Genomic DNA, 107322 nt, shown 5'->3' with positions numbered 1-107322 from the left:
GGGTCGCCGCCGGTGGGGGGGCTGCCCCACCACCCGCCGCGTTCCCCGGCGCGCGCGCCCGCCCGCTGCGGGGGGCCGCGGGGGGGGGGGGGCCACCCCCCCCCCCCGGGCCACCACTGCTGTGCGGCTGTACGGAGACCGCGGCGCCCACGCCGTCTCCGTGGACCTGAGGTGGTGTCCCCGATGAGCAGGCCGGGCTGTCCCAGGCGTGCGGACCGCCCGGGTTGCCACCCCCAACTCGACGATGTGGCGCCGCAGCAGGTGACGCCGCTCTCGTTGTCGACGAGCCGGGAGTGGTCGTACGCCGAGACCTCGTCGGGACGCATGCAGAAGGCGGCCGGAGGAAGCCCGGCCGCCTGGAACCACACCCGGCGGCCGAACTCCAAAGGAGCTCGGCCGCCAGGATCCGGGGCTTGTCACATGAGTTGTCGGCGGCGGCCGAGCCAGGTCTGTGCGATGACGACCACGGCGAGGAAGGCACCGCTGACGACCTGCTGGTAGGAGGAGTCGAGCGAACCGATCTGGTTGATGACGTTCTGGATCACCTTCAGCAGCAGAACACCGACGAGCGAGCCGCTCACGTAGCCGAGCCCGCCGGTCAGCAGGGTGCCACCGATGACGACGGCGGAGATGGCGTCCAGTTCCATACCGCTGCCGAGGATGGTGATCCCGGACGCGAGCCACGCGGCGTTGAGGGCGCCGGCCAGTCCGGCGAGCAGGCCGGACAGGGCGTAGACGAGGATCTTGGTACGGGCCACGGGGGCGCCCATCAGCGCGGCAGCGTCCTCGCTGCCGCCGACGGCGTAGACGTGCTGTCCGAAGCGGGTCCGGCGCAGCACCACCGCTCCACCGGCGAACAGGGCGAGCGCGATCCACACCGGGTTGCCGAGGCCGAGGGTGGTGCCCTGGCCGAGTTCGGCGAGGAAGGAGCCCTTGCCGATCAGGTAGGTGTCGGCGCCCTCGTCGGTGATCGCCAGCATCAGTCCGCGCGCGCCCAGCATGGCGGCGAGGGTGACGATGAAGGGCGCGAGGCGGGAGCGGGCGACCAGCAGGCCGTTGACGACGCCGATCAGCCCGCACACGGCGAGCGGCAGCAACAGGGCCACCAGGGTGCCGTGTCGCGATCCCCAGGCCGCCAGGACGCCGCCGAGGGCGAACAGTGAGCCGACGGACAGGTCGATCCCGCCGGTGATGATCACGAAGGTCATGCCGAGGGCGACGATCGCCAGGAAGGCGGAACTGGTCGCCATGTTGCCGATGTTGTCGCCGGTGGCGAAGGAGTCGAAGGACAGCGACGCCACCAGGGAGACGATCAGCAGGACAGCCAGGGCTCCGTGCTGCTGGACCAGGGCGCTCAGCCGTTCGGAGCGGGCGGAGCCCACCGGGTGGGCGTCCTGCGGTGGTTCGATGCTCGTGGTGGTCACCGGTGCGTCCGTTTTCGTGGTGGTCAACGCTTCCCCCGTCCTCGTGCCGCGTAGACGGCGGCGACGATCACGATGGCCTGGGCGATCTGGGTCCAGGAGGGCGGCAGATCGTGCTTGATGAGGGTGGCCGTGAGGAGCTGGATGAGGACGGCTCCCGCCACGGTGCCGGCGATGTTGACCCGGCCGCCGGTCAGCGGGGTGCCGCCGACCACGACCGCGGTGATCGCGGACAGTTCCATCAGGTTGCCCAGCGAGGTGGGGTCGCTGGCCTGGAGGCGGGCGGTGGCGAGAACGCCCGCGACCGCGGCAAGGAGCGCGCTGATGACGTAGACGATGATCAGTACGCGGCGGACGGGCAGGCCGGCCAGCTGCGCGGCGGGGCGGCTGTCGCCGATCGCCAGGAGCTGCCGTCCGAAGGTGGTGCGGCGCATCACGAAGGCCAGCAGCAGGGCCAGGGCGGCCGCGATGAGGATCAGGTAGGGAAAGCCGAGCAGGTCGCCGGAGCCCAGGGAGGCGAGCGCGGGGTTCTGCAGGTCCTTCAGCTGTGGGAGGAGTACCAGGGCGAGTCCTCGGCCGCCGACCATGAGGGCAAGGGTGGCGACGATCGGCTGCACTCCGACGACCGCGACCAGGGCTCCGTTGGCCAGCCCCACGGCGGCGGCGAACAGGGCGACAGCCAGCAGTGCGGGCAGCAGGCCGTAACCGAGGTAGAGGGCGGTCACGGAGGCCCCCAGCGCCATCACCGCGCCGACCGACAGGTCCACGCCCTCGGTTCCGATGACCAGGGCCATGCCGAGGGCGACGATGATGACGGGGGCGACCTGGACGGCCTGGGTGCGGAAGTTCTCGACGGTCAGGAAGTACGGGGTGATGACGGTGTTGACGACGAGCAGCGCCGCGACGCCCGCGTAGACGCCGTATCGCTGGAGCCAGTTGAGGACGCGGGCCTTGTCCAGCGGGAGGGTGCGGAGGGTGGCTTCAGCCATCGACGGCCGCCTCCTTGACCGCGTCCCGCGCGGGCCCGTTGCCGGCGATGGTGCGCATGAGGTTCTCTTCCGTGACGTCGTCGCCGGCCAGCTCGCCGACGACGGAGCCGTCCTTCAGTACGACCACGCGGTCGGACCCTTCGATGAGTTCCTCCAGGTCGGAGGAGATGAGCAGGACGCCCAGGCCGTCGGCGGCCAGTTCGTCGATGAGTTTCTGCACCTCGGCCTTGGCGCCGACGTCGATGCCCCGGGTGGGCTCGTCGAGCAGCAGCACCTTGGGGTTCATCGCGAGCCACCGGGCGAGCAGCACCTTCTGCTGGTTTCCGCCGGAGAGTTCGCCCACCTTCTGCTGGGGCGAGGAGGCCTTGATGCGCAGCCGTTCGATGAAGGTGTCCACGACGCTGTCCACGCGGGATTCGGAGACCAGTCCGAAGCGGGAGAGACGGGGCAGCACGGCCAGCGCGATGTTCTCGCGCACCGACAGGCCGGGGATGATGCCCTCGCTCTTGCGGTCCTCGGGCAGCAGGCTGATGCCCGCGCGCAGGGCCGCCGGGGTCGAGCCCGTGCGCAGCGGCACCCCGGCCACCGTGACCCTGCCCGAGCGCAGGGGCAGGGCTCCGGCGATGGCCTTCGCGGTCTCGGTCCGTCCGGAGCCGAGCAGACCGCCCAGGCCGACGACCTCGCCGGGGCGGACGGTCAGGGAGACTCCGTGCAGTTTGTGGGACACGGTCAGGTCGGTGGCGGTGAGGACGGGTTCGGCGTCGGCCGCGCCGTGGTCGCTGGTGAACTTGGTGAGGCCCTCTTCGCGGACCTCGCCCAGGTCCCGGCCGAGCATGGTCGACACCAGGGAGAGCCGGTCGAGGTCGGCGAGGCGGCCGTGGTGGACGCGTCGGCCGTCGCGCAGCACGGTGACCGTGCCGCACACGGCGTACAGCTCGTCCAGGCGGTGGCTGACGTAGACGACGGCGATGCCCGCGTCCCGCAGTCGCCGGATCACCGAGAACAGGGTCTCGACCTCGCGGGGTTCGAGTGAGGAGGTCGGCTCGTCCATGATGACGATTCGCGCGTCGGTGGCGACGGCACGGGCCAGGGCGACCATCTGCTGGGCGCCGACCCCGAGGGTGCGCAGCGGCCGGCGGACGTCCACGCGCACGCCGAAGGTGTTCAGGGTCTCCTCGGCCTCCCGGTTCATGCGGGCCATGTCCAGCAGGCCGAACCGGTTGCGTGGCTCGCGGCCCAGGAAGAGGTTGCGGGCCACGCTGAGCAGCGGGATGAGGTTGACCTCTTGGTAGATGGTCGAGATGCCGGCCTTCTGGGCCTCCAGCGGGGTCGCGAAGGAGACCGCACGTCCCTGGAACACGACCTCGCCGGCATCGGGCCGGTACACGCCGGTGAGGAGTTTGATGAGGGTCGACTTTCCGGCGCCGTTCTCGCCGATCAGGGCATGGACCTCACCCGCGTGCAGGGTCAGGTCCACGTCGTCCAGGGCCCGGACGCCGGGGAAGGTCTTGCTCAGTCCGCGGACGGCGAGCACTTCGGCGGGGGGTGCCACCTGTTCCTCCAGGATGCGGTGCGAGGAGTGAGGGAAGACGGAGGGGGCCCGTGGGAACGGGCCCCCTGAGGAGGGTCAGTAGGCCTTGCCGATGTCGGTCTTGGCGTTGTCCGGGCCGTAGGCGCCGTCCTCGATAACGATGTCCTGAGCCACTTCCTCGCCCTTGGTGAAGCTGTCCAGCGTCTGGAAGGCCAGTGGTCCGAAGCGCGGGTTGGACTCGATGACGCCGCTGATCCAGCCGTCCACGATTCCCTTGACGGCGTTGCGGGTGCCGTCCACCGTGATGATCTTGACGTCACCCGGCTTCTTTCCGGCGCCCTTCAGCGCGGCGACCGCGCCCAGGCCCATTTCGTCGTTCTCGGCGTAGATTCCCTTGATGCCGGGCTTCGACTGGATGAGCTGCTCGGTGACCTGCTGGCCCTTCTCGCGGGCGAAGTCACCGGTCTGCTCGAAGACCACCTTCAGACCGGGCGCCTCCTTGGCGATCTGGTCCTTGAAGCCCTTGGTGCGCTCGGTGGTGACGTTGTTGCCGGCCGAGCCGAGCAGGATCGCGACCTCGCCCTTGCCGCCGGTCTCCTCGATCATCTGGTCGGCGGCTCGTTTGCCCTGCTCGACGAAATCGGAGGCGATGAAGGACACGTAGTCCTTGCAGGGCGTGGCGTTGATCTTGCGGTCGATGGTGACGATGGGAACCTTCTTGGCCGCGGCGGCCTTGAACACCGGCTCCCAGCCGTCGGAGTTGAGCGGGGCTATGACCAGCAGGTCGGCACCCTTGGCCAGGAGGTCCTGGACATCGCTGATCTGCTTGGAGAACTGCGACTGGGCATTGGCCGTCAGCAGCTTGACGCCCCGCGCCTTGGCCTCGTCCTTGATGGACTGCGTCTCGGCGATACGGAACGGGTTGGCTGCCTTCTCCGACTGGGAGAAGCCGACAGTGGCGTTCTTGAGGTCCAGCTTCTCCCCGCCGAACGCGTCGATGGTGCAGGTCTTACTCCCCGGCTTGGGCTCGGCGACCTTCTGCCCGGAGTCGGCGGAGGCCGAGGACGAGGTGTCGTCAGCCGCGTCGTCCTCCGACTTCGCGCAGGAGGTGGCGGTCAACGCCACGGCCGCGGCCAGGGAGACGACCACGGGACGGGCGAGGAGACGTCGGTGGGTAGTGCGCTGCATGGTGACCCCGATCCGGATGGCGCTGAAAGGGCACGAGGGAGACGCTGGGTAGGCAGAGGTCGAGAATGGTGGCTGAGTGGCGCTTCTCCCTTGGCGGGAAAGGACGTTCGGCCCGCCGTACAGAGTTTTTACATCGTTGAAAGGACCCTGTAAACCCCCTGTGTGTCCAGCGTGTGCGGCATTCCGCGAGCTGCCTTGTTCCCCCGCCACCACCGACGGGACGGCGACGGGCGCGAGCCGAGCAAAGGAACACGCGCCCGCAAACGCGATCAGGAAGCCGGCAGCCGTCCCGACACCTCACGCCCGGCGCGCGGGCCGGGCCCGCGGCGCACCGGGCCACAACTCACGCTGTACAGACACCTTTTGGCGGCGCGTCAGGCAGTTCGGGCCATGAGTGCGTGGTGCACCGGCGGACCAGGTCGGGTCGGGCGTGGCCGGAACACCTCGAATGTCAGGGCACCCCGAGCAGGCCTGGGCGGCCTTCCGGATTGCACTCGCGGGGTCCGCGGGATCACACGGGACCGCGTCCGGCCGCTGCCCGCCCCAGGGTGCTCTCGCGTTCCACCAGGCGGTAATCCGCCCAGACGCGGTGCGGTTCGGACGTCTCGTTGCCGCCGAGCCGTGCCAGCACCGACTCGACGGCCAGCCGGCCGATGGCTCCCTTGTCCGGCGACACGGAGGTGAGCGTCACCGCGCCGAAATGTCCCTCGACCACGTCGTCGAAACCGACGACCGCGATGTCCTCGGGTACACGGAGTCCCCGTTCGAAGAGCACACGCATCGCGCCGATGGCCATGGGATCGTTGTAGGCGAAGACGGCGTCGGGACGCCGTCCGGAGTCCAGGATGCGGCGCATGGCGTCGGCGCCGTCCGCATGACCCCACCCGTCGGTGGCCGCGACGAGCCCGGCGTCGGCCGGGAAGCCGGCGGCCGTCAGTTCCTCGCGCCAGCCGCGGACACGGAGTTGAGCAGGCTCGCTGCGACCGCGCCGAGCGCCGATGAACGCCACCTCCCGGCGCCCGAGTCCGATCAGATGCCGGACGGCGGCACGGGCGGCGGCGACGTTGTCGATGGCGATGTGGTCGTACGCCAGGTCGTAGTCGCGCTCGCCGAGCAGCACCAGCGGTACGTTCTCCGCCCGGTCACGCAGGTCCTCGGCCTCCAGCTCGATGGGACTGAGAATGAGACCGTCGATGACCCTGGCGCGGAAGCCCTGGCTGACCAGGACCTCCTGCTCGCGATGCCCCCCGGTGTGGTCCAACAGCACGATGTACTCGTGCGCGGCGGCGGCGTCGATGACGGCGGCCGCGAGTTCGGCGAAGTAGGGGTTGCCGAGTTCGGGCAGTGCGAGCGCGATGATTCCCGTACGGCCTTTGCGCAGATGCCGGGCTGCCAGGTTGGGGCGGTAGCCGAGCACGTCGATGGAACGCTGGACACGCTCGCGCATGGCGGGCGTGACGTGCTGGTATTTGTTCACCACGTTGGAGACGGTCTTGATGGAGACCCCTGCGTGCGCGGCAACGTCTTTGAGGCTGACCCGCACGGCATTCCCCTTTTCAGCGTCCCGACCGGTCCGGTCGGGTGCGTGTACGGGGTCGTACGTCATTGTGGTGGCCTGTGCCGCGACTCCCCCGTACACGTGATCTTTCCAACGTTATACAGCCGTCCACGCTGCACTGACAAGGTCGGCGAGCGGGAGTACCTCCAAAGGGTTCCGCCCGCGTCGCGCGCCTTCCCCGTCGATTCGGATGCCCAGTTGTTCGCCCCTTCCCCTCACGCCACCCGCGTGACAGCCGGTTCCCTTCGATCCGCCGATCCCAGCCGTGCTCCGGCATCACACGCCTGTCAGGGGTTCTGGCCGTCCCGGTCCGGCAGCGTGCCCGTGCGGGCCACATCGGCGTACCACCTGGCGCTGGCCTTGGGGATGCGCTTTCCGGTCGGGTAGTCGACGTAGACGGCACCGAAGCGCTTGCTGTAGCCGTAGCCCCATTCGAAGTTGTCCAGCAGGGACCACAGGAAGTAACCCCGTACGTCGACGCCCGCCGCGATCGCCCGCCGCACGGCCGACAGATGCCCATGGAGGTAGGCGATGCGTTCAGGGTCGGTCACCTCGCCCTCCGGGTTGACGTAGTCGTCGAACGCGGCCCCGTTCTCGGTGATCATCAAAGGCATCGCGGGGAAGTCCGCCTTGAGCCGGGTCAGCAGGTCGTACAGCCCGCTGGGGTCGACCGCCCACCCCATCGCGGTGGTGCTGCCGGCGGGACGGTGGAAGGCGACCTGGTCGGCGCCCGGCCAGGGACTGTGATCGCTCATCCCGTGGCCGTCGGAACCGTGGCCGGCCTCGCCGGTGGCGGCGGAGACGAGAGTGGGCGTGTAGTAGTTGACGCCCAGGAAGTCCAGCGGCTGGTGGATCGTGGCGGTGTCACCGTTGCGTACGAACGACCAGTCGGTCAGGCCGGCCGTGTCCTGGAGGAGGTCCCGCGGGTACTCGCCCTCCAGCAGAGGTCCGGTGAAGACGCGGTTGGCCAGCGCGTCGATCCGGCGGGCCGCGTCCAGGTCCTCGGCGGCCTCGGTCAGTGCGCGTACGTGGTGGATGTTGAGCGTGATGGACGTCCTTGCGCGCGAGGGCAGTTCGGCGCGCAGCGCCAGAACGGCCTTGCCGTGGGCGAGGTTGAGGTGGTGTGCCGCGCGCAGGGCCGCGACCGGGTCGGTGCGCCCGGGAGCGTGGACACCCGATCCGTATCCGAGGAAGGCGCTGCACCAGGGCTCGTTGAGGGTGGTCCAGGTCGTCACCCGGTCCCCCAGCGCACGGGCCGCCAGGGTCGCGTAGTCGGCGAACCGGTCGGTGGTGACGCGCTCCGGCCAGCCGCCCGCGTCCTCCAGTTCCTGCGGCAGGTCCCAGTGGTAGAGCGTGACGACCGGTTCGATGCCCTTCTCGAGCAGTGCGTCGGTCAGGGCGCGGTAGAAGTCGAGTCCCTTCTCCACGGCCGGGCCGCGACCGGTCGGCTGCACCCGCGACCACGACAGGGAGAACCGGTAGGCGCTCACCCCGAGGTCGGCCATGATCGCGACGTCCTCGCGCCAGCGGTGGTAGTGGTCGGTGGCCACGTCACCGGTGTCGCCGTTGCGCACCCTGCCGGGCGTGTGCGAGTAGGTGTCCCAGATGGAAGGGGTGCGTCCGTCGACGGAGGTGGCACCCTCGATCTGGTACGCGGCGGTCGCCGTGCCCCAGGTGAATCCCTGAGGGAATCGAACGGCGTCGGTGTTTTCCGGGGCGGGCGCGACACGTCGGGTAACGGTGGTCACGTGAGTCCTTCCAGATGTACTACGGGGCGGGAGAGGCGAAGTGGAGTGGCGGGCGTCGGAGGGCCGCGGCAACGAGAGGGCGGTGAGGCGCTCACCCCTTGACCGCGCCCTGCATGATTCCGCCGACGATCTGACGGCCGAAGACGATGAACATGGCGAGCAGGGGCAGCGTGCCCAGCAGGGCACCCGCCATGATCAGCGACTGGTCGCGCACGTATCCCGCGCTCAGCTGGGTGAGTGCGACGGGCACCGTCGGATTGGACATGTCGAGCACGATGAACGGCCAGAAGAAGTCGTTCCAGGCGTGCACGAACGTGATCATGAACAGCACGGCCATGGGCGGCCGGGCGATCGGCAGCACGATGCTCCAGAAGATGCGCAGGGAGTGCGCACCGTCCACGCGTCCGGCCTCGACGAGTTCGTCGGGTAGCGCCTCGCTCAGGTACTGCCTCATGAAGAACACCCCGACGGCGCTGACGAGCGTGGGGAAGATGACGGCGGGCAGCTGCTGACCCCAGCCCAGTTCCGTCATCATCATGAACAGCGGGACGACGCCGAGTTGAGGCGGCACCAGCATCGTGCCGATCACGAGCATGAGCAGGATGTTGCGGCCCTTGAAGCGGAGTTTCGCGAAGGCGAAGCCGGCGAGGGTGGCGAACAGCACGGTGGACAGGGCGATCACTCCGGCCACGATCAGGCTGTTGAGCATGGCCTTGCCCAGCGCGGCGTCCTGCCAGGCCTTGCCGAGGTTCTCCAGGAGGTGGGGTCCCGGCAGGAACGGCGGCGGCGTCTGGGTGACGCGCGTGTTGTCGGTCGACGCCGCCACCATCGTCCAGTAGAGCGGGAAGAGCGAGAACACCGCCGCGATCCCCAGCAGGATGTAGGCGACGGGACCCGCGTGGTGCTGACGTCCGGCACCCGGGTGCCGGAACAGCTGTCGGCTCCGCCGGCCGGACGGGGTGTCCTTCCGTACCTTTCGCGCGGTCCCGACGCGTGCGTCCGGCGTCTGGACCGGGATGCTGTCTGTGGTCATGGAGATCTCCCGGTCAGGCCTTCCGCGCGATGAGGCGCGTGACGAGTCGTTGGACGACGAACAGCACGATGAGCAGCAGGAACATCGCCCAGGCGACTGTGGCGGCCCGGCCCATCTGGTAGTTCTTCCAGCCCTCCTCGTACAGCAGCAGTCCCAGCGTCTGGTACTGGTTGTCCGCTCCCCCGGTGATGCCGTTCGGGCCCTGGCCGAAGATCAGCGGCTCACCGAAGAGCTGGGTGGCCCCGATCGTGGACAGGACGATGGTGAACACGATGGTGGAGCGGATGCCGGGGACGGTGACCGTCAGGAACTGCTGCCACCGCGAGGCGCCGTCGATGGCCGCGGCTTCGTAGCGGTCGCGCGGGATCGCCTGCATCGCCGCGAGGTAGAGCAGGGCGTTGTAACCGGTCCAGCGCCAGATGACGATCGAGGAAATGGCCGACTGCGCGGCCCACTTGTTGTTCTCCCAGTCGATGTTGTCGATACCGACCAGGCTCAGCATCCAGTTGATCATGCCGAAGTCGCGCTCGAAGAGCATCGTGAACACCAGGGCCGCGGCGCCCACCGAGGTGGCGTACGGCGTCAGGGCGGCGACCCGGAAGAACGTCGAGCCGCGCAACTGGTAGTTGAGCAGATGCGCCAGTCCGAGCGCCATCAACAACTGCGGCACGGTCGACAGGACACCGATCGTGAACGTGTTGAGCAGTGCGTTCCAGAAGCGGTCGTCGTCCCACAGAGCCGTGTAGTTGTCGAAACCGACCCACTCCATGAGGTTCAGGGTCGACAGTTCGACGCGGTGCAGGGAGATCCACGAGGTGTAGACGAGCGGATAGAAGCTGAAGGCGGCGAAGACGACGAAGAACGGGGCGACGAAGGCATACGGGGCGCCGCGCACGTCGAGACGGTGCAGCAGCGTACTGCGACGCTGACGCTGTACGCCGGTGCCGGACCCGTCCGACGGAGCGGTGCCGGGCGCACCAGCTGGGGGTGTCGAGGTGGAGATGGCCACCGGAAGGCGTCCTTCCTGGAGGGTGAGGGGTGGGCAGGGGCCCGGCAGCCCACGCGGAGCCGTGCGTGGGCTGCCGGGCTGCCGCGGAGATGGGCGACAGAGCCCTGGATTAACCGGCGGCCTTCTCGATGCGTTCTTCCGTGGTCTTCCATGCGTCGTTCGGGCTCTTGTTCTGCGCCTCGATCAAGGTCAGGCCCTGCGAGAAGATGTCCTTGATGGTGCCGTCCTTGCGGCCGAGCACCTGCTCGTCGGGGATCTCCTTGGCCGCGGCTCCGAAGATCGCACCGATGGGAGCGCCGCTGAAGTAGTCCGACTTCGCGTCGACCACTTCGGGCATCTCCAACGCGGTCTGCGACGAGGGGAAGTTGCCGATCTCCTTGAACAAGTAGGCCTGCTGCTCAGGGGCGGTGAGCCAGGCGACGAGCTCCTGCGCCTCCTTCTTGACGGGGCTCTTCTCCATCACGCCGAGGAACGATCCGCCCCAGTTGGCCCCCTTGGGCGCCTTGGCGACATCCCACTTGCCCTTGTTCTTCGGGCCCGCCTTCTCACTGATGTGCGCGAGCATCCACGCGGGGCAGACCGTGGTGGCGAAGGTGCTGTTGGACAGGCCGGGGTCCCAACCGGGCTGGAACTGGCGGAGCTTGGCGGTCAGATCGGACGTGGCCGCCTCGGAGGCCAGCTTCCACGCGTCCTTCACGACGGGGTTGGTCGCGTAGATCAGCTCGCCCTTCTTGTCGTAGAACTGCTGGGAGTCGCCGTAGATCATGGCGTTGAACAGCCCGCTGGAGCTGTCCATGAAAGCGACCTTGTCGTCCTTCGACTTCTCCTTGAACTGCTTGCCCGCGTCGACGTACTTCGACCAGTCGCCCTCCCACAGCTTCGCGACCTCGTCGCGTTCGGTGGGAAGGCCGGCCTGTTCGAACAGGTCCTTGCGGTAGCAGACCGCCATCGGGCCGATGTCGGTCCCCAGGCCGATGACCTTCTTGTCAGCGGTGGTCACCTGGCTCTGCTTCCACGGAAGGAAGTGGTCCGTCCCGGTCACCCCGGCCAGATCGACGAACTTGTCCTTCTGCGTGTCGGACAGTTCCTTGGCCCGACCAATCTCTATGCCCTGGATGTCCTTCAGCCCGCTGCCCGCGGCCAAGTGGGTCTGCAGGGCCGTGTAGTACGTCTGCTCGTCACCCGCGACGTCCGCCTTGATGACGACGTCCGGGTGCTCCTTCATGTACTTGTCGAGCAGACCGGTCTCCTTGAACCCCATGACGCCGAACAGCCCCATGGTGATGGTGACCTTGCCGTCCTTCTTCCCCCCACCGGTCCCCCCGCTGCCACTGCCTCCGCAGCCCACGACCAGGCCGAGAGCCGACACAGCCGATACGGCGGCCACGGCTCGTGTACACAACTTCCTTCGGGCCTTGCCCATTAAGTCCTCCTAGCGGCGGCGCTGACGCACCGGAGTACGAGCCCCGCGGTCCGCTCCGCAGGCCCGATATGTCCCAGTGGGTACGTTCCCAAATGACAATGGGAACGTGCCCACCCGGAGGCCCGAAGCGTGGCCGCCACGAAAGGCTCCTGTCAAGAAGTTGAATCGACTTCGTTGCCGGAAGATGTCGTACCCCTGCGACCGGACCCTTCGGACGCTCATGGCGGGTCTGGCACAATGCGCTGGTGGAAGCCGTCCGGGCGCCGCGCGAGCGAGGAGGCGACATGGGGGGCAGGCAACGCCCGACCATCAAAACCGTGGCCGCGCGCGCCGGTGTCGGACGCACCACGGTTTCACGAGTCATCAACGGCTCGGAGCTCGTCAGCGACAAGGCCAAGGCCGCCGTGCTCGCCGCCATCGCCGAGCTGAACTACGTTCCGAACTCGGTGGCCCGGGGGCTCGTGACGAGCCGGACGAACTCCGTGGCCCTGGTGATTCCCGAGTCGGAGAGCAGACTGGGCTCCGAGCCCTACTTCTCGGCGGTCATCCGCGGGGTCAGCACCGCCCTCGCCAGGACACGGACACAGCTCCAACTGGTCCTCGTACGCGACCAGGCCGAGCGGGACCAGCTCACCGCTTCGGTGGCGGAGCGGCGTGTCGACGGAGTTTTGCTGGTCTCGGTGCACGAACACGACCCGCTGCCCGGGCTGCTGGAGGACATGGGGCTGCCCACGGTGCTCGCCGGGCGCCGCTCCCCCGCCGAGTCACTCAGCCACGTGCACTCCGACAACGCCGGTGGCGCGGCGACGGCCGTCGACCACCTGCTCGCGCGAGGGCGGCGGACCATCGCCACGATCAGCGGACCCCTCGACATGGACGTGGCGCGCAGCCGACTTCAGGGGTGGCGCGAGGCATTGGAGAAGGCTGGTCATCACGCCACGGAGCAACTCGTGGTGTCAGCGGACTTCACCGAGGAAGGTGGTGAAGCCGCGATGCGTTCACTCCTTGAACAACTCCCCACGCTCGACGCCGTGTTCGTCGCCTCGGACGTCATGGCGGTAGGCGCGCTGGCGGAGTTGCGCAGGCAGGGGCGCAGCGTCCCCGGCGACGTGGCAGTGGTCGGGTTCGACGACTCCATCATCGCCCGGCACAGCAACCCGCCCCTCACCAGCGTGCGTCAGCCCGTCGAGGAGATCGGCAACACGATCGCCCGCATCCTCCTGGAGGAGATCAGCCACCCCGAGGAGCCACGTCAGCACGTCGTTCTGCCGACCGAACTCGTCGTGCGCGAATCGTCGTAGATCTGCCGTGGCCCGCACAAGCCTGCGGCACCTGATCCTCTGGCGGTGATCCCGGACCTGGACCTGACGGTCCTGAAGGTGACGCTTGATCAAGTGGGGCCCACCGGCGACCACATGTGGCGGGGATCACGTCGGAGGGAAAACCCGCGGCCCGGCTCCGGCGTCTAGCGGGTGTGAGATCAGTCAGGGCACCGCTGCACGAGCTGGACGAGGAGCGTCTCGTCCGCCTGGTGGCAAAGGGCGACCGTGCCGCGTTCGAGGAGTTGTACCGGCGTACGTCGCCGTGGCTGGCGGTGCGGTTGCGCCGCCGCTGCGTCGACGAGCAGATCGTCGCGGAGGTCATGCAGGAGACCTATCTGGCGGTGTGGCGCGCGGCGGGCGCGTTCGCCGGGACGGTGGTCGGAGGGACGGCCACTGGCTGGCTGTGGACGATCGCGGCGCGCCGCCTGGTCGACGCGTTCCGGCGCAGGGCTCACCACGCGGAGCCGCCGCCGGCCGCCGCTGTGCCCGGCGCGGCGCCCGCCGCGGAGGAGGAGGCGCTCGCGGCGACCGTCGGCGGTGATGTCGGGGACGCGTTGCGGCGCCTCGCGCCGGAACTCAGACAGGTACTGCAGGCCATGGTGCTCGACGGGTTGTCCGTCCGGGAGACCGCGGTCCTGCTCGGGCTGCCCGAGGGCACGGTCAAGACCCGTGCCCGCCGGGCCCGGATCGCGATGCGGGAGGCGCTGGCATGAGTGTGGATCACGCGTCGAAGCGGATCATCGACGGGTACGCGCGCGGCGACACGGACATCGCCGCCGACGAGGTGTGGGCCCTGGAGGCCCATCTGGAGGCATGCCGGTTCTGCCGTGACCAGCTGTCGGCCGTGGTCGATGCCGAGGTGCCCGCCGTGGCGGTGTTGGTCGACACCGTGTGGTCCGGCCTCGAGCTCCAGCTGGCCGTCACCGCCACGATGCCGCGTGGACGGCGCTGGTCGGCGCGGCTGTCGCGGTGGATGACGCCCACGATGCTGCCGTGGCTGGCCATGGTCGCGGGCGTGACGCTGCTCGCGCTGCTCCTCGACCTGGTGGACACCGGCTCCGGAGATGTTTCCCTGGTGCTGCTGCTCGCCCCGGTCCTGCCCGTGCTCGGCGTCGCGGCGTCCTGGTCTCGCGGTCTGGACCCGGCGTACGAACTGACCGCCTCGGTGCCCAGGGCCGGGCTCCATCTGGTGCTGCGGCGTACCGCGTCCGTACTCGGCGTGGTCGTCCCCGCGCTCCTGGTGGGCGGATGGGCGACGGGGGTGATGGTGGCCCAGTGGCTGCTGCCCTGCCTGGCTTTCACCTCGATGACCCTGGCACTCGGCGGTCTCCTCGGTGTGACGCGCGCCGCCGTGGGGTTGGCTGCCGTGTGGGCCGCCGTGGTCGTGGCGCCGACCCTGGCCACCAGCCGAACCGCCGTCGCCCTGCGGACAGATGCTCTGCCCCTGTGGGGGCTGGTCCTCGCACTCGGGATCGGCGTCGTGATCGCCCGCCGAGGCGCGTACGCCGTGCTGGGAGCCCATCGATGACCCCTGGAAAGGAACACCACATGACGTCCGCGGTGAGCGCGGCCGATATCGCACCGACGGCCTACGCCTGGGAGATCCAGGCCACCGGGCTGAAGGTCAGGGTCGGCAGGAAACGGATGGCCGTCGACGGGCTCGACCTGTCGCTGGGCACCGGCGTACACGGCCTGCTCGGCCCCAACGGGGCGGGCAAGACCACCCTCATCCGGACGCTGGCCACTGTGCTGCGCCCCACCGAGGGCGCCTTGGAACTGCTCGGCGAGTCCGCGGGCGGCATGGGCGGGCACCGTGCGCTGCGCCGCCGGATCGGCTACCTGCCACAGGAGTTCGGCTACTACAAGCGTTTCACGGCGCGCGAGTTCGTCGAGTACATGGCGTGGTTGAAGGAGGTGCCCAAGGCGGACATCCCCGCAGCGGTGCAGCGCGCCGTGGAGCGGGTGGGTCTGGCGGACCGCGCCGACGAAAGGATGAAAGCCCTGTCGGGTGGCATGGTGCGGAGGGTGGGCATCGCCCAGGCCATCGTCAACGACCCCGCGATCCTGCTGCTGGACGAGCCGACGGCAGGACTGGACCCGGCACAGCGGCTGCGCTTCCGCCAACTGCTGCAGGAGCTGGGTACGGACACCTGCGTCGTCGTCTCGACCCATCTGGTGGAGGACGTCGCCGCCGCCTGCACCGACGTGGTGCTCTTCGCCGAGGGCCGCCTGGTCTTCCAGGGCACTCCGGACGAGCTTGCCGCGGCGGGCGGCCCGGAGCACGTGGGCGACAGCCCGCTGGAGCGCGGCTACTCGGCGCTGTTGCTCGGCCCCGAGCAGACAAGAGGTGCCTGGTGAGTCTCCGCGTCCTGCGTATCGAGCTGAGGCGTTCCGTCGCCCCGTGGGCCGGCGCCGTGGTCCTGGCGAACGCGCTGGCGTTCCTGTACCTGGTGAACGCCGCGTGGTGGAGGGGCAGTACGGCGTGGACGGCCCAGTGGACGACTCTGGCCCTGTGGACCCGCGGCCTGCTGTTCTATCTGTGGCCGCTCGCCGTGGGGCTCGGGGCGTTGCAGGGTCTGCGTGACCACCGCTCGAAGATGCCCGAGCTGCTGACGAGCACGCCGCGGCCCGCCCGTCACCGTGCGGCCACGCTGGCGGGCGCGACGGCGATCACGCTGGCCTCGGCCTTCTCACTCCTCGTCCTCGTGGGCGCGGTCCAGGTGGTCGCCAACACCGAGTACACGCACCTCGGTTGGCTGCCGATCTCACTGGTGGGGGCGCTCTTCCTGGTCGCGGGTGCCGTGCTGGGCATGGGGGCCGGGCGGGCCCTGCCGTCCGTACTCACCCCGCCCGCGCTGGCCATGGGCGCCTTCGTGTTCACGGTTCTCATGCACATGTCGGTGGGCCGGACGGAGACGAACACGGCGATGGGGATCACGAGCACGGAGCCGAACCAGGTCTCCCTGCTGTCACCGGCCGTGGAGGAGGTGCGCGATGTGCTCATCACCCTCTCCCCCGCCGTGCACGTCGGGCAGACGATCTGGCTGCTCGGCATGGCCGCGACCGGCTTCGCTCTACTGGTCGCCGCGACCCCGCGCACCCGGCTGATCGCACTGACACCTGTCGTGGCGGGCGCGACGCTCGCCCTGCTCGTCCTCCCCTCCGACCCGCGCCGGATGTACGTCGTCGACAAGGCAGCCGCGGAACTGGTGTGCGACGGCCCGGTGTGCGTGGCCAGAACGCACCAGGAGCGACTCGCCGACCTGGCCGGGCCGGGTAAGGAGGCGCTGCGCCTGCTGCACGACGCGCTCGGCGCCCAAGCTCCGGTCTCGGTCCGGGAGAACACCGCCGGGTGGCCGGACGGCAGCATGCCGCAGTGGTCCCGCAGGACCGTGCTCTTCGACTTCGACGACGAGATCATCGACGCCGCGCAGGGCGAGGCGCTGACCCGTGCCCTGATCGCCCAGGGCATGGTGCCGGGGTGCCTCCCCGTCGGCTGGAGCGGCACAGGGAGTGATCTGTTCGCACGGACCGTCGCGGTCGGGTGGGTCCTCGGGGACCTCAGGCCGCTTCCCGGCCCGGAACCGGCAAGTGTGCGCCGCGAGGTCGACGCCGAGACCCGCCCGGTGTGGAAGAAGCTCAAGGCACTTCCGCGGGCCGAGCAACTCGCGCGGATCAACGCGACGCGCGCCGCCGCGATCTCCTGCAGGGGCGACGCGTTCGACGTGCTGTCGGGCGGTGCGTCCCGATGAGATGCCTGACGCTGTACGCGCGCTCCCGTCAGGTACCCGTCTCGCTCGCCGCGGTGGTGGTCAGCGCGGTGGCCGTGTGGGCACTCACCCGCGGCGGGAGCGAGGGGCCCGGTGATCCGCGGCTGCCCGTGCTCATCCTCGCCGCCGGAGCGATGGCAGTCTCGATCGGGCTCGGCGGGCAGGACCTCGCACTGGACCGGACGGCCGCGATCCGCTGGGCGCCCCGCCGGGCCGCACACGTGCTGCTCGCCGGCGTGGTCGTCGGTACGGTGCTGCTGGCGGTGCAGACCATGGGCGAGGACATGGCCACCACCGAATTCGTCGTACGGGACAGCGCGGGCCTGATGGGACTGGTCGCCCTGGGTGCGGCCCTCTGGGGCGGGCAGTACGCCTGGACGCCCCCGTTCGCCTGGCTCTCGATCTCGTTCTTCGCCCCGCCCCCGACGAGCGCGCCGATGCGGGTGGCAACCTGGATGCTGCTGCCACCCGGATCGGCGGCCGGCACCTGGACGGCCCTGATCCTCATGGTCACCGGCACAGCGGCCTACGCCGTCGCGGGACCTAGACGGTAACCGGCGAACTCACCGAGCGTCAGAGCACCCGTCCCCGCTGCGCCTTCTGGCAGACAGCGCCTACCGGCTGTTGCCGGCCTGGCCGCCCGGCCTCACTTCAGGTGCCGACCGAAGAACCGGCACCCGTCCTCCAACTCGAACCATGGAGTGCCGGTGTGCCCGCCCAGATTGGCGTGCAACGTCTTCTCCTTGGTGCCGAAGGCGTCGAAGAGGTCCAGGGCCCGCTGGCGGGGGTTCCCTTCGTCGTCCCACTGCAGCAGCATCAGCAGCGGAATGGTGATCTGCCGGGCCTCCTCGCGCTGGGCGCGGGGCACGTATCCCCCGGCGAAGAAGCCGGCGGCCGCGATGCGCGGCTCGACTGCCGCCAGCCGAACTCCGAGGGCCATCCACCCGGAGTACCCGACCGGACCACCGATCTCGGGCATCGAAAGGAGGGCGTCCAGGGTGGTCCGCCATTCCGGGACCGCCTTTTCGACCAGCGGGCCGATGAAGGACTCGAAGATCTCGTCGACCGGTTCTCCGGCCTGCATCGCCCGGCGGAGCTCGGCGCGGGCCTGCTCGTCCGCGGCGGAACGAGGCCGGTCACCGCACCCGGCGGCGTCGATGGCGGCCACCGCGTAGCCGTACGCGGCGGTAATTCGGGCCCGGGCCACCAGCCGGGATTCCCCCTTGGGCAGGCCGTTGTTGTGGGCCATCAGAATCAGCGGGGCCGGTGCGGCGGATTCGGGCGTCCACAGGGTGCCGGGGATCTCGCCGAGGGTGAATTCGCGCTCGAGGACACCGTCGTCGAGACGTTGTTCGGAAGTGAATTGCATGGTCGTGCCTTTCGGGAGTGCTCGTTATGGCGCTCCCGGACGACCTATCGCCCGACCGTGACCCCGGAGGGAAGCACCCATGTCGATACGTTCACGGGTACCACCTCCTCGTTCTCTCGCACGGCCTCCGAGAAAATAGCAGTGGTCGCCGTGGTCCGCCAACAGGTTTTAGCGGAGCCTCCGTTGCCGGATGTCACGGAGCCATTCGCCCAGAGGCCCCACGGCAGTGTGGTTAGGGGCCGGCATCCACAACCTCTTGACGGTGTTGGTTCAGACCTTTACCGTCTCGACTCACAGGTTCACAAGTGAACTTGTCGTTCACATAGTTGAACCCGCCTTGTCCTCCCCCACACCACGAAGGACGGCATCATGATCCGTACCAGAGTTCTCGCGACGGCCACCGTCGCGACCACTGTCGCCGTGGTCACCGTGTTGGGCGCGTCAAGCGCCGGCGCCGCGGATCCGAAGGTCGCTCCCGGCGGCAACTTCGACCTCTCGGTCTGGCAGTTGCAGGAGCCCGTAGGGTCGCCCGGCAGTCCCACCACCATTTCCTCGTCCCGGCTGCAGGGCTCGAACGGCTTCCAGGACGCGTACTTCTACACGGACACCCGCGACGGGGCAATGACGTTCTGGGCACCCGAGAAGGGCGTCACCACCCCGAACTCCAACTACGCCCGCTCCGAGTTGCGCGAAATGAACCGCAACGGCGGGGCGGCGGACTGGTCGTTGAGCGGCAGCCACCGGTTGAGCGCGACTCTGCGCGTGGTGTCGGTGACGTCCAACGTGTGCGTGGGGCAGATCCACCTCGGCTCCGGCGGCTCCTCCACCAAGCCGCTGGTGGAGCTGTACTACCGGTCGAACGGCGACATCGTCGTCGGTACCGAGAACTCTCCCGCCGGCGGCCAGACGCTGCACACCGTGGGCCACGTGTCCGTCGGCAAGACGTGGACCTACGCCATCGCCGTGTCCGGCGGCAACACCATCAACCTGACGGTCAACGGCAGCACCACGCGCTACACGATCCCGTCGTCGTTCTTCCCGTACAAGCAGTACTTCAAGGCCGGTTCCTACAACCAGTCGTCCTCCGAGAGCACCACGAAGGGCGCGCGGGTCGCGTTCTACGGGCTGACCGTCTCGCACGGCTGACGGAGACGGGGACCGCTAGATCGCGCAGCCGTTCGAGCCGGCTAGGTCATCGATCCAGGTGCTGCTGTTCTCGACGTAGTGGGTGGACATGATCCCGTACTTGGTCCAGCCTCGCGGCTGGTCCATCACCCAGTACGGGATCAGGTCCAATGCCTGGCCACTTGGAAGCGACCGATGGAACAACAACGGGATGGACATCCTCGACAACGATGTGTCCTACCCGGGCGCCGACCACAGGTGAAGCCGCCCGCATCGGAGAACTTCTGCCGCAGTCGGCGCGTAGTTCCGTAGAGCCCAGGCCACAGCACTTCGCCCCGGCTTCTCATTGATGGCAGAACTGCACCGGGCAGGCCCGCTATTGGACGCAGCTGCCCATACAAAGGGTGGTGAACTCTCCGGTGCCGGTGGGGAGTTGCGAGACGTCCCAGGGCAGCGGCTTGGTGGGTGCGGTGCGGCCGGGCTCGGCGGCGGAGGCACCGGGCACGAAACCGACGGCGAGTGCCACGACGGTCAGCAAGCCGGCGGACAGGCGAGCGACAGTGCGCATAGGTGTTTTCCTCCTGGTGTGAACCCGGGCGGCCAAGTCGGGACCGCCTCTCCGTCAGCCTCCGTTGCCGTCGGACTCACCTCAACCAATTCGACTGTGGTCGAAAGGTGGCAGTGCCCAAGCAGAACAGCCTCGGCGGGGACGGACCCCTACCGGGACTACGACGTGCAGGCGGTCATGGAGGGCGGTCGACAGCGCGGCGAGAGGCTCCATGAGTTTTCAGCCGAACGATCGTCCTCATGGGCTACAGGCATCCCGCCAGCATCAACACCGCGGCCGCCCCCAGTGCAGCCCACCCCACCCCGCGCACCATGCGTCATCCCTCCACAGAGAACAGGGCGACCCCAGATCGTCGCTGCGACGCGCGCACAGCCGTCGTCGGTCGGCTCGGCAGCCGGGAAAGCCGGTCGTAGCCGCGCCGTTCATCGCGGCGTCGGCCGCGACCGGGGATCACCGCGGTTGTTCCGCCGCGCACAGGTCTTCCGCCAGCTCGCTGAGCGTCGCCCGGCTGAGGATCTTGCTGATCGGCAGCAGCAATCCGTGCGACTTCTGCACCTCCTGTCGGAGCTGAGCCGCCATCAGCGAGTCGAGTCCCTGGCTGGTCAGGTCCAGGTCCAGGTCGAGGTGTTCGGGGTCGACGCGGAGAATGGCGGCGATCTTGGCCAGGAACAGCTCCACGCGGTCCTCGGCGGGTGCTGACGCGTCGGCCTCCGGCTCCGTACCGCCGGCCCGCAGTCCAGTACCCGCCTCGACCCGTACCGTCCCGTTCCCGGTCGCGGCCCCTGCTCCCCGCGCCGCTACGGACGTGGGTGACGCCTGCGGGCGCGGCGCCACGGGTTCCGGTCGCTGGACGGGAAAGGCCACAGACTCCGGCCGTGCGGCGCGCTCCGGCCGAATCCGCACGGCCCCCCCGGGCGGGTCCGCGGTGACACGGTGCGTGGGCGCGTCGTCGACGACCTCCCGCAGGAACGGGGAATCGGCCGCGACCGGGTACGCGGCCCGCCACCGCGGCCAGTCAACCGGCATGACCAGGGTGTCCCCGGCGTCCGTGGCCAGGAGGTGATCCAGCACGGCGAATCCCGCCTCGGAGGTGAAGCCGGTCATGCCCCGCGGGATCAGGTTCCGTCCGAGTTCGGTACCCGCCCTCGCGGCCATGCCCCGGTCGGTCCAGAAGCCCCAGTTCACCGAGAGCGCTCTGTGGCCGCGGCTGCGCCGGCCGCGGGCGATCGCGTCGAGGCCCGCGTTGGCGGAGGCAGCCGCCGCGACCTGGGGCGAGGCCAGGAGAGCGTTTCCGGAGGAGAACAGGACGAAGTGGTCGAGATCGTTCTCGAAGACACGGTCGAGGACGCGGGCGCCCTCCAGTTTCGGTCGCAGGACGGCTTCCAGGTCCCGCAGGGTGGTGTCGCTGATGGGCTTGTACATGAAGACGCCGGCGGTGTGGAAGACGCCCCGGACCGGCGGACGGCCGGCCGCGCGGCGGTTCTCGACCAGCCGGCGCAGCGACCGCTCGTCCGCCGCGTCCACCGGGGCGTACTGCACCTCGATGTCCTCGGCACGCAGATTTTCGAGCAGGGCCGCGATGTCGCCTCCGGACGGTGCAGCAGGGCCGGGCACGGAGCGGCCGGTGAGCAGCAGGTGCCGGGCGCCGCGCGCGACGAGCCAGCGGGCCAGTCCGGAACCGAGGCCGCCGGCGCCGCCGGTCACCAGGTAGGTGGCGTCCGAGCGCATCCGGGTCGGCTCGGGCGTCGGCGGGTCCGCCGGGGCGTCGGTCCGCAGGTCGATGAGCACCTTGCCCAGGTGCCGTGCGTTGATCATGTCGTCGAAAGCGGTGTCGACGGCGTCCAGGGGGTGGACCTCGGCGGGCAGCGGCGCGAGTTCACCGGCCGCGACCAGGCGCAGTACGCGAGCGAGCAGCGCCCCGGCCCGCTCTGGGTGCTCGCGGCAGAAGGCGGCGATGTCGAGTACCTGGAAGGAACCATTGCGCAGCAGGCCGCCAAGACCGGTCGGGCGGCCGTCCACCAGGTCCTGCTTGGCGAGTTCCACATAGCGCCCGTACGGGGCGAGCATGCCGAGGTTCTGGTCGACGGCCGTCCCGGTGAGCGAGTTGAGGATGACGTCCATCCCCGTTCCCCGGGTCGCGTCCAGCAGCGGACCGGCGAAGTCGGCCCGGGAGTCGGCGACTTGGGCGACTCCCATCGTCCGCAGGAGAGCCCGGCGCTTCTCGCTGCCGGCGGTGGCGTAGATCTCGGCGCCCCGCCGCCTGGCCACCTGGATAGCGGCGAGTCCCACGCCGCCGGTGGCCGAGTGGATGAGGACCTTCTCGCCTTCGTGGAGCTTGGCCAGCTCCATGAGGCCGTACCAGGCTGTCAGGTAGGAAATCGGCACGGTGGCGGCCTCGGCGAGACCGAGACCGTCGGGGACGCGGTGGGTCAGCCGGCGATCGGCGAGGACCCGCGTGGCCAGCCCGGGATGGGCGACGGCGACCACGCGGTCGCCCACGTCCAGTCCCCGCACGTCGGAGCCGGTCGCTGTCACCACGCCGGCGGTCTCCCAGCCCAGCCGGCCGTCGTCGTCCCGGTCCGGGTAGGCCCCGGCGGCCTGGAGCACGTCGCGGAATCCGACCCCTCCGTACGCCGCGGCGATCTGCACCTCGTCGGCGGCCGGAGGCCGCGCCTCGACCGTCGCGCGCACCGGGCCCGCGCGACGGTCGTCGGACGGCACGATCTCGGTGACGTCGTCGGCGCGGGGCGCCGGTGATGTGCGGCGCAACCGCAGGACGTACCGGGCGCCCGCCCGCAGGGCGATCTGGTCCTCGGCCGAATCGGCGGTCGCGATCTCCCGGGCCAGCGCTTCCGTCTGCGCCGCGCCACCGGCCGCGTCGAGATCGATGAGGGTGTGCCGGACGGCGGACAGCTCGCTCGCCGCCGTACGCCCGAAGCCCCACACGGCGTACTGTTCCGGGTCCGGCGCCCCGTCCGCGTCCGCGACCGTCTCGGCGCCGCGGGTGACGAGCACGAGCCGCGGGAGAGGGCCGTCCCCCCGCGTGGTGGACAGCGCCTGGTCCAGCAGCAGCGCGCTGGCAAGACCCAGCGGCACCGCCCCCACCGGCCGCGGCGCCCGCATGCTCCACAGGTGCACCACGGCGGCGACGCCCTCGGGACGGTCGCGGCCGACCTCGTACAGCAGCCGGGCGTAGTCGTCGAGGCGGGACGGGTCGATGCGGTAGGTCCCGTCGCCTGTGCGTTCGTACCTCTCCCCGGGCAGTACGGCGATCCGCGCGCCGTGCGCCGGTGCGAGCCGCGGCCCGAAGTCCTCGTCCTCGAACACCAGCCAGGCGCCGGCGGACGGCTTCGGCACCGCGGCGGGTGCGGCGGCCGGCGTCCACCGCGGTTGGTAGAGCCAGTCGGTCAGCGGGCCGGGCTGTTCCTGGCGCAGCAGCCAGCGGATCCGCAGGCCGCGGAACTCGGCCAGTAACGTGCCCTGCTCGTCGCGGACGGCGATGTCGCCGCTGAACGACTCGGCCGTCAGGTCACGCCGCACCACATGGCTGTAAAGGGTCCCGGTCAGCGGCCCGTACCGGCGGAACGAGTCGATGGAGCCGAGGACAAAGGCATGCTGGTCGCCGGGGACCGTCGAGTCGGGCAGCGTGGCCGCGAGCACCTGTCCGCAGGCGTCGAGGACCGCCGGGTGAGCGTGGTGCCGCTCGTACTCGGTGAGGCCTCGCGGGATCACGATCTCGGCCAGCGCCTCGGCGTCGCCGCGCCACACCTGCCCGATGCCCTGGAAGACGCCGCGCCAGTCGTTGCCGCGGGCCGCGAACCGGCGGTAGAACTCGGCGCCGGCGAAATGGTCGGGTACACGCGCGGCGATCTGGTGGGGCGTGCCCTCAGGGACGTCCTCGACGCCCACGCCGGCGGGTGCCTCCTCGACCTGGCCGTGCGCGTGCCGGGTCCAGTCGGTGCCGTCGGAGGTGGCGACGTCGAAGGTCCACCGCCGTCCGGACGGGCGCAGCGTCACCCGCAGCAGCGGCGGGGCCCCGACGGTGAAGAAGAGCGCCTTGTCGTAGCGGACTTCCTTGACGACGACGTCGGTGCCGACGCTCTCGGAGGCGGCCACCACCGCCAGCTCCAGATACGCGGTGCCGGGCAGGATGATCAGGCCCTGCACCTTGTGGTCCAGGAGGTAGGCGTTGCGCTCCAGGTCGATGGGGCCTTCCCACCGGTGCGCGCCGTCGCCGAGGACGGTGTGTGCGCCGAGCAGCGGGTGTCCGCCCTGGACGTCCGATCCGGCCGTCGCTCCCGTGGCGTCCGCCGTACGCGTCGGAGCCGGCCCCGTCTGCGGGCCGACGTTCGTCGCACCCGTGCCGGTGGGCGCGCCGGCCCGCGGTGTGGTCTGCGGGTCGGCCGTCCCGGGGGTCGGCTCGAGCCAGAACTCGGCGCGTTGCCAGGGATAGGCGGGCAGTCCCACGTAGGTGGCGGGCCCGTCGAACAGCGCGCGCAGTCGCACCGGGTATCCGGCCTGGTGGAGCTGCCCGGCTGAGGTCAGCAGCGCGGTCAGGTCATGGGTGTCGCGCAGCAGCGACGGCACCACCTGGTCGTCGGTGCGGTCCTCGGGCAGGCATTCCTTCACGGCCGAACTGAGGACGGGGTGCGGGCTGATCTCGACGACGGCCGCCGCCTCGGGGCCGGCGGTCTCGGCGTCGACGGCCGCGTGGAAGCGGACCTCGTCGCGGAGGTTGCGCACCCAGTAGTCCGCGTCCAGCTCCTCGCCGGTCAGCAGGTCTCCGGTCACCGTCGAACGCAGCGGCACATGGCCCTTGCGGGGTCGGATCGATTCCAGGGCGGCGCGAAGCGCGTCCAGCAGCGGGTCGACCTGGCTGCTGTGCGAGGCGACGTCCACCTTGACGATCCTGGCGAGGATGTCGCGCTCGGTCAGCTCGGCCAGCACCTTCTCCACCGCCGGTGTGCGGCCCGAAATGATGGTGCGGCGTGGGCCGTTGCTCACCGCGACGTCCACGTCCGGTACGTCGGCGAGTTCCCGCCGCAGCTCGTCGGCGGGCAGATCGACCGCGGCCATGGACCCGGCGCCTGCTATCTCCTTGAGCAGGGCGCTGCGTCGGCAGATCACCGCCGCGCCGTCGGCCAGGGTGAGCGCGCCCGCGGTGCAGGCGGCCGCGACCTCGCCCATGCTGTGACCGATCACGACGTCGGGTGTCACGCCCCACGACTGCCAGAGCGCGGCCAGTCCGACCTCGACCGCCCAGAGCAGCGGTTGCACCACGTCGATGGGCCAGCCCACCTCGTCTCCGTCGGCCAGGTGCTCGAGCACCGACCAGCCGCGCTCGGCACGGACATGCCTGTCGCACTCTTCGACCGTCTCCCGGAAAACCGTGGACGTCCGCAGGAGCCGACGCCCCATCCCGTACCACTGGGAGCCCTGGCCGGGGAACACGAAGACGGTCTTCCAGCGTGCGTCGGACCTGGCGGCGACGATCGGCCTGCCTTTGCGCAACTGCCGGACGACCTGGTCGTGTTCCACGGCGAGCACGGTCATGCGGTGTCGGTGATGGGTGCTTCGGGTCAGCGCGCTGAAACTGACGTCGCGCAGGGCGTGTTGGCGCCCTTCTCCGTCGGGCCCGAGGAAGTCGGCGTAGGCGGAGGCGAGTTCACGGAGCGCGGCGGGCGTCTGCGCGGACAGCGTGAGCAGGTGCGGTTGCGGCTCGGTGGCCGCCGGCGGCACGGCCTCGGGACGGTGCTCGCCGAGGACGACGTGGGCGTTGGTGCCGGAGATGCCGAACGAACTGACGGCGGCGTAACGGGGGGCGCTGTCCCCGCCCCAGTCGCGGGCGGCCTGCGGAATCTCCAGCGCCATACGGTCCCAGTCCACCGCGTCGGTCAGCCGGCCGCTGTGCAGACTGGGCGGGACGATGCCGTGCGCGACGCACAGTGCCGCCCTGATGAGCGCCGCGATACCGGCGGCCGCCTCGGTGTGGCCGATGTTCGTCTTCACGGAGCCGACCAGCAGGGGGTCCATCGCCGACCGGCCGGCACCGGTGCCGTACACCGCGTCCAGGGAGCGGAGTTCGATCGGGTCGCCGGTGGGCGTGCCGGTGCCGTGTGCCTCCACGAAGCCGACGGCGCTCGGAGTGACGCCGGCGCGCGAGCAGGCCTGCCGCATCGTGTCGATCTGAGCCGTCTGCGACGGAGTCATCAGGTATCCGCTGCTGCGGCCCTCGTTCTCGACCGCCGAGCCGTGGATGACCGCGTGGACACGGTCGCCGTCCGCCTCGGCCTGCGCCAGCGGTTTGAGGACGACGACGCCGACGCCGTCGCTCCGGACGAAGCCGTCGGCGTTGTCCGCGCCGAACTTGCACAGGCCGTCCGCGGACAACATGTCCGCCTGGGAGAACGTGATGCTCTCCTCCGGCGTGAGAACCAGGTTGACGCCCGCGGCCAGGGCGAGGGTCGCCTCCCCGCCGCGCAGCGCGGCGCATGCCTGGTGCACGGCCACCAGCGATGACGAACAGGCGGTGTCGACGGAGGTGCTCGGGCCGCGCAGGTCGAAGAAGAACGACAGACGGCCGGACAGGACGCTGCGCGACGTGCCGGTGTTGGCGTAGATGTCCAGCGCCCCGGCGGCGCGCAGCATGTCCCAGTACTCGGCGGTCCGTTGCCCTACGACGACCGCGGTCGGGCTCCCGGCGAGCTGCTCCAGTGTCAGGCCGGCGTCCCGCACGGCCGCGGCGGCGGTCTGGAGGAGCAGTCGCTGCTGCGGGTCCATGTGACTCGCCTCGCGGCCGGAGACGCCGAAATAGCGGGCGTCGAAGCCCCGGATGTCGGGCAGGAAGCCGCCGCGACGGCTGACGATCCGTCCGGGTGTCCGCGGACGGGGGTCGTAGAACGCGTCGATGGGGAACCGGTCAGCCGGGACGTCCACGATGGCGTCGACCGCGTCGAGTTGCATCCTCCAGAACGCGGATACGTTGTCCGCGCCGGGGAATTCGCACGCCATGCCCACGATCGCGATCGGCTGCCCGGCGGCCGGGTCCTGCTGCTGCGCCGTCACGCGGCTCCTCCTGCCAACATCGTCAACTCCTATATCCAGGAAGGCGGTTCGGTGATGGTGAGGATGACGGCCACGGCCGACCATCCGGGAGCGCCACCGAAGAGCAGGACGTGGTCACCCGCGTCGAGCCGCTCGGTGCGCAGCAGATGGTCGAGGGCGATGAACTGGTCGCTGGACGAGGCGTGTCCGATCTCGCGGCCGAACTCCCACTGAGACCGGGAGACGTCCAGTCCCAGTGGGTCCATGACGCAGTTCCGCGTGGTTGCCTCGTCGCCGTTGGGTACGAGGACCCAGCGCAGGTCGCCGACATCGATACCGGCCTCGTCCACGGCGGCGAGCGCCGTCTCGGAGCAGGCTTTCGCTATGCCGTCGGCGATGCTCACCCCGCCGATCTCCCGCACACGCTCGTTGAACTGCTGGGCGCGCTCCACGGTGTCGATCCGCCGCCCCGTGGACCCGGTGGGGGGAAACAGCGGTTCGTCGCCGCGCGCCATCGCCTCGAACTCCGGATAGACCCGGGAGACGACCGCGTCGACGCGGGCGAAGCCGGCGCTCGGGCTGATCACGACGGAACTGGCCGCGTCGGCGGCGATCACTCCCATCGGCCCGCTGTCCCATCGGTTGAACAACGGTGAGTTGAAGTTGTCCGCGGTGGTCAGCAGGATGTCCGGCCGGCTGTCCGGCTGGTACGACAGCAGGCCGGATGCCAGCTCGAGACCGGTGAGCATGCTGTTGCACCCGTTGCGGATCTCGGTGCTGCCGGCCCCCGTGATGCCCAGCTCGCGCATGATGTACGCCGACGGCGACCACATCTCGGGCCCCTGGTAGAACGTCGAGCCGTGCAGCACCGTCCCGATCGTGGCGGCGCCGCCCGGGGAGTGGCTGAGCGCCGTCCGCGCGGCGTGCACGGCCATTTCGGGCGGCGACTCCGACCCGGCGACCAGAACGCTGCGCAGACCGCTCTCGGCGAACACCGTGGCGTCGTAAAGGCCCGAGGCGACCGCCTCGGACGCGGCGTAGGGGGTCGGCAGCCAGCAGCCGAGGCCGGTGAGGAACACGTTCGCCGGCTTCATGCCAGCGCCCGGGTGGGCATTACGGGTGTCATGCCCTGTTCGTCGAGCGAGTGTCGGAGTCGGTTCATACCACTTCACCACTTTCTCCAGCGAGTCGGTCGGGAGCGGGGCCCGGCGCACCCCGGTGTCGCGGCGAGCGCTCTCGGGGCGTGGGCGTACCGGACGCTGTGCACGTCCGCCGCCTCCGCGCGTGGTGGTCGTCGGACAGCCACCTCAACCGGCAGCGGTCCTCGGATGAGTCCCCCGCACACGGGCCGCACGGACACGCGCCGGCACAGGTTCGCCGTCGTGTGCGACGCGCCCCGCCTAAGCGGGGCCTCGGGCGCCCGGCGCCGTACGCGGCCGGGTCGCCCAGCCCGTACGGAGAAGCACGGCCTCCCGGCTGCCGACGACCGCGGCGCCGACCACCGGCCGAGCCCCATCCGGCCACCCTCCTGTCCCCCCTCACCCGACGGCCCGCCGGGAGGTGCGCTCGGCGCCCGTGTCCACCAGGCGGGTGAGCCGTTCGACGGTCAGTTCGGACAGGCCCCGTACGCCGAGGGTCACCGGTTCCTGTGTCGGCGCGACCGAGACCGTCACGCATCCCGCGGCCCGTCCGGAGCGGAGGCCGGCGGACGAGTCCTCGACGACCACGCAGCGCGCCGGTGCGATGCCCAGCCGGGCCGCGGCGGTGCGGTACGACTCGGGATCCGGTTTCGGGCGCCGCACCTCGTCACCCGCCAGGGTCACGGCGAACTCCGCCCGGCCGAGCGAGGGGAGGACGGCGTCCACCATCACCCGGTACGAGGACGAGACCAACGCGCACGGAACGCCCGCCCGCCGCAGCGCCCGGAGCAGACGGACCGCTCCGGGCAGGGGAGCGATCCCGAGACGCAGCCGGTCGAGCATGCGGTCGCTGACACGCGCGTACAGCTCCTCCGCGCTCATCGGCGACCGCGCGAGACCGCTCAGCCGGGTCAGGTTCTCGGCGACGCTGCGCCCCCGCAGCTCCTCCGGCCGGATCGCCGCGGCCGGCACGCCGGACGCGCCGAGCACCGCCAACAGGGCGTCGTGCAGGAGCGGTTCGGTATCGGCGAGCGTTCCGTCCATGTCGAACAGAACCGCCCATGGCGGGCTCAGAACAGCGCCCGGGAGCTGAGGGACACCTTCATCTTTCCCAGCAACGGGTGCCAGAGGTGGTCGGGGTCCGCCTCGACGGCGGCGATGAAGTCGCGCATCGCCGTCAGGGCGACCGGCTCCTGCTCGTCGTAGACGTCCCCCTGCAGCAGTTTCAGGACGTCGATCCGGTAGCGGGGGTCCTGGACGAAGGCAGTGAACAGGATGTTGAGGCGGTAGTAGATGGAGATGAACTCGTACCAACTGGACACGCCACGCCGCAGTTTCGTCACGTAGTTCTCGAACCGGCCGGCGCTGAAATCGCCGGCCTTCGCGGCGGCGATGATGTCGGCGGAGGCCAGTCGGGCGCTGTTCATGGCGACGCTGACACCGCTGGAGAAGATGGGGTCGACGAACCGGGCGGCGTCACCGACCATGACCATTCCGTCGTCGGACACCTTGCGCATGCCGTAGCTGTAGTCGCCCTCGGCCTTGAACGGGCGGACCCGCACGGCGCCCTTCAACGCGTCGTGCAGCAGGGGCCTGCTGCCCACCGAGTCCCAGAAGAAGCCTTCGAGATCGTCCTTGCCCTCCCTGAACCTGGCCTTCTGGGTGACGACCCCGACCGACGTGATCGTGTCGGTGATCGGGATCTGCCACACCCAGGTGTCGCTGAGCGGCAGGAAGTGGATGAAGATGTACTCGGCCTGGTTCTGGTTGTTCGCCAGTGCCTCCCGGTCGAGCCCTTCGAACCAGCTGTGCACGGCGTACTGGTTGAACACCGGGTCGGGCACCTTGACCTTGAGCTGCCGCCCGAGGAGGGTGCCGCGTCCGCTGGCGTCGACGACCATCCGCACCGCCACCTCCGCGGTCGGCCCGCCGAGTCCGACGCGTATCAGGGGACGGGTGGGGTCGGCGAAGTCCACGCCCCGCACCCGTACTCCGGAGAACACCTTCGCACCGAGACTCTCCGCGTGCTTGAGCAGGATGTGGTCGAACCGGCCGCGGTCGACGTGGAAGGTGTGGTCGCGGTCGACGCCGAGCTGATCGCGTTCGTTGAACAGCACGTCTGCCGCTCCGAGGCCGTGGTCGCTGACCTGGAAACCGAGCGGGTCCACTCCGTCCGCGTTGGCCGACGTCCACGCGGCGCCGTACTTGCGCGGAAAGCCCGCCGCCTCGATCTTGTCCATTGCGCCGATCTCCAGCAGCACCGGCGTGGTCGCCGGGACCAGCGACTCCCCCACGTGTTCCCGCGGGAAGAACTCACTCTCGAAGACGGCGACCGACAGGCCGGCCTTGGCCAGGTAGGAGGCGGCGGTGGAACCGGCCGGGCCGCCGCCGATGATGCCGATGTCGTAGTCGTGAGTCATCTGTTCTCCTGTCAGAGGGAGGCGGCCTGCGAGCGAAGAAGCGTGATCAGGTCGGTGATCGTCTCCAGCGTGCGGAAGTGCTCACCGGTCATGTGCATGGGCGGAACGCGGATGCCGTACGTGGTGCGGATGTGTGCCAGCAGGCGTGCGGTGCGGACCGAGTCCAGCACCCCCATCTCCAGCAACTGGCTCTGCGCGGTTATCAGTTCGGCCGGCGTGCCCGTCACGAGCTCCTCTCGCACGTAGCGGAGCAGCTCGTCGAGCAGTGTGGCGCGATCAAGGTCCGTCATCATTCCTCCAGGTGTCAGAGCCGTGCCGATGCACGCGCCACGATGTACCTCGTCGGCAGTTCCAGCGGTTGTCCGTCGGGGGTGTGCTCCGTGGTGTGCAGAGGGATGTCGCCGTCGGCAACGATGTCAAAGCCGCTGCCGCCGAACAGCAGCCGCAAGCGCCCGTCGTGGGTGGGGGCGACGCGGGCGCCGAACTCGAAGTGGGCCGCCAGTCCGGCTGTCTTCGGCAGCCGCGCGCCACCGGCGAGCAGCTCGGCGACGTACCACCCGGTGCGCTCGGTCAGCTCCTGCGCGAACAGGACCCCGGACTCGCCGAGCAGGAGCCTGATCGTCGTCAGCATCCTTTCGCGGTCGTCCGGAGCGAGCTGATGCAGCACCCCGCGCATGTAGACGTTGACATCACCGAACTCCGCGCGCAGAGCCGCCGCGGTATTGCGGTCGAGCACGTCGGCGCTGCGGTAGGCGACATTGGGCGCCGAATGCGACGCGGCGGCCAGTTGCACCGCGGCCTCGGCGATGTCGAGTCCGACGACCCGCCGGAAGTGCCGCGCCAGCCACTGCGTCTGCCGACCGCTTCCGCACCCGATGTCGACCAGCGGAAGCGACGGGTCGACGTGGTCACGGAACAGCGGCAGGTGCCGCGCCGCGGTCAGCTCGGGCGACGAGTCCCAGAGTGCGGCTCCGGGTTCGGCGGGGAGCGTCGACCAGAAGGCGTCCCAGGCCGTGCCGGTCATGCGCCGACTCCCCGTGCCGGCAGCCCGCCGAGCGCGGTGCGGTCGACTTTCCCGTTCGAGGTGCGGGGATAGCCTCCGACGACGTGCAAGGCGTCGATGGTCATGTACGGCGGCAGGTGCACCGCGCAGTGCCGTCGCAGCTCCGCGAGTTCGGGCGTACGGCCGTTCTCCGGAACCACGAAGGCGTGCAGCCGCGCGTCCAGACCGTCGCCCACGACAAGCACCACCGCGTCGCGCACCGCCTCGTGCTCGACGAGTACGCCGTCCACCTCGGCCGGCTCGATCCGGTAGCCGCGGACCTTCGCCATGTCGTCGATCCGGCCCCGGTACTCCAGCAGACCGTCGGCGTCGTACCGGCCGAGATCACCGGTACGGTACGGACCGGCCTGTGGCTCCCCGCCCCAGTAACCGAGCATGACGGTCGGGCCGTCGACCAGGATCTCGCCGTCTTCCAGCGACACCGCGTCTCCGGCGACGGGCGATCCGATCGGGACGGCCGCGGTGCGCGCGAGGTCGGCGGCCGTCACCTCGTACGAGGTGCACACGTTGGTCTCCGTCGGGCCGTACCAGTTGAGCATCCGGACGCCGGGCCACCCTCGGCGCAGGTCCTTCAGCTGTTTCAGCGGATAGGGCTCGCCGGCGAAGACGCACGCGCGCAGTGCTCCCGGCCCGCGCTCCAGCAGTTCGCCGTACTCGGCCATGAGCACCAGCGCGGACGGGACCGAGTACCAGACGGTGATCCGGCGTTCCAGCAGGAAGTCGACCAGGGGTTCCGCGGCCTGGGCGAGCATCTCGCCGACGAGGTGCACCGACGCGCCGGCCCTGAAGGCTCCGTAGAGGTCGAAGACCGACAGGTCGAAGCTGAACGCGGCGTGGTTCGACAGCCGGTCGGCCGCGGTGAGGTCCAGCTCCCGGCAGGCCCAGTCGACGAACGCGAGCGCGTTCCGGTGGCTCAGGCAGACGCCCTTCGGCGTCCCCGTCGACCCCGAGGTGTAGAGGATGTACGCCGGGTCGGTGGGCCGAACCGGATGGTGTGCGACGTCCGCGCTGTACGTCGCTTCCCGGAGGAGGTCCGCGCAGGGTACGCAGTCGGCGCCGGTGACGCGTTCGCCGTGGTCCGTGACGATCAGCGCCGGGCGGGCGTCCGCGGCGATCCGGGCGACCCGCTCCCTGGGGTTGCCCCGTGGGACGGGAACGTGGATCGCGCCGCACCGTAACACCGCCTGGGCGATGGCCACCGCTTCGGCCGTCTTGTCGGTCCATACCAGGACCCGGTCTCCCGGCCGGACACCGCGTCCGCGCAGCGCGGTCAGGTAGGCGTCGGCGCGCGCGTCCAGCGCGCCGTAGCTGAAGCCGGTGACGAGGTCGCTGACCGCGAGCGCGTCCGGCGTCTCGGCGGCCGCGTCGACCACCAGACTGTAGAGGCTCATAATCCCAGCCCCCTTGCGATCAGTTGGCGTTGGATGTCGGAGGTGCCGGAGAAGGTGGTGGCGGGAAGGGCGTCACGCACCTGCTCCTCGATCCCGTACTCAGTCAGGAAGGCGCGGCCCCCGAAGATCCGGCCGGCGTCGAGCGCGGTGGCGACCGCGGCCTCGGACACGGCCAGTTTCGCCATGGCGACCCACAGGGAGGGGTCCTGACCGGTGTCGATCTCGGCGCAGGCACGGTAGAGGAGGAGCCGTCCGCTCTCCAGCCGTACCTTCATGTCCGCCAGCCGGTCCGCGACCGGCTGCAGGTCGGCAAGCCGTTTCCCGAACTGCCGCCGTTGCCGTACGTGGCTGACACATCGTTGGATGAGACGCTCCTGCTGGCCCAGGTAGATCGCGAACAGGCAGGAGCGCTCCCACTGCATCGACGTCTGGAACACCAACTGCCCCTGCCCAGGGCTTCCCAGTACCCGGTCGTCCGGCACGAAGCACCGGGTGAACCGGACCTCGCCGGCCTGGCAGGCCGCCAGTCCGGACTTCTCCATCGGCGCTCCCGCGACCAGGCCGGAGGAGTCCCGGTCCACGGCGAACGCGGTGGAACCGAAGTAGCCGCCGTCCGGATCCGTGGTCGCATAGGTGACGTAGAGATCGGCGACCGGGCCGTTGCTGACGAAGCTCTTGGTCCCGTCGAGGAGATATCCGCCGTCGACCTTGGTGGCCAGAGTCGCCAGTCGGGAGACGTCCGATCCCGACTCCGGTTCCGTCATGGCGTTCCCCGCGATCAGCTCTCCCGCGCACAGGGCGGGAAGCAGCGCCTTACGGGTTTCCGGGAGTGCGAACTCCAGCACCGGCCGGACGCACGCGAAGAGATGGGCCGCCGCGGCGAAGAGCATTCCGGTGTCCGCGCCGCCCTCGCTCGCGGCCTCGTACTGGAGGGCCGTGTCGAGAGCGCCGAAGCCCGCGCCGCCGTGCTCCTCCGGTACGGCCGCGCCGAGCAGTCCGAGGCCGGCCGTCTCCTTCCAGGAGTCCCGGCTGAATCCGGCAGCGGGAGAGGCTGAGGAAAGTTCCCGCGCGGCCGCGCTCATCCGCGCGTACCGCTCCTGTTGTTCAGCGCTCCGGCTGAAGTCCATGAGACGCCTTTCAGCAAGCGGTGGCCGGATGGGCGGCTGACCAGGGCGGGGTCTCGACGATCTCGATCACGGCGCACGCGATGTTCAGCCCCGGCCCCACGCCGAGCATCAGGAAGTGGTCTCCGCGCCGCAGTTCGCCGGAGAGCAGCAGTTGTTCGAGCGCCACCACCTGGTCACTGGCGCCGATGTGGCCGACGGTGCGCCCCTGTTCCCAGGTCGAGAGGGACATCGGCAGACCGAGGGGGATCATCGCGCGTCCTTCGACGCGTTCGCGCGACCCGTTGGCGTAGGCGACGCGGGTGACGTCGTCCATCGTGATTCCGGCCTCGTCGAGGGTGCGGCTGATGAGTTCGTCCTGCGCGGCCACGAGTTTCAGGGGGCCGGCCGGGTCCCGGTCCGGGCCGTCGAGCCAGCGGTCCTTGGAGTCGCCGAAGTCGAGTTTGCCCGGCTTGCCGGCTCCCGGTGGGAACAGGGGCTCGGGCCCACGGTGCATGGCCTCGTATCCGGGAAGCGTGACCGCGTTGACGGACTTGAGCCGGGCGAAACCCGTTCGCCGGCTGAGGACGACGGCGGAGCCGGCGTCACCCATCACGAAGTGCGGACTGAAACGCCAGCGTTCCAGCAGTTCCGAGGTGAAGTTGTCCGCGGAGGTGACCAGAGCCGCCTCGTGCTCGGCCGAGGCCATGAGATGACTCGCCGCGAGTTCCAGGGCGGAGAACATGCCCATGCAGCCCTGTCTGACCTCGGCCGCGGTGGCCTGTCCCGCGTCCATGTGCCGCTGCACGTAGTACTGCGGACACCAGCCGTGGGGGCCCTGGTACCAGACGCTGACGTAGAGCAGCAGGCTGAGGGACGCGGGATCCTGCCCGGCCCGTTCGAGCGCCTGCCGGCATGCCCGCACCGCCATCTCGGGCGCGGGAATCTCACCCGCGACGGTGACACTGGTGATTCCGTATTCCTTTGCGGCGATCCGGTCGATCAGTCCCCGCTCGACCGCCCATCCGATAGGCACCCGGTCCGGCAGAAAAGATCCCAGACCGCTGATCAGCACATCGGCCGCCTTCATGGCCCGCCCCAGATTCTCTCGGTCACGTCTCGTTTTGAATTGCTCAAGAGAGGGGTATCAGCGCTCGGTTCTATGCCGATATGCCCGTCCCCGACGACATTTTTTGCATCGCAATAATGGCGCAGTGAAGCGCCGCGCTTGTCGCAGCCGTGAAAGTAGTGGCGGAGGAGAATAGAAGAAGTGAACACACGAAGGAAACGGGGTTATACCGCAACGTTCCGGTTCGTCAGATCCCTGATCTGACGGACCTCTGATGTGAGCACTGCGCTGATTGAAGGAGGAATGCCGTCTCTGCTGTGCACCGACACACTCATGCGCTAACCCTCGGAATCCGTCATGTCCCGACGGATGGGGAAACTTTCTTAACGTAAGGGTGCACTCCGCTACGGCACCCGTCAAGACGGTGGCATAAACGCATAGGTTAATAAGTAACTAATTGGACTATGGGGGCGGAAGCGATGTCGAGATCCGGCCATCGGGAGCCGCGGCGCTCGCCGCCGGCCCGCCGGGCGCCGCAGGATCGTGAGCTAGGGGACCTGGAGTGCCCGTACCGGTCCAGCCAGCCGACAAGGGTGAGTTGAGGCTCACAGGAGGTGTCGTCGCGGCCTGAACACGGTGGAGTCGAGGGTCGTCCTCACGCCATCGGCGGGAGCTGCGCCGGGGCGGTGCGAGTGCGAGGCCTCACCCCACTTCCACGTTCTCGCCGTATCACCAGGTCTCATGGATGTATCCGGAAATCCACGGGCGCGACGCGTCGCGGCCATTCCCTTCCGAGGCCTTGTCGACAAGACAACTCTGCCCTGGGAACATGGCGATCGACCTGCCATCCATGACCGTTCGGACGGGTTGTTGTCCAGGCGCGAAACGCCGGCCCTCAACCCGAGCTGACGGCTGCGCGCACGGCCCGTATCCCAGTCGCAGCACGTGGCGGAGCAACTCGGCAGAGGGCACGCTGCGCCCGATATCAGAAATAGGAACCGTTTCCGCATGATTGCATGATCGCGGGACCAGCTCGACGACTCGAAGGTCACGACCGACGGATGTTTTCCCGCCCCCGCCGTGACCGCGTTTCCCCATGACCGCGTTTCCCATGCCGAAATGGACCGGCCTCTGCCTCAACGAGCCGGCTCTGCTCCAGCGCGCCCATCCGCTAATCCGTGGGACGACCTCTACCCGCTGCGGTCCTCGTTCGCCGGGACGGAGATGAGTTCCAGAAAGGACACGTCATGACGTTGGCAGCAGGGCCCGTCCCCGGAATCAGCAGCCACCAGATGCTGATCTTCCTGTTGCAGGTCAGCGTCCTACTGGCGGTCGCGTTGGCACTTGGCAGGGTGGCGGCACGGTTCCAGTTGCCTCCCGTGGTGGGTGAACTGACTGCCGGAGTGGTGCTCGGGCCGTCGATCTTCGGGAACGCGCTGCCCGCCGCCTCCGACTGGCTGCTGCCGCGGGAGATGGACCAGGCGCATCTGCTGGCCGCCGTGGCACAACTCGGCGTGCTGTTGCTGGTCGGTATCACCGGAGCCCATGTCGACCTGGCACTGCTCCAAAGCAAGAGGACGGCCATCGGCTTCGTCAGTCTGGGCAGCGTCCTGCTGCCGCTCGGCCTCGGGTTCGGCCTCGGATTCCTCCTGCCGGACTCCATGGTGGGGGCGAACGCCGACCGGCCCGCCTTCGCACTGTTCATCGGTGTCGCGGTCGCCGTGAGCGCACTGCCCGTCATAGCCAAGACCCTCCTCGACATGGGTCTGCTGCACCGCAACGTCGGCCAGCTCATCGTCGGTTCGGCCGCGATCAGCGACATCATCGGCTGGTTGCTGCTGTCGATCGTGTCCGCCATGGTGACCCGGGGGCTGCGCGCAGGTGTGGTCCTGGAGTCGGTCGCCTACCTGCTCCTTGTGCTGGCGTTCGCCCTACTGCTCGCGCGGCCGCTGGCACGGCTGGCGCTGAGACTGGCCGAGCGGTCGGCCGCTCCGGAGGTCAGCGTCTCGGCGATCACCATCATGATCATGCTGTCCGCCGCCGGTACGCACGCGCTCGGCATGGAACCCATCCTGGGTGCCTTCCTGTGCGGCATCGTCGTGGGCTCCCTGGGTACGCCGAGCCGGAAGTCCCTGGACTCCATGCGGATCTTCGTGATGTCGACACTCGCCCCCCTGTTCCTCGCCAGCGCGGGACTTCAGGTGGACCTCTCCACCCTGGGCGACCGGACAGTACTTCTCGCGGGATCGGGGACGCTGGCAGTGGCCGTCGTGGCCAAGTTCGCCGGTGGCTATCTGGGGGCCCGGCTCGGGCGCCTGCCCCGCCAGGAAGCACGGGCCATCGGCGTCGGGCTGAACGCTCGCGGCGTCGTGGAGATCGTCGTCGCCTCGGTCGGGCTCAGCCTCGGCGTACTGACCAGCGCCTCCTACACCGTCGTTGTTCTGGTCGCGGTGGTGACCTCCGTCATCACCCCGCCGCTGCTGCGCCGCACCACACGCGGGCTCGCGGCCACCGCGGCGGAGACCGCGCGGGAACGCGAGTTCACCGGGGCGTCCGACCGATGATCTCGGCTACTCAAATCCATGGGCGCGACCGGCCCTCGACCCCGGTGGTGACCCATGGCCGGGCGACGTGGGCCGTGGATTCCCGCTGAGCTGGGCCGACAAAAGACAAAGGCAAGGAGAACTCTCTCCTTGCCACTCTCAAGCTATAGCGCACTGGGGGGCTTGCGGCAAGACCCCTGTCGCGGCGCAGAATCGTCGGCCGAGACCACAACCTGCGGAAATGGGAGCACGACGACGATGAGGACGTGCCCGGCAAGAGGTTCGACAAAGCTGGAGGAGCCGGTGATCCGATCGGCCGGTGCGGTGCGACGGAGCACGGCTGCCTCGGAGGTGTCGCGATGACGGAGCAGTACGTGTCGGGTCTTCGAGACGTTGACGAGACGCGGGCCGCTGTCGTCGGCGGCAAGGGCGCGCACCTGGGCGGGCTGTCGCGGATCGAGGGCATTCGCGTGCCGGAGGGCTTCTGTGTGACGACGGACGCCTTCCGGCGGATCATGGCGGAAGTGCCGTCGATCGACGATCGGCTCGATGAGTTGTCGCGCTCGAACCCGGACGACCGGGAGGCGATCCGCACGCTCAGTGCGCGGATTCGCCGAACCATCGAGGGGATTGCCGTCCCGGGCGATCTCGCGGCGGCCGTCACCGGCGCGCTCGCCCAGCTCGGCGAACAAGCCGCCTATGCCGTCCGGTCCAGTGCGACGGCGGAGGACCTGCCGACGGCCTCCTTCGCCGGCCAGCAGGACACGTACCTGAACGTCGTGGGGCCGACGGCGATCCTCCAGCACGTCAGCCGGTGCTGGGCCTCGCTGTTCACCGAGCGGGCCGTGACCTACCGTCAGCGGAACGGAATCGACCACCGTACGGTCCACATGGCCGTGGTCGTGCAGCGGATGGTCTTCCCGCACGCGGCCGGCGTCCTGTTCACGGCCGACCCCGTCACGGGCAATCGGAAGGTCGCCACCGTGGACGCCGGATTCGGCCTCGGCGAGGCGCTGGTCTCCGGTCTGGTGAACCCGGACGTCTTCAAGGTGCGCGACGGCGAAGTCGTCGCCAAGGCTGTCGCCGCCAAACAGCGGGCCGTTCACGCCCTCCCGGCCGGCGGTACGCGGGAAGTGGCGATCGACTCGGAGCGGCAGGAGCAGCCGGCGCTGACGGACACTCAGGTCGTGCGGCTCGTGCAACTCGGGCGGCGGATCGAGGCGCACTTCGGCCGCCCGCAGGACATCGAATGGTGCCTGGTCGACGATGACTTCCAGATCGTTCAGAGCCGCCCGATCACGACGCTGTTCCCCGTCCCCGAGACCGGCGACGAGGAGAATCACGTCTACCTCTCCGTCGGTCATCAGCAGATGATGACCGACCCCATGAAGCCCCTGGGGATCTCCGTGTGGCAGTTGACGGCCATGGCGCCGATGCACGAGGCCGGTGGGCGGTTGTTCGTCGACGTCACCCGGCGCCTGGCCTCGCCCGCGAGCCGCGCGGGCCTGCTGGAGGTCGTGGGGAGAGGTGATCCGCTGATCAGGGACGCGCTGGAGACCGTCCTCGAACGCGACGATTTCGTCCCGTCGCTCCCGGACGCGGGTCCCGGCAGGCCGCCGGCCGGGGGCGCGTCCGCCCCGACCGAGCCCGATCCGGCCATCGTCTCCGAGCTGATCGAGCGCAGCCAGGCGTCCGTCGCCGCTCTTCAGCGCGACATCCGGACGAAGACCGGACCGGCGCTGTTCGACTACCTGCTGGAGGCCTTCGAGGAGCACAAGCGGATCCTCGGTGATCCGCTGAACCTTCAGGCGATCATGGCGGGAATGGAGGCCACGTGGTGGCTCAACGACAAGCTGCGGGAGTGGCTGGGCGAGAAGAACGCGGCTGACACGCTGACGCTGTCCGCCCCCGACAACGTCACGTCGGAGATGGGACTGGCACTGCTCGACGTCGCGGACGTCGTCCGCCCGCATCCGGAGGTGGTGGCGTTCCTGCGGGGCGTCGAGGGCGAGGGCTTCCTTGACGAGCTGGCGAAGCTCGCGGGCGGCGCCGAAGTGCGCGACGCCATCGAGGCGTACCTCGACCGGTACGGCATGCGCTGCGTCGGCGAGATCGACATCACGAGGCCACGGTGGCGCGAGCGCCCCACCACGCTCGTGCCCGCGATCCTCGACAACGTCAGGAACTTCGAACCGGGCGCAGCCGAGCGGCGTTTCGAGCAGGGGCGGCAGAAGGCGCTGAAGAAGGAGCAGGACGTGCTGGCACGCTTGCGGGCCCTGCCGGACGGGGACCGGAAGGCCGACGAGGCCAAGCTGAAGATCGACCAAGTCAGGGCCTTCATCGGGTACCGGGAGTACCCGAAGTACGGCATCGTCAGCCGCTCCTTCGTCTACAAGCAGGCCCTGCTGGAGGAGGCCGAGCGCCTCGTACAGGCAGGCGTGCTTCCTGAGCAGGAGGACGTCTTCTACCTCACGTTCCAGGAACTCCACGACGTCGTGCGCTCGAACCAGGTGGATGGCCCGCTCATCCAGCAGCGCAAGGAAGCGTTCAGGTCGTACCAAGCGCTCACACCGCCCCGGGTCCTGACATCGGATGGTGAGGCCGTCACCGGCGCGTACCGGCGCGACGACGTGCCGCCCGGCGCCCTGATAGGCCTCCCGGTTTCGGCCGGGACCGTCGAGGGCCGGGCACGCGTCGTCCTCGACATGACGGAGGCCGATCTCGAAGCGGGCGACATCCTGGTCACGACCTTCACGGACCCGAGCTGGTCACCGCTGTTCGTCTCGATCGCGGGTCTGGTGACGGAGGTTGGAGGCCTGATGACCCACGGCGCCGTGATCGCCCGGGAGTACGGCCTGCCGGCTGTCGTCGGTGTGGATCAGGCGACCCGGCTGATCCGGGACGGGCAGCGGATCCGCGTGCACGGAAGCGACGGGTACGTCGAGCTCCTGTCCTGAACGACCAAGCCCCTGCCGGCCGCGTCCCGCTCTCCGGACAAGCCTGCCGAGTTGTCGGCGGAGATCCGGAGAATCACGCCGCGGGCTCCCACGTGAACCCGTCCGGGTCGGTGAAGGTCCCGGCGTCGCCGCCGATCGTGAGCCGGTGGGACCCGCTGCCCTCCGGCGGGACTCCGGCGACCTTGGCCAGGCCTCGACGTCCGTACAGCGAGAGCTTGACGGGACTCGCCGAGCCGTCGAACTCGACGTACTTGCTGCCGAAGCTCTTCGCGACCGCGAGGCCGCGCTCGACGTAGAACCGCTTGGTCGCGGCCATGTCCGAGACACCCAGCAGGAGAACGATCTCGTCGATCTGCCGGCTGTCCGGGCCGGTGTCCTTCTTCGACGAGCTCGCGAGCTGCCAGATCGTCCCGTCCGGGGCCTGTACGACGCCGCCGTAGCCCCAGAACGACCTCTTGGCGGGCTTCAGCTCGGTGGCGCCGGCGGCCAGGGCGGCGGCGAAGAGGCCGTTGACGATCGACGGCTGGGAGACCACGAGTGAGACCGTGAACCCGCGGAAGCCGGACGTCGGCTCCTCCGAGGCCCGCAGACGTACTTGCTTGTCCAGGCCGAAGGCGTCCGTGTAGAAGCGTTCGGCGGCCGTGGGGTCGGCCGCCTCGATGGTGAGGCAATCGATGGAGGTCATGGCATTCAAGCTAGCCGCGGCTCGGTGACCGGCGCTTCTCGAATCCTGACCGGTGTTGTCGAGGTGCCGTGACGCGGTCGGCCCCTCCGGGTGAACCGTCGTGGTTCACCCGGAGGGGCCGTTCGTCGCCCGCAGTACGTGCGTCCTCCGAGGGTCAGCGGGATCCTGTGGTGATCACGCACGACCCGGCTGGTCCGGAGGTCACCTCGTCCCCTGCGCCCGGGGGTTCCATCCGGGCTCCGCCCACGCCGGCGACCAGAGTCCGGCGCCGCCTGTTCCGAGGTCCCCCAGGCCGGTAAGGGGCAACAGGCCGGATCCTCCGGCGGCGCCGATACCGCCGGCCGTGACCGGCCGGTCGTCACGGTCCGTACGCTGGAACCCGACCGCGTAGGTCCGGGTGACCGCACCGTTGGCGGAAGTCACCTTGATGGTGCGGGTGATGAACCGGGAGCCGGTCGACGAGAGGACCGAACTGCCGTCGGTGACCTTCACCCGCGCGCCGGACTGGGCCGGCACGGCGGAGACCGCCGGGATCCGCGCGTTCTTCGGCCAGTCGACGACGTACGTGGACACGTCCGGATCGAACCCGTCGATCACGGCGCCCCCCACGGTGATCGCCTTGGCCTCGGCGACACTGGCCTTCGTGGCGTCCGAGTGGTTCGTCACCCTGACCGACCCGTCGGCGTCGACGACCACGTTTGCCGCCATCGCCGCCGCGAGGTTGATCCGCTGCCAGCTCGCCTCGCCGTCCGCGGTGAGGTCGAGCGGATAGCCCGAGTCCGTCGCGGTCTGCTCGAGGATCTGCTTGCGCTGCTCGATGGTGAGATCCGGGAAGGCGGTGATCAGCAGGGCTGCCGCGTCGGACGGCGCCTTGAGAGTCCGCCCGGCCTTCCCCACCTGGGAGAACCCGTAGGTCAGGCGCTGTGTGTACAGGTCGACGTGCTGCGCCGTGCTCAGGTCGGCGTAGGAGTCTCCCTCACAGGCCGTGAGGGTGTCGCCGTACCCCTCCCGCGCGCACTGCGCGAGCAGCACGTTCTCGATCTCGGTGTGGGCCTGCGTCAGCAGCCTCTCGAAGTCGGGGTCCGCCCACCGGTGCGCGACGGTGGCCTGTGCGGTGATGCGGCCGCCCATGACATCGAGCGGGTAGTGGAATCCGAGGACGATGCGGTTGTCCCCGTACTCCGAGGTGCGCGCGAGGATCGACGGTGCCAGCTCCGGCAGGAGCGTGGCGAGGATGGTCCCGGCCTCGTAGCCGCCGTAGGTGTGACCGCTCGGGTACGAGCCGCTGGTGCTGAGGCCGCTGTACGAGCCGTCCTGCGACTCGTAGATGTCGCCGCCGTCGCCGACGAACCCGAGCCGCACGTACGGGCGCGGGTAGCCGTAGTGGTTCTTGGCCGCGTCGACCTTGTCGAGACCCTTCGTGACGCGGGAGAACAGTGCGCTGGTCTTGGGCAGTTCGCCGCCGCTCAGGGCGTCGCTGTAGATCCGGCCGAGCCGGGAGCCGAGCCCGTCGGCCATCGTGACGGTGGCGCTGTTGGTCGCGTCGACCTCGGCCCGGTCCACCTCCTTCTGCGTCGCCGCGTTGTTGACGCCCACGGCGATCTGGTCGTTCTCAGCGGTGAGCGGCGTGCCGTGGGGCACCTTGGTGTTGGCGCCGAGGATGCCGGAGTCGAGGTCGCCGATACCGCTGAGCAGGCCGTCGAAGTAGTCGGTACCGTCGCCGGTCGTCGGCCAACTGTCCGACGGGTAGGCCGCGTTCAGTGTGTCGTCCGGGAAGGGCGACGGCACGTACGTCGGGTCGGAGGCGTCCGCCGACGAGGTCACCGAGTTGGTCGCGGCGGGGTCGTCCGAGGTTCCGGCCAGGGTGACCGCGGTCACGGTGGCCGTGTGCGCCCTCGCCCTGCTCCCGGTGGTGAGCAGGGCCGTGTCCGTTGTGGCGGGAAGGTGCGCGGTGGTTCCGTCGTCGAGGGCCACGGTGTAGCCGATGACCGGGAATCCGCCGTCGCCGGCCGCCCGCCAGGTGACCCGCACCTGCTTGCCGTCGGTGAGCACACCCGTCACGGCCGGCGTCTGCGGCTTGCCGCCGCCGGTCACCACGCGTGCCGTGGCGGCGCTCGGGCGGGAGGTTCCGACGGCGTTCACCGCCTGGACGCGTGCCGTGTACGACCTGCCCGCCCGCAGAGGGGTGAACGTCGCACTCCGGCTGTCCGGATCGTCGATCTTGATCTGGTGGCCGTCGCTGAGGGCGATCCTGTAGCCGGTGACCGGTGAGCCGCCGGAGTCCTTGGGTGCGGACCAGGCGACGGTCAGGCTCGTGCCGGACGAGGTCGCCGACACGGCGTCAGGCGCGGCCGGTACCGTCCTGGGCTTCGTGGTGAGCGCGGACAGGGCACGGCGGAGGGCGTCGTACCGGGCGGTGAGGGTCGCGTCCGTCGACGTGTCGTCCGCGACCGTGGTCTTCGCCGCGGCGAGTGCTCCGGTGAACGCCTTCCACGATGTGTCCGTGTAACGGGAGTTGTCGAGGGCCGACGCGGTCGCGACCAGGTCCTCCAGCTTCAGCCTCGGGAGAGGGATCAACTGGTTGGCGGCCAGGGTGAGGCCGCGGGTCTGTGTGTCGACTTCGAGCTGGGTAGCGCCGTCGGCGTCGACGAGGGTGCGTGCGGCCGCGAGTTCGCGCAGGTACACACCGAAGTCGATCGCGTTGTAGCGCTCCGCGTCGCCGGAGAGTCCCTCGTACTTGTCGATCGCCTTCCGCAGGGCGGACTTGTCCGTGACGGCGGGCGTGTCGACGTGGTCGAAGGTGATCCGGCCCAGGTTCGCGACGTACGGGTGCGAGGAGTCCGGGCTCGTCGTCAGCCTCAGGTGGACGGCGTGCGTGCCGGTGATCGACTTGGGCAGCGTCAGGCTCGTCGTCCCTCCTGACGACCACGCGCTTCCCGTGACGGGCAGCGGCACGGTCGCGTACGGCGTGCCGGGGTTGGCCGCGTCGAAGGAGTCCAGGTAGAGCTGGACGGCGGAACCGGTGCCGCAGCGCGCGGAGTTGTTGACGTAGGTGATCGTGACGGTGCTCTTCGGGGAGCTGCCGAAGTCGATGTCCCCGTAGTCGATCCAGGCTCCGTCGTAGGTGCCGCCGAGGTCGGTGGTGGAGCCCGCGCCGGTCCAGCCGACCGGTTCGCTCTTGAGCCCGCCGCCGCTGTGGGAACGGAACGCGGTGGCGTCGAATCCCACGGGAGCGTCGGCGTCCTGCGACAGGGTCAGCGAGTGGACGTTGCCCACGTAGGGCTGGGAGGCGGATTGTGTGCTGGAGACGAAGGCCGCGTACACGTCCTGGACGCCGGTGAAGACGCCCGGGTCAAGTTGCACGGTCGTGGTGGCGATGGTTCCCCAGCCCGATCCGCTGTAGTCGAGGGGGATGTCGACGCTCTTCGGGCCGTCCTTCGAACCGAGGTGGAGTTCGATGTGCGAGTCCGACGCCGCGCGCGACTGGGGTTTGTCGTAGCGGACGGTTACGGTGTCGGCGCCGTCGCGGAGGTTCGTGTCCTTCCACTGCGCCCACGCGCCGTTCGTCACGTTCTCGAAGATGCCGTTCGAGAGGCTGAGCGGGACGGAGCCGCCGCCGGTCGTGGTGCTGTTGGCCGCGGTCAGCGTGGCGAGCGTGGTCGTGGGGGACGAGGAAGCCTCGTTGGGCGAGAACTGGTACCAGTCGAAGTTCGACACCCACTGCTGGCCGGACGGGGCGTGGAACACGAACGTCGCGCTCTTCGCGTCCAGCAGGGCGTCCGGGTCGGTGACGGCCGCCTGCACCGTGGTGTAGTTCTGCCAACTGCCGGTTCCGGGAAGCGAGACGGTGGCGACGACGGGGCCGTCGGCGGCGCCGGCGTGGATGTCGACGCTGCTCGGATTCGCGGTCGTCGCCTGCGCGTTCGCGTAGCGGACCGAGATGCTCTGTGGCGCGACCCCGCCGAAGTCCAGCTTGGTGTACCGCTCCCACGCTCCCTCGGTGACGCCGCCGAGGTCGCCGTCCGAGTAGTACGCCTCCTTGACGAGGCTGGGCCCCTCCATCTGGTCGGGGTCCTCGGCCTGCAGAACGGCGTAGCCGCCCTCGTCGATGGTGAGCGCGTCGATGGCGGTCCGCAGCACGTCGTGCGCGGCCATGATCGTGCCCGTCGGGGAGGTGGTGTCCGCGAGGACGGTCCGCGCGCGTTCGAGCGCCGAGCGGAACAGATTCCAGGAGCCATCGGAGTAGTTGCCGCTGCGCACCAGGGACGCCTGGTCGACGAGCGCGCCAAGTGCCTTGCGCTGCAACGCGGCGGCGGAGATGAGGAGCGGGTCGGTCGGGGATATCCCGGTGCCGCTCACCGTCGAGGCGCGAACGCCGTGGGCGAAGGCCGCGTCGCGGAACGTGATGCCGAAGCGTGCGTCGACCTTCGTGGTGCCGGCGAGTGACAGCGTCGCCGTGCGCGAGCCGCTGACGCGGAGGTCCGCCGTGACACCGTCCGGCAGGCCGGTCACACTCGCCGCCCCGTTCTTGGTGAGGCTGGTTCCCTTGCGGGCGGCGAAGGACGCCGGGCCGGACAGGGTGAGCTTCACGCTGCCGTCGACGGTGCCGTCCGCGGCGGTGTCGACGGTGTCCGGGCGGGCGGAGACGACGGTGTCGCCCTTCTCCGTTCCCGTGCCACCGTCACCCGTGTCGCCCGAGTCGGTGTCCAGCGAGTACGCGGGCTTCGTGTGGGCGCCCCACTGGGAGGGCTTGGAGCCCATGGTGAAGTCCAGGGTTCCGCCGGAGACGATCTGCGAGTAGTCGAGCCAAGTGTTCGTGAACCGCGAGCCGTTGAGGGTCGCGCTCTGCACGTAGTAGTCGCTCGGCGACACCCCGTCGGCCTTCACCGTGAACCGGGAGCCGTTCGCGTAGGTGATCGTCGTGGAGTCGAAGAACGGGCTGCCGATCTGGAACTGGCTGGAGCCGGCGGTCACCGGGAACAGGCCAAGGGCGGCGGCGACGAACATGGTCGACATGGTGCCGGCGTCGTTGTCCATGGTCGGCAGGAAGCCGTTCGGGGAGAGCTTGTAGACCTGGGTCCTGACCGGCGGGGTGAACTGGCCGCCGGAGCTGGGGGCTTCGTTCGTCGAGCCCGTCGCGATGTAGCGGTTCCAGGTCGTGCCGGTGTAGATGGCGCGGACCCACTTCTGCGTCAGGCTCGGCTCACCGACGTAGTTGAAGAGGTAGGGAGCCTGCAGGTCGATCTCGTTCGCGTTGGAGTGCAGCATGGTCGAGCCGTCGTCGACGCCGGAGTCCTCGCCGAACATGTGCTTGACCGCGGCCTTGCCGGCCTTCTCGCCGCCCATGGCCTTGATGAGGCCACCCATGTCGTACGCGTCGTACCAGTGGTACTGCCAGAGCGTGCCCTGGTAGAGGCCCGCCGCCTCGAACTTCTCGTAGTCGGCGCTCTGCCAGTCGCCGCCGGAGGCGCGCGGGGTGAGCAGACCGACCTCGGTGCCGTCGGCCGCGGTCCAGGCATCGGACTTCACGAGGTTGTCGATCGCCATCGTCGACTGGGCACGCAGCTTCTTCGCGTCCGCCTTCTCGCCGAGCGCGTCGGCGATGACGGAGAGCGCCCACTGGTCGTAGCCGCGCTGGACGGTCGTACCGGGATCCCCTGTGACGTATCCCTGGCGCAGCTGCGCCCCGGTGTAGAAGCCGGAGTACGACAACAGCGCCGGGTACGCCTCGTCGAGCCGGTCGAAGTTCTTGTACCCCTTCGACAACGCGTCGGCGACCAGCACGGCCGAGCGCTCCCACCGCACGGTCGGGACAGAGTGGGTGAGGCTGCCGAGGCTCTTGCCCGAGGCGCGCGCGTCGGCGAAGAGCACGATGAGCGACTGCACCATGTCCCGGTAGGTGGACGGGTCGATGTAGGCCTCGACGGAGTACTTGCGGAAGTCGTCCCAGGTGGACCAGCCGTCGTAGTACGTGAAGCCGTTCGCCTTGTGCACCGCTCCGTCGGCGCCGCGGTAGGTCCCGCTGGTACTGGTGGCGTTCACCGGCAGCGCGTACATGCGGTACAGGTGCGTGTAGAACTCCTTGGTGAGCGTCGACCCGGGGTCGGACTTCGCCGAGGCGCGCACGGCGACGGCGCCGAGCGCTCGGTTCCAGTCCGCCTTCGTCTGCGCGCGCGCCTGGTCGAAGCTGAGGTGGCCCACCTCGTTCCGCTGATCGGTCGCGGCCTGTTCCGCGCTGATCGGCGACAGCGTGATGCGCAGTTCGATGTCGTCCCCTGCGGACTTGTCGAACCCGAGGACGGCGCCGGTGTCGGTGCCGTCCTGTGTGGTCGCGTCGCCCAGCTTGCCGTCGCTGCCCCAGCTCCTCAGGGAGGTCACCGGGACGTTCGTGGTGGCGGCGTAGTACAGCTGGTACGAGGCGCCGTTGAACGATCCCGCGATGAGCCCGGTGATCGAGGTGGTCCCGTCCGGGAGCGTCGTCGCCTTCATCGTCGAGCGGGTACGGCTGGTGAAGTTGTTCGCCAGGTCGAGGACGAGCTCGGGGTCGGCCCCGGCGGGGAAGCTGTACCGCTCCAGCGCCGTGCGCGTCGTCGCGGTCGTCTCGGCCTTGATGGTGCCGGAGTCCTGCGTCACCGACGATCCGGTGCCGGAGAGGGCCCCGAGGCCCACCTGGTAGTAGCCGGGCGTCGCGGTCTCGTCGTCGTGGCTGTACGCGTGGGCGTACGTGCTGGTGGCGGGGCGGCTGTCGTACCGCACGGAGGTCGGGACGACGAGCAGGTCGCCGCCGCCTCCCGAGCCGCCGACGCCGTCGAGGTTCGTCGCGGTGAACCCGGCGATGTGGTCCTCGTTGTAGTCGTACCCGGTGTGGTTGCGGTTCGGCGTGGTCAGCGGGTTGACCTTGGCCAGACTGTGGGGCGCCTGCGCGCCCGGCAGGTCGTTGCCGTCGTCGCCGGCGGTCGACACGAACGGGTCGACGAGTTTCGTGTAGTCCGCGCCGCCGGATGTTCCCGCGGATCCAGCGGACGTGGTCGCCCCGGGCACCGCGGCGGCCGTGCCGCCGGCCGCCAGCGCGGCGAAGCCGAGCGCCCCGGCGAGCAGCGCGGCAACCGCCGCGCGCAGTGGCCGGCGACGCCGTCGGGCGGGTCTCGGAGGAATCGCGCGGGGTGTGAGGGCATGGGATCTGATGGGCACAAAGGTCTCCAGCGTCGCGATGCGCACGCACCGTCCGGCCTTGCCGGAAGACAACGTTGTCTTCTTGAAGCACCGAAGCGTGCAGACGGCAGTGGACCACACGGGATCGCACCCCGCCACGTTCACGACCGTCCGCCATCAGATACGGAGAAGGCGTACGGGGGACGAACGAACTTTGTACAGGAGGTGTGCGGATCAGCTCTCGCTCGGCCGCAGTTCACCCGCGGAACTCGTCAATCACCACTGCCGTGTTGAGGTCGGGAAGCGGGAGAGGGTTTGAGCGTGTGTCCTTCACCGAGGTCCTGAGGCGCGGTCACTCGACGTCATCCGAAGGGCGGCTGCGGGACTCGTGAACCTCGGAACGGCCAGCCGCCGGCGGCGAGGTCCTCGGGACCGGAATCGTCCGTCCCAGGCGGGCGAGCGGGGACAGAGCCATCACCACCGGCGACAACAACATGCCTGCGGCCGTCACCCAGAGACTGGTGCGCGCCCCCCATTCCTCGGCGAGGAATCCGCCGAGCAGGGAACCGAGCGGGGACAGCCCCATGCCGACAAACGTGATCGTCGCGGCCGCGCGGCCTTGCATCCCGTCCGGAGTGACGGTCTGCCGGACGGCCATGACCGCCACATTGACCAGCTGGCCGCCGGCCCCGAACACGAAGTTGGCCACGAGGAGCGCGAGAACGGTCACCGCAGAGGGGCCGTGCAGCGCCGGTACGCACAGGAACACGCCATCGCCGACTACCGCCGCGGTCACGAGTACCGGGCCGTACCCGAACCGGTTCGGCAGGCGGGCGGCCAGCACGGAGCCCAGGAGCGCGCCCGGTCCCGTCGCCGCGAGCGCCAGCCCGACGGCGGTGCCGGACAGGTGGAGTTCCCGCGGCAGGAAGAGCAGATACGCGGTCATCACGGCCGCGAAGGAGAACTGGAAGGCGGCCGAAGCCAGGCACACGGCCCGCAGCGAGGTATCGCCGACGACGAAACGGAGACCCTCAAGGATCCGCCGCCACACCCGAGGTGGACGTCCCGAGCGCTCCGGGACCGATTCGACCCGCCGGATGCGACGGATCGACAGGAACGACAGCGCGAAGAACAGCGCGCTGGAGGCCACAGCGACCGGCGCCGACAGCAGGGACACCAGCGCACCGCCGAGGGCGGGACCGCCGATCTGAGCCGCGGACCGGCTGCCCTCGAGCGCGCTGTTGCCCCGTACCAGTTGATCTCGTCGCACCAGCCGCACGAGAGACGCCTGGTATGCCACGTCGAAGAACACGGACAGGGCGCCGACGGTCAAGGCGACCACGAACAGTGCGGGCAGGCCGAGCCAGCCGAAGAGGCCGGCCACGGCGGCGGCCCCCAGTGCCAGGGTGCGGCCGACGTCCGCCAGCACCATCACGGTGCGGGTCCGCCACCTGTCCACCCACGCGCCGACGAAGAGTGAGAGCAGCAGGATCGGCATCTGGCCACCGGCTCGCAGGAAACCCAGTTGGCCGGCACTGGCGTCGAGCGTCAGGACGGCGAAGAGCGGAAGAACCACCAGGCCCGCGTGTTCACCGAGTTGCGAGGCCGTCTGCCCGACCCAGAGTCTGCGGAAGTCATTGTCCCGCCACAGGCTTGAGGGGTCCCGCCACAGCCTTGAGGGAACAGGGCGACCGGAATCGGATACGGCGGAGGATGAGGACGGCACGGGGATCCCTCGGGTTGCCGACAACGAGGCCCGATACGCGGCACACGACGGTGCGCCGACGGTTCAGGCAGGAGAAGGCTCGCTGTGCCGCAGCATCAAGGGCGGCACGCGATGACGGGCCGATCACGGCCTGCAACGTCAACGCGCGCTTGGACGACCGACCATGTATTCGACTCCTCGTAGGTCTCTCACCGCACGTGGACACTAGCCCTCGATGGCTCCACGCGAAAAGCGATTAAGCAACTCCGACCTGGACGACGATCGGGGCTCGTGGCTCCTGGACTCTCACCGCACGGCGGGCATCCAGAGGAAGCCGCGATCGGCCGAATGACGTCTGTTCAGGGGTGGGTGAACGCCCATAGCCTGTGCGACCTTCGTGCCCTGGGGGGTCTCGTGAACGGTCTCCGTGCGGTCATCGTCTGCCTTGTGATCGCGTGTGCCACGCTGGTGTCGCCGGCCGCGGCTGTGACGCCGAGTTGGTCGGCGCTGCCGGTGCCGGCGGCGGCCCCGCCGGTGACCGTGTCCGATCTCGCCGCCCGCGGGCCGGGCGAGGCGTGGGCAACCGGGTACGAGCAGGCCGCCGATGGGCTGCGGCCGATGTTGTACCGGTGGAACGGCGGGGCGTGGAGCCGGGACACGACCTTCCCCGGCGCCGATGAGCTGGGCTGGCTCGGCAAGGTGCAGTTCGTCGGCGAGGAGGTGTGGATCTTCCACAACCGCGCGGGAGCGGGCGAGATCCTGCGCCGGTCGGCGGGGAGGTGGAGTGCCGTCCCACTGCCGCAAACCCTCTGGACCTACCAGGACTTCACCGCGGTTCCGGGTGCCGCGTGGGTGGTCGGTGAGGACGACACAGGGCTGAAGGTGTTGCACTACGACGGTTCCGGCTGGACCACACAGTCCACCCCGGACGGTGTGCTGTTCCTGATGGGGATCACCGCTCGTACTGCCACCGATGTCTGGGCTTGGGCGGACACCAACACCGGGACCACCATTCTGCGCTGGGACGGCACGGTGTGGCGTGACGCCAAGGTGTCGCTGCCGCCGGACAGCAACGTGCACACGATCATGCTCGAACCGTCCGGCCGGGTCACGATCGGCGGCAGCCAGTACACCGACGGCGTGGCCCGCACCTACCTGATGACCTTCAACGGGCACGCCTGGCGCACCACCTACCCACCGCTGGGTGACACCTACACCGAGGCCATGGTGCGAGGCCCGGACGGCGCGTTGTGGCTGCCGGTGATCAGCGACCGCGCGTTCCAGTCGAAGTACGCGCGAGTGGACGGCTCTCGCACCACCTTCTCCTACGGCCCGCTGCGCACGAACGCGATCGACGTCAAACCGCGAGCACTGGCGAGGACGGGGTCCTCCCTGCTGTCCTTCGGGACCGTCGAGATCTACGGCTCGAAACCAAACCTGATGAGCGAGCGGCTGGGAGGCTGACCATGGCACGCCGACTTCTCCTCGCGGCCCTCGCTGTCGCCCTGACCATCCTGCTGATGCCCTCGGCCGCGGCGGAGTCCCTGTCCTGGCAACACGTTCCGGTCCCAGCACAGGTACGCCCACAGGCCGGCCTGAACGAGGCCGTGGCGTTCGGGCCGGACCGGGCGTGGGCGGTGGGCGCGGACGCCGTCGGTCGCGAGGCGCCGGGCTTCCCGCTGGTGCTGCGCTGGAACGGAACCACGTGGCAGCGTCAAGGTCTGCCCGGCATCGGCTGGCAGGGAGAGCTGCTGTCCGTCGCCGCCTCCACACCGACCGCGGTCTGGGCCGTCGGCCGCGACTCGGCGGGCGCCACCCACCTGCTCCGCTTCGACGGCGTCGCCTGGTCCGAGAGCCGACCGCCGCGCGGAGTCGCGCTGACCAAAGCCGTCGCCGGCGGCGGTGAGACCTGGCTGATCGGTTCGCGGGACGGCGCGCAGGTGTTGCTGCGCTGGGACGGGCGTGGTTGGCGGGATGTGCCCGTACCGCCGGGATCCGTGTCCGGCCTGCACATCCTGGCGGCCGACGACGTCTGGGCCGCGGGCGCCACCTTCTCGGGTGCGGCCGTGTCGCACTGGAACGGGCAGGCGTGGCAGCAGACGATCGTGGACGGGTTCCCACGGTCGTCCGTGAGCAGCGTGCTGGCGGTCTCGCCGACAGAGGTGTGGGCGGGTGGCACGGCAGGGTTCGTCGGTGGCCCGCCGGGCCGGCCGATTCCGCCACTGCTGGTCCGCTGGGACGGGCAGGCGTGGAGCCAGGTGACCGTGCCCACGGACTTCGGCTCGGTCAACTCCCTGGCCCCCGCCTCGTCCGGCGCGCTGGGCTGGGTCTCGGTGGCCCGCTCGCAGAAGTGGGGGCCGCCGGACAGCTCTCCGCCGTTGGTCCCCGGGCCGGATTTCCTTGCCTGGGACGGACAGTCGTTCACCGAGTACAGCGAACCGGCGGTGGCCGGGGAGGGTGACTCCTCGGTGCTGCAACTGGCACTGGTGCCGGGCACGGAGACGGTGTGGTCGGTCGGCAGGGCCGCCGGGCCCGAGGGCACCTTCGCGCCGCGCATCCTCCGGTTCGGCTGAGACGACGAATGGGGCCTCCGCCCGGAGTGGACGACAGGCGTACGGACCGGGGACGGGTCGACATCAACCCGTCGCGAACCCTGGGAAACACCCGGGCTGAAAGTGCCGGCAACCGGGCGCCAAGTACAGCGCGCACCAAGGGCAATGGCAAGATCGTCGAACCGGCTACCCCGTCAATGCCGTACACCGGACCGAGCCCCTCGACCTCGTGAACACCACGGACCTGTCACACGTACCCCGAGGGAAGACCCGGCCCTCAGCCCCGACCGTGGAGTTCTCATGCCCCGTCCCACCCGCCGCCTCCTCGTCACCACCGGCCTCGCCGCGTCGGCGACGCTACTGATCGCGGGATGCAGCGACTCGTCGGCGGAGAAACAGGACACGGGGGAACGCGTATCAACGGCGAACGCGCAGTCGGCCGGCCCCCGGACCAGCCCGGCGCCGAGCGCCGAGCCCGCGACACTGGAGGAGTTGGCGAAGGCGGTCGGCTGCACGAAGCCCAAGGAAGCGGGCAAAACCCTCGACTTCCGCCAGGGCACCTGCGAGGCGGACGGTGCCGAATACGTCCTTCTGACCTTCGACACCCCCCAGGGCCAGCGCGACTGGCTCGACGTCTCCCAGATGTACGGCGGCGTCTACCTCGTCGGGAACCGGTGGGCCCTGTCCGCGAACCCGCGCTCGGCGATGGAAGCCGCCCGCGACGGGCTCGGCGGCACGATCGAGGAGCCCGACGCCAACGGCGCCTCACCCTCCGGTCCCTGAGCGCGGCCCGGCCGGTCGTGCGGAGCCGGGCCGCTGCCCCGGTGATCGGCGTGACACCGGGCGCCTCCATCACCGGGCGGCGCACGAGTGTCACCGATTGCGGCGACGTCGCGCCATGGCTTGGCCAGGCGATCCCCTCAGGCGCCGGCGCCGCCGTCGACCGGCACGATCGCGCCGGTCACCATCGAGGCACGGTCACTGAGCAGCCACGCGGCGACCTCGGCGACCTCGTGGGGTTCGGCCATCCGGCCGAGCGGGATCGCTGCCTCGACCCGCTCGATGATGCCGGGGGTGGCCGCCTCCCACGCGTCGATCATTTCCGTGGCGGTGCCGCCGGGGGTGATCCCGTTCACCCTGATGCCGTCACGGGCCCAGGTCACGGCGGCGGTCTCGGTGATGCTGTTGAGCGCGCGCTTCATGGCGCCGTACGCGGGGAGTGCGGGGTTCGCACGGCGGCTGCCGATGCTCGAGGTGTTGACGATCGCCCCGCCACCGCTCTGTCGCATGAGTGCGGCCTCGGCGGTCATGGCGGTCCAGTGCGAGCGGAAGTTCACGGCGAACTGCACGTCGATGTCCTCGTCGCTCGTGGTGTCGAGCGGGCCGGGCTGTTGGACCGCCGCGCCGTTGTTGAAGGCGCCGTCGAGCCGTCCGTGCAGCTCCTCGACGCGACCGACCGCCGCGCGGACGCTCGCGCGGTCGGCGAGGTCCAGCGTCACCGCGTCGGCGACTCCTCCGTCCGCGCGGACCTCGGTGACGATGCGGTCGAGGGCGGCGGTGCCGCGGGCGGCGAGCACGACGGCGGCGCCCTCGGAGGCGAAGAGCCGGGCCGCCGCCGCCCCGATGCCGCGGCTGGCGCCGGTGATGAAGACGACCTTGCCGGTGAGCAGGCCGATGGGTTTGATGTCAGTGCTGTTCGTCATGACGACAGTGTCCGGCCGGCCTCCAGGCCGGATGCAGGCACAGGCTGTACCAGGATCCGCCGCCGCGCAGCGTGCAGAGTTGGAGTATGAACAAGCAGGAGCTAGGGGCGTTCCTCCGCAGCCGTCGCGAGCGGCTCCGGCCGGAGGACGTCGGCCTCCCCTCCGGACCGCGCCGCCGGACACCGGGGCTGCGCCGCGAGGAGGCCGCGGTCCTCGCGCACATCTCCACGGAGTACTACGTCCGGCTCGAGCAGGGCAGGGCACCCCGGCCGTCGGGCGAGGTCCTCGCCGGGATCGCGGGCGCGCTGCGGCTCACCGACGCCGAGTCCGACCACCTCCACGTCCTCGCGGGTACGGCGCCGATCCGTACCCGGATGCTCCGGCGCGACGTCCGCCCGAGCATCCTCGCGCTCATCGAGCGGCTGCCGCAGACGGCCGCTATCGTGATTTCCGCCGCGTTCGAGGTGCTCGCGTGGAACGACCTCGCGGTCGCGCTCATGGAAGACTTTGCCGCCATCCCCCCGACGGACCGCAATCTCGCGCGCCGGGCGTTCCTCGGACCGGCACGACCTGACGCGACGCTGTACGGGATCTCCGACGCCGCCGAGTTCCGGCACCAGGTCGTCATGGAACTCCGTACCACCCTCGCCCGCTACCCGACGGACACCGCGGTGACCGGCCTTGTGGACGAACTCCGCGACGCCAGCCCCGACTTCGCCCGCCTCTGGGAGCGGCACGACGTGCAGGCCGCGCCGGTGCTCACGAAGACTTTCCGTCACCCGGTCGTCGGGGAGATCACCGTCGACTGCGACTCACTCACACTCACCGACCGCGACCAGCACCTCGTGCTCTACAGCGCACCGCAGGGTTCCCCCAGCGCCGAAGCTCTGGCCCTCCTCCATGTACTTGGAGCCCAGGCCGGCGACTACCTCCGATAGCGCCGCGGCCGTCCACAACGGTGTTCAAGGCGCCGTGGGCGCGGGACCGTGGTCACGCCCGGAGTGGGGCCAACAGGGCACCCTGGACGCGCGCTTGCACGGCCGCCCTCCGGCGAGAGTTACGGAGACGAAGCCTCCGGCGTCCACACCCGGTCGGCGTAGTCCAGGAAGTTGGTGCCGAGGATCTTCTCGATGCGGCCGGAGCTGTAACCCCGCTGTTCAAGACGGCGGATCAGGTCACGGAACTGGTCGACTCCCCGCAGGTCGAGCACGAACGGCAGCGTGTCGTCCCGCTCCCCCGCCGCGCCGACGCCGGCCTCGCGCCGCAGGGCAACGTGCTCGGCGAGTTGCGCGCGGTAGGAGTCGAGGTCGTCGATGGAGGTGACGGTCCCGTCGGTGCCGATGCCGACATGGTCCTCGCCGCACACGTTCACCGCGTGGACGATGTGCTCGACGACGTCGGCGGCGGTCGCGTGGCCGGACAGGTTCAGGAACGGCATGAAGTAGATGCCCACGAAGCCGCCGCGCGAGGCCACCAGGCGCAGTTCCTCGTCCGTCTTGTTGCGGGGCAGGTCGGCGAGGGCCCGGCAGCCGGTGTGGTTGATCGACACGGGGAGCCGGGCCGTCCTGGCGGCATCCAGGCAGGTGCGTTCACCACTGTGGGAGAGGTCGACCATGAGGTGCTGCTCGTCCAGGGCCTCGACGACGCTGCGGCCGAAGTCGGTCAGTCCCCGGTTGTCGGGCGCCATCGAGCCGTCGCCGATGTGGTTGGCCTGGTTGTACGTGAGCTGGACGACCCCCACGCCTCTATCGGCGAACGTGGCGATGCGGCCGGTGTCGTCACCGACGGCCACGGCGTTCTGGAAGCCGTAGATGACACCGACCCGGCCCTCGCGCCTGGCCCGGTGGACGTCGGCGACGGTACGGACCTTGAGGAGGTCGGCCGCGTTGTCGCGGATGATCCCGTCCCACACGTCGATCTCGTACAGCGTGTGCTCGTAAGGCGGCAGGTCGCCCATCGTGTAGCCGAGCGTGATGTTGACGGCGGTGAGACCCGAGGCGTGGGCGTCGGCCAAGGTGCGCGCGTCGATGGTGAGTTGCTCGCTGGAGGGGTTGAGCTCGGCGGCGGCTTCGGCCGACTGCGGCGCGTTCGGGTTGTCGAGCTGCCCGAGCGCGTTCACGATCAGAGGGAGGGCGGTCATCGGGTCTCCTCGCCGCGGTGGGTCGCTCCGGGCTTCTCGCCCTCGGGGGAGGGGACTTGGGTGGACTGCTCCGCTCGGGAGGCGGTGCCGTCGAACTCACGGCGATGGAAGCGACGGCCGCGCTTGACGGTCAGAGTGACGCTCCGCAGGTGCTCGATGTCCAGCAGCGGATCGTCCTCCAGGACAACGAAGTTGGCCAGCTTGCCCGCTTCGACGCTGCCCATGACGTCCTCCGCGCCGGCGCTGCGGGCGCCGATCAGTGTGGCTGAGCGCAACACCTGCTCGGGTGACATCCCGCAGCGGCGCACGAGGAAGGACAACTCCTCGTACAGAGCCGGGAATAGCTCCTTGGGGTCGGTCTCGTAGTCCGTGCCGGTCGCGATGTCCACGCCGGCCCGGTGGGCCTGCGCGGTGAGCACCGCGGCGAGTTCGGTGTTGGCCGCCGCCCGCGCCGCGTCCTCGGGTCCCTCACCGGCCAGGGCCTCGCTCGCCCACATGCCGGCGGTGGCGTCGAGGACGGTGCCGCGGCGTCGCATCAGAGCGAAGAGTTCCTCGACGCGGGGGTCGTCTCCGGCGGCGAACCTCTCGTACGCGACCCTTGGTTTGTGCTTGTAGCTCGTCAATGGTTCGTCCGTGCCCTCGAAGGCGAGCAGGGTGACGTGCGAGACGCTGTCCGCGCCGGCCGCGACGATCTGGCCGGGTGACGCCGGGAAGACGGTCGCGTGGGCCCAGACGGGAATGCCCTGACGGTGCGCCTCCGCGGTGATGGCGGCGACGGTGGTGTGGTCGAGGTCCGCGTACACCTTGATTGCCGAGGCGTGGGTTCCGCGGGCCAGCGCGACCGCCATGCGCAGGTCGGTGTCCTTCGTGATCGCCTGCATCCACGGCACGGCGCCGGGCGTCTCACCCTGCGACACCTGGTGGGTGCGCGGGTCGTCGAAGAAGCCGGGGCCCGCCATCAGCGCCGCGTACCGGATGTCGGGAGAGGGGATCTCGCCGACGAGTGCGGCCCGCGCCAGATCTCCCACCTGACGCAGGTCGTCGGCCATGTCACGGATGGCGGTGACACCGCTGTAGACCAGCCGACGGAGCACCGCCTCGGCCACGGGCCGGTCGGGCGGGGTCGCAAGGTGCTGGTGCGCGTCGACCAGTCCGGGGACGACGAAGCGGCCTTCCAGGTCGAAGACCTGTGCGTCGGCGGGCAGTTCCGCGGCGATCGTCGCGTCGTCGCCGACCGCTCGGATGACCTGACCGTCGACCACGATCGACGTGGAACGCCGGGCGGGACGCCCGGTTCCGTCGAACAGCGTCGCGCCGCGGTACAACGCGACGGTTCCGTCAACCGCGGGCGCGTGCGGGGCCGATGCCCCCGAAGCCTCGTCCGTCATCTTCACCTCGTCGTAGCTATGTCTGGACCGTCGCGGCACCGTCACGGCCGGACGACTGTCCGTCCGGCCGATGCCCGGCTCCTGGAGTTGTTACGCTCTACGTAACAGACGTATCGTTCCGCGAAACATGGGCTACCGTACGCTCACGTCCGGCGGCATCACAAGGAGGGTCCGCATTGCCCGCAGAAACACGGACCGCGGTGGACAAGGCCCTCGACCTCGTAGAGGCCGTGGCGCGGGCGCCGCAGCCGCCGCGCCTCACCGACCTGGCCGAGGAGGTCGGCCTGCACCGTGCGACCGCCTATCGGGTGCTCGTCGAGCTGGTCAGGCGTGGATGGGTGCTGCGCGCGGGCGACCGCTATCTGCCCGGTACGGCCGTCCTGCGACTGTCGTCCTCGGCCGCCAGGAACTCGCTCGGAGCCCTCGCCCGGCCCGTTCTCGACGCGTTGTCCGAGCGCACCGGGATGATGGTCAACCTTCAGGTTCCCGAGGTCGACCGCTCCCGCGTGATCGACGTCGTACGGCCGGAGCGCCTCGCGATGATCAGCCGTCTGCTGGGCGAGGCCCTGCCGGTCCACCGGTTCGCCGGTCCGCTCGCCCTGGTCGCCGCCCTCGAACCTGCCGACCGGGCCCCCTACGTCAAGACCGCCGAGGCCGACGGGTATCCGCTGGAAGGACCTGACGGACTGCTGGCCGACATCGAACGCACCGAACGCACCGGATTCGCCGTCGAGTACGGGCGGAACGAACAGCCTGTCGCCTCGCTCGGCCGAGCCGTGCTCATACGTCCGGGCGCGCCGGTCTGCGCCCTGACCGTGGTCGGCCTGGGCGCGGAGTTCGACGAGACCCGGCTCGCGCTGCTGCGGGAGTCGCTGCGCGAGGCGACGGACGAGCTGGGCCGGATTCTCGCCGGTTCCGGATCACCCGCACCGGGTTCAACACAGATCTCGATCCCGTCCACCGCCACCGCCACCGCCACCGCCATCGACGCGGCCGGGCCCGGTCCCCTCTCCACCTCCACGGACTCGGCCCCGGGCGCGGCCAGTTCCCTTGCTACGACCGAGTCCTCGACGGCCGCCGCCGACGTGCCCCCATCCACGGAAGGTCCGGCATGAGCGAGATCCGTTTCCTGGACAGCGCGCAGACACGCGCCGCGCTCGAACCGCGGCGCGTGATGGATGCCGTGGCGACGGCGCTGGTCGCGATCGCCCGTGACGAGGTTTCCGCGCCCCCGCGGATCGCGGCGCACGCCCCGGGCGGTCTGCTCGGCGCCATGCCCGGTCACGTGCCCGGCCTCGGGCTCGCCGCCAAGCTCGTCTCCGTGTTCGCCGATCCCGAGCGGCCCGGGCGCAGCAGTCACCGTGGCATCGTCGCGCTCTTCGACGCGATGGACGGCCGCCCCCTGGCCCTGATGGACGCCGAACCACTCACCGAGCTCCGCACCGCCGCGAGCGCCAGTCTGAGCGCCCGGGCCCTGGCCCGTCCGGACGGCGGCCCGGTCGCCGTCGTCGGAACGGGCGCGCAGGCTCGCGCCCAGTTGACCCTGCTCGCGGAGCTCGATCCCACGACCCCCGTCCTCGTCGCCGGCCGTGACCCCGGGCGGGTGGAGAGCGCGGCGGCCCTGCACCCCGCCGGCCGGGCCGCGCGGAGCATCGAGGACGCCGTACGCGAGGCCGGAACGGTGTTCTGCTGCACCGGCGCCGTACAGCCGGTGATCCACCGCGACTGGCTCGCCCCCGGCACGCACATCAGCTCAGTGGGCGGCTCCCACGGACCCGAACTGGACGCCGCGACCGTCCGCGACGCCACCCTCTTCGCCGAATGGTCCGGTGCCGCTGCCACCCGGCCCCCGTCCGGTGCGCACGAGTTGCAGGGCCTCCCGCCCGAGCGGCCGGTGACACTGCTCGGCGCGGTCCTGGCCGGCGACAGCCCCGGCCGCCGCGACGACAGCGAACTCACCCTGTTCAAGTCGACCGGTCACGCCGCCCTCGACGTCGCGGCCGCCCACGTCGCTCACGCCGTCGCCCGTGGGGCGGGATGGGGCCTGTGCGTCGCCATGTAGTGCGGTCGGGCCCGAGAGGTCAGGTGGAGTGCTCAACCTCGTCGGCTACAGGCACCGTTCGATCGAATAGCTGCCGAACTCGATCGCTTGTGACTGTTTTCCGTAAGAGCGGTTGGACCTGCGCGCGGGCTAGGCAGGATAGAGCTGTGGTAGGCAACCTCCCCGTCATGACGACCAGCTTCGTCGGCCGCGACAGCGAACTCGACAGAGTCACAACGGCGTTGGCCCAGCACCGAACGGTCACCCTCACCGGTGGCGGCGGTGTCGGTAAGAGCCGTCTGGCCCTGCGCGTCGCAGAGCAGGTCAGGAGTCGGTACGCCGACGGGGTCTGGTGGGTCGACTTGTCCAACCTCTACGACGACCGGTTGTTCACCACCACGGTCTGCGACGCGGTCGATCTCCTGGACCACAATCCCCGCGCCCCCGTCGAGGCGCTGTGCGAATGGCTGACCGGCCGGGAGGTCCTGCTCGTCTTCGACTGCTGCGAACGCGTGCTGGCCTCCTGCCTGGCTCTGGTGAGCGAACTCCTCACCGCCGCACCGCAGTTGACCGTCATGGCCACCAGCAGAAAGCCCCTCGGTGTCCATGGTGAGCACCGTATCGAGGTGGCTCCGCTCTCCATGGACGACGGCGGCAGCGGAGACGCGGTGCGCCTGTTCCGCGAGCGCTGCGCCACGGCTGCTCCCACCGTGTCCCTCGACTCCCCCGACTCCACCGAAGCCGTATCCGCCATCTGCCACCGTCTGGAGGGAATACCGCTCGCCGTCGAACTCGCCTGCGCGCGCCTGCGGGAGAGCAGCCTCACGGAGATCGCCGAGCGCCTCGGCTCACGACTCGACACTCTCGTCGACGAGACGGTGTGGCCGCGGCGCCACCGAGCCCTTCGCACGGCCATCGGCTGGAGCCATGAACTGTGTTCCCCACTCGAGCGCCTGCTGTGGGCCAGGCTCTCTGTCTTCCGCGGCCCTGTCGAAGTGGCGGACGCCCAGTCCGTCTGCGCGGGCGGTCCGCTGGGTGAGCACGACATCCCTCGGCTTCTCGAGCGGCTGGTCGATCAGTCTGTCCTCCAACGGGCGGGCACCCGCTACCGCATGCTCGACACATTGTGCGAGTACGGAGCCATGTGGCTCGCGGAACTCGGTGAGGAGCGCGCCCTCGTCCGACTCCATGCCGCGCACTTCGCCTCCATGCTGGGCAGGGCCGAAGCCGGCTGGCTCAGCGACCGGCAGGTCGCCTGGTACGCGCGGATCTCCGCGAGCCACGCCGACATCCGCGCCGCGCTCGACCACCTCATCGAGGCGGAACCCGTGGCCGCCGTCGAAATGGCCGGCCGAACGGGCCTGTTCTGGCCCTGCTGTGGGCACCTCCACGAATCCCGCGACTATCTAGAACGCGTCCTGGCTCTCGACACGCCCAAGGGTCCGTCCCGCACCCGCGCACTCTGGGCCCTGGGCATCACCCTCACCCTTCAGGGCGACCACCACACCGCTCTGCGCGTCGGGGAGCAATGCGCCGAGGCGGCGCGACTGGACGGCACCCCGCAGTCCGAGCTCTTCGCCGGTCACACGCTCGGCCTCACCCACCTCATGGCCGGCCGTCCCCAGGCCGCGTACGACGTGAGCGACCACGCCTTGATCGCCCACAGCACGTCGCCCCCCGCGGGCGCACCACAGCTCTGCTGCATGGTGATCCGGACCTTCGCCCATTCCGCGCTGGGCCAACTGACCGAGGCCTACGAAGCGGCCATCGGCCTGCGCCGTCTCAGCCTCCAGTACGGCGAGCACTGGGCGCGGTCGTACGCGTTCCACCAACTCGCCTTCATCGACCTCCTCCAGGGCCGCGCGCACGACGCCGAACGCCACGCACGAGCCATGCTCACCAGCAAGCACAACCTCAACGACAACCTGGGAATCGCCCTCGCCCTCGACCTTCTCACCGGAGCGAACGCCGTCCAGGGCAACGGCGTTGGGGCCGCCCGCACATCCGGAACCGGGAACACCTTCTGGCGCATGCTCGGCCACCCGAATCACGGCACACCCGAACTCTCCGAGGTCCGTGACCAATGGGAGCTGCAGGCCCGCGAGGCGGCCGGTGACGACGCCTACGACGAGGCCTTCCACGATGCGCTGACCGACGACGCCGAACACAGCCTCGCCCTCGTGCTGCAAGGCCCCCCGCCCCCCTGAGGCACAACCATGGCGCCCCCTGGGAAGAGGGTGCATACGAGCTCTCACGCCACCGGCCTCCTCCCAGGCCGCCTCGGCGAACGACGCGTAGGAGGCGACGAAACGCGCGCACCGCTCCAGCGCGGTTCCCGCCACCGTGCGTCGCCGCAGGTCCTCCAGCGCGACCAGTACCGGTCGCGTTGCCGCCGTCCCGATACCGGTGGCGGGGACCACCGCGACCAGAGGTTCGTACTCCGGCAAGGCCCCCACATGCGAAGTTCCGTATACGGAAGCCTCCTTGGCCAAGGGCGCGGAGGGCCAGGCGGTCGTCCGACGACCCTCCAAACGGGTGAACCGGCACCGTCACCCCGCCTGCACATCGCGGTCCAGCGGATGGACCGAGCGGCCCGAGGGTCCGGTCAGTGGCAGGCGAGCACGGTGTGGATCACGTGATCGATCTCCTCCTGGGTGAGTTCTGGTGCGATGGGCAGACAGACGGTGCGGGCGGTGAGGTCCAGGGCGTGCTCCGCGGAATCCACGCGGTGCGGAAGGTGGGAGAAGGCGGGCTGTTGGTGCGGCAGAACCGGGTAGATCCGTTCGACGGTGATCTGCGCCTCGGCGAGCCGGTCGGCCAGGCGTCGGGCCTCCACCACGGTGGGCAGGGTGATCCAGTACTTGTAGTAGGTGTGCGGGCGGCCCGGTGCGTCGGTCGGCGTCTGCAGAGGCAGGCCGGTGAACGCGGTGTTGTAGTGGTCGGCGATGGCACGGCGCTGCTCGATCCACTGTGGAAGCAGGCTGAGCTGGTGGGTGATGACGGCTGCGTCGAGTTCGCCCAGCCGGCCACGGTGCCCCGGGACGTGGTGGACGTGGCGGTCCCCGTACCGGCCGAGGTCGACGAGTTGACGCAGCAACGGGACCATGTCGGAGTCGCGTGCGATGAGCAGCCCGGCGTCGCTGAGGCCGCCGAGGTTCTTGCCGGCCCACATGGAGAAGCAGCCGATGTCGCCCAGGGTGCCGGCCGCCCGGGCGTGGTGGGTGGCACCAGCGGCCTGGGCGCAGTCCTCGATGACGGCGAGGCCGTGCCGTCCGGCGATCGCGTCGAGGGCGTCCATGTCGGCGCACTGGCCGTACATGTGGACCGGGATGACAGCTTTGGTGCGTGGAGTGATGGCGGCCCGTACGGCGTCGGCGCACAACGTCCGGGTGCGCGGGTCGATGTCTACGACGACCGGGACGGCGCCGGTGCGCGCGGGAGCGAACCCGGTGGAGACGAACGTCAGCGCCGGCACGATCACCTCGTCTCCCGCCCCGATACCGAGCGCCCTGCAGGCTGTCTCCAGGGCCATCGTGCCTGAACTCGCGCCCACCGGATGGCCGCCCCACAGCCGACCGGCCACACGTTCCAGTTCCTGTACTCGCGGCCCGCCGTGGAAAATCCCGCTGGAGATGACGTCGTCGGTCAGACGCAGAACCTCGGCGCGCATCGCCCGCAGCCGACGATCATGAACCTCAGCGGGAACAGCGAGGACACTCGGTGGGACAGTGATGCTCATCAGGGTGGAGATCCGTTTCCTTCTCATACCGGCACCGAACGGCAAGCCGGAGAACCTGCAAGGGGAAAGGTGACCGGAGCCCGGGAGACGGCGCCATCGGCGGTGTCCGCATGGCAACCGTGACGACGGGTCCCGCACGCTACCCATGACCTGCGGCACGGCATGAAGTAGCGATCACACGCCGGACAACGATCATCATCTGCCGGGGTCACGCGGCGAGAGTCGGCATTCCCCTGCCATGTCCGGACCTCTGCCTTTCGGTCGGACTGCGGATCTCCTGATGTTCAGGCCGACATTGCCCGTTCGCCGGCGTCGACGTCTTCCGCGCAGGCCGCGGCCAGGTCGTCGAGTGACAGATGCAGGGCGTGGGCCAGGGCAGTCACGGTGAAGAAAGCCGGGCTCGGGGCCCGGCCGGTCTCGATCTTGCGGAGGGTTTCCGCGGCCACCCCGGCGGCCGCTGCCACGTCGACCATGCTGCGGTCACCGCGGGCCTCGCGGAGCAGTGCCCCGAAGCGCTCTCCACGTTGCCGCTCCTGCGGGCTCAGAGGAACTCTCACCATGTCCGTGATACTAATACCGGTATAAGTATTGGGTAGCGTCACATCGCAGGGAGCACACGACACATGGTGGAGATCAAGACCGACAAGGCACTGGAGTCCATGCGGGAGGCCGGTCGCGTCGTGGCCGACGCACTCGCGGCCGCTCGCGCAGCGTCAGCCGTGGGAGTGCGCCTGCGCGAGCTCGACGAAGCCGCCCGCGCCGTTCTGGCCGAGGCCGGAGCGAGCTCCCCGTTCCTCGACTACCAGCCCTCCTTCGCCCCGATCCCCTTCCCGGCCGTACTCTGCGCGTCCGTCAACGACGCCGTCGCGCACGGCATCCCCAACGACTACCGCCTGCGTGACGGAGACCTGGTCAGCGTCGACTGCGGAGCCGAACTCGACGGCTGGACCGGCGACGCCGCGATCAGCTTCACCGTCGGCACCCCTCGCCGCGCCGACCTCGAACTGATCGCCGCCACCCAGCAGGCCCTGGACGCCGGCATCGCCGCCGCCACCACGGGCCACCGCATCGGCGACATCTCCCATGCCATCAGCACGGTCGCCCGCAAGGCCGCCTGCGGCATGCCGGCCGACTTCGGCGGCCACGGCATCGGCCGCCAGATGCACGAAGACCCCCACGTCCCCAACCACGGACGACCCGGCCGCGGCTTCCCCCTGCGCCACGGCCTCACCCTCGCCATCGAACCCATGCTCATGGCCGGAGGCCACAACGACTACTACACGGACGCCGACGGGTGGACGCTGCGCACGATCGACGGCAGCCGCGCCGCCCACTTCGAACACACCATCGCCATCACCCAGGACGGCCCCCGCATCCTCACCCTGCCCTGATCTTGAACCCGCGCGCCAGGCCGCCGAACGACAACGGCCACTCCAGGAAAGCATCACGAAGACGCGTAGGCGCCGCCGTTCACATGAACCACTTGACCCGTGACATGGCCGGACTCAGGACGGGCGAGGAAGAAGATCATGTCCGCCACCTCCATCGGAGTTGCCGCCCGACGATCGAACGCGGCGGACACCCGCGACTGGACCCACTCGTCCGAGACCGCGCCGCCGAAGAACTCGGTGTCCAGCGTGACGCCCGGGGCCACTAGGTTCGCCGTGACCGTGCGCTGCGCCAGAGTGCGAGCGGTGTCGACGTTCCACGCCTCCAGCGCCGCCTTCGCCGAGCCGTATGAGCCGGAGCCCCGTTTCGCGGCGATCGAACCGACCGTGACGATGCGGGCGCCTTCCGCAAGGCGAGGCTTGAGCGCCTCCGTGACCAGGACGACCGGGAGCACGTTGGCCTCGAAGTTCGCGCGCCACGCTGCCGCGACCCCGGCCAGGTCGCCCTCGGCAACGGCCTGTCGGCGGCGATCGGTGTTGCCGCCCGCGTTGTTGACCAGCACATCCACCCGCTCCGGCAACTGATCGAGCGCCGCCTGGACGGAACTCGGGTCCGCGGCATCGAAGGCGAGGTAGGACACACCCAGTCGCGCGGCCGTGTCGGCGAGAACGTCCTTGCGCCGCCCGGTAATCGTCACGCTGTGCCCGCTGTTGACGAACAGTTCTGCCGCAGCCGCGCCGATCCCGGTACCGCCCCCGGTGATGACGACGAAGCGGACTCCATCTGTGGTTGTCATGCCACAGAGTCTCCGGCCTCTAAATTCGAGAAGTCAAGAGATTTTCGAATATCTTGCTACTCATCGAGCATGTGTAAGGTGAGGTGCATGCCCAGCGCCGCCAAGACCCGCACCGACGACGTGCACGATCGCCTGCGCGCAGACATCCTCGCCGGCCGTTTCACGCCCGGGGAGCGGCTCAAGTTCAGCCCGCTGTGCCGTACTTACGACGCAAGCGTCGGGCTGGTCCGCGAAGTGCTCAGCCGTCTGTCCGAACAGGGCCTGGTCCACGCCAGCCCTCAGGTCGGCTTCCAGGTGTCCCCCATCTCCGTGGACGATCTCGTGGACCTCACGCGCACCCGGATCGACGTCGAGTGCCTGGCCCTGCACCGCGGGATCGAGCGCGACGACCTGACATGGCGTGCGGAACTCGTCGCCGCCCACTACACCCTGGCCAACACCGCGCGGCGCGACGCCGCTGACCCCGCCCGCGTCACCGCCGCCTGGGAAGACGCCCACGCCGCTTTTCACACAGCCCTGCTGTCCGGTTGCGGCAGTCCACGCCTCTACGCCATCGCGACGTCATTGCGCGACAGCGCCCTCCTGTACAGGCGTTGGTCGGAAGCACTTGACCAGTCCGACTCGGCACGCGATCCAGCGGCCGAGCACTCCGCGATCCTCGAGCATGCCGTACACGGTCGCGCAGACGAAGCCGCTGCCGCCCTCGCCTCCCACATCCAGCTGACGACGACACTGATTCTCGAAGCGCAGTCCACGAATTAGCCGTCCGGGGCGGAGAACGGAATGTCCTCCGCCCCTGACAGCCCAACTCCCTGTCCGCGGACGGGATCCCGAAGATTGATCACGACTTCACACGGCAATGCACCTAGTCGTCACTGCCACCCCTGTGGTCGTCGGCCCCGTCGCCGTGATGACCACCGTGGTCTTCGCTCCCGGAGCGATCGTCGTCACCGCCCCTGTGATGATCGTCAGGCCCGTCGTCGTCCGACTTCCTCTCCGCCCTCGTGATCTGGCCGTTGCTCCGGTCGACATACACCTTGTACCGGCTGCCGTTCCTGAGAATCTTCACGCTCCACGCCGTACGACCGTGCTCCACTTCCGATTCGATCTCGGTGATCGTCCCACCGCCCACGTGGGCAAGGGCGATCTCTCCGGCGCGTCCACTGCTCACCGACGCGGCGGCGTTGGCGGGCGTGGTCGGACTCACCGTCACATCGGCCGTCACATCGGCCGTCGGGCTCGGCGTCGGGATCTCGGTGGCTGTTCCGGAAGCGGTCGCGGTCGGGGCCGACGATGCGCTCCGGGTGGGTGTCGCGTCCTGGTTGCCGCCCGCCAGAGCGGTTCCGGTGATCGCGGCAACCAGCGCCCCCGCCGAGAGCAGGATGACTGATGTGCGTTTCATGACGAACCTCCTACGAATGCCGTGTGGTGCTCGGAGGTTCGCGCGAGCCGGGATAGGGCCGCGCTGCGGCAGTGCTAACAGCGGGCTAAGGCTGCCCGTTCGGGACCGGACCAGGCGAGGGCGGCCCCAGCTCCAGAGTCACCCGGGCGCCGCCGGCCGGGCCGGTCGCCAAGTCCAGCCGTCCTCCACTGGATTGGGCGACGCGACGGGCGATGTCCAGTCCGAGGCCCGTGGAACCGCCACGGCTGGCGCCACGACGGACCAGGTCGGCCGACAGCCCGGGGCCTTCGTCCGCCACCGTCAGCAGGCCTCCGCCGCCGGCCCGGGGCTCCAGGGTGACGGCGAACGCGGTGCCGTCGGGTGTGTGGGCGAACACGTTGCCCAGCAGAGCGTCCAGAGCGGCGGCGAGTTCGTCGGCGGGGACACCGACGTGCAGTGGGCCGCTCGCCGACACGTCGAGGGTGACCGCGCGGCCGGTGTCCTCGGCCAGCACGGTCCAGAAGGCCACCCGGTCGCGCAGCGAGGTGGTCGCCTCACAGGTCGCGTCCACGTCGGTCTCCCGACGGTGGCGGGCCTGGCTGATCAGGCCGGTGACCGCCCGTTCCATGGCATCCACGCGCGCCGCGATCCGGGGCGCGTCGGCGTCGGACAGGGACTCGGCCTCCAGCCGCAGGGAAGTCAGTGGCGCGCGCAGGCGATGAGACAGGTCGGCGACCTGCTCGCGCTCCTCCCGGAGCAACTCCTGGATCCGGTCGGCAAGGTGGTTGAGCGCGCCGGCGACCTCGCGCAGTTCCGGCGGGCCGACCGGGCGGGCGCGTGCCGTGAGGTCTGCGCGGGCCAGCCGGTGGGACACGGCGGACAGTTCCCCGATAGGGCCGACCAGGGCGCGGCTGAGCCGGTCGGCGACGAGCAGACCGAGAAGCAGAGCCGCGACACCGAGGCCGACGAGCACCAGCCAGGCCCGGGCGACCCCGCGGGTCAGTTCGGCGGCGGGCACGAAAGCGCGGATCACGGCAGTGCCGTCCGGCCGTCCCAGAACGGCGATCACTATCTCGCGGCCGTCGGACCGTTCCACGGTCCTGCTGACTCCCGCTCGGGCCGCGAGCAGCACGGCGCTGGTCCGTGATGCCGGTGTGCCCAGCACCTCCCCGTCGGGCAGGAAGACCGTGATCGGCGCCCGGGACCCGGCGGCCATGTGCTCGACGCTGAACCGCAGGGTGTCAAGGTCAGCGGTCCCCACCAGCGAGACGAGGCTCTGCGCGTCGGCGCTCGCGGTGACGACGGCCCGGTCCTGAGCCACCGTACGCAGCAGCAGTGCCAGGGGCACCACGAACGCGAGGAGTGCCAGGCACATGGTGGCCGCGACGAGCAGGGTCAGGCGACGCCTCATCGGCGGTCCCCGGGCGCGCTCAGCCGGACTCCGACTCCCCGCACGGTGTGCAGGTAACTCGGTGCCTGCGCGGTCTCGCCGAGTTTGCGACGGAGCCAGGACAGGTGCACGTCCACCGTCTTGTCGGCACTGCCGTAAGGCACCCGCCATACCTCGGTGAGCAGTTCCCGCTTGGTGACGACCTGCCCGGCACGGCTGGCGAGGTGGTACAGGAGGTCGAACTCGCGGGGAGTGAGATCAAGGTTGGCACCGGCAAGGCTCGCCTCGCGGGTGCCCGGGTCGATGCGCAGGTCACCGACGACCGCCGCGGCCACGCTCTGCGGGGAGTTGGGGCCGCGCCGGAGCACCGCCCGTATGCGTGCGTCCAGTTGGGCAGCGGTGAACGGTTTCACCACGTAGTCGTCCGCGCCGGCGTCCAGCCCTCGGATGATCGCCGCCTCATCGTCCCTCGCCGTCGCGATGATCACCGGTACGGAGCTGACCGCACGCAACATGCGCAGCAGTTCGATGCCGTCCAGATCCGGCAGGCCGAGATCGAGGATGACGAGGTCCGGACGCTCGTCCAGCGCGGTCTGCAGGCCGCCCATCGCGGTGTGCGCGGCGGCGACCGCGTGATCGCGCTCGCGCAGGGCACGAATCAGCGGCGTCCGTATCGTCGGGTCGTCTTCGATGAGCAGCAGTCGCACCACGCGGGCACGCTATCCGAGCCGACGGCCGCGCCTACCCCGTTAACCGTCTCTTAGGGTTCCCCGGTGCTGTCGTTAACGAGGGCCGGGGCATAGTCGTACGCATGCCCTCCCGCACACTGCTCGCCCTGGCCGGCTGGACGGCCGCCGCCACGGCCGCCACGCTCACCGGTCTGGCAGCCGTCCATGTCATCGGTGACGGGATCACTGCCTCCACCGACGGCGGAGTACTCACCCCGCGGCAGGTCGAGCAGCAGCTCGCGGCGGCGAAAGCCTCAACGTCGGCCGCTCCGGGCCGGCAACCGAGCTCCACGGCTCCGACGGACCTCCCGACCACCACCCCGGCACCCTCGACCACTGTGGTCAAGAAGACGTTCTCCACTCCTGGCGGGACCGTCATCGCCCAGTGCGACGGCACGACGGTGCGGCTCCTGTCCTGGGCCCCCGCTCAGGGATACGGCGTCGAGAGCGTCGACCGAGGGCCGGACGAGCGTGCCGAAGTGAAGTTCGAGGGAGCAGCCGGCAAGGTCGAAATCCGAGTGCGGTGCGTGAACGGCGAACCCGCCGGATCATGGGAACAGGACGACTGACACTTCGACGCCCAAGCAGCACGAGTAACGTCACTTCTCTGGTGGCGTGTTCGCTGAGGCAGGATCGTCCGGCGCGTTGCGGTAGTCGGTGTAGGTGTAGGGGTTGTCGAGCACCTTCGACTCGGGGATGTCCGGGTGCATGCCGGCGGCCCACTCCTCCTCGCCCAGTGTGCCGCGAAGGTATTCGACGGTGCCCTCGATCGCCTGACGGGTCTTCGGGAGGTCGGCGCCGACGAGGTGGCCGTCGTACTTCAGGACCCGGCCGTTGACCAGGACGGTGTGCACGTCGCCGCGCTGGGCCTGGAGCACGACGTGGCCGTACGGGTTGACTATCGGGAACATGGCGGGCGACTCGTCGTTCTTGATCAGTACGAGGTCTGCGCGCTTGCCCGGTTCGATGCTACCGACGATGCCGTCGAGCCCGAGGGCCCGGGCGCCTCCGCGCGTGGCGTACTCCACGACGTCCTCGGCCCGCAGCGCGATGTGGGTCACGGTGTCGCCCTTCGCGTGCGCCTCGAAGTGCTCGCGCGTGCGGTCGGAGGAAAGGGTCGCCCTCATCGCGGCGAACGCGTCGGCGCTCCACCACACGCTGGTGTCGACGGAGAGGGAGATCGGGATGCCGTGCCGGCGCAGCGCCCAGCTCGATGGGTAGCCCTGGCCGCAGGACGCCTCGCTCTCGGCTGAGACCGACGCGTGGCCGCCGGTGGCCGCGATCCGGTGGTAGGAGTCGTCCGAGAGCGTCGCGGCGTGGACGTAGACCGTTTCAGGGGTCATGAAACCGTGCTCGTGCATGAGCCGGATGCCGTTGTCGTTGGTGGCGCCCCAGACGCCCGCGTGGGTGGTGACGGGGGCGCCGAGTTCGCGGGCCGCCTCGAAGGCCGCCTTCTCCGGGAAGGCCGGGTCGCCGGTGACGTCGAAGGCGAGTTGGAAGCCGAGCATCTCCGAGCGGGGCATGCGGCGCTCCACGAAGCTGCGGAAGTCGGGCGAGGCGGTCCACTCCCATGGCGCGCCGTGGATGTTGCCGTAGCCGAGGACGAAACGCCCGGGTACCTCTTCGAGTGCGTCCACCGCGGCTTCGGCATGCTCGATCGTGGACAGACCGTGCGACCAGTCGACGCTGGTGGTCACTCCGGAGTCGACCGCCTCGATCGCCGAGAGGAGGTTGCCCGCGTAGTAGTCCTCGGGGCGGAACTTCTTGCCGTGTTCGAGGTAGTTCCAGACGAAATACTGGGTGAGGGTCCAGTCCGCGCCGTACCCGCGCATGGCGGTCTGCCACATGTGCCGGTGGGTGTCGATCATGCCTGGCATAAGGATGCCGCCGGACGCGTCGACTTCGACGGTGCCATCGGGCACCTCGACATGCGGAGCGACCGCCTGGATGGAGTCGCCGACGACGAGGACGTCGCCGGACCGCAGGACGGTGTGTGCGTCGTCCATCGTCAGGACCAGGCCGCGACGGAAAACAACGGCGGGAGCGGCGGCGATCTCCTCCGGTGTCGGAGTGGTTGGGCTGCGGTCTGGCACGGCAGGTCCTCCGGTCGTACGGGGTGGGCAGGTCAGGTCGCGATGTCGGGGTAGGGCTGCGAGAGATGCGACAGCTTTCTCGCGTAGTCGAGCTGCATCCCGAGCGGTTCTGTGAAGTCGCGCTCGAACATGGCGATCCAGAGGGTGAGGGTGAGGAAGGGGTGGGCGCCGAGTTGGAACAGGGTGATGTGGTCGTGGGCGGCGAGCGCGGTCCGTTCCTCGTCGGTGAAGGAGAGCCAGGTGCTCTTCTCCGCGGCGACGCAGTTGAGGATCCGGTTGGCTTCCTCGGCCTCCCACCACGCGAGGGTGCCGGCCGGGTCCTCGCGGTAGCGCTCGGTGAGCTCGTGGTCCCGGTCGATGGTGAACAGGAACTTGTTGACGAGGTACTTGCTCACAGCAGCGTTCCCTTCGAGGCCGGCGGCGGACCGGTGATCAGGTCGGGGTTGGGATACCAGGTGAAGTAGGCCTCCATGGTGTGGAAGAGGTCGAGGTTGGCGGCGTAGTCGGCCTTGCCGTAGCCGGCGATCCCCATCATCAGCATGAAGTCCATGAAGCCGTGGGTGGCGTTGCCCGGAACGTGCAGGCTGTCGAGGCTGACCTCGGCCAGGCAGCCGTCGATGTCGCCGTCGGCGATCCAGCGCACCGCCCGCGCGTCGAACTCGGGGTCGGGACCGTGTGGGCCGAACTGGCGCGGCCCTCCGAGCTCGAGGGAAAGGTGGCCGGTGCCGATGACGGCGACGCGCAGGTCGCTCGGCCAGGCGTCGATGATCTCGCGGATCGTCTGTCCCAGCTTCACGAAGCGCTCGGGTCTTGGCAGCGGAGGGGCGAAGATGTTGGTGTAAATAGGGACGATCGGCAGGTCGTTCTGCGGGCGGACCGTGAAGATCGGGCAGGTGATCGAGTGGTCGACGCGCAGTTCGTTGGAGAAGGCGAGGTCGAAGCCGCGGTCGATGCCCTCACGGAGCATGTACGCCGAGAGCTCCTCGTCGCCTTTGAAGAGGAGTTTGGGAAGGCCGAACTCCCGCATCTCGTTTTCCCAGTTGCCGTCGTAGTACGGCGCCTTGCCGATCAGGAACTGGGGCATGTTGTCGAGCCAGAACTGATGGAAGTGGTCGGAGCCGACCATCACCAACACGTCCGGCCGGGCTCGGGTCAACGTCTCGCGGTACGACTCGACCTGCCGCACCCACTCGGCGGCGAACGGCGGCGCCTCTTCAGCCGGAAGCCGACTGGTCCTGTAGTAAAAGGGGTGGTGCGTGGTCGCGAGGATCGCGACAAGCTTGGCCATCTGCTGTTCACGCTCTCTCGTCGGTGGGGCCGGCGGGGTGGGATGGGTGGGCCAGCAGTGCACGCCGCCGGTTCAACAGGGGTGGAACGGCGGCCAGTACGCCGATGACGATCGCCACGACCGCTCCCGGGGCACCCGCGTCCGGCAGGTCGGCGACGTTGTCGATCGAGATCGAGCCGGGTCCGGTGAACGCGAGGCACGCGGCGATGGCGGCGTACGCCACGGGGACCTCGTAGCCGCCGAGGTGAGCCCAGAGGCCGTTGACCGTGTTCGGCGCGGCAGCCACGATCATCGTCCCGATCACCGTCGCGCAGCCGACCCGGGTGAACAGGCCGGTCGCGAGCAGTGTCGCCCCGAGCAACTCGCAGGTGGCGGCGAGGCCGACGTGGAAGCGCCCGGGGCGGAAGCCCCACGACTCGAAGACCTCGGCGGTCTTGTTCAGTCCCTTGCCGCGGAACCAGCCGACGCTCTTCTGCAGGGCGTGGCCCGCGAGCAGCGCGGCCAGGAACAGCCGCAGGGCGAAGAGCCCTATATCGGCCTCACCCATCGTCACCACCTTCCAGAAGGGTTGCCGGATCGACGAATTCCGCGTTCCTCTCGACCATCAGGTAGGCGTCCATGGCGACGGGCATCCGCAGCTCCTCGGCGAGCTGGCCCAGCAGGCCGGCGGCGCGGGCGAGCAGCGCGAATCCGCGGAGCAGCTCCATCGGGAGTCCCAGGTCGGCGAGCGCGGCGCCGACGACACCGGCTCCGTTGAGGACGAGCCGGCGTCCGAGGAACTCCTCGTGGACTCGGCCGATTGCCTCGAACAGGGCCAGGTGAGGGCCGTAGCAGGTTTCCTCGCGGGCGATCCTGATCAGGGCCGGTGTACGCGGGTCGAGCTCCTTGTGGACCGGGTGGCCGAGTCCCGGAATGATCCGCTTCCCGGTCCGCGCCTCCTGCACCACGGTCCGGGCCGCCTCGTCCCAGCCCGCGTCGTCGGTGGGCGGTTCGGGGAGCTTCTCCACGACCGCGCCGAGGAACTGGCCGCAGTCCTCGGTGACGCCCAGGAACCGCGAGCCGCCGCCCAGCAGGCCTGCGGCCAGCGCGCCCTGAACCGAGTCCGGGGCGGAGAGGAAGGTGAGCCGGGCCGCGATCGCTGTCGGAGTGAACCCGTGATCGGCCAGCGCCAGCAGGCAGGCGTCGAGCATCCGGACCTGGCCGGGAGTGGGCACGCGAAGCGTGACCATCCGGTGGACGAGCTCGGTCAGGCTGACTTTCCCCATCAGGTCGTCGGCGAGATCCTCGCCGAGGAGTGTGATGGTCGACGTGGTCGACATGCCGAGTGAGGTCGGGAAACGGAGCTCGCTCATCGGTCCTCTTCCCGGGTCTTCAGCCACTGCCGCAGTTGCTCACTGTGCTGACCGACCGTGGGTGGGGCGAGGTCGTAGCGGACCTCTGAGCGTGAGAACCCGATGGGGTTGCGGACCAGTGGGACGGCATCGGTCCCTTCCCCCACCCGCACCACGGGTTCGAGCCCGAGGCCGGCGGCGAACTCGACGCCCTCCGCGATCGTGTTGATCGGCCCGGCCGGAAGTCCGGCACCGACGAGGAGGTCGAACCACTCCGCCCGGGTGTGTGCCTGCAGGAGCTTCTCCAACATGGGACGGAGCACCTCGCGGTTCTCCGTGCGGTCACCGACCGTCTTGAAGCGTCGGTCCTCGGCCAGCTCAGGGGCTCCGAGCACTCTCACGAGAGTGGTGAACTGCCGGTCGTTGCCCGCGATCACGATCATCTCGCCGTCCGCGGTCCGTAGCGACTCGTACGGGAACAGGCTGGGGTGCGCGTTGCCCATCCGGCGGGGCACGACACCGCCGGCGACGTAGGCGCCCGTCTGGTTGACCAGGCCGGAGAGCGCCGAGGAGAGCAGGTTGACGTCGACATGCTGGCCGAGCCCGGACTCCTCGCGTTCGTGCAACGCGGCGAGTATGCCGATGAGGGCGTGCATGCCGGTCATCACGTCGAAGACCGAGATGCCCGCACGGTACGGCGGCCCCTCCGCAGGGCCCGTCAGGCTCATCAGCCCCGACATCGCCTGCACCAGCAGGTCGTATCCGGGAAGGCGTGCACCGCCTTCGGAGCCGAAACCGCTGATCGAGGCGTAGATGAGGCGCTGGTTGTCCGCAGAGACACTCGTGTAGTCGAGGCCGTATTTGGCGAGCCCACCGGGCCGGAAGTTCTCGATCATCACGTCGGCGCGAGCGACCAGCTCATGGGCTACCTCTAGGTCGTCGCGGTCCTTGAGATCGAGTGCGATCGAGCGCTTGTTGCGGTTGATGCTCAAGTAGTACGTCGACACGTCGTCGCGCGTGGGCGGGACCCACGTACGGGTGTCATCGCCACCGGGACCTTCGACTTTGACGACGTCGGCGCCGAGGTCGGCGAGCAGCATCGTGGCGTAGGGCCCGGCGAGGATCCGGGAGAAGTCGGCGACCAGCAGGCCGCTGAGCGGGCCGGCGGCAGAAGGCATGGGGTGAGCATCCTTTGGGATTGTCCGCTAGGCGGTCAGTCGTCCGTTTCCTTTACTGTGTGACGGCCAAAAGGACCTGTCAAGGTCGCTCACACCATCTTTTCCCTGCCCGCCAGCCAGGCAGTCCAGCAAGCCAAAGCAACGGGGAGCTGCGGCTTCCCCGGGAAACTCCCAGCTCAACGGCTATGAATGGGTCGACGACGAGCTTGCTTCAGGGCACTCCACGGCCGAAGCGGCCGGAGTGGCGGACATAGACGGACAGTCGTCCGTATCGCGTCGATAGAGGCTCTGAGGCGGATCGGACCCGAGGACTTGGCCAACGACCTGACGACCTGGTCAGTGAGCTTTTCTCGTTGGCGGCGCAACAGTCGGTTGCGTCAGTCGGCACACCCTGCGAACCCGCACAAGGCGGAAATCAAGCATGCCCGTGTCGGCGGCGCGAAGCGAGGTCTGCGCACCGAGACATGTCAGCGGGAGGTCCGGGCAGGCAGCAACCGCACGCAGTCCTGGCGCAGTGGAGTCAGCATCGCTTCGGTGAGGTCTTCGAGCTGTTCGGCTTGCTGGGGATCCAGGTGCCCAAAGACATGGCGACGTACTTCTTCGGCATACCCCGGCTCGGTGCGGCTCACCACCTGCCCGCCCGTCTCGGTCAGACGCGCCAACGTCCGGCGGGCGTCATCGGGGTCGCTGCTGCGGGTGATCCACTGCCGCTTCTCCAGCCTGGCCACGATGCGCGACAGGTGCGAGGGGGTGACGCTGGCCGTGGCGGCCAGCCGGCTCATATGGACCTCGCGGTCCTCACTCACCGACAGCCAGCGCAGGACTTGGTACTCCGCGTGACTGACCCCGGCTGCGCGTTCAAGGTACGCGTCCAGCTCGGCCGGTAGCCACATCATCACCCCGACCAGCAGAGACCAGGTGCGGTCCTGCTGGGGCGAGAGGTGCTGGGGGTCTACCACGGCGCCATTCTACCGTTACTTGCCACGGAAATCATCTGCACGTACCGTTACTTTCCACGGCAAGAAATGTCGCGCCCGTCGACTCCAGGAGACTCCCATGCAGGCTGCGCGCTATCACCGTTACGGCGACCCCGACGTCCTGGTCGTTGAGGACGCCCCCGAACCCCACGCCGGGGCGGGCTCGGTACGCATCGAGGTCCAGGCCACGAGTGTGAACCCCATCGACTTCCTGCTGCGCGAAGGCCACCTGCAGGAGGTGCTCCCCCTCGAGTTGCCCGCGGTGCCCGGTCGTGACGCGGTCGGAGTCGTGGACGAAGTGGGGCCGGGCGTCGAGGGCACGCGCGTGGGTGACCTCGTCTTCGGCCTGGGCGGAGTCAGCGACACAACCGCGCAGTTCGCAGTGCTGAGCGCCTGGAGCGCCGTCCCCACAGACTGGTCGACCGAGCAGGCCGCCGCGGCCGGACTCGCCTCGGCCACCGCGGCGGAGGTCATCGCCGCCCTCGGTGACCTCGACGGGCGGACCCTGCTGATCGAGGGAGCCTCCGGCGCGGTGGGCAGCGCCGTCGCCGCCTTCGCACTGGCAGCGGGGGCGACGGTGATCGGCACCGCCCGCCAGGCCAACCACGCCCACCTCACCGACCTGGGGGTCCAGGCGACCACGTACGGCCCTGGGCTGGCCGAACGGGTCGCGGCTCTGGCCCCGGCCGGCGTCGACGCGGCCGTTCACGCCGCACCGTCAGCCTCGCTGCCGGACCTCCTGGACATCGTCGGCGACCTCGCCCGCGTCGTCACCGTCATCGACTCCGAGGGCGCGGCGCGGCTTGGGCTGCGCAAGATCGATGCCCGCAACGACTCCGCCCTTCTGCGGCAGGCCGCCGAGCTCGGCCGTCGAGGGCTGTACACCCCCCGCGTCGAGCACGTGCTGCCGCTGGCCTCCGTCGCCGAAGCTCACACGCTCGCCCAGAGCGGCAGCGGCAAGGTCGTCATCACCCTGCCCTGAGCGCCGCGGCGAACCCCGGCAACGCCCTGCTGAGTTTCTGCGTCGACGACCTCGACACCGGAACCGTCACGGTCCTGGAGCGGTGGACGTCGCGACGCCGCAGGAGGCGTTGGTCACGCACCTGAGAACTCCGCAGGTCCAGCAGATCTTCGCGAGTGAGCTCCGCGTATGCGCAACGAAATACGGATGTTCGGCGCCTCCAACAAGCGCGATCCCCGCGCCTGACACCAACACGCTGCGAAATCGCCAGAGTAAGAACACCCGACACCCCCAGGTTGCCTTACAGAGGCAAGACTCCGGTGGGATGGGCGCTTCTCGCAGTCGCCCGCGCCACCGGAGCTCCACCATGCCTACTCCCGTCACCTCCACCGCGGTGCTGCCCACCTCCCGGGCCACCGTTCAGCACATCGGCACTCTTCTGGAACGCCATCGCCTCCACCTGGGTACCCGCACCGGACGCCACGCCCGGGCGTCTTCGCCCACGCGGTCCTGATCCGCCGGTTCCTGCTGGATGCCACCCGAACCGCGAGCCCTGCCCGCGACAACGGCATCGGCCTGTCTACCTGCTACCGCTGAACTGCACGAAGGCACTCAGAAAACGGCTCAGTGCCCCGGGCGGGCGGAAAGTACCTCCGTGGAGGGCTGCGACTGCCAGGTCGACCAGTCGGAGGAGATCTTGCTCGCCGCGTCCATCAGCAGGGGCAGGTAGTTCTCCGTGAGCACCTCGACGCTCGTCTCAGCGGCGTGCGTGCTGACGTTCAAGGCCGCGCGAACGGCTCCCCCGCCATCCCTCAGCGGCACGGCGATCGACCGGATGCCCGGCGCCAACTCCTCGTCCGCCAGCGCCCAGCCCCGTGCACGCACCGCCCTCAACTCCTCGGCCAGCGCCTCGCGATCAGCCGGTTTCGTCACCACCCAGGAAAGCGACGGTGTATCAAGCGCCTCGGCGAGTTCCTCATCGCCGAGCTGGGCCAGCAGCACCTTGCCCTGAGACGTGCGCACGGCCGGAAACTTCGTCCCGATCTCGACTCGCAGAGTGATGATCTTCGGCACCGACACCCGCGCGACGTACACGATGTCCGAGCCGTCGAGCTGGGTGATCGAGGACGACTCGTGCGTGCGCGCCACGAGCGTCTCCATGTGCGGGCGGGCCATCTCCCACAGCCCGAGAGAGCTGGCGTACGCGATTCCCAGCCTGAGCACCTGCGGCGTCAGCGCGAAGCCGCCCTCACCCGTCGCACGGACGTAACCCAACTCCTGCAGCGTCAACAGCAGTCGTCGCGCCGTCGGCCGGGCCAGGCCGGTGGCGACGGCGACCTCGGTGAGGCTCAGCTCACGGCGGGTCGCGTCGAAGCACGTGAGCACGTCCAACCCGCGTGCCAGTGCTTCGACAAAATCCGCACCCTTGCCTCGTCCTGCCATGTCATCCTCCGCTCGGCGCCTTCCGCATCGTAGGCACGCTCACCGCCACCTGCCCAAAAAGCCTCCGGCGGACCTGCGCCGTGTCCCTTCCTGCGCCGTTTTTCTTCCCGCGCCATGTCCCTTCCTTGTGTCGGGCGAGCCGTCGGCGTCACCACGTCTGGCGGGGCCAGCCGCTCCACACCCCGGCGCAGGCCAGCACATGGACAGTCGCCATGGCGGCGAGAACGATCACGTAGGGCTCCGCCCCGCCGTCGTCAAGCCGCTCGGTGCTGGCCGGTCGCGCCCAGCCGCCCGGGACCACGGAGACCTCGACGACCGTGCCCACCGGTGTCCGCTTCCGTGGTCCGTACGAGGTCCAGCCCAGGTCCTGCTCGGTCGCGGCATCGGCGAGCCGGTAGGAGACCTGCCCGGAATTCTCGTCCACTCCCTCCTCGGCAGTGGGCTTCGCTTCCATGACGCGGGCCAGGACCGGCTGTCCCACCGTCTCGTGCGCCGCCCACGGAACGAGGAAGGGGCCGGCGCCGAGGAGAACGGCAGCGGTGAAGACAGGCGCCGACGTCAGACGCTCCCTGACAACCGCGCCCGATCCGTAGTCCCAGGTGTAGGCCACCCAGATGGCCGCGGGGAGGGAGCCGAACGCCGGGAGGACCGAGACCAGACCCCATGCGCCGCCCCGCCCTCCGAGAAGTACGGCAGCCGGCGCGACGATCAGCGACCAGCCCATCACCGCTGCCAGCAGGGCCTTTTTACATCTGGGGCGCGTACGTTTCCCGACGAACGCCACCGCGACCGCCACGAGTTGCACGCACCAAAGGACGGCCCCGGACGGGCCCCCACTACGGTCTGAGCGCATTCGTGCGCCCTGCCCGTGTTCCGCGCGGCCCACTTCCGATGTCCCGCCGCGCCCCGGTCACCCTTCCTCCCGCTGAGCCGGGCCCGTGTCGTGCAGTGAGCGGCTGATCTCGTCGAGCCTGTCGAGCCCGGCCTGCACGGCCTCCAGTTCGTGTTCCAGCGAGGTGAGATCCGGTTCGGGTGCGGTGGCATCGCCGGCGGCGTGGAGCGAGACGAGCAGCGAGCCGCGTTCGGCGGCGGCCTCCAGACGCAGCACGGTCGATTCCAGTGTGGCCATGAGGACTTCACGCAGTTCCGCCAGGCGTGCCAGGGAGTCGGCGCGTTCGCCGGTCGCGCGGGCGGAGGCCTCCTTGGCCTCCCGCATGGCTCCTTGAGCGGCTTGGGCCTCCTTCTTCAGCCGCCGCTGGTCGTTGCGCAGTGCCTCGTGGTCGGTGCCGGCGGTGGCGGCATCGATGATGCGGACCGCTTCGGCCCGGGCGTGGAGTTCGTCGGCCGCGGCCCGGACGAAGGTATCCGCGGTGGTGAGCGCCTCGGTCACGGCAGGGGTGGTGTTCTCGCGCCGGTGGCGGTCGAGTCTGCCGGCGGCGGCCGAGGCGCGCTCCAGCCAGAGCTTGGCGTCCGGCGGAGGTTCAAGCCGCGCGGGATCAGTTCGTACGGGTCTGAGGCCGGCGGACGCCGGCCCGGGCTCGGCGTCGGGACTGCGCGTCAGGCGGTCGGTGACGGTGTGGGCCGTCCAGACCAGGAGGCCGATGCCGACTCCGGCGGGCAAGGCCGCGGTTGGCGCGGCCCCGGCCAGGCTGGTGGCCGCGGCACCCGCCGCGCCCAGCAGCGTGGCCGCGGTGGCGGCCGGGAGGTGTCTGCCTTTCATCGTGTACTCACCGCCTTACGGCCGGTCCCGCACGGGGCGGGACAGTGGTGGCCGTGTCGTCGCAAGGGACTGCCGGGGGCTAGAAGTTGCTGATGACGGAGACCATGACCTTGTCGATGACCGCGGGATCACGGGCGTCGTACGAGGTGGCCTTGGTGGCGGCGGAGATCTCACTCAGGGTGCCGAAGTCGGCCTGGTCGCTGAAGGCGACGGTGAAGACGCGCACCGAGCGTTCCAGCCGGCTGGCGTCGATGTCGCTCAGCAGGGCGTCGAGGTCGTTGTCGGCCGGGTATTCGTTCTTGCCGTCGGTCAGGACCACCACGGCGTTGATCCGGTCGGTGTCGAGATCGGCGAGGACCGCCTGCTGGGCGGCGCGCACCGTGCTGTAGAGGGCCGTGCCTCCTTCGGCGTTCAACCCGTTGATGGCGTCGGCGAGTTGGTCCTTGCTGTCGCGGACAGGTTTCGGCGGCAGGATCTGCCGGTACGGCTCGGGGTGGTCGCCGGTCTCGGTGGAGAAGGCCCACAGCCCGACCTCGTCGTCCGGGTGGTACTGGCCAAGGGTGTTCACAGCGGCCTTCTTGGCTGCCTCCAGTCGGCTCTGCCCGTTTCCGGCGGGCTGGTTCATGGAGCCGGATACGTCCATCACCAGCAACACCCGTGCCTTCTTGCGCAGTTCGTCCCAGCTGTCGAGGACCGCTCCGAGCACGTCGGGGGCGGGCGGGTCGATGAGGGACAGCTTCTGCTTGCCCTCGTCGGGCAGGCTCACCGAGGCGGCCAGTTCACGCCCGGCGTTGCCCTCGTGGTCGCGGAAGCCGTGCTGCTGGAAGCGGCGCTGCTGTGCGGGTTCGAGGAGGAAGGCGCGGAAGTCGGCGGCCGCGGCGCGCTGTTCGTCGGTGGCCGAGGGCAGCACCACGAAGGGATGGTCGAGCATGAGGGTGCCATCGTCCGGGTGCAGGGCCACCAGCGGCACGTTCGGCTTCCTGCCCTTGCCGAGCTGCTCCACGTCACCGGTGGGACTGCCCTGGTTGTACAGGTGGATCAGCTGCTCCTGGACGGTGACGGCGCTGGCGTAGGACAGGGCCTGGCCCTTCGCGTCGGCCTCGGCGAGGTTGGCCATGTAGGCGGTCGCGTCGGAGCCGTAGTGCAGCACTCCGGCCTCCACTCCCGCCACGAACTTCCGGGTCTTGCCGTCCTTGACCTCGTCGAGGGTGAGGTCGCTCGAGCGGCCGGTGGCGGCGTAGAAGGCGGCTACGGTCGCGGCCAGGCCCGAGGTCGAGGTGTGCGGGTTGTCCTTGCCCAGGTGGAAGCGGCCCCACTCGGGGTGGCCGAGCGAGCCCCAGCCCTTCTCCGTCAGCGAGAGCACCTCGCGCCAGCTGATCTTCTTCTGCGGCCAGCCCACGGCTTCGGCCATGGGCCGTGGCATGGCGATGGCCAGCGGGCTGGTGGCCAGGGAGACGGGCTTGTCCCCGGTGAGAACCGCGCGGTCCGACGCGGTGCCCTTCTCGGTGAGCAACGTCAGCCACAGTGAGGCGGTCGGCGTCCACGCCTGCGGCTCGGGCGCTTCGTCACGCGCCTCGTCCCAGCCCTGCGCCAGTGCCTCCATGGCGACGCCTGAACTCGTCTCGGACACCGACACCCGGGCGCACCGGCCGCCTGGCAGGTCACGGTCCGATTCGTCGTACTCCCCTGCCAGTTCGGCGAGCAGATCGCCCTTCTCCGTGGAGGAGTTCACCTCCAGCCGGACACCGCAGTCCCGTCCGGAGTCGCCGGAGACCTGGCTGACCACCAGGAAGGTGGCCAGTATCGCGACCAGTCCCACTGCCGTACTCACCAGAAGCGGCAGTCTGCGCGCCAAGAGCCCACCCGTGCGTCGGTTCATGGTCCCCCCTGGAATCACTTACGAGCAGGCAATGCGCGGCGGACGGTGAGGTGTGACGATCCGTCCTCCGCAGGCCTGTGAACGCCCGTCTGATTGTCCTGGTCATGACTGACGCACGGAAGTGCCTTGCTGGTTGCGGCAGTTGAGGTACGCGATACCGGCCGGCCCTGGATCTACCGGATGCCGAACGGCTCCGTTCCCACTCCAGCCACGGGCACCGATCGGCTCAACGGCGCATCTCGGCTGCGGTGAACCGCCGTTGTCGAGCTTCCCACCCGAAGCCTGCGCGCGGACCCACCCGGCATCCGCCAACGAGGCGGACCCTGCCCCAACGAATGGTCACCTGCGTGCGCGCCCGGCGGTTGTATCGGCAGCCCATACCTGCACTGTGCCGTCGGTGGTTCCGACAGCCAGCGTCGAGCGTGCCGCGTTGTAGGAGAGGCTGGTGAATGCCTCGGAGCGGGAAGGGGCATGCAGGAGCCTGGGGCTTTTGTCGATGTCCCACACCTGCACGTATCCGCCGGCGGTGCTGGCTGCGATTCGGCTGCTGTCGGTGAAGACGAGCCCGGTGATCGATCCAACTCCGCCGGGAAGGGGGCGAGTCGACACCTTGTCGTACGGAAGTGGCGCGTCAGGGCTCTTCACGTTCCAGAATTTCGTGGTGCCGTCACTGCTGCCGGCCGCCAGGACACTGCCATCGGGGCTGTAGCCCACGCTGGTCACGGGCCGACCACGTTCCAGTGTGCTGAGGACCTCTGGCGTACTGGGAGCCCTGACGTCCCACAGCTGAACGGTCCCGTCGATACTGGCGACAGCCAGCGTCGTGTCCTGACTGTCGAAAGCCACATCAGTAACGGAGTGGTGACGTCCGGGCGCCGCCAGAACCGCGGGAGTCTCACGGCTTACATCCCACAACTGCACGATGCCCTGCGAGTTGGCTACGGCAAGGGTCTGCCCGCCAGGGCTGTAAGCCGCACTGGTCACTGCGCTCTTACGGCCTGGCGGTGGGGAGAGAACGGCGGGTTCCCGGCTGCCGTGCACCTGGAGGAGCAGGACGGAGCCGCTGCTGGTGCTGACGGCGTACGTCTTTCCGTCGGGGCTGAAGGTGACGCCAGTGGCTGCCCCCGTGACCTCGGGCGTCCGGCTGTTGTTCAACTCACTACCCGACACCGTGTCCTGCACGATCACGCGGCCGTCGGAAGTGGTCGCGGCGAGCAAGCGCCCGTCGGGGCTGTAGGCGATACCGGAAACCGGGCCGATACCCACGTTGTAGGTTCGCTTGATGTCCGCTTGGGCGGTGATCGGCTCCAGTGGAGGATGCTGAGCGCTGTCGGCCGCCGGAATCGGGAAATGCAGCAGCCAGCCGGCAGCGAACGCGGCACCGCCAACCAGAGCGATCACCACGGGTACGGCCAGAGTCGGCACCGAAAGTCGCATATGCGGGCGGTAGGGGCGTTTACGCCCGAAACTCCCCGGTTTCCGGCGCCCGGGCGTCAGTGCGAGGAAATCCAGGAAGGTGGCGTCAGGGGAGACTCGCGTGACTCCCGAGGGCTGCCGAAGCGCCAACTCGCGAACGAACCGAGGTGATCGTTTACGGGGCATGAGGGTACTCCTGAAGGTGGTCACGGAAGGTGGGCCGAGTCGCTGGGGTTGCTCTCGTCGTCCTGGTCCTTCTCCTGCCGTTCATCGACGACAGCCCTGGACGGTTGCGGCACGTCGGGTAGCACCCTGCCCTCGTACTTTTCGGCAGCGGAGTCATCCGCCTCACCGTCCCGCCCCAAGGCATCCCGCTCCGTTGCATCGCGAACGGGAGCGGAGTCCGAAACCGGACCGTGGACTTCCTCCGGGAACATCGGTGTGGGAAGGGGCTCCCGGCCGGACCCCGGCTTCCTACCCGCCTGAGGGACTCTGCCGTCGACCGGACCGGCAGCTCGGGGGGACGGTGGGCGAGTCAGTCGCTCATTCTTTCGAGAATTTACGGTGCCGTTTTGTTCTTGCCGGCCTTCCCTGCCGCCCTCACCAAGCTCAGGATTTCCTTGGGTCTGCGTCTGGGCCAGCCGCGAGATCAGCAAGGGAGCCGTCATGCCGGTCACCATCGCGTGCATGGGCGAGAAAACATCTGAGGACGCGGTAATCGCGGCTGGTGGCAATACTCCCAGGAATAGACGCAGCGTCACTGTGCCCCAGAAGTATTTGCGCTGCTTACGGTTCGACCATGGCGCCCGAAATCCACGCGCGTCACCTGGAACTCTCATCATGAGGTAGATCTGCAACGCCTCCGCTGCGGCGCTTCCGCCGAGCCCCCATAGAGCGGCGTATAAGGAATTCATACGCACGAGCGTAATACAGTCACAGGACCCCGTTGGACCACATCGGAAAACACCTACCAGGCCGGCCAACATTCGCCACCAAGGAGAAAGGATTCCTCACAGCACGTGCCACAGCTTTTTCTCCCGAACCGCTTCCACATATTTCAAGTTCGCCACTGTAGGACGATATTTGACGTCGATATTTGACTTCATAAGACTGAATCTGATCAGCGGCGGAGGCCTTCGGGGAAGCCATGTCCAGCCCGCGAGGCCGGCCGCGGACACGGCCGCCGCGAGATCCGCACCCGGAAGATTCCTGACCGTCTCCACCGGCATCGACTTCCCGCACGCCGCCCAGGCCGTCCCGATCCGCCGGCGGCACCGTTTGGACCAGCCGAGACGCTTCACCACCGAGACCGTCTACGCGATCACGAACCTGCACGTGCACCAGGCCCGACCAGCACAGCTCGCCGCGTGGATCCGCCGCCACCGGCACATCGAGAAACAGATCCACTAGGAAGGGCGCCCATCGCACCATTCAAGGCAGTGGATTTGGTCTCCCGGGGACACGGGCGGCGGCTGCGGCGACGGTTGCCAGGTCTTCGCTCGAGAAGCCGGCGCGGCTCAGCACCGCCAGGGATTTGTTCGTTGCCAACGTGCACAACGCCAGCTCTGCCGCCTCCTGCTCATCGGCCCCGGCCGCCAGCAACGCCTGCTCCAGCATCGCCCGCAAACCGTCGATCATGGCGCGGACCATCGCCTGGCCCTCCGCGTCGAGGGCCGGGAACTGCGTAGCCGACACCGTGAGCAGGCAGCCATCCGGGACCGTCGGGTCGGCGATGCGGTTCAGGGCGACCTGCAGGTAGGCGGCCACAACGGCGCTCGGGCTCGGGTGGGGGCCGGACAGTGCCTGGTCGTACAGCGGGTGGTAGGTCTGCGCGTACCGTTGCAGGCTTTTCCGGAAGAGGGTGCTCTTGTCGCCGAAGGTGGCGTAGAGCGAGCTCCGGCCCAGGCCCGTGCCCTCGGTCAGGCGGTCGATCGAGGCCTCCGAATAGCCCCAGCGCCAGAAGACGTGCATCGCGCGTCGTAGCGCCTCGTCCACGTCGAATTGCTTGCGGCCTGCCATGGTCCTCAGCCTACACATCTTGCACCGATCGTTTCAAGATGTGTATGGTCGCCAGCATGACAAGTTGCACTGATCGTTCCAAGATGAGTCCGGCCAACGGCACGACAAGCTTGAGTTCTCTGCGGCTGCCCGACGGGTTCACCGACGTCTTCACCAGCCGGCTCGTGGAGCTGAACGGGCTGCGGCTGCACGCCGTCACCGGCGGGGACGGCCCGCCGTTGCTGCTGGTCGGCGGGTGGCCACAGACCTGGTACGCCTGGCGGGAGGTGATGCCCGCGCTCGCCCGCGAGCACACCGTCGTCGCCGTCGACTCGCGCGGGGCCGGGCTCTCCGACAAGCCCGACGACGGTTACGACGCCGGCACCCTGGCCGCCGATCTGGTCGAGCTGATGGCCGCGCTCGGGCACGACCGGTTCGACGTGGTCGGCCATGACATCGGCATGTGGACCGGATACGCCCTCGCCGCCGATCACCCCGAGCGGGTGGGCCGGCTCGCCGTCGTCGACGCCATTATCCCCGGCCTCACGCCGACCCCGTCGGTCTTCAGCCCGGCCGCGGTCAACCAGCGGCTCTGGCACTTCGGCTTCAACCGGCTCACCGACCTCAACGAGGAACTGGTCCGGGGGCGGGAGCGGCTCTTCTTCGGCCACCAGTTCGCCAAGAAGGCAGCCACCCCGGACGCGATCCCCGCGTACGCCGTCGACGTCTACGTCGATGCGATCGTCGCGGATCCTCGTGGGCTGCGGGCGAGCTTCGCGTACTACCGGGCGCTGGACGAGACGATCGCGCAGAACGAGCAGCGCAAGAACACCCGGCTGACGCTGCCGGTGCTCGCCGTCGGCGGCGCGCGGTACAGCGGCACGATGGTCGCCGAGACGATGCGGCTGGCGGCCGACGACGTCACCGGGGCGGTCATCGACGACTGCGGCCATTACGTGGCCGAGGAACAGCCGGCGCGGTTTACCGAGATCCTGGAGGACTTCCTCGGTGGCGAACCGATAGCAGGAGTGCCGCACGGCTGACACATTCGTGGCGGAGTTTCGCCATGTCTGTCCTGCGCCCCGCTCATCCACGTCGCGGCGCCTCCAGCGTCCATAGAATCGACGGTGATGCGTATGCCGTCGGTGGTGCGCGAGAAAGAATGCCGACGTCCACAGTCGGCTACCGCAGGGTCCCGGCCGCGATGATCACGGCGTTGCTCCGCACCGGCGTCGCTCCGGCCGGGTCACCCCCGGCCAGAGCGACGACCGCCAAGCCACCGTCCAAAGTCGACAAAGAGATGCGACAGGCCAACGGGCGATCACCGTCGACGGCAAGGCGTTACGCGGATCTCGCACCGTCGACACTGCCGCCCGGCACGGCACAGCACTCGGCGCCCAGCCCTCGGCCGCCGCGCCCGGCGGATTCCCGACTACACCTACTCCCGCACGCTTCTGACGCCGTCTCAGCTCAAGTACAACCCCACCGGCGAGATCATCTTTCCGCGCATCCGGGGCGTCTCCGACAAGCTCAGCTCTCCGCTGGGCCGCTACTACCTGTACTACGCGCCGCACGACGCACCCGGTGGGATCTGCCTGGCCTACGACAACTCGCCGGAAGGCCCGTTCACGGAGTACCCGTCGAACCCGATCGTCTCCGACAAGCGGTCCCCGCACTACTCCGTCAGCCATGTCTCGCCCCCCACGTGCTGTGGAACGCGGACGCCAAGGAGTTCTGGCTGTATTTCCACGGCGAGAACACCACAACCCGCCTCGCCCGCTCGGCGGACGGGACCCGCTTCACGTACGACAAGGTCGTGCTGTCGACCTCGATGCTTCCGGCGGGCACCACGGAGACCTCGTACGCCCGGGCCTTCCGCCACGACCTGCCCTCACGCGGGTCCCGCTACGTGATGGTGTTCATGCTCAACAACACCACCAACCACCGTGACATCCACTGGGGTTGGTCCGGCGACGGCCGTACCTGGACCTGCGATCAGCAGCCGTTGATCCGGCACGGCGATGTCGGCGCGGTCAACGTCGGCGGCCCGCACCTCCTCTACCGCGACAACAGACACCTACGTCGTCCACAACAAGGACAAGGCGAGCGGCGGAGACACCATGATCACCGAGGTCGGCAACGACTTCGCCAAGCGCAAACACCTCGGCGTCTTCTACAACTCGCGCAGCGCGGCTCAGGAGAACGGGCGTGCCGCGGCGCCATCGCGTTGGCGCGAGGCTGACCCGCCGTGCCGCCCACCCCGTGAGGTCTTCGGAGGGCCGGAAGGCCACCCCGGTGGCGTCGGGAACGCGTCACCGGGGACGGAACCCGCACGATCTGCCGAGTGCCACAAGGGGCGACAAGAGTCTTGACGTGCGGATGGCTCGGCCACAAGATGACCAGACACTTTGACAACGTTGTCGAGAGGTTCTGCCGATGTCGCACCACGCCGTGGGGTTCACTCGCCGTCAAGCCGTGCGGCTGCTCGGCGCTTCCGGCATCGTGGCCGGCCTCCCGCTCACCTCGGTTGCGGGCCGGGCCTCCGCCGCGACACCCACGACCACCCCGGCATCGGACCCTGTCTCCGACACGTACTACCGCGTGCTGCTCTCCCACACCCGGTGGTCGGAAGAGCGCTGGGACCCGGCCCAAGGGCACTACACCGACAAGGACTTCGGCTTCGCGGTCGTCCTCGGCAACGCCGTCCTGCTGACCCGGGGCCCGTACGACGCCGAGCGTGCCGGAGTCGACAAGGACACCCTGCGCGCCAGGACCCTCGCCACGCTGAAGTACTTCGCGGCCTCCAACCGGCTGGCCGGGGGCGCCCTGTGGGGGCGGAAGCTGTTCTGGGACACCACGTTCCAGTCGTACTTCGTGCTCGCGGCCCGCCTGCTGTGGGACGACCTCGACGAGGCGACACGCCGGAACGTCGACGCCATCGCCCGCGAACAGGCCCAGTTCACCACGGAGTTGGGCACGAGCGACGACCCCGACTCCGGCGGCTGGACCCCGCACGGCCTGACCGGGGGTTTCGACGGCGACACCAAGTTGGAGGAGATGGGGGTCTACACCCAGTCGCTGGCCCCCGGTCTGGCCTGGGCGAGCGATGATCCGCGGTACGAGACATGGCGCGCGGCGTTCGGCCGGTGGGGCCGCAACGAGGCGGGCCTGCCCGCCGCCGACCTCGCCAACCCGGCCCGTGTGGACGGGGTCGCCGTCAGCGCGAACACCGCGCAGAACCTCCATGACACGTTCATCGTCGAGAACCACGGCTCGTTCGGCCCGCACTACCAGCAGGAACTCTGGCGTACCTCGGGACGCAACAGCGCCCACTTCCTCGCCGCCGGACGGGCTCTGCCCGAGGTGCTCACGGCGCAGCCGAACGCCGGGCCGCTGTGGCGCACCCTGCTCGGGGTGATGAGCGATGCCGGAGAGCCCCTGATGCCGATGGTCGCCGACCGCGAGCACCTCTATGGCCGGGACGTCATTCCGCTCGCCTTCCTGGCCCAGGTGGTCGGTGACCGTGCGGCGGCCCGCTGTGAAGTGGCCCTGGCCGAGCGCCTGGAGGCCTACCAGCAGTATCCGCCGCAGTACCGCCTCGCGAAGTTCTCGGGCGAGCCCAAGTACGAGCCGGAGGCCCGGGCCGAACTGGCCATCAGCTACCTGCTTCACGAGTGGCGGGCCCGGTCGGGGCAAGCGCCCGTGCGCCCCCTGTCACAGCGTGAGCTCTTCGAATTGGCGAGCGGCGTCGCCGACTACGGCACCGGACCCGGACTCGTCTCCCATCAGTCGCCGGGCGCGTGGTCCGGTGTCGTCAGCAAGCCCGGCTTCGTCAAGTTCGCCTGGCAACCGGCACACGACGACTGGCTGTTCGCGCTCAGCGGTACGACACCGATGTTCCTGCCGAGCACCGGCGCCAAGGTCACCGGGCGTTCGGTCGTCACGTACTCGCGGTCACGGGACGGGTTCGACGGCAGCGCGAGCCTGCTCACGCTGGACCAGGGGTATGCGGGGTTCACCACCTTGCCGTCCGGCGCGGTCGTGTACGCGTCCTCCGGAACGGCCTACGGCGAGGGCCACTTGGAGGTGCGCAACCTGACCATGCCCGGAGTGCCGGGGCTGGACGGGAACCGGACCTACCGGGTGGCCGAGGGGAGCACGACGGTCGCGGCCGGAAGCGGTGCCACCACGTCCACCGGACCGCGCGTCGACGAACTCACCTTTCCACGCGGCCGGTTCCGTCTTCTGCGGATGCTCGGGGTGCGTCCCGACCCGTCGTACGGCTATTCGCTGTACGCCTTCGAGATACGTGACGGAGCCTCGGGCGGCGACCTGGCGCGTGCGGCCACATCGACAGCCTCCACTTCCTCCTTCGACCCGGGCAAGGAGCCCGCACTCGCCGTCGACGGGGTCGCCACCAGCCGCTGGGCGGTGTCCCGCGCGGACCGTCCACGTGCGGACAGCTGGATCGCGGTCGACCTGGGCACGTCGCAGGACGTGGACCGGGTGACGCTTCGCTGGGAGGCCGCGGCGGGCCGTGCGTACCGGATCGAGGGATCGGTGGACGGGCGGCAGTGGACCGAGCTGGCCGCCTGGCCACGACCGGATCTCACCAGCCGGGGCGGATGGCTGGACATCGACGGCCGCGCGGGACTCCTCGTACGGGGCGGCTCCAACCCGCTGTCGGTGTACGGCGACACGGTCGTCCTCTCCGACGGACCGGCCCAGAGCGTGCTGGTCGAGGCACTCCCCGGTGCGACGCCCGACGAACTGCGTTCCGCGGCCGCCCGTAAGACGCCATCGGCGCAGTCCGCTCGGGTGAAGGCCGCTCTCACCGATCACCACCTGAGCCTGTTCAACCTCTCCCCGGACCCGGTGACCACCACCGTGACGATCCCGGGTTCGCCCGCCGAGGGAATTCACCTCTACCAAGGTGTGCAGACCGTCACAGGGTCGGGAACGGCCTTCCACGCCGAACTGTCCGCCGCTTCCGCGACCCTGGCGCCCGCGCGCATCGTCCTTTCCGGCGCCCGCGTTCCTGTCGGGCTCCGCGCCGAGGTGCGCGACGGCCGTACCGTACGGCTCACCGGACCCTCCTGCCACGTCACCGTCTCCGCACAGGGCAGGACCGTCGGTGCCACGGTCCGTACGGGCCGTACGACCACCGTCACCGTGCCGCGCGCCACGGCTTACCCGCTCGCCGACCTGGCACTCGGCCGCACCGTCTTCCCTACCGCACCGCTGCCGCCCGGTATGACGGACCCCGGGGCCGCGGTCGACGGCGACGCGCGCACCGCGTGGTCGCCCGGCCCCGACGGTCGCATGGTCGTCGACCTGGGTGCCGAACAGCACATCAGCGAGATCCGGACCCAGTGGCGAGGAGGCGAAGTCCCGCCGTCCCAGGTCGAGTTCAGCCTGGACGGCCGTACCTACAGCCGCGCGGCGCGACTGTCGGCGCGCGGCGCCCTGCGCACCGACAGCACTGCCCGCTACGTGGCGCTCCGGGTCGTCGGATCAGCCACGCGAGCCGCCTCCCTCATCGCTCTCAGCATCGGGCAGGAGTGACCGCGGATATCGAGTAGGACCTGTCCGGCCGATCAGGTCGCCGGAAAGCGGCGGCGCCTCGCCGGCGTGATCGGCCGGGACGGGCCCCTGTGGCGACTGCGCAGCCGGCCGCTCGCGTCCCCAGGCGGCCAGCGGCTGGAGTGCTTCGTTGAGGCGCGTTCCTTCCTCGGTCAGTGAGTACTCGACGCGGGGCGGCACCTCGTCGTAGGAGACGCGGTGCACGACACCGTCCGCTTCCATCTCGCGCAGGTGAGAGGCAAGCACCTTCTCGGTGATCCCCGGAAGCAGCCGACGCAGCTCGCCGAAGCGGCGGTGGGAGTGCTCGTGGAGCGCCCAGAGGATCAGCACCTTCCACTTGCCGCCGATCACCTCCATCGCGGTGTCGATCCCGCAGGCGTGTCCGTCCGGTGCGCCCGGCCGGTTCAGCGTCGTCATGCCCCACCCTTCTGACCTGCTCGCTCACCCCGGGGTAACCACGCACTCCGCAGTGCGTACTTGATCACTTCCGGGCCTGCGGCCAGCCTAATCCGCATGGCACACAACACTGTTGAGAAGACATCCGTCACGCTGCTGGGCCTCGGCGCGATGGGAACCGCGCTGGCCCGTACCTGGCTTTCCGCCGGCCACCCGGTCACCGTCTGGAACCGCACCCCTGCCCGCGCCGCGGCACTCGCCGCCCAGGGTGCGAGGGTCGCGGACGGCGCCGCCGAGGCGGTCGCAGCCAACACCCTGGTCGTCGTCTGCCTGTTGGACGACGCCTCGGTCGGCGAGGTGCTGGCCGGCGCCGACCTGACCGACAGGGACCTGGTCAACCTGACCACCAGCACCCCTGCCGAGGCCCGCGCCCGCGCCGAATGGGCCCGCGAGCGCGGCGCCCGCTACCTTGACGGCGGGATCATGGCTGTCCCTCCCATGATCGGCGTCCCGGAAGCCGGCGGTTATGTCTTCTACAGCGGCTCGCGGAAACTGTTCGAGCGGCATCGGGAGACCCTGGGCGTCCCGGCCGGCACCACATACGTCGGCAGGGACGCGGGCTTCGCGGCCCTGCACGACGTCGCCCTGCTCAGCGCCATGTACGGGATGTTCGCCGGGGCCGCGCACGCCTTCGCCCTGATCCGCAAGGAGGACATCGACCCGGTGTCGCTCGCCCCGCTGCTCGCCGACTGGCTCGTCGCGATGGCCCCGGCAGTTCACCAGACCGCCGACCAGCTGCGGAGCGGCGACTACACCAAAGGTGTCGTCTCCGGTCTCGCCATGCAGGTGGCCGGCACGCCGACCTTCCTGAGCACCGCCGAGCAGCAGGGTGTGAGCCCTGAACTGCTCAGCCCCTACTTCGAGCTGATGCGCCGCCGCCTGGCCGAGGGCAGTGGCGAGGAGGACTTGACGGGCGTGATCGACCTGCTGGTGCGCTGACCGGCCGCTTGGCCTCCAGAGGCGGCCGGAAGTGCTGGTCACAGTCCCAACGGATGGCCGTCACCAGCACTTTCGCAGCAGGGCCCAGTCGTGGAGGTGCGTGGCCGGCAGTACGAGGTGATCGTCGAGCTCATGGAGACAGCCCGCCCGGCCTACGCCACCCCTGTCTCCAGCGGCCCCCCTCGCACCTTGAGGCCGGAAATCGACAAATGCCCGAGAACATCCACACCACGCGAGGCGTTACGACATCCGACACATCACGGATCACGCCAATATCGCCAAACCCCGCCTCGCAGCCGGCAGCAATGTCTCCGCCCCGGCGAGCCCCGCGACCCCTCCCCTGCCGTGCGCGTATGCGGCCCGGGTGATCACTTCACATGCTCGCCGCACCGCTGTCACACGAGGAACACATTCGGCCGGTCCGCGTTCGGGGCGATCTTCGCGGGGCAGACGGTGTGCGCGCGGCCCGCCTAGCCTCCCGAACCATGCGATCACCACGAATGAGACGCCTGGGTCTCGCCACCGTCCTCGGTTTCCTCCTCGCCGTCTTCGGCCTGGCCCCGAGTGCGAGTGCGGCGGACACCGACCTGACGTTCGCCACCGACTCCGCCACCACGACGCCCGGCGGCACGGTGAAACTCTCGATGACGCTGACCAACAACAAGACCTACGACGTCCTGTTCGTCTACCAGACGATCGACCCCACCTGGCTGACCACCCAGCGGCCCGACCTCAAGTACAGCTTCACCGACTGCAGCCTGACCACGGACACCGGCAGCGTCCCCTGCGCCGGCACCGGGCCCGCCAACCTCGGCCCGAACTACGGTGCCACGATCCCGCCCGGGCAGAGCCGGACCGTGACGCTGACCCTGCAGGTCGCCGCCGACTCCGGTTGCAACGGCAACATCGGCTTCTACTCCTACTACTACGCCGAGTTCAGCGACACGACGAACACCAGCGGCGGCCCGGTCTACACACCCGAGACGCGGGTCCTCTGCGCCTGACGTCCGGACAGCCCACCGGCACCCCGCGCACAGTCCCCTGCGCGGGGTGTCCGACGTGAAAGCCCGGTGCCGCCCCGGTGGTCGCCGTGTGCCGAGTATCAGCGGGTGCGTGCGGATTCGAACGTGGCTGGGTCGTGGGCGCAGACCACCATCAGGTGTTCCTGGTCGCCTTGCTGGAGTTCGACGACGCGCTCCTGGTTGGCCCTCAGCGCTTTGATGTCGTGGGCCACGAGGCGTTCCTGTATGCGCAGTGAGACCGGAGGTCGGGCTGTCCCGTCGAGTGTGCCCGGGTGGTAGAAGGCGTCGCCGCAGTGCAGGACCCAGTGGTCACCGGCGTCGACCGCGACGGCCGCGTGCCCTCGGGTGTGACCGGGCATGGGAACCAGCACGATGCCGTCGTCGATGTCGGTGAGTTGCCGCGCGGCCGCGAACCCCCGCCATTCCTCTCCGGTCGGGCCGTGCTCGACGAGCCGTGGACGGTGGGACAGTTGCGTGCGCCGGTACCGTCTCTTCTCCAGTCGGGTGGCCGGTGACAGTATCGCTCGGGCTTCCGCTGCCGTGAGGTGGACCTGTGCGCCGGGGAAGTCGGCGAGTCCTCCGATGTGGTCCAGGTCGGCGTGGGTCAGCACGATGTGCGTGACGTCCTCCGCCGTGAAGCCCAGTTGCTCGATCTGGTGCAGCGCGGTCTCCCGCGGATCGAGAGCTGGGCGAATGACGTGCCGCAGACCGCCGAGACGACGGGTGGGGTCCGCGATGTCCCGCATGCCGAACCCGGAGTCGACGAGCGTCAGCCCCTGGCTGGTCTCGACCGCCAGCACATGGCAGACCAGGGCGGTGCCCGGCAGTCGCATCGTCCCGCAGTTGAGGTGGTGGACTTTCACCGGAGAGCCTCGATCATCTCGGTCATGGCCTAGGGGCTGCCGTCGGTTCGGGGTCAGCGGACGAAGTCGGGCGGAGTCGTCTCGATGAGCCGTGCGTCGGGCTTGCCGCCCGTCATGGAGAGAACGCCCCTGACGATGCGGGCGAGCTTGACCAGGCCGCTCGGCCTGCGCTTGTCGACACCCGCCAGCAGTTGCCGCAGGATCGTCAGCTGATCGAAGTAGATGCGCTCGGTGACGAGGTTCTCGTTCTCGTCGAATATGAAGTACGCGTTCATGCGTGTGCGGTGGGGGGAACCCGTCGGCGGGATCTTGCCGAGGGGGCCCAACTGTGTGCCCAGCAGCCAGAACTCGACGATGACGGCGTCGACGCTGTGACGGAACGCGATGATCTCGTGGTGCTGGTCGGGGAAGGCGACGCGTGTGTCGTCGTAGTACGTGCGCACCTGCGCGTCGCCGTCATGCACCGTCATCGACGCGATGAGTTCGTAGTGCGGGTGGGGAAAGGTGGACAGGGTGGCGTCCCAGTCCTGGATCACCTCGTCGCGGAAGTGGTCGAGGACGAGCTTCTCGCGAGCGCGGAGCACGGACTCGTCGGGAAGTACGAAACGGTTCATGGTCACGACTCGCTATCGGGTGTGGGTGATGGCGCGGTGGCTGAACGTCGGCTTCGTGCCGGGGTTCGTCCAGGCGCCCGTCAGCTCGCTGGAGGGGAAGAACTGCGGAAAACGCGGGTCCTGCTGGCTCGGATCGGTGAGGGATCTTTCGAGGATGACCGAGTTGTACTGGTCGGCCGTGGTCTCGATGGTGTTGGCGTTCAGCACGGCCTCGAACTCCCACTCGCGGCTCCACTTCGCCACCCCGGGGAGCTTGGAGTGTTCCGGGGCCAGACACTCGGCCGCGATGACGTTCTCGCTGCTGACCCAGACTCCCGTCGCCGTGTTGAGGACCAGGCTCTGGTTGCCGAACACGTGCCCCGGCGTCTTCACCACGGCGATGCCGGGGCCGAGGATCACCGAGCCCTCGATCGGGAGGAACGCCTCGGCGGGGACGTCACGGTAGGAGGCCGGTTGGTACCAGGGCCTTTGCAGCGGATGCAGCTCGGCCATGCCCACGAGCTCGTCCCGCTGCACGATGACCTTGGCGTTCGGGAAGGCCGCCTCCGGCTGTCCATCGAGGTCCTCCTGGTACGCCTTGGTGCCCACCCAGCGCCGGAGGTCCTGGGTGTGGAGGTGGTCGAACATCAGATAGTCCACCTCCTGGGGCGTGACACCCAGGCCGGCGAGATGGTCCAGCACCGTCGCGTGGCGCCGCACCATCCGGCGAGCGATGATGTCGGGCGTCCGCTGGGCCAGTCTGTCGAAGTACGGGGTGTACTGGCCCAGTTCGACGTCGCTGGGCTCGAACAGCAGGACACGCGCCCGGCCGTCGCTCTCGTGCCAGCGGATGACCAGCATGCGGTTGGTGATCGACAGGAACGGTGCGAGGGCGCGTGAGGCACGGAAGAGGCCGAACCGCGTCGGGTAGGGAAGTGTGACCAGGTCACAGGTTCTGATGCTGTCGGGCGTACCCGTCGCCGCGAACTCCCCTTTGAACGCCGCCGCCTCGGTACGGACCGCCACCAGCCGCGCTCCCGGGCCTCCGGGCAGACGGCTGTGATCGGTGAGTGTGTCGATCGGGGTTCCGACACTCGGCAGGTCGGCCACGTTCGTCGTGCTCCACGGAAAGGGCTGCATGTCGGCCTCCCGGACGGGTCCACGCTGAATTAGTCCACGCTGTGGGTATTTCCTTGCACGGTTATAGTCCACACCGTGGGTTTCCGCAAGAATGAGGCATCATGGAGCGATGACCACGCAGGCGGCACCCGCCGACGACCAGCCCGGCACGCCGCCCCGACGCGGCCGGCCCCCCAAGGGCGCCGGGACTCTGACCAGGGCCGCCGTCGTCGAGGCCGCGATCTCCGTCATCGACGACGAGGGTGTCGAGGGCGTCAGTATGCGCACCGTGGCTCGGCGCCTCGGGGTCGACGCGAAAAGTCTCTACAACTACGTCGACGGCAAGGACAGGCTCCTCGACGCTGTCGCCGAGCACATCCTGATCGGAGTCACGTTCCCGGAGTCGACGGGGTCGCTCGACACGGATCTACGGGCGATCGGGCGGGCCTTCCGCGCCGGCGCCCTCGCACACCCGCGCGCCGGCGCCCTCGTGCTGACCCGGCAGCTCTCCTCCCCGGTCGGCCTTCACCCGGTGGACAGGATGCTGTCGGTGCTGCGCGCCGCCGGTTGCGGACCGGACGAGTCGGTTCACCTGCTGAGGACGCTCCTGGCCTCGGTCGTGGGGACCCTTCTGCGCGAGGTCACCGCGGGCCCGACATTCGGAGAGGTCGGTGCCGAAGCGGCGGCGAAGCGGCAGCGCGAACTCGAGGCCTCGGGGCTGCCTTCGGTGATCGAGGCCGCTCCGTACCTGGCGCGGTTCAACCACGACGAGGAGTTCGAGTACGCGCTCGACCTCATCGTCACCTCTGTCGCACGGCAGGCCGAAGAACGCAGCCGGGACAGCTCTCCGGCCTGAGTGCCGCATCCCGCACAGAGGTCTTCCCGCTGGAGCGGATCAGCCAGAAGGACTCGATGCCGACCAGGCGCATCGCCACGAACTGGCACAACCGACGTGCCCCGCGGGCCTGTTGAGCAGCGCCCGGCTACCGCCCGCGTCAGCCCTCACGCGAAAAGCCGTGCATTCCTCACGGTGACCTCGTGACAGGTGTGACTGTCCGTGCCCGGGTTGAGGTGGAACTCTCAATCAAGAGCCGGAGGGGGTTTCCATGGACAAGCGCTACGAGGTCTACGCACTGGCCGACAGACACTTCTACGAGACGCCCGACCGGCTGGCCGGAGAGGGGCTCGACGCGGCGCCCGCCTACGAGACGGCCAAGCGGGCGGTGCCCACCGGATGGCGGGCGGCGCGGATCGGCGACTGGCTGGCACTGACGCCCGTCGACACGGAGGGCAGGCCGCGGTCCGGGCCGACCCAGGGGTGGAAGATCCACGCCTCGGCCACGCGGGAGAACGCGGAGCGGATAGCCGGCATCGTGTGGGACTACTGCGTGCCGAGGGCGATCCCGTTCAAGTTCGTCCCGGGTCCGCACCTGCTGCACCTGCGGAACGTGAAGTACGCGGCCCGCGACGGGAGCGGCAAGTTCGTCACCCTCTACCCGGCCGACGAGCAGCAGCTCCAGACCGTGCTGGAAGAACTGGGCGCGTTACTGGAGGGCTTCGACGGCCCGTACATCCTCACCGACCTGCGCTGGAACGAGGGACCGCTGTACGTGCGCTACGGCGCCTTCGCACGGTCCTTCGTCGTCGACGACCGCGGCACGCTGGTGCCCGCCGTGACGGACAGCGAGGGCCGGCTGGTCCCGGACCGGCGCGCGCCCTCCTTCCAGGTGCCGGAGTGGGTGACGCTGCCCGCGTTCCTGGAACCCCAGCTCGCGGCACGCAACACCACCACGGTCGGCGACCTGCCGTACCGCATCGAGAAGGCACTGCACTTCTCCAACGGCGGCGGTGTGTACTCGGGCGTCGACACCCGGGACGGACAGCGGGTCGTCCTCAAGGAAGGACGGCCGCACGCCGGGCTCGCCGCCGACGGGGCGGACGCCGTCACCCGGCTCGCGCGGGAGAAGTACGCCCTGGAGCGGGTGTCCGGGCTCGGCGTGGTGCCCGAGGTGCGTGACTGGTTCACCCTCGGTGACCACAGCTTCCTCGTCATGAGCTTCCTGGAGGGGCGGCCGCTCAACTCCTACTTCGCCGAGCGGCATCCACTGCTCTCCCCCGACCCCGACCCGGCCGCGGTCGCCGACTACACGGCCTGGGCACTGCGCATCAACCGCATGGTCGAAGAAGTGGTGGAGGCCGTGCACGGGCGCGGGATCGCCTTCAACGACCTGCACGTCTTCAACATCATGGTCGCCCCCGACGAGCAGTCGGTCTCCCTCCTCGACTTCGAGGCGGCGGCGCCGATCGAGGAGGACGGCCGCCAGGTCGTCGCCCACCCCGGGTTCTTCGCGCCGCCCGACCGGCGGGGCGCGGACGTGGACCGGTACGCGCTGGCGTGCCTGCGGCTCGCCCTGTTCATGCCGGTCACCACGCTGTTCGTGGTCGACCGGGCAAAGGCCGCGCATCTCGCCGAGGTCATCCTCGGTCAGTTCCCGGATGTGCCGAGGGCGTTCCTGGAGGAGGCGGTCACCGAGATCACCCGGACTCCGGCGTCCTCCCGCGCCGCTGGGGAGTCGTCCGCGGCCGTGTCGCCTTCCGCCGTGCCCTCCTCGCCGTACGCCACTCTCGCCGAGCCCGGCGACTGGCCGTACAGCCGTGACTCGATGGTCAAGGCGATCCTCGCCTCGGCGACCCCGGAGCGCGACGACCGCCTTTTCCCCGGCGACATCACGCAGTTCTCCGAGGGCGGCGGCCTCGGAGTCGCATACGGCGCGGCGGGCGTCCTGTACGCCTTGTCGCAGACCGGGGTGGACCGGTACGAGGAGGGCGAGCGCTGGCTGCTCGACCACACGGACCCGGTGCCGGCCGGAACGCCGCTCGGGCTGTACGACGGGATCGCCGGCGTCGCGTACGTCCTCGGCAGGCTCGGGCACCGGCAGCGGGCACTGGATCTCGTCGACACCGTCCTCCACGAGAAGTGGCACAAGCTCTCGTCCGACCTCCAGGGCGGTCTCGCCGGACTCGGCCTGGTCCTGGACGAGTTGGGCCGTACGGCCGGGGAGCCCGAGCTGGAGACACGGGCCGCGGAGGTGGCGCGGATCCTCCAGGAACGCCTGGCCGAGCCGCGGCCCGCCACGAAGAAGCGACGTGCCGGACTCATGCGCGGCGCGAGCGGACCCGCGCTGTTCCTGCTGCGCCGGTACGAGTCGACCGGCGATCCGGCGCTGCTCGCGTCGGCCGCCGAGGCACTGCGGCGTGACCTGGAGTGCTGCCTCGTGCACCCGGGCGGCAGTCTCGAGGTCGACGAGGGATGGCGCACGCTGCCCTATCTCGGCGACGGCAGCACCGGGATCGGCATGGTGCTCGACGACTACCTCGGACACGCCGAGGACGAACCCGGCGACGGGAAGGGCGAGTTCGCGCAGGCACGCGCGGGCATCCTCACCGCCTCGACCTCGCGCTTCTACGCCCAACCAGGGATGTTCCAGGGCAGGGCCGGCATGGTCCTGCATCTGAGTCGCACCGGCGCGGCGCCCGAACGGGTAGCCGAGCAGGTCGCTGGACTCGGCTGGTTCGCGATGCCCTATCAAGGCCAACTGGCTTTCCCAGGCCACCAGATGATGCGTCTCTCCATGGACCTGGGCACCGGAACGGCAGGGTGCCTGCTCGCGCTGGGCGCCGCCCTCGACGGCGAGGTTCCCGCACAACTGCCGTTCCTGCCGCCGCCTCGACGGCGGCCCTGATACTCGGCTCCGCCACCTGGCGGAGTCGTGAACCAACCCCGTCCCCGCACAGGGAACACGACGAAAGGAAAGAAGACATGGCCCTTCTCGACCTGCAGACGATGGAGTCCGACGAGACCACCGGCACGGGCGGTCCCAGCACACTCAGCCTGCTCTCGTGCGTCAGCGCCGCCAGCATCACGCTCTGTCTCTGACAGCACCGTGCCCACGGCTCCGGACGGTTCCCGCCTCTTCACGAGGCGGGGCCGTCCGGGGTCCGTCCTCGTTTCGGGAGGCCGCACGGTGACCGTTTCCCCTGGCCCCGCCACCTCGTCCCGCCCTGACCGGCCGTCCGCCTCGACGGGCGACGCGCTGCTGCTCGCGGCGGCCCGCCACAGCGGTGTCCGCTGTGTGGCCCTGGGGCTGATGGCCCTGGCCGCGACGGCGGCGAACCTCCTGCTCCCGGCCACGCTCGGCCGAGCGCTCGACGTCCTGCTCACCGACCCCTCCCAGGCCACCCGCTGGGTGCTGTACTGCACGGCCCTGGTGCTCGTACTCGCCGTGCTCGACGCCTGCGAGACGGTACTCGGCGCTACGACGAACGCCCGGGCCACCGCATGGCTGCGCGAGCGACTGACCGGGCATGTGCTGGCCGCGGGCCCGCGGGCCGGCCACCGCTTCGGACCGGGCGAACTCGTCGCGCGCCTCGTGGGCAACGCCGGCCAGGCGGGAGCCGCTCCGGCGACACTCGCCGGTCTGCTCGCCGCTCTGGCAGCTCCCCTCGGGGCGGTCGTGGCGCTCTGGCTCATCGACTACCGGCTGGCGCTGGTCTTCCTCGGTGGGATGCCCGTCGTCGCGGCCCTCCTCAAGCGCTTCACCCGCAACTCCTCGGAGTGCGTGGCGCGTTACCAGGACGCGCAGGGTCGGATCGCGGGCTCGCTCACGGAGGCGATCGACGGAGCACGCACCATCGCGGCGGCCGGGACCGCCGACAAGGAGGTGGCGCGCATCCTGCGTCCGCTTCCCGAACTCTCCCGCGAGGGCCACCGGATGTGGCGCGTCCAGGGGCGCGCCGCCGCGCAGGCGGTCGCGGTGGCGCCACTGCTGCAGATCGCGGTGCTGGCCACGGCGGGACTCCTGCTCACCCGACACGCGCTCAGCGTCGGTGAGTTGCTCGCCGCCTCCCGGTACGCGGTGCTGGCGGCGGGCGTCGGTGTCCTGGTCAGCCGGCTCGGCGGACTGATCGAGGCACGGGCCTCGGCGCGGCGCCTCGGCGACCTGCTGGACGTGCCCGCGACGGCGCACGGGACCCGGCATCTCCCGCCCGGCCGGGGGAACTTGGAACTGAGGGACGTCACGGTGCGCCGCGGCGGACGGACCGTGCTGGACGGTGTGGACCTCATCGTCCCCGGCGGGACCACACTGGCCGTCGTCGGACGCTCGGGCACGGGCAAGTCGCTGCTCGCCGCCCTCGCCGGCCGGCTGGCCGACCCGGACGACGGTGACGTGCTCCTCGACGGTGTACCGCTGCCTGAGCTGGACCGGCACGAACTGCGCCGCGAGATCGGTTATGCCTTCGAGCGTCCCGCCCTGCTCGGCGACAGCGTCGAGGCCACGATCGGCTTCGGCCGTCCCACGCCCCCCGCGCACCGGATCCGGGCCGCCGCCCGCACGGCCCGCGCCGACGATTTCGTCCGACGCCTGCCGCACGGCTACGCGACACCATGCGCCGAGGCACCGCTGTCCGGTGGGGAGGTCCAACGCCTCGGTCTGGCAAGGGCGTTCGCCCGCGGCGGCCGACTGCTGATCCTGGACGACGCGCTGTCGAGCCTGGACACCGTGACCGAACGGCACGTCACCGAGGCGCTCTTCAGGAACATGCCCGGATGCAGCCGCCTGATCGTCGCCCACCGGGCGTCGACGGCGGCCCGGGCGGACAACGTGGCATGGCTGGACGCAGGCCGGGTGCGGGCGGTGGGACGGCACGAGGAGCTGTGGACGATGGCCGAGTACCGACGGGTGTTCGGGGGCGGTACGGCCGCGGACGAGGCCGCGGGGCCGTCGGGCCGGGACGCGGGGCCGTCGCACCAGGAGCGCGCTGGAGGCAGCCGATGAACGGCGACCGGATGTACCGGCGCGGGTTCCGCTTCCTGCGGGCCAGGTGGCGCGTGGTCGCGCGGCTCGCCGCGTGGTCCGTGCTGGAGTCCGGACAGACCTTCCTCACCGGGTACGCGCTCGCGCGGGCCCTCGACGCGGGGTTCCTGGCCGGACGGGCGACGGTGGGACTCGGCTGGCTCGGGGCCGCCGCCGTCGCCGTTCTCGCCGGGGCGTTCGGCACCGGGCGGGTCTACGCGGCCGTCGCCGCGCTGGTCGAGCCGTTGCGGGACCGGCTCGTGCGGGACGTGGTCGACCGGGGGGTGCGGGACGCGGACAGGGGCGCGCTGTCCCGGCTCACCCAGCAGGTGGAGATCGCCCGCGACACGTTCGCCGGGATCGTGATGGTGTCCCGTTCCTTCGTGTTCACCGCCGCGGGCGCCCTGGTCGGCCTGTTCTCGCTCGCTCCGCTGCTCCTCCTCGTCGTCGTGCCGCCGCTCGCCGCCGGAGTGGCCCTGTTCGTGCTGACCCTGCGACCGCTCACCCGCCGACAGGAGGCCTTCCTCGTCGCCGACGAGGAACTCGCCGCTCAACTGGGCGCCGTCTGCCCGGGGTTGCGGGACATCACGGCCGCCGGTGCCGAGGAACAGGTCGCGGCCGGCGCGCAGGAGCGGATCGGTGCCGAGCAGCGTGCCGCGCGCTCGCTGGCCCGCTGGGGCGTGCTGAGGGTGGTGTCCCTGACGATCGGCGGACAGCTCCCGCTCGTGCTCCTGCTCGCCACCGCGCCCTGGCTCCTCGCACACGGCGTCACGGCGGGCGCCCTGGTGGGCGCACTCTCGTACGTCGGCCAGTCCCTGCTCCCGGCCCTGCAGAACCTCATCCACGGCCTGGGCACGAGCGGCTCCAGGCTGGCGGTGGTCCTGCGCCGCCTCTCGCCGGGCGACCCGGTCACCACACCGGACGCGGGGCTCGAGCCGACTCCGGCATCACTACCGGTACCGACCCCTTCGACGGCCTCGGCGGCATGCTCGGCCCCGCCCGCAGCCGTCACGCTCTCCCATCTCACCTTCGCCTACGGCCCCTCCAGCGAGCCCGTGATCGAGAACCTCGATCTGTCGGTCCCGCACGGCACCCACCTGGCGATCGTGGGCCCCAGCGGCATCGGCAAGTCCACGCTCACCGCGCTCATGGCCGGACTCCTCGAACCGACCGGTGGTTCCGTGGACGTACGCGGGGTGCCCGGCGCCCGTCCCACGGAGCACCGCGTACTCATCCCCCAGGAGGCGTACGTCTTCACCGGGACGCTCGCCGAGAACCTCGGTCATCTGCGGGCGGGAGCCGTGCCGGAGGCGGAGTTGCTGACCGCGGCGGAGGACGTGGGGATGACCGCACTGCTCGAGAGGCTGGGCGGGCCGACGGGCCAGGTCACGCCGGGAACCCTGTCGGCGGGCGAGCGCCAGCTCATCGCGCTGGCGCGCGCCCACCTCGCGTACGCCCCCCTGGTCCTGCTCGACGAGGCGACCTGTCACCTCGACCCCGAGGCGGAGGCCCGCGCGGAGCGCGCCTTCGCACGGCGGGGCGGCACCCTCGTGGTGGTGGCGCACCGGGTCAGCTCCGCACTGCGGGCCGACCGGGTGCTGGTCATGGACGGCCGCAGCACCGCGTACGGCGCCCACGAACAACTGCTGGAGCGCTCGCCTCTCTACCGAGACCTGGTCGGGGCCTGGTCGGGCCCCTCACAACCAGCCCTCTCCCTGCGAGATCCGGATGGCGTCGACGCGGTTGCGGGCGCCGGTCTTCCGCGTGATGGCCGCCATGTAGTTGCGTACGGTCCCGTTGGACAGATGAAGACTGCCGGCGATCTCCGCGACGGAGGCGCCGTCGGCGGCGAGTGAGAGCACGCTCAGCTCTCTTCGGGTCAGGGGCATCCGCGCGGCCTGGAGGAAGCCGAAGCCGAGCGAGTCGTCGACGAAGCGCTCGCCCGCGTCCACACTCCGGATCGCGGAGACGAGCCGCTGCGGCGAGCTCTCCTGGTCAACGAAGCCGCGCGCCCCGGCGTCGAACGCGCGCCGTAGCAGACCGGGCTTGCGCGCCGTGGCCAGCACCAGCAGTCGGGGGTCCTTACCCTTCCGACCGCAGAGTTCGCCCAGCGGCGGCGTTCCGAACGAGTCCGCCCGCTCGATGTCTGCCGCGCAGATGTCCGGCTGCAGTGATCGAACGCTCCTGCGCGCACCGCCCCACGGAGCCTCGAACACCAGCAGGTCGGCTTCTCGACGGAGCCACTCCGCCAGTACCGATCTCATCAGACACACGTCGTGCACCAGAAGCACCCGGATCACACTCGCCCCTCCTGTACCCCATCTTGCCTTTCCGCCTGACCGCTCCGTCGTGCCGCGCTCCCCCTGTTGCGTCGCTTTCTGGGGGTGCCCAATGACTGGCGCGACCCACATTTCCCATTTCGCGGGCGTGAAGAACCAGCCACCAGGGCGTGCGTCGGCGCGCAGGCGGCGCGCGAGCGCTGTTTCGCACGCCGAGCGCGGGGCGTGCGGGCGGATCCGGGAGGTGCCGGCGACCGCCCGCGCCGGGGCGGACGTCACGGCGGACTCCCGGGCACCTTCGCCGTGCGGGAACCGCCACAGGCTCTTCGCCGCGCTTCGCCCTGCTCGGCACGGCGTTCCGTCCTGGGCACTCTCGCCGACATCGAAGACCGAATCATGGCCGAACAGCAGCGTGGTCAAGGCACGTCGAGCGGCACGGTGTCGAGGATGGTTGAGGCCATCAGGTGGGCCTGGGCCTCGGTGCGGGCGGCAACACGGTGGAAGGTCTCCTCCGCCTGCCGGGCGGGCCAGTTGGGCGGAAGATGCTGCTCGGGCAGCCGGGGATCGGTACGGATGATCCCGAGCCACTCGCTGACCAGCCGCAGCCGGGTCGCGATGGCGTCGCCGGTGCCCGCATCCGGATGGTCGCTCCAGCACCGGATGAATTCGGTGTAGCGGGCGGCCAGTGAGTCCAGGTCCCAGGTGTCGCGGACCATGAGGCGGATGTCGGTCCCCTCGTCGGCGCGGGCGTGGAAGACCTTGACGTACGCGGAGAGGTCGAGCTCGGTGATCACGTCCGTGACATCGGCGGGTCCGGGGGCGATCCACAGGCCGTTGTAGAGGGGGCCGAAACCGGCCCAGGTGAGGCGCGAGCGGAGGTCGTGACGCTGGCGCTGCCAGGACTCGGGGAGTGAGAAGCCGAGGAGCGTCCAGGTGCCGTCCCAGTCGTCGTTGACAGCGCTGGTCTCCCAGATCCGGCGGCGGCCGTCCTCCAGTATCTGGGTGGCGAGCGGGGTCAGGCCGAAGTACATGCGCCGCCCCTGCCGTTGGCGGAGCAGCAGGCCGCGATTGACCATGCGAGTGAGCGTGGAACGGACGGCCTGCTCGCCGACGCCGACGCGGGCGAGGATGTCGATGACACTGCCCGAGTAGACACAGAGCGGGCCCTCGGTCAGAGCGTGGTTTCCGAAGAAGGCCAGCAGGAGTGACTGCGGGCGTGCCGCGGAACTCCCCGCACGGGCCGGGGAGTCGGGCGGTTCCGGCGGGTGCGGGAGGTCCCGCTGGGGTGTGGCGTTCACGTTCACGCGAGCAAGAGTACGGTCGCCCGGAGCACGCCGAGCAGACGGAGCTGAGTCACCTGCGGGGCCCGTCGCACGCCGAGGACCGGTCGTACGGGCGGGGGTAACTCGCGGGCGTGTACGCGATGTAGCGCGCGGCGGAAGCCGGGTCGGCCTCGGTCGCCCGGGCGTTGAGGTCGGCGGGAGCGGTTTTCGACCAGTTTCCGGTGTCGACGCGGTTCTCCAGGGTGTGCAGGGCGGCGATCTGCTCGCCGGTGCTGAAGGTGCAATGGCCGGCGTTGTCGACGTACCGCTGGCGAAGCAGCGACGCCGAGCCCCCGGCGCGCGCCGCGCGGGCATAGGCGCTCTCGGCCTGCACAGGGATCAGTGCGTCGCCGGTGGTGTGGATGTTGAGCTGCGGTTTGGTGAGGCGGCCCGTGAAGGTGCTGGTGCGGCTCATCCAGTCGACGGCATTCGGGTCGGCGCTGGTCCTCGGCGCGTTCCTGAGGGATGCCAGGTCGGTCTTCAGCGACAGCTTGGCCTCCTTGTAGAGCTCGGTGACCTCTTTGCGGTAGGGGGACCGACCGAGCATGGCGGTGTAGTCGACGCCGGTGTTCCACGACATGTTGCCGTCCGCCCGGGTCTCCGCCTCCTGCCGCCATGCGAAGGCGGGAAGCCTCACGAGTCCGACGAGGGCCTGGTACTGGGCCGCCTGCCGGCTGTCCCAGTCGGTGGGGGCCGGGCGGGGCTGTGAGGGATCGTTCCAACCGGGAATGTTGTGCAGCGTCGCGGCCAGGGCGATGCGGGCTCGGCCCGCGGCCGTCTGCTGGGCGGTGCCGACGACACCGGTCATGGCGGCGGCCTGCTCGGCGGCGACGGCGGGGCTGCCCAGTCCGGTGAGGCGGATACCGGAGTCGGGCGCGAGAAGGGTCTTCAGGGCGAACACCGGGTCAAGGGTGCTGTTCCAGTTGGCCACCCCGCCCTGGACCAGTCCGCACATGGAGAGCGAACCGGCGATGCGTGACGCGTGCCGCTCGGCGATCGCGGTGGTGACGAGACCGCCGTAGGAGGTGCCCCAGGCGATGGTCCGCCGGGCCGGTCCGAAGCGGGACGTGAACGCGTCGAGGGTCGCGAGCTGGTCGGGTACGGCGTCGGTCACCGCCCAGCCGTTGGTGGCGTACGACGAACCGATCAGCGCGTACCCCTGGCCGAGCAGCAGTTGTCCCGTGGTGTCGTCCGGGGAGTCGCGCGCCGGGTTCGGCGCGCCGACCGGGGTGTAGCCGTGGCTGTAGAGCAGGACGGTCCCGTTCCACCTGGCCGGCATGTCCATGAGGTAGGCCGCGCCCGACGGTAGATGGCCCTCGATACGGGCTGCTTCCGCGGCCTGGGCTGTGGACGGGGCGAAGGGTGCGGCGAGAAGCAGTACCGCGAGGGTGGTGAGCGTACGGGTGCGGATGCGGTGGCTCACGGGCCGGAGCTC

General features: G+C 69.8%; 81 protein-coding genes and 2 pseudogenes. 31 read left to right on the top strand and 52 right to left on the bottom strand.

Annotated features, from left to right (window positions below; translation table 11 throughout):
• Nucleotides 1–416: 416 nt before the first annotated feature.
• The 9 genes from ACIBLC_RS28320 to ACIBLC_RS28280 form a co-directional block, all read right to left on the bottom strand.
• Nucleotides 417–1451: an ABC transporter permease gene (locus tag ACIBLC_RS28320; RefSeq protein ID WP_399214074.1), complete on the bottom strand. Its 1035-nt coding sequence runs from the start codon at nucleotides 1449–1451 to the stop codon at nucleotides 417–419.
• Entirely contained in the window at nucleotides 1448–2410 is a 963-nt protein-coding gene (locus tag ACIBLC_RS28315; protein WP_399214073.1) for an ABC transporter permease, read from the bottom strand. The genes ACIBLC_RS28320 and ACIBLC_RS28315 overlap by 4 nt, the downstream gene beginning before the upstream one ends.
• On the bottom strand, nucleotides 2403–3962 hold the full coding sequence (locus tag ACIBLC_RS28310) for a sugar ABC transporter ATP-binding protein (RefSeq protein WP_399214071.1): 1560 nt from the start codon (nucleotides 3960–3962) through the stop codon (nucleotides 2403–2405). The genes ACIBLC_RS28315 and ACIBLC_RS28310 overlap by 8 nt, the downstream gene beginning before the upstream one ends.
• 75 nt (nucleotides 3963–4037) lie before the next feature.
• Nucleotides 4038–5129, bottom strand: coding sequence for an ABC transporter substrate-binding protein (locus ACIBLC_RS28305; protein WP_399214070.1), 1092 nt, complete (start codon nucleotides 5127–5129; stop codon nucleotides 4038–4040).
• Between the two features lie 511 nt (nucleotides 5130–5640).
• Entirely contained in the window at nucleotides 5641–6672 is a 1032-nt protein-coding gene (locus ACIBLC_RS28300; protein ID WP_399214069.1) for a LacI family DNA-binding transcriptional regulator, read from the bottom strand.
• A gap of 302 nt (nucleotides 6673–6974) precedes the next feature.
• Nucleotides 6975–8435: a GH1 family beta-glucosidase gene (locus ACIBLC_RS28295; protein WP_399214068.1), complete on the bottom strand. Its 1461-nt coding sequence runs from the start codon at nucleotides 8433–8435 to the stop codon at nucleotides 6975–6977.
• A gap of 91 nt (nucleotides 8436–8526) precedes the next feature.
• On the bottom strand, nucleotides 8527–9468 hold the full coding sequence (locus ACIBLC_RS28290; protein ID WP_399214067.1) for a carbohydrate ABC transporter permease: 942 nt from the start codon (nucleotides 9466–9468) through the stop codon (nucleotides 8527–8529).
• Between the two features lie 13 nt (nucleotides 9469–9481).
• Complete coding sequence (locus tag ACIBLC_RS28285) at nucleotides 9482–10477, bottom strand: carbohydrate ABC transporter permease (RefSeq protein WP_399214066.1); 996 nt, start codon at nucleotides 10475–10477, stop codon at nucleotides 9482–9484.
• A gap of 109 nt (nucleotides 10478–10586) precedes the next feature.
• Nucleotides 10587–11900, bottom strand: a complete 1314-nt coding sequence (locus tag ACIBLC_RS28280; RefSeq protein WP_399214065.1) for an ABC transporter substrate-binding protein — start codon at nucleotides 11898–11900, stop codon at nucleotides 10587–10589.
• Between the two features lie 284 nt (nucleotides 11901–12184).
• On the opposite strand from ACIBLC_RS28280, the gene ACIBLC_RS28275 reads away from it, so the two are divergent.
• From ACIBLC_RS28275 to ACIBLC_RS28250, 6 genes are all read left to right on the top strand, one after another.
• Nucleotides 12185–13201, top strand: coding sequence for a LacI family DNA-binding transcriptional regulator (locus tag ACIBLC_RS28275; RefSeq protein ID WP_399214064.1), 1017 nt, complete (start codon nucleotides 12185–12187; stop codon nucleotides 13199–13201).
• A gap of 173 nt (nucleotides 13202–13374) precedes the next feature.
• Nucleotides 13375–13935, top strand: a complete 561-nt coding sequence (locus tag ACIBLC_RS28270; protein WP_399214063.1) for an RNA polymerase sigma factor — start codon at nucleotides 13375–13377, stop codon at nucleotides 13933–13935.
• A complete protein-coding gene (locus tag ACIBLC_RS28265) occupies nucleotides 13932–14750 on the top strand; it encodes a zf-HC2 domain-containing protein (RefSeq protein WP_399214061.1) in 819 nt (272 codons plus the stop codon). Before ACIBLC_RS28270 ends, ACIBLC_RS28265 begins: the two co-directional genes overlap by 4 nt.
• Nucleotides 14747–15580, top strand: coding sequence for an ABC transporter ATP-binding protein (locus ACIBLC_RS28260; protein WP_399214060.1), 834 nt, complete (start codon nucleotides 14747–14749; stop codon nucleotides 15578–15580). Before ACIBLC_RS28265 ends, ACIBLC_RS28260 begins: the two co-directional genes overlap by 4 nt.
• Nucleotides 15577–16974 carry a hypothetical protein gene (locus tag ACIBLC_RS28255; RefSeq protein WP_399214059.1) on the top strand — a complete coding sequence of 466 codons (1398 nt, stop codon included), beginning with the start codon at nucleotides 15577–15579 and terminating at the stop codon, nucleotides 16972–16974. The genes ACIBLC_RS28260 and ACIBLC_RS28255 overlap by 4 nt, the downstream gene beginning before the upstream one ends.
• Nucleotides 16971–17546 carry a hypothetical protein gene (locus tag ACIBLC_RS28250; protein ID WP_399214057.1) on the top strand — a complete coding sequence of 192 codons (576 nt, stop codon included), beginning with the start codon at nucleotides 16971–16973 and terminating at the stop codon, nucleotides 17544–17546. Before ACIBLC_RS28255 ends, ACIBLC_RS28250 begins: the two co-directional genes overlap by 4 nt.
• Nucleotides 17547–17638: 92 nt before the next feature.
• Here the strand turns inward: ACIBLC_RS28250 and ACIBLC_RS28245 are convergent, their stop codons facing one another.
• Nucleotides 17639–18361, bottom strand: coding sequence for a dienelactone hydrolase family protein (locus ACIBLC_RS28245; RefSeq protein ID WP_399214056.1), 723 nt, complete (start codon nucleotides 18359–18361; stop codon nucleotides 17639–17641).
• 369 nt (nucleotides 18362–18730) lie between these two features.
• Here ACIBLC_RS28245 and ACIBLC_RS28240 point away from each other — a divergent pair, with 369 nt between their 5' ends.
• Nucleotides 18731–19507: a polysaccharide lyase family 7 protein gene (locus tag ACIBLC_RS28240; RefSeq protein WP_399214054.1), complete on the top strand. Its 777-nt coding sequence runs from the start codon at nucleotides 18731–18733 to the stop codon at nucleotides 19505–19507.
• A 355-nt stretch (nucleotides 19508–19862) separates the two neighbouring features.
• Here the strand turns inward: ACIBLC_RS28240 and ACIBLC_RS28235 are convergent, their stop codons facing one another.
• The 10 genes from ACIBLC_RS28235 to ACIBLC_RS28190 form a co-directional block, all read right to left on the bottom strand.
• Nucleotides 19863–20054 (bottom strand): hypothetical protein, encoded by a 192-nt coding sequence (locus ACIBLC_RS28235; RefSeq protein WP_399214053.1) that lies wholly within the window; start codon nucleotides 20052–20054, stop codon nucleotides 19863–19865.
• A gap of 450 nt (nucleotides 20055–20504) precedes the next feature.
• Complete coding sequence (locus ACIBLC_RS28230; protein WP_399214052.1) at nucleotides 20505–27119, bottom strand: SDR family NAD(P)-dependent oxidoreductase; 6615 nt, start codon at nucleotides 27117–27119, stop codon at nucleotides 20505–20507.
• Between the two features lie 29 nt (nucleotides 27120–27148).
• Nucleotides 27149–28192, bottom strand: coding sequence for a ketoacyl-ACP synthase III family protein (locus ACIBLC_RS28225; protein ID WP_399214051.1), 1044 nt, complete (start codon nucleotides 28190–28192; stop codon nucleotides 27149–27151).
• 444 nt (nucleotides 28193–28636) lie between these two features.
• Nucleotides 28637–29290: an HAD family hydrolase gene (locus ACIBLC_RS28220; RefSeq protein ID WP_399214146.1), complete on the bottom strand. Its 654-nt coding sequence runs from the start codon at nucleotides 29288–29290 to the stop codon at nucleotides 28637–28639.
• A gap of 17 nt (nucleotides 29291–29307) precedes the next feature.
• Nucleotides 29308–30657 carry an NAD(P)/FAD-dependent oxidoreductase gene (locus ACIBLC_RS28215; protein WP_399214050.1) on the bottom strand — a complete coding sequence of 450 codons (1350 nt, stop codon included), beginning with the start codon at nucleotides 30655–30657 and terminating at the stop codon, nucleotides 29308–29310.
• An 11-nt stretch (nucleotides 30658–30668) separates the two neighbouring features.
• Nucleotides 30669–30947, bottom strand: coding sequence for an acyl carrier protein (locus ACIBLC_RS28210; RefSeq protein ID WP_399214048.1), 279 nt, complete (start codon nucleotides 30945–30947; stop codon nucleotides 30669–30671).
• 14 nt (nucleotides 30948–30961) lie between these two features.
• Nucleotides 30962–31681, bottom strand: coding sequence for a class I SAM-dependent methyltransferase (locus tag ACIBLC_RS28205; RefSeq protein WP_399214046.1), 720 nt, complete (start codon nucleotides 31679–31681; stop codon nucleotides 30962–30964).
• The gene (locus tag ACIBLC_RS28200; protein WP_399214044.1) at nucleotides 31678–33111 is read right to left on the bottom strand and encodes an AMP-binding protein; all 1434 of its coding nucleotides are present in this window, start codon (nucleotides 33109–33111) and stop codon (nucleotides 31678–31680) included. Before ACIBLC_RS28200 ends, ACIBLC_RS28205 begins: the two co-directional genes overlap by 4 nt.
• Complete coding sequence (locus ACIBLC_RS28195; protein ID WP_399214043.1) at nucleotides 33108–34238, bottom strand: acyl-CoA dehydrogenase family protein; 1131 nt, start codon at nucleotides 34236–34238, stop codon at nucleotides 33108–33110. The genes ACIBLC_RS28200 and ACIBLC_RS28195 overlap by 4 nt, the downstream gene beginning before the upstream one ends.
• 10 nt (nucleotides 34239–34248) lie before the next feature.
• On the bottom strand, nucleotides 34249–35304 hold the full coding sequence (locus ACIBLC_RS28190; protein ID WP_399214042.1) for a ketoacyl-ACP synthase III family protein: 1056 nt from the start codon (nucleotides 35302–35304) through the stop codon (nucleotides 34249–34251).
• Nucleotides 35305–36530: 1226 nt separating this feature from the next.
• On the opposite strand from ACIBLC_RS28190, the gene ACIBLC_RS28185 reads away from it, so the two are divergent.
• Together ACIBLC_RS28185 and rph are read left to right on the top strand one after the other, a co-directional pair.
• A complete protein-coding gene (locus ACIBLC_RS28185) occupies nucleotides 36531–37847 on the top strand; it encodes a cation:proton antiporter (RefSeq protein WP_399214041.1) in 1317 nt (438 codons plus the stop codon).
• Nucleotides 37848–38185: 338 nt separating this feature from the next.
• Complete coding sequence (rph, locus tag ACIBLC_RS28180; RefSeq protein ID WP_399214040.1) at nucleotides 38186–40783, top strand: rifamycin-inactivating phosphotransferase; 2598 nt, start codon at nucleotides 38186–38188, stop codon at nucleotides 40781–40783.
• Between the two features lie 73 nt (nucleotides 40784–40856).
• Here rph and ACIBLC_RS28175 read toward each other — a convergent pair whose 3' ends face one another.
• From ACIBLC_RS28175 to ACIBLC_RS28165, 3 genes are all read right to left on the bottom strand, one after another.
• Nucleotides 40857–41468 carry a glyoxalase gene (locus ACIBLC_RS28175; protein WP_399214039.1) on the bottom strand — a complete coding sequence of 204 codons (612 nt, stop codon included), beginning with the start codon at nucleotides 41466–41468 and terminating at the stop codon, nucleotides 40857–40859.
• A 201-nt stretch (nucleotides 41469–41669) separates the two neighbouring features.
• Nucleotides 41670–48659, bottom strand: a complete 6990-nt coding sequence (locus tag ACIBLC_RS28170) for a glycoside hydrolase domain-containing protein (protein ID WP_399214038.1) — start codon at nucleotides 48657–48659, stop codon at nucleotides 41670–41672.
• Nucleotides 48660–48972: 313 nt separating this feature from the next.
• Entirely contained in the window at nucleotides 48973–50292 is a 1320-nt protein-coding gene (locus tag ACIBLC_RS28165; protein WP_399214145.1) for an MFS transporter, read from the bottom strand.
• Between the two features lie 447 nt (nucleotides 50293–50739).
• On the opposite strand from ACIBLC_RS28165, the gene ACIBLC_RS28160 reads away from it, so the two are divergent.
• The 3 genes from ACIBLC_RS28160 (at nucleotide 50740) to ACIBLC_RS28150 (ending at nucleotide 53660) form a co-directional block, all read left to right on the top strand.
• Nucleotides 50740–51789 carry a hypothetical protein gene (locus ACIBLC_RS28160; protein ID WP_399214037.1) on the top strand — a complete coding sequence of 350 codons (1050 nt, stop codon included), beginning with the start codon at nucleotides 50740–50742 and terminating at the stop codon, nucleotides 51787–51789.
• A 2-nt stretch (nucleotides 51790–51791) separates the two neighbouring features.
• Complete coding sequence (locus ACIBLC_RS28155; protein ID WP_399214036.1) at nucleotides 51792–52898, top strand: hypothetical protein; 1107 nt, start codon at nucleotides 51792–51794, stop codon at nucleotides 52896–52898.
• Between the two features lie 279 nt (nucleotides 52899–53177).
• Nucleotides 53178–53660 carry a hypothetical protein gene (locus ACIBLC_RS28150; RefSeq protein ID WP_399214035.1) on the top strand — a complete coding sequence of 161 codons (483 nt, stop codon included), beginning with the start codon at nucleotides 53178–53180 and terminating at the stop codon, nucleotides 53658–53660.
• Nucleotides 53661–53797: 137 nt separating this feature from the next.
• Here the strand turns inward: ACIBLC_RS28150 and ACIBLC_RS28145 are convergent, their stop codons facing one another.
• A complete protein-coding gene (locus tag ACIBLC_RS28145; RefSeq protein WP_399214034.1) occupies nucleotides 53798–54580 on the bottom strand; it encodes an SDR family NAD(P)-dependent oxidoreductase in 783 nt (260 codons plus the stop codon).
• Between the two features lie 86 nt (nucleotides 54581–54666).
• Here ACIBLC_RS28145 and ACIBLC_RS28140 point away from each other — a divergent pair, with 86 nt between their 5' ends.
• The gene (locus tag ACIBLC_RS28140; protein WP_399214033.1) at nucleotides 54667–55518 is read left to right on the top strand and encodes a helix-turn-helix transcriptional regulator; all 852 of its coding nucleotides are present in this window, start codon (nucleotides 54667–54669) and stop codon (nucleotides 55516–55518) included.
• 119 nt (nucleotides 55519–55637) lie between these two features.
• Here ACIBLC_RS28140 and ACIBLC_RS28135 read toward each other — a convergent pair whose 3' ends face one another.
• Together ACIBLC_RS28135 and ACIBLC_RS28130 are read right to left on the bottom strand one after the other, a co-directional pair.
• A complete protein-coding gene (locus ACIBLC_RS28135; RefSeq protein WP_399214032.1) occupies nucleotides 55638–56720 on the bottom strand; it encodes a dipeptidase in 1083 nt (360 codons plus the stop codon).
• The gene (locus tag ACIBLC_RS28130; RefSeq protein ID WP_399214030.1) at nucleotides 56717–58108 is read right to left on the bottom strand and encodes an amidohydrolase family protein; all 1392 of its coding nucleotides are present in this window, start codon (nucleotides 58106–58108) and stop codon (nucleotides 56717–56719) included. Before ACIBLC_RS28130 ends, ACIBLC_RS28135 begins: the two co-directional genes overlap by 4 nt.
• 176 nt (nucleotides 58109–58284) lie before the next feature.
• Here ACIBLC_RS28130 and ACIBLC_RS28125 point away from each other — a divergent pair, with 176 nt between their 5' ends.
• From ACIBLC_RS28125 to ACIBLC_RS28115, 3 genes are all read left to right on the top strand, one after another.
• Nucleotides 58285–59223, top strand: a complete 939-nt coding sequence (locus ACIBLC_RS28125) for an IclR family transcriptional regulator (RefSeq protein ID WP_399214029.1) — start codon at nucleotides 58285–58287, stop codon at nucleotides 59221–59223.
• A complete protein-coding gene (locus ACIBLC_RS28120) occupies nucleotides 59220–60170 on the top strand; it encodes an ornithine cyclodeaminase family protein (RefSeq protein ID WP_399214028.1) in 951 nt (316 codons plus the stop codon). The genes ACIBLC_RS28125 and ACIBLC_RS28120 overlap by 4 nt, the downstream gene beginning before the upstream one ends.
• A 167-nt stretch (nucleotides 60171–60337) precedes the next feature.
• Entirely contained in the window at nucleotides 60338–62356 is a 2019-nt protein-coding gene (locus ACIBLC_RS28115; RefSeq protein WP_399214026.1) for an ATP-binding protein, read from the top strand.
• A 398-nt stretch (nucleotides 62357–62754) separates the two neighbouring features.
• Here ACIBLC_RS28115 and ACIBLC_RS28110 read toward each other — a convergent pair whose 3' ends face one another.
• Nucleotides 62755–63819 (bottom strand): DegT/DnrJ/EryC1/StrS family aminotransferase, encoded by a 1065-nt coding sequence (locus ACIBLC_RS28110; protein ID WP_399214025.1) that lies wholly within the window; start codon nucleotides 63817–63819, stop codon nucleotides 62755–62757.
• 353 nt (nucleotides 63820–64172) lie between these two features.
• A complete protein-coding gene (locus tag ACIBLC_RS28105; RefSeq protein ID WP_399214024.1) occupies nucleotides 64173–64448 on the bottom strand; it encodes a helix-turn-helix domain-containing protein in 276 nt (91 codons plus the stop codon).
• A 63-nt stretch (nucleotides 64449–64511) separates the two neighbouring features.
• Here ACIBLC_RS28105 and map point away from each other — a divergent pair, with 63 nt between their 5' ends.
• A complete protein-coding gene (gene map, locus ACIBLC_RS28100) occupies nucleotides 64512–65279 on the top strand; it encodes a type I methionyl aminopeptidase (protein WP_399214023.1) in 768 nt (255 codons plus the stop codon).
• A gap of 53 nt (nucleotides 65280–65332) precedes the next feature.
• Here map and ACIBLC_RS28095 read toward each other — a convergent pair whose 3' ends face one another.
• Nucleotides 65333–66073, bottom strand: a complete 741-nt coding sequence (locus ACIBLC_RS28095) for an SDR family NAD(P)-dependent oxidoreductase (RefSeq protein WP_399214022.1) — start codon at nucleotides 66071–66073, stop codon at nucleotides 65333–65335.
• Nucleotides 66074–66160: 87 nt separating this feature from the next.
• Here ACIBLC_RS28095 and ACIBLC_RS28090 point away from each other — a divergent pair, with 87 nt between their 5' ends.
• Nucleotides 66161–66835 carry a GntR family transcriptional regulator gene (locus ACIBLC_RS28090; protein ID WP_399214021.1) on the top strand — a complete coding sequence of 225 codons (675 nt, stop codon included), beginning with the start codon at nucleotides 66161–66163 and terminating at the stop codon, nucleotides 66833–66835.
• A 103-nt stretch (nucleotides 66836–66938) separates the two neighbouring features.
• Here ACIBLC_RS28090 and ACIBLC_RS28085 read toward each other — a convergent pair whose 3' ends face one another.
• The 3 genes from ACIBLC_RS28085 to ACIBLC_RS28075 form a co-directional block, all read right to left on the bottom strand.
• On the bottom strand, nucleotides 66939–67475 hold the full coding sequence (locus tag ACIBLC_RS28085; RefSeq protein WP_399214020.1) for a PepSY domain-containing protein: 537 nt from the start codon (nucleotides 67473–67475) through the stop codon (nucleotides 66939–66941).
• A gap of 85 nt (nucleotides 67476–67560) precedes the next feature.
• Entirely contained in the window at nucleotides 67561–68865 is a 1305-nt protein-coding gene (locus ACIBLC_RS28080) for a sensor histidine kinase (RefSeq protein ID WP_399214019.1), read from the bottom strand.
• The gene (locus tag ACIBLC_RS28075; RefSeq protein WP_399214018.1) at nucleotides 68862–69554 is read right to left on the bottom strand and encodes a response regulator transcription factor; all 693 of its coding nucleotides are present in this window, start codon (nucleotides 69552–69554) and stop codon (nucleotides 68862–68864) included. The genes ACIBLC_RS28080 and ACIBLC_RS28075 overlap by 4 nt, the downstream gene beginning before the upstream one ends.
• A 101-nt stretch (nucleotides 69555–69655) precedes the next feature.
• Here ACIBLC_RS28075 and ACIBLC_RS28070 point away from each other — a divergent pair, with 101 nt between their 5' ends.
• On the top strand, nucleotides 69656–70141 hold the full coding sequence (locus tag ACIBLC_RS28070) for a hypothetical protein (protein WP_399214017.1): 486 nt from the start codon (nucleotides 69656–69658) through the stop codon (nucleotides 70139–70141).
• A 30-nt stretch (nucleotides 70142–70171) separates the two neighbouring features.
• Here the strand turns inward: ACIBLC_RS28070 and ACIBLC_RS28065 are convergent, their stop codons facing one another.
• The 7 genes from ACIBLC_RS28065 to ACIBLC_RS28035 form a co-directional block, all read right to left on the bottom strand.
• Nucleotides 70172–71665 (bottom strand): amidohydrolase family protein, encoded by a 1494-nt coding sequence (locus tag ACIBLC_RS28065; protein ID WP_399214016.1) that lies wholly within the window; start codon nucleotides 71663–71665, stop codon nucleotides 70172–70174.
• 32 nt (nucleotides 71666–71697) lie between these two features.
• Entirely contained in the window at nucleotides 71698–72060 is a 363-nt protein-coding gene (locus ACIBLC_RS28060; RefSeq protein ID WP_399214015.1) for a hypothetical protein, read from the bottom strand.
• Nucleotides 72057–72953 (bottom strand): extradiol ring-cleavage dioxygenase, encoded by an 897-nt coding sequence (locus ACIBLC_RS28055; RefSeq protein ID WP_399214014.1) that lies wholly within the window; start codon nucleotides 72951–72953, stop codon nucleotides 72057–72059. The genes ACIBLC_RS28060 and ACIBLC_RS28055 overlap by 4 nt, the downstream gene beginning before the upstream one ends.
• A gap of 7 nt (nucleotides 72954–72960) precedes the next feature.
• Nucleotides 72961–73500 (bottom strand): DoxX family protein, encoded by a 540-nt coding sequence (locus tag ACIBLC_RS28050; RefSeq protein ID WP_399214013.1) that lies wholly within the window; start codon nucleotides 73498–73500, stop codon nucleotides 72961–72963.
• Nucleotides 73493–74305, bottom strand: coding sequence for a citryl-CoA lyase (locus ACIBLC_RS28045; protein ID WP_399214012.1), 813 nt, complete (start codon nucleotides 74303–74305; stop codon nucleotides 73493–73495). The genes ACIBLC_RS28050 and ACIBLC_RS28045 overlap by 8 nt, the downstream gene beginning before the upstream one ends.
• Entirely contained in the window at nucleotides 74302–75462 is a 1161-nt protein-coding gene (locus ACIBLC_RS28040; protein WP_399214011.1) for a CaiB/BaiF CoA transferase family protein, read from the bottom strand. Before ACIBLC_RS28040 ends, ACIBLC_RS28045 begins: the two co-directional genes overlap by 4 nt.
• Before the next feature lie 467 nt (nucleotides 75463–75929).
• Entirely contained in the window at nucleotides 75930–76421 is a 492-nt protein-coding gene (locus ACIBLC_RS28035; protein WP_399214010.1) for a MarR family winged helix-turn-helix transcriptional regulator, read from the bottom strand.
• Nucleotides 76422–76518: 97 nt separating this feature from the next.
• Here ACIBLC_RS28035 and ACIBLC_RS28030 point away from each other — a divergent pair, with 97 nt between their 5' ends.
• A complete protein-coding gene (locus ACIBLC_RS28030) occupies nucleotides 76519–77421 on the top strand; it encodes an NADP-dependent oxidoreductase (RefSeq protein ID WP_399214009.1) in 903 nt (300 codons plus the stop codon).
• 603 nt (nucleotides 77422–78024) lie between these two features.
• Here ACIBLC_RS28030 and ACIBLC_RS28025 read toward each other — a convergent pair.
• From ACIBLC_RS28025 to ACIBLC_RS28005, 5 genes are all read right to left on the bottom strand, one after another.
• On the bottom strand, nucleotides 78025–78843 hold the full coding sequence (locus ACIBLC_RS28025) for an IclR family transcriptional regulator C-terminal domain-containing protein (RefSeq protein WP_399214008.1): 819 nt from the start codon (nucleotides 78841–78843) through the stop codon (nucleotides 78025–78027).
• A 148-nt stretch (nucleotides 78844–78991) separates the two neighbouring features.
• A complete protein-coding gene (locus tag ACIBLC_RS28020; protein ID WP_399214007.1) occupies nucleotides 78992–79648 on the bottom strand; it encodes a hypothetical protein in 657 nt (218 codons plus the stop codon).
• A gap of 105 nt (nucleotides 79649–79753) precedes the next feature.
• Nucleotides 79754–80563, bottom strand: coding sequence for a hypothetical protein (locus ACIBLC_RS28015; protein WP_399214006.1), 810 nt, complete (start codon nucleotides 80561–80563; stop codon nucleotides 79754–79756).
• A 79-nt stretch (nucleotides 80564–80642) separates the two neighbouring features.
• Nucleotides 80643–82394, bottom strand: a complete 1752-nt coding sequence (locus ACIBLC_RS28010; protein ID WP_399214005.1) for a substrate-binding domain-containing protein — start codon at nucleotides 82392–82394, stop codon at nucleotides 80643–80645.
• A gap of 387 nt (nucleotides 82395–82781) precedes the next feature.
• On the bottom strand, nucleotides 82782–83846 hold the full coding sequence (locus tag ACIBLC_RS28005; RefSeq protein ID WP_399214004.1) for a WD40 repeat domain-containing protein: 1065 nt from the start codon (nucleotides 83844–83846) through the stop codon (nucleotides 82782–82784).
• Nucleotides 83847–84941: 1095 nt separating this feature from the next.
• Here ACIBLC_RS28005 and ACIBLC_RS28000 point away from each other — a divergent pair.
• Nucleotides 84942–85268 (top strand): hypothetical protein, encoded by a 327-nt coding sequence (locus ACIBLC_RS28000; RefSeq protein ID WP_399214003.1) that lies wholly within the window; start codon nucleotides 84942–84944, stop codon nucleotides 85266–85268.
• 21 nt (nucleotides 85269–85289) lie between these two features.
• Here ACIBLC_RS28000 and ACIBLC_RS27995 read toward each other — a convergent pair whose 3' ends face one another.
• Nucleotides 85290–85877 (bottom strand): TetR/AcrR family transcriptional regulator, encoded by a 588-nt coding sequence (locus tag ACIBLC_RS27995; RefSeq protein ID WP_399214002.1) that lies wholly within the window; start codon nucleotides 85875–85877, stop codon nucleotides 85290–85292.
• An 83-nt stretch (nucleotides 85878–85960) separates the two neighbouring features.
• On the opposite strand from ACIBLC_RS27995, the gene ACIBLC_RS27990 reads away from it, so the two are divergent.
• The 3 genes and pseudogenes from ACIBLC_RS27990 to ACIBLC_RS27980 all read left to right on the top strand — a co-directional run bounded on the left by ACIBLC_RS27990 (nucleotide 85961) and on the right by ACIBLC_RS27980 (nucleotide 91421).
• Complete coding sequence (locus ACIBLC_RS27990) at nucleotides 85961–86899, top strand: alpha/beta fold hydrolase (RefSeq protein ID WP_399214001.1); 939 nt, start codon at nucleotides 85961–85963, stop codon at nucleotides 86897–86899.
• Nucleotides 86900–87176: 277 nt separating this feature from the next.
• Nucleotides 87177–88081, top strand: a pseudogene (locus tag ACIBLC_RS27985) (hypothetical protein); the annotation flags it as partial.
• Between the two features lie 211 nt (nucleotides 88082–88292).
• Nucleotides 88293–91421 (top strand): discoidin domain-containing protein, encoded by a 3129-nt coding sequence (locus ACIBLC_RS27980; protein WP_399213999.1) that lies wholly within the window; start codon nucleotides 88293–88295, stop codon nucleotides 91419–91421.
• On the opposite strand, the gene ACIBLC_RS27975 is transcribed toward ACIBLC_RS27980, so the two are convergent.
• Nucleotides 91371–91856, bottom strand: coding sequence for a winged helix-turn-helix transcriptional regulator (locus ACIBLC_RS27975; RefSeq protein ID WP_399213998.1), 486 nt, complete (start codon nucleotides 91854–91856; stop codon nucleotides 91371–91373). The genes ACIBLC_RS27980 and ACIBLC_RS27975 overlap by 51 nt on opposite strands.
• 96 nt (nucleotides 91857–91952) lie before the next feature.
• On the opposite strand from ACIBLC_RS27975, the gene ACIBLC_RS27970 reads away from it, so the two are divergent.
• Complete coding sequence (locus ACIBLC_RS27970; protein WP_399213997.1) at nucleotides 91953–92834, top strand: NAD(P)-dependent oxidoreductase; 882 nt, start codon at nucleotides 91953–91955, stop codon at nucleotides 92832–92834.
• Nucleotides 92835–93334: 500 nt separating this feature from the next.
• Entirely contained in the window at nucleotides 93335–93838 is a 504-nt protein-coding gene (locus ACIBLC_RS27965; RefSeq protein WP_399213996.1) for a hypothetical protein, read from the top strand.
• A gap of 98 nt (nucleotides 93839–93936) precedes the next feature.
• On the opposite strand, the gene ACIBLC_RS27960 is transcribed toward ACIBLC_RS27965, so the two are convergent.
• Genes ACIBLC_RS27960 through ACIBLC_RS27950 form a run of 3 tightly spaced genes read right to left on the bottom strand, consistent with a single transcriptional unit; the run spans nucleotide 93937 to nucleotide 96452 of the window.
• Nucleotides 93937–94719: an MBL fold metallo-hydrolase gene (locus tag ACIBLC_RS27960; protein WP_399213995.1), complete on the bottom strand. Its 783-nt coding sequence runs from the start codon at nucleotides 94717–94719 to the stop codon at nucleotides 93937–93939.
• A 53-nt stretch (nucleotides 94720–94772) separates the two neighbouring features.
• Nucleotides 94773–95333, bottom strand: coding sequence for an ester cyclase (locus ACIBLC_RS27955; RefSeq protein ID WP_399213994.1), 561 nt, complete (start codon nucleotides 95331–95333; stop codon nucleotides 94773–94775).
• 12 nt (nucleotides 95334–95345) lie between these two features.
• On the bottom strand, nucleotides 95346–96452 hold the full coding sequence (locus ACIBLC_RS27950; protein WP_399213993.1) for a hypothetical protein: 1107 nt from the start codon (nucleotides 96450–96452) through the stop codon (nucleotides 95346–95348).
• A gap of 109 nt (nucleotides 96453–96561) precedes the next feature.
• On the opposite strand from ACIBLC_RS27950, the gene ACIBLC_RS27945 reads away from it, so the two are divergent.
• From ACIBLC_RS27945 to ACIBLC_RS27925, 5 genes are all read left to right on the top strand, one after another.
• Nucleotides 96562–97287, top strand: coding sequence for a TetR/AcrR family transcriptional regulator (locus ACIBLC_RS27945; RefSeq protein ID WP_399213992.1), 726 nt, complete (start codon nucleotides 96562–96564; stop codon nucleotides 97285–97287).
• A 250-nt stretch (nucleotides 97288–97537) separates the two neighbouring features.
• A complete protein-coding gene (gene lanKC / locus ACIBLC_RS27940; protein ID WP_399213991.1) occupies nucleotides 97538–100174 on the top strand; it encodes a class III lanthionine synthetase LanKC in 2637 nt (878 codons plus the stop codon).
• Nucleotides 100175–100251: 77 nt separating this feature from the next.
• Nucleotides 100252–100368 (top strand): SapB/AmfS family lanthipeptide, encoded by a 117-nt coding sequence (locus ACIBLC_RS27935; protein WP_399213989.1) that lies wholly within the window; start codon nucleotides 100252–100254, stop codon nucleotides 100366–100368.
• Between the two features lie 88 nt (nucleotides 100369–100456).
• Nucleotides 100457–102268: an ABC transporter ATP-binding protein gene (locus ACIBLC_RS27930; protein WP_399213988.1), complete on the top strand. Its 1812-nt coding sequence runs from the start codon at nucleotides 100457–100459 to the stop codon at nucleotides 102266–102268.
• On the top strand, nucleotides 102265–104142 hold the full coding sequence (locus ACIBLC_RS27925; protein WP_399213987.1) for an ATP-binding cassette domain-containing protein: 1878 nt from the start codon (nucleotides 102265–102267) through the stop codon (nucleotides 104140–104142). Before ACIBLC_RS27930 ends, ACIBLC_RS27925 begins: the two co-directional genes overlap by 4 nt.
• Here the strand turns inward: ACIBLC_RS27925 and ACIBLC_RS27920 are convergent.
• The 3 genes and pseudogenes from ACIBLC_RS27920 to ACIBLC_RS27910 form a co-directional block, all read right to left on the bottom strand.
• Nucleotides 104068–104550 (bottom strand): annotated as a pseudogene (locus ACIBLC_RS27920) (LuxR C-terminal-related transcriptional regulator); the annotation flags it as partial. The gene ACIBLC_RS27925 and the pseudogene ACIBLC_RS27920 sit on opposite strands and share 75 nt — an antisense overlap.
• Nucleotides 104551–104981: 431 nt before the next feature.
• Entirely contained in the window at nucleotides 104982–105869 is an 888-nt protein-coding gene (locus tag ACIBLC_RS27915) for a PaaX family transcriptional regulator C-terminal domain-containing protein (RefSeq protein WP_399213985.1), read from the bottom strand.
• Between the two features lie 49 nt (nucleotides 105870–105918).
• The gene (locus tag ACIBLC_RS27910; protein WP_399213984.1) at nucleotides 105919–107310 is read right to left on the bottom strand and encodes an alpha/beta hydrolase family protein; all 1392 of its coding nucleotides are present in this window, start codon (nucleotides 107308–107310) and stop codon (nucleotides 105919–105921) included.
• Between the last annotated feature and the right edge of the window lie 12 nt (nucleotides 107311–107322).

Origin of the sequence: Streptomyces sp. NPDC050535, from assembly GCF_044457665.1 — a bacterium.
Taxonomy (GTDB): domain Bacteria; phylum Actinomycetota; class Actinomycetes; order Streptomycetales; family Streptomycetaceae; genus Streptomyces.
Note: the sequence above shows the minus strand (reverse complement) of the source record. Positions and strands in the feature narration are given on the sequence as shown.

What these genes read in the sequence shown, in the direction of transcription:
- ACIBLC_RS28315 (WP_399214073.1), bottom strand. Translation starts at nt 2,410, where the DNA reads ATGGCTGAAGCCACCCTCCGCACCCTCCCGCTGGACAAGGCCCGCGTC.
- ACIBLC_RS28305 (WP_399214070.1), bottom strand. Translation starts at nt 5,129, where the DNA reads ATGCAGCGCACTACCCACCGACGTCTCCTCGCCCGTCCCGTGGTCGTC.
- ACIBLC_RS28290 (WP_399214067.1), bottom strand. Translation starts at nt 9,468, where the DNA reads ATGACCACAGACAGCATCCCGGTCCAGACGCCGGACGCACGCGTCGGG.
- ACIBLC_RS28280 (WP_399214065.1), bottom strand. Translation starts at nt 11,900, where the DNA reads ATGGGCAAGGCCCGAAGGAAGTTGTGTACACGAGCCGTGGCCGCCGTA.
- ACIBLC_RS28275 (WP_399214064.1), top strand. Translation starts at nt 12,185, where the DNA reads ATGGGGGGCAGGCAACGCCCGACCATCAAAACCGTGGCCGCGCGCGCC.
- ACIBLC_RS28265 (WP_399214061.1), top strand. Translation starts at nt 13,932, where the DNA reads ATGAGTGTGGATCACGCGTCGAAGCGGATCATCGACGGGTACGCGCGC.
- ACIBLC_RS28260 (WP_399214060.1), top strand. Translation starts at nt 14,747, where the DNA reads ATGACCCCTGGAAAGGAACACCACATGACGTCCGCGGTGAGCGCGGCC.
- ACIBLC_RS28250 (WP_399214057.1), top strand. Translation starts at nt 16,971, where the DNA reads ATGAGATGCCTGACGCTGTACGCGCGCTCCCGTCAGGTACCCGTCTCG.
- ACIBLC_RS28245 (WP_399214056.1), bottom strand. Translation starts at nt 18,361, where the DNA reads ATGCAATTCACTTCCGAACAACGTCTCGACGACGGTGTCCTCGAGCGC.
- ACIBLC_RS28240 (WP_399214054.1), top strand. Translation starts at nt 18,731, where the DNA reads ATGATCCGTACCAGAGTTCTCGCGACGGCCACCGTCGCGACCACTGTC.
- ACIBLC_RS28235 (WP_399214053.1), bottom strand. Translation starts at nt 20,054, where the DNA reads ATGCGCACTGTCGCTCGCCTGTCCGCCGGCTTGCTGACCGTCGTGGCA.
- ACIBLC_RS28225 (WP_399214051.1), bottom strand. Translation starts at nt 28,192, where the DNA reads ATGAAGCCGGCGAACGTGTTCCTCACCGGCCTCGGCTGCTGGCTGCCG.
- ACIBLC_RS28215 (WP_399214050.1), bottom strand. Translation starts at nt 30,657, where the DNA reads ATGACTCACGACTACGACATCGGCATCATCGGCGGCGGCCCGGCCGGT.
- ACIBLC_RS28210 (WP_399214048.1), bottom strand. Translation starts at nt 30,947, where the DNA reads ATGACGGACCTTGATCGCGCCACACTGCTCGACGAGCTGCTCCGCTAC.
- ACIBLC_RS28205 (WP_399214046.1), bottom strand. Translation starts at nt 31,681, where the DNA reads ATGACCGGCACGGCCTGGGACGCCTTCTGGTCGACGCTCCCCGCCGAA.
- ACIBLC_RS28200 (WP_399214044.1), bottom strand. Translation starts at nt 33,111, where the DNA reads ATGAGCCTCTACAGTCTGGTGGTCGACGCGGCCGCCGAGACGCCGGAC.
- ACIBLC_RS28195 (WP_399214043.1), bottom strand. Translation starts at nt 34,238, where the DNA reads ATGGACTTCAGCCGGAGCGCTGAACAACAGGAGCGGTACGCGCGGATG.
- ACIBLC_RS28190 (WP_399214042.1), bottom strand. Translation starts at nt 35,304, where the DNA reads ATGAAGGCGGCCGATGTGCTGATCAGCGGTCTGGGATCTTTTCTGCCG.
- ACIBLC_RS28185 (WP_399214041.1), top strand. Translation starts at nt 36,531, where the DNA reads ATGACGTTGGCAGCAGGGCCCGTCCCCGGAATCAGCAGCCACCAGATG.
- rph (WP_399214040.1), top strand. Translation starts at nt 38,186, where the DNA reads ATGACGGAGCAGTACGTGTCGGGTCTTCGAGACGTTGACGAGACGCGG.
- ACIBLC_RS28175 (WP_399214039.1), bottom strand. Translation starts at nt 41,468, where the DNA reads ATGACCTCCATCGATTGCCTCACCATCGAGGCGGCCGACCCCACGGCC.
- ACIBLC_RS28155 (WP_399214036.1), top strand. Translation starts at nt 51,792, where the DNA reads ATGGCACGCCGACTTCTCCTCGCGGCCCTCGCTGTCGCCCTGACCATC.
- ACIBLC_RS28150 (WP_399214035.1), top strand. Translation starts at nt 53,178, where the DNA reads ATGCCCCGTCCCACCCGCCGCCTCCTCGTCACCACCGGCCTCGCCGCG.
- ACIBLC_RS28145 (WP_399214034.1), bottom strand. Translation starts at nt 54,580, where the DNA reads ATGACGAACAGCACTGACATCAAACCCATCGGCCTGCTCACCGGCAAG.
- ACIBLC_RS28140 (WP_399214033.1), top strand. Translation starts at nt 54,667, where the DNA reads ATGAACAAGCAGGAGCTAGGGGCGTTCCTCCGCAGCCGTCGCGAGCGG.
- ACIBLC_RS28135 (WP_399214032.1), bottom strand. Translation starts at nt 56,720, where the DNA reads ATGACCGCCCTCCCTCTGATCGTGAACGCGCTCGGGCAGCTCGACAAC.
- ACIBLC_RS28130 (WP_399214030.1), bottom strand. Translation starts at nt 58,108, where the DNA reads ATGACGGACGAGGCTTCGGGGGCATCGGCCCCGCACGCGCCCGCGGTT.
- ACIBLC_RS28120 (WP_399214028.1), top strand. Translation starts at nt 59,220, where the DNA reads ATGAGCGAGATCCGTTTCCTGGACAGCGCGCAGACACGCGCCGCGCTC.
- ACIBLC_RS28115 (WP_399214026.1), top strand. Translation starts at nt 60,338, where the DNA reads ATGACGACCAGCTTCGTCGGCCGCGACAGCGAACTCGACAGAGTCACA.
- ACIBLC_RS28110 (WP_399214025.1), bottom strand. Translation starts at nt 63,819, where the DNA reads ATGCGCGCCGAGGTTCTGCGTCTGACCGACGACGTCATCTCCAGCGGG.
- ACIBLC_RS28105 (WP_399214024.1), bottom strand. Translation starts at nt 64,448, where the DNA reads ATGGTGAGAGTTCCTCTGAGCCCGCAGGAGCGGCAACGTGGAGAGCGC.
- map (WP_399214023.1), top strand. Translation starts at nt 64,512, where the DNA reads ATGGTGGAGATCAAGACCGACAAGGCACTGGAGTCCATGCGGGAGGCC.
- ACIBLC_RS28095 (WP_399214022.1), bottom strand. Translation starts at nt 66,073, where the DNA reads ATGACAACCACAGATGGAGTCCGCTTCGTCGTCATCACCGGGGGCGGT.
- ACIBLC_RS28090 (WP_399214021.1), top strand. Translation starts at nt 66,161, where the DNA reads ATGCCCAGCGCCGCCAAGACCCGCACCGACGACGTGCACGATCGCCTG.
- ACIBLC_RS28085 (WP_399214020.1), bottom strand. Translation starts at nt 67,475, where the DNA reads ATGAAACGCACATCAGTCATCCTGCTCTCGGCGGGGGCGCTGGTTGCC.
- ACIBLC_RS28080 (WP_399214019.1), bottom strand. Translation starts at nt 68,865, where the DNA reads ATGAGGCGTCGCCTGACCCTGCTCGTCGCGGCCACCATGTGCCTGGCA.
- ACIBLC_RS28070 (WP_399214017.1), top strand. Translation starts at nt 69,656, where the DNA reads ATGCCCTCCCGCACACTGCTCGCCCTGGCCGGCTGGACGGCCGCCGCC.
- ACIBLC_RS28055 (WP_399214014.1), bottom strand. Translation starts at nt 72,953, where the DNA reads ATGGCCAAGCTTGTCGCGATCCTCGCGACCACGCACCACCCCTTTTAC.
- ACIBLC_RS28050 (WP_399214013.1), bottom strand. Translation starts at nt 73,500, where the DNA reads ATGGGTGAGGCCGATATAGGGCTCTTCGCCCTGCGGCTGTTCCTGGCC.
- ACIBLC_RS28045 (WP_399214012.1), bottom strand. Translation starts at nt 74,305, where the DNA reads ATGAGCGAGCTCCGTTTCCCGACCTCACTCGGCATGTCGACCACGTCG.
- ACIBLC_RS28040 (WP_399214011.1), bottom strand. Translation starts at nt 75,462, where the DNA reads ATGCCTTCTGCCGCCGGCCCGCTCAGCGGCCTGCTGGTCGCCGACTTC.
- ACIBLC_RS28030 (WP_399214009.1), top strand. Translation starts at nt 76,519, where the DNA reads ATGCAGGCTGCGCGCTATCACCGTTACGGCGACCCCGACGTCCTGGTC.
- ACIBLC_RS28025 (WP_399214008.1), bottom strand. Translation starts at nt 78,843, where the DNA reads ATGGCAGGACGAGGCAAGGGTGCGGATTTTGTCGAAGCACTGGCACGC.
- ACIBLC_RS28015 (WP_399214006.1), bottom strand. Translation starts at nt 80,563, where the DNA reads ATGAAAGGCAGACACCTCCCGGCCGCCACCGCGGCCACGCTGCTGGGC.
- ACIBLC_RS27995 (WP_399214002.1), bottom strand. Translation starts at nt 85,877, where the DNA reads ATGGCAGGCCGCAAGCAATTCGACGTGGACGAGGCGCTACGACGCGCG.
- ACIBLC_RS27990 (WP_399214001.1), top strand. Translation starts at nt 85,961, where the DNA reads ATGAGTCCGGCCAACGGCACGACAAGCTTGAGTTCTCTGCGGCTGCCC.
- ACIBLC_RS27980 (WP_399213999.1), top strand. Translation starts at nt 88,293, where the DNA reads ATGTCGCACCACGCCGTGGGGTTCACTCGCCGTCAAGCCGTGCGGCTG.
- ACIBLC_RS27975 (WP_399213998.1), bottom strand. Translation starts at nt 91,856, where the DNA reads ATGACGACGCTGAACCGGCCGGGCGCACCGGACGGACACGCCTGCGGG.
- ACIBLC_RS27970 (WP_399213997.1), top strand. Translation starts at nt 91,953, where the DNA reads ATGGCACACAACACTGTTGAGAAGACATCCGTCACGCTGCTGGGCCTC.
- ACIBLC_RS27965 (WP_399213996.1), top strand. Translation starts at nt 93,335, where the DNA reads ATGAGACGCCTGGGTCTCGCCACCGTCCTCGGTTTCCTCCTCGCCGTC.
- ACIBLC_RS27955 (WP_399213994.1), bottom strand. Translation starts at nt 95,333, where the DNA reads ATGAACCGTTTCGTACTTCCCGACGAGTCCGTGCTCCGCGCTCGCGAG.
- ACIBLC_RS27950 (WP_399213993.1), bottom strand. Translation starts at nt 96,452, where the DNA reads ATGCAGCCCTTTCCGTGGAGCACGACGAACGTGGCCGACCTGCCGAGT.
- ACIBLC_RS27945 (WP_399213992.1), top strand. Translation starts at nt 96,562, where the DNA reads ATGACCACGCAGGCGGCACCCGCCGACGACCAGCCCGGCACGCCGCCC.
- lanKC (WP_399213991.1), top strand. Translation starts at nt 97,538, where the DNA reads ATGGACAAGCGCTACGAGGTCTACGCACTGGCCGACAGACACTTCTAC.
- ACIBLC_RS27935 (WP_399213989.1), top strand. Translation starts at nt 100,252, where the DNA reads ATGGCCCTTCTCGACCTGCAGACGATGGAGTCCGACGAGACCACCGGC.
- ACIBLC_RS27925 (WP_399213987.1), top strand. Translation starts at nt 102,265, where the DNA reads ATGAACGGCGACCGGATGTACCGGCGCGGGTTCCGCTTCCTGCGGGCC.